Source organism: Streptomyces sp. NPDC029152 (assembly GCF_055564355.1).
The window spans coordinates 113,112-224,600 of sequence record NZ_JBVHWR010000005.1 but is presented as its reverse complement, the minus strand read 5'-3'; the positions used below and the strand labels follow the sequence as shown (position 1 = coordinate 224,600).

Sequence of the window (111,489 nt, the reverse complement as noted above, 5' to 3'; positions counted from 1 at the left end):
AGGTCCTTGCCGAACGCCTCGATGTTCACCGGCAGCAGCGCGGCCTTGCCGGCCGGGCCGAGCGGCAGGCCCACGTCGGTCGAGCCGACGACCTCGCCGGCGAGCACGCCGACGGCCTGCCCGATCTGGGTGCCGAACATGGCGCCGCCCATGGAGCGCATCATGCCGATCAGCGGGCCGGCCATGGCCTGCATCTCCTCCGGCAGCACGTCGCCCATGGCGGTGCCGACGCGTTCGGCGACCGGGTCGACGAGCTCACGCCAGGCGGGCAGGGTCGCCTCGACCCACTCCGCGCGGCTCCAGGCCACCGCGGAGCCCGCGCCGGAGGGCAGGGCGGTCGCGTCGTCCAGCCACAGGTCCGCCAGGCGGACGGCCTCCTGGACGGCGCTGCGCTCGGCGGGGCCGACGCTCGCGTCCTTCGTGCCGTCCGGGGTGCCCTGGGCGACCGTCTGGCGGGCGATCTGCTTGGCCATGTCCCAGTTCACCGGGCCGCCCTCGTAGGAGAGCATCTGGCCGAGCTGCTGGAACGCGGCGCCCAGGTCGGTGGGGTTCATGGAGCCGAACATGGCAGCGAACGGATTGTCCGCACCGGGGCCGCCAAAGCCTCCGGCTCCGGTCATCCCGAAACCGAACGGGTTGGCCGGTCCCTGACCACCGCCGCTCTGCTGGTCCTTCTTCTTGCCCTCGTCGCCGTCGTCCGGCTCCTCCGGCGGAAGGCCGAATCCGAATGGGGTGTCACTCACGGGGTTCCTCGGCTGGTAAGGCCGCCGGTTCTTTCCGGCGGCACGGCTGCCCGACATTCACCACCCAGCGTAGACACCCGGGGCGGTTCGGGCCTCGGTGCTTCGCCGGCTGACGGCCTGCGGCAGGATGGATGCCACCTGGTACGTACGCGTCGCTCGCGCCCGTACTGAAGACAACCGCTGGAGACGCCCGGTGAGTTCCCCAGATCCGCAGGTTCGCGCAGCGCGAAACCAGTCAACCAGTTCCCCCGCCTCCGGCGCGCGCGGACCCGTCGTCGCGGTCACCGGTGCCGCCTCCGGCATCGGGGCCCTGCTCACGGCGCGGCTGGCCGCGTCCGACGAGGTCAGACAGGTCGTGGCCATCGACGAGCGGCGCGGCGAGTGCGCCGAGGCGCGCTGGCAGGTCCTGGACGTGCGGGATCCGGCCATCGCCGAGAAACTGCGCGGCGCGGACGTCGTGGTGCACCTGGCGCTGGACCTCGACCTGGAGACCGACGCGGCCGCCCGGACGGCCTACAACGTCCGGGGGACGCAGACCGTTCTGACCGCCGCCGCGGCGGCCGGGGTGCACCGCGTCGTGCTGTGCACCTCCGCGATGGTCTACGGCGCGCTGCCGGACAACGAGCTGCCGCTGTCCGAGGACTCCGAGCTGCGGGCCACGGCCGAGGCCACCGGGGTCGGGGACCTGCTGGAGATCGAACGCCTCGCGCGCCGGGCCCCGCGCGCCCATCCGGGCCTGAACGTGACCGTCGTCCGCCCCGCGGTGCTGGTCGGGGGCATGGACACCGCGCTGACCAGGTACTTCGAGTCGCCCCGGCTGCTCGTGGTGGCCGGGTCGCGGCCGGCCTGGCAGTTCTGCCACGTCGACGACCTGTGCAGCGCCCTCGAGTACGCCGTCCTGGAGAAGGCCGACGGAGAGCTGGCCGTCGGGTGCGACGGTTGGCTGGAGCAGGAGGAGGTCGAGGAGCTCAGCGGGATCCGGCGGATGGAACTGCCGTCGGCCGTCGCCCTCGGCGCCGCGGCCCGCCTGCACCGGATCGGCCTGACGCCCTCACCGGCCGGCGACCTGGCCTACACGATGTACCCCTGGGTGGTGAGCGGCAGCCGGCTGCACGACGCCGGGTGGCGGCCCAAGTACACCAACGAGGAGGTCCTCGCCCAGCTGCTGGAGGAGGCCGCGGGGCGGCGCACGGTCGCCGGGCGGCGCCTGGGGCGCAAGGACGCGACGGCGGCCGGGGCGGCGGGCGCGACGGTCGCCCTGCTGGGCGCGGCGGCGGTGGTGCGGCGGGCACGGAAGGCCCGGCGGCGGATCTGAGGCGGACGCCGTCCTGTAGGAGGCTCCAAGGCGGTACGCGCGCGTGCCGGGCGATGACGCTATTCCGCGCCGTGCGCGCCGTGGGGCACGATGGGCGTATGGCATCCACGAACGACCACCCCGGTGAGCAGGTCGCGCCGGACCCCGTCAAGCTGATCGGCATCCGGGAGACGCCCCTCTCCCTGGACGAGGTCTTCCGGGCCGTCGGGGACGACGCGGCCGGGGGGACCGCGCTGTTCGTCGGGACCGTGCGGAACCACGACGGGGGCACCGACGTCGACCGGCTCGGCTACTCCTGCCACCCCAGCGCCGAGGCCGAGATGCGGCGGATCGCCGAGAAGGTCGCCGCCGAGTACCCCGTACGGGCGCTCGCCGCCGTGCACCGTGTGGGGGACCTGGAGGTCGGGGACCTCGCCGTGGTCGTCGCCGTCTCCTGCCCGCACCGGGGCGAGGCCTTCGACGCCTGCCGGAAGCTCATCGACGACCTCAAGCACGAAGTGCCCATCTGGAAGCACCAGACCTTCTCCGACGGAACCGAGGAATGGGTCGGCGCCTGCTGAGGCCGCCCCTCCTGATTCCGGTTGCGTAACCGGCCCCCCGGCGTGAGCGTTGTCACGGCGGATGGTTAATCTGCTGATCAGTCATTCGCGGAACTCGTAGGGGTCGGGAGGTCGGTATGGCGGCGCTCGCCTGGTTGCTGATTCCGCTGGTGGCTGCGGTAGCCGCGGGTCTGTGGGGAAGCTGGGCCAACCGCACCCGCAAGATCCGGAGCGACGGCCCGGAGCTCGACGGGTACGCCCGGTTCCGCGAGGCGATGGAGAGGTCCCGCACCGGGGCCTGACGGCACCGCCCTGACGGTGCTCCGACAGCCGCGTCCCGTAATGTCGTCCCATGCCACGCCGCACCGCGACGATGCTCGCCTCCACCCTGATGCTGATCGCGCTCCTGTGCGCGGGTGTGTTCATCCCCGTGCCCTACTCGGAGATGTCGCCGGGGCCGACGGTGAACACCCTCGGGGACCACGACGGCGAGCCGGTGCTGCAGATCTCCGGGCACAGGACGTACGAGACGAGCGGTCACCTGAACATGACCACCGTCCGGGTCACCAGCGCCGACTACCGGATGAACCTCGTGGAGGCCGTCTACGGGTGGTTCTCGCACGACAACCGCGTGGTGCCGCACGACACGCTCTACCCGGACGGCAAGACCGAGGAGCAGGCCACCCAGGAGAACGCCGAGGAGTTCAGCCAGTCCCAGGAGAGCGCCAAGGTCGCTGCCCTCAAGGCGCTGGACATCCCGGTGAAGTCCTGGGTGATCGTCTCCACGGTCGTCAAGGGCTCCCCGGCACAGGGCAGGCTCCACGCCGGTGACGTGATCCGAGCGGTGGACGGCACCACGGTCGAGGAGCCCGGCGACGTCGCCGACCTGGTGACCAAGCACAAGCCCGGTCAGGACGTCGTCTTCACCATCGTGCCCGCCAAGGAGCAGGCCGCCGCGGAGAAGGAGGGCCGGACGCCCACGAAGACCGAGGACGTGACGATCACCACCGCGACCTCCGACGACGCCGGCGAGAAGCGTGCCATCGTCGGGATCAGCGCCGGGACGGACCACACGTTCCCGTTCTCCATCGACATCAAGCTCGCCGACGTCGGCGGGCCCAGCGCCGGCCTGATGTTCGCGCTCGGCATCTACGACAAGCTCACGCCGGGCAGCCTCACCGGCGGCACGTTCGTCGCCGGCACCGGGACGATCGACGACGCCGGCAAGGTCGGTCCGATCGGCGGCATCGGGATGAAGACCATCGGCGCGCGGGAGAAGGGCGCCCGGTACTTCCTGACGCCCGCCGACAACTGCGCGGCCGCCGCCGACGACACCCCGGACGGACTCACCCTCGTGAAGGTGAACACCATCGACGACGCCCTCGGCGCCCTCGACGACATCCGCTCCGGCAAGATCGCCGACCTGCCGAGGTGCACGGCCGGATAGACGGCGCACGGCCGGACGGGCGGCGCGCGGTCGGCCGGGCGGCGCGCGGTCGGCCGGACGGCGCCCCGGGCAGTCCGACGGGCTGCCCGGGACCGTCCGGGACTACTCCTCGAAGGTCGCCGTCAGCGCCTCGGCCAGACCGGGCACCAGGTCGGAACCCGTGAGGACCTCGGTGGCGGAGTCCTTCTCCCGCAGCCGCAGGGCCGACTCGCGGGCGCCGTCGCGCAGCACCGCGACCGTCATGCGGACCTCCTGGCGGTCCGGGTGCTCCGCCACCCACTGCGTCAGCTTCGCCCCGTCCAGGTCCGCCGGCACCTGCGCCTCGGCGGACGGCGGCAGCATCAGGCGCTCCACGGCCAGCGCGCAGCCGACCACGGCGTCGGGCCAGGCGATGGTTCCGAGGAACTCGTCCAGCGGCTGGTCCGCCGGAATCTCGTCCTGCTCGATCGGGGTGAGGCCGGAGCTCTCCGTCTCCTCCTGCAGACCGAGCCGGTCCGCGAGCGTGGGCTGGTCGGCCCGCAGGCGTGCGGTGTCGACAAGGGCGAAGAGGCGCGCGGGCTGGTCCCAGCCGAGGCCGGAGACGTACTCGTCGATCTCGAGCACGGCCCGGGTGAGGGGGCTCGCTGCCATGGGGGTGTTGGACATGGTCACAATCCTGCCTCGTTCCTGGGCCGAATCGGGAACCGAGTAAACGATGAGTAAGTTGCATAGGTGTGGGCCCACCGTCACGGGGGCGCACGGGGGGCCCGCGAACCCGAGGGCCTGACGGAACAACAGCGACTTCGAGGTGCGCACCTTGGCTTTCCAGATGCCGGACCGAGGCGGAGGCCCGACGGGGCCACGGATCAGAGTGGGCCGCCCGTCCCGGCGCGTCCGCACCCTGCTGATGACGCTTGGCGTCCTCGCCGTGCTCGGCATGGCGTTCACCATGTTCGCGGGCTTCTGGACGGACTGGCTGTGGTACCGGTCGGTCCATTACTCGTCGGTCTTCACGACGACGCTGTGGACGAAGATCGGTCTGTTCTTCGTCTTCGGCCTGCTCATGGCCCTCGCCGTCGGATTCAACATCTGGCTGGCCCACCGGTTCCGGCCGCCGCTGAGCGCCATGTCGATGGAGCAGCAGAACCTCGACCGCTACCGGATGGGCATCGCCCCGTACAAGAAGTGGCTGCTGCTCGGCGTCACCGCCCTGGTCGGCCTGATCGCCGGCGCGTCGGCGTCCGGCCAGTGGCGGACGTGGCTGATGTGGGTCAACGGCGTGCCCTTCAACCAGAAGGACCCCCAGTTCAAGCTGGACGTCTCCTTCTACGCCTTCGACCTGCCCTGGTACCGGTTCCTGCTCGGCTTCGGCTTCGCGACCGTGATCATCTCGGTGATCGCCGCCGCACTCACCCACTACCTCTACGGCGGTCTGCGCGTCACCAGCCCGGGAGCGCGCGCCACGGCCGCGGCGACCGGTCACCTGTCGGTGCTCATCGGCGTCTTCGTCGCCCTCAAGGCGGTCGCGTACTGGCTCGACCGGTACGGACTGGCGGTGAAGTCCAGTGACTTCAAGGCGACCGACAACTGGACGGGCCTGAGGTACGTCGACGCCAACGCCTACCTGCCGGCCAAGACGATCCTGTTCTGCATCGCCGTCATCTGCGCGCTGCTGTTCTTCGCCACCCTGTGGCGTCGCACCTGGCAGCTGCCCGTCATCGGCTTCGGCCTGATGGTGCTGTCGGCGATCCTCATCGGCGGTCTGTACCCGGCGCTGGTCCAGAAGTTCGAGGTGCAGCCCAACGAGCAGGCCAAGGAGGCGCCGTACGTCGAGAAGAACCTCGAGGCGACCCGCAAGGCCTACGGCATCGAGGGCACGGAGGTCACCGAGTACGCCGGTGTGAGCAAGACCGAGGACAAGACCGAGCTCCGGGACGACGTCGACGCCACGGCATCGGTCCGGATCATGGACCCGAACATCATCTCGCCCACGTTCCAGCAGCTCCAGCAGATGCGGAACTACTACGCGTTCCCGAACAACCTGGACGTCGACCGCTACTCCAAGGACGGCAAGGACCAGGACACGGTCATCGGTCTGCGCGAGCTGAACCTGGCCGGCATCCCGAAGAAGAACTGGATCAACAACCACTTCCGCTACACCCACGGTTTCGGAGTGGTCGCCGCCAAGGGCACCCAGGTCGACTCCGAGGGGCGTCCCGTCTTCACCGAGTCCGACCTGCCGTCCAAGGGCGACCTCGGCACGTACGAACAGCGGGTCTACTACGGCGAGAAGACCACCACGTACTCCATCGTCGGCGGTCCCCAGAAGGAGATCGACTACTCCGACGACAGCGGTGAGAAGACCACCAGCTACAAGGGCGACGGCGGGGTGGACCTGTCCAGCCCGGTCAACCGCGCCGCGTACGCGGTGGCGTTCAGCGAGCCGCAGATCCTCTACTCCGGAGCCATCGGCGAGGGGTCGAAGATCCTCTACAACCGCACGCCGAAGGAGCGCGTCGAGGCGGTCGCCCCGTGGCTGACCATCGACGGCGACGCCTACCCGGCGGTGGTGGACGGCCGGATCCAGTGGATCGTGGACGCCTACACGACCACGAACGGCTACCCGTACGCCTCCCGCACGACGCTCGGCGACACGACCGCCGACTCGCTGACCGCGCGCAACGACTCGCGCGCGGTGGTGGCCCAGCAGAACCAGGTCAACTACATCCGCAACTCGGTCAAGGCGACCGTCGACGCCTACACGGGCGACGTCAAGCTGTACCAGTGGGACACCCAGGACCCGGTCCTGAAGACCTGGATGAAGGCGTTCCCGAACACGGTCAAGGCCAAGAGCGAGATCTCCGACGCGCTGATGGCCCACCTGCGGTACCCGCAGGACCTGTTCAAGGTCCAGCGCGAGCTGCTCACCCGCTACCACGTGAAGGACGCCACGACGTTCCTCAGCGGCAGCGAGGTGTGGCAGGTGCCGGACGACCCGACCAACAAGTCGGGCGACGCGGTGCCGCCGTACTACCTGAGCATGAAGATGCCCGACCAGAAGCAGCAGGCGTTCTCGCTGACGACGACGTTCACGCCCATCGGACGCGACAACCTCAGCGCGTTCATGGCGGTCGACGCGGAAGCGGGCACGGAGGGCTACGGCAAGATCAGGGTCCTGAAGCTGCAGACCAGCACGACCGTGAACGGACCCAAGCAGGTCCAGAGCCAGTTCAACTCCGAACAGGACATCGCCGAGTCCATCAGGCTGCTGAGAGGCGGCGACTCGGAGGTGGAGTACGGCAACCTGCTGACGGTGCCGCTCGACGGCGGGCTGCTCTACGTGGAGCCGGTCTATGTGCGCGGTGGCGGCCTCAAGTACCCGCTGCTGCGGAAGGTGTTGGTGTCCTACGGCGGCAACACCGCCTTCGAGAACACGCTCGACGAAGCCCTGAACAAGGTCTTCGGTGCGAAGGGTCCGGCCACCGAGCCGCCGGACCAGGGCGACGACACCACCACACCGCCGCCGTCCGCCAATCCCACGGTCCAGGAAGCGCTGAACGACGCCCAGAAGGCGTTCGAAGCCGGTCAGGAAGCCCTCAAGCAGAACGACTGGACGGCGTACGGCAAGGCGCAGAAGGACCTGGAGGACGCCCTCCAGCGGGCCGAGGACGCGCAGGCCCGGGCCGGCCAGAGCGGTGGCGACAAGAACGGCGACGAGGGCAGGGACGACAAGAGCCAGGACGGCAAGACGAGTCCCAGCCCGTCCCCGACCGGCACCGCCGGTGGATCGGGCAGCGGCTGAGCTGGTCAAACGCCACCCCGCGCCGTGATACGGTTGTGAACACAACGGCGCGGGGTGGAGCAGCTCGGTAGCTCGCTGGGCTCATAACCCAGAGGTCGCAGGTTCAAATCCTGTCCCCGCTACTCACGTCGCGAGCCATGTGCGAACGACGACGAAGGCCCGGATCCCGAAAGGGATCCGGGCCTTCGTGATGTGCGAACGCATGTGCCGACGAGGGCGACGGCCGCGCCGAGGGGGGAGTTGGGGCGATCCGTGTTTGACTTGTCTCCCTGTGGGCATGTCGACAAAACGCTGAAGTGACCTCGATGACTGCGGTATACCAGGTGTACCCGGGTTGCGGGTGGTGCGACGATGGACGTTATGGGGGACATGGCAAATCTGTTCGAGACGGGGCGATTTGTGCAGCATTCCGGCCGGGAAGAGGCCGGCGACGAGGCCCAGGAAGCCGCCGACGAGGCCGCCGAGGAGATCCGCCGACGGCTCGCCGCCGAAGCCGGTGACGTCGAGGCGATGAGCGTCCTCGGGGCCATGCTGCTGCGCCGTGGCGATCTCGACGGAGCCGAGTCCCACCTGCGTGCCGCCACCGCCGCCGGTGACCGCGCCGCCGCCAACAACCTGGGCGTCCTGCTGCACCAGCGCGGCTACGCCGACGAGGCCGCCGGATGGTGGCGGATCGCCGCCGTCGCCGGGTCCTGCGCGGCCGCCCACGCGCTGGGGCGGCACTTCCGCGAGCGCGGGGACGAGCCCGCCGCCGAGTACTGGCTCCGCCAGTCCGCCGAGCAGGGACACGTGCTGGGCGCCTACGCGCTCGCCGACCTGCTGGAGCACCGCGGCGACCGCGCCGGCGCCGAGCGGTGGATGCGGGCCGCGGCCGAGCGCGGACACCGGGAGGCCGCGTACCGGCTGGCCCGGACGCTGGACCGGCGCGCGGGGCGGGACCTCGACGGCGACGGCGGTGCCGGTGTCGTGCGCTCCGCGACCGAGCGGCCCGCCCGGACCGAGTGGGCCGGGCGGGCCGAGGGGAGCGAGGAGGCCGAGCAGTGGTACCGGCAGGCCGCCGCGCGCGGACACCGGCGGGCCGCGCTGCACCTCGGCGCGATCCTGGAGCGGCGGGGCGAGCTCAAGGAGGCCGGTCGCTGGTACCTGACGTCCGCCAAGGACGGCGAGCCGCGGGCGGCCTGCGCGCTGGGCTTCCTGCTGCGCGACGCCGGGGACACCGAGAGCGCCGCCGTGTGGTGGCTGCGGGCCGCGCAGGACGGTGACGGCAACGCGGCCAACGCCCTGGGCGCGCTGCACGCCGAGCGCGGCGAGCCGCAGACCGCCGAGCGGTGGTACCGGGCCGCGCTGGACGCCGGGGACGACAACGGCGCCTACAACCTGGGGCTCCTCTGCGCCGAGCAGGGGCGCACGGCGCAGGCCGAGCAGTGGTACCGGCGCGCCGCCTACGCCGGACACCGGGAGGCCGCGAACGCGCTGGCGATCCTGCTGCTGCGGGGCGGGGACGCGGCCGGCGCCGAACCGTGGTTCTCCAAGGCCGCCGAGGCGGGCAGCGTGGACGCCGCCTTCAACCTCGGGATCCTGTACGCCGGACGGGGCGAGGACTCCGCGGCGCTGCGCTGGTACGAGCGGGCCGCCGCCGCGGGGCACACGGAGGCGGCGCTGCAGGTCGGGATGGCGCGGCTGCGCGACGGCGACGAGCCGGAGGCGGAGCGGTTCCTGCGGTGTGCGGCGGGGGGCGGCAGCCCGGAGGCCGCGTACCGCCTGGCCACGCTGCTCGACGCGCGCCGGCCGCCGGCACCCGCGCACGAGCTGGGCGAGTCGGCCCAGGAGAAGACCGAGTGCGAGGAGTGGTACGAGCGGGCGGCCTCGCAGGGGCACCGCCGGGCCCAGGTGCGCGTCGGGATGCTGGCCGCGGCACGGGGAGACGTGGTGGAGGCGGCGCGGTGGTACCGGGAGGCGGCCGAGGCCGGTTCCCGCAACGGGGCGTTCAACCTGGGGCTGCTGCTGGCGCGGGAGGGCAGCGAGCCCGAGGCCGTCGTGTGGTGGCGCCGGGCGGCCGACGCCGGGCACGGACGGGCGGCGCTGCGGCTCGCGCTGGTGTGCGCACGGCGGGGGGAGCTGGACGAGGGGCAGCGGTGGGCCGACCGGGCGGTGTCGCTGGGACCGCGGGAGGTGGCGCAGCGGGCGGCCCGGCTGCGGGACGCGTTGCGGCAGGAACTGTCGGCGTAGCGCCTGCGCCGCACCGGCGCGTGTCCCGGGCGCCGGTACGGGTGCCGGGTGGCGGTGGGGGCGATTTGCCTCATGCCCCGGGGTTGACGTAGTGTTCCATTCATCGACGCGGGGTGGAGCAGCTCGGTAGCTCGCTGGGCTCATAACCCAGAGGTCGCAGGTTCAAATCCTGTCCCCGCTACTGAAGGCCGAGGGCCGGAATCCGAAAGGGTTCCGGCCCTCGGTGCGTTGGGCGCGCGGGGCGTCGGTGTGCCGGCGCAACGCGAGAGCCCCGGCACCCATGGGGGCCGGGGCTCTCGCGTTGCGGGCGGGGCTACGCCGCGGCGCAGTTCGGGCAGGTGCCGCGGTACGTCACCTCGACGTCGGAGACCGTGAAGCCGAAGCGCTCCGTGTCGGGGAGGTCGGCCAGCGGGTTGCCGGTCGGGTGGACGTCGCGGATCGCGCCGCACTGCGCGCAGACCAGGTGGTGGTGCGGCCGGTGCGCGTTCGGGTCGTACCGCTTGGCGCGCTTGTCCGTCGCGACCTCCAGCACCTCGCCGAGCGAGACCAGCTCACCCAGGGTGTTGTAGACGGTCGCCCGGGAGATCTCCGGCAGCTTGGTGACGGCTCTGGCGTGCACCTCGTCGGCGGTCAGATGGACGTGTTCACCGTCGAGGACCTCGGCCACGACGCGTCGCTGCGCGGTCATGCGCCATCCGCGTCCACGCAGCCGTTCCAGTAGGTCACTCATACAGGCCAGCCTAACAGCAAGGGGACCAGGTCCCGAACGGGTGTGACTTTGGAGTCTCACTTGACTTAGACATTGTCCATTGTAGGATCAGGATCGGCATTAGCCAAGGGACAGGTTTTGCAGGGATGGCGCAGGAGGCGTACGTGACTCAGGGACCGCTCACTACGGAGGCCGGTGCTCCGGTAGCCGACAACCAGAACAGCGAGACCGCGGGTGTCGGCGGCCCCGTGCTCGTTCAGGACCAGCTCCTCCTGGAGAAGCTGGCCCACTTCAACCGTGAGCGCATCCCGGAGCGCGTCGTGCACGCCCGCGGCGCCGGCGCCTACGGCACCTTCACGGTCACCGCCGATGTCACCAAGTACACCCGGGCGAAGTTCCTCTCCGAGGTCGGCAAGCAGACGGAGACCTTCCTCCGCTTCTCGACCGTGGCGGGCAACCTGGGCGCGGCGGACGCCGTCCGTGACCCGCGTGGTTTCGCGCTGAAGTTCTACACCGAAGAGGGCAACTACGACCTCGTCGGCAACAACACCCCGGTGTTCTTCATCAGGGACGCCATCAAGTTCCCCGACTTCATCCACACCCAGAAGCGCGACCCGTACACGGGCTCGACGGAGATGGACAACGTCTGGGACTTCTGGAGCCTGTCGCCCGAGTCCACGCACCAGGTGACCTGGCTGTTCGGAGACCGCGGCATCCCGGCGTCGTACCGCCACATGGACGGCTTCGGCTCGCACACCTACCAGTGGAACAACGAGGCGGGCGAGGCCTTCTGGGTCAAGTACCACTTCAAGACCGACCAGGGCATCAAGTGCCTCACGCAGGCCGAGGCCGACAAGCTCGCCGGTGAGGACCCCGACTCCCACCAGCGTGACCTGCGCGAGGCCATCGAGCGCGGCGACTTCCCATCCTGGACCGTCGGCGTGCAGATCATGCCCGTCGCCGAGGCCGCGACGTACCGCTTCAACCCGTTCGACCTGACCAAGGTGTGGCCGCACGCGGACTACCCGATCGTCTGGTTCGGCAAGCTGGAGCTCAACCGCAACCCGGAGAACATCTTCGCCGAGGTCGAGCAGTCGATCTTCTCCCCGGCGCACTTCGTGCCCGGCATCGGCCCGTCCCCGGACAAGATGCTCCAGGGCCGCCTCTTCGCCTACGGCGACGCCCACCGCTACCGCGTCGGCATCAACGCCGACCACCTGCCGGTGAACCGCCCGCACGCCACCGAGGCGCGCACCAACTCCCGTGACGGCTACCTGTACGACGGCCGCCACAAGGGTGCGAAGAACTACGAGCCGAACAGCTTCGGCGGCCCGTTCCAGACGGACAGGGCCCTGTGGCAGCCGATCGCGGTCTCCGGCGTCACCGGCGACCACGAGACCCCGAGGCACGCCGAGGACGACGACTTCGTCCAGGCGGGCAACCTCTACCGGCTGATGACGGACGAGGAGAAGAGCCGCCTGATCGACAACCTGGCCGGCGCCATCTCCAAGGTCTCGCGCGAGGACATCATCGAGCGCGCGGTCAACAACTTCCGTCAGGCCGACGGCGACTTCGGCAAGCGACTGGAGGCCGCGGTCCAGGCCCTGCGCGGCTGACGTCCAGCACTGGACCGCTTGTCGTAGCGGCGGGCCGGATCCCCGGGGACGGGGATCCGGCCCTTCGTCGTGCCGCCCGGTCGCCGCCCGCGGGGCGACGTCAGGCGATCGCCGCCGGTGCCCCGCGCTGCCGCAGCGCGGGCACCCAGCAGCGGATGATGTCGCGGACCGAGACGATGCCCACGGGCTCGTCGCGCTCCAGGACGATGAGGTGGCGGAAGCCGCCGTGCGTCATCGCCCCGGCCGCCTCCTCCAGGGTCCAGGACGGCGCGGCGAACACGACGTCGGTGGTGGTGTGGTCATGGGCGCGTTCGACGTCCGGGTCCTGGCCCCGGCCGAGGGAGTCGAGGACGTCGCGTTCGGTGAGGATGCCGATGCCGCCGGCGTCGGGGTCGTACACCACGGCCGCGCCGACGCGGCGGGCGGACATCAGCGCGGCGGCCTGGCGCAGGGTGTGGGCGGGACCGATGGTGAGGACGACCGTGGTCATGGCTTCGCGGACGAGCATGGGTGGAGCCACCTCCTGCCGGTGATCCATGAGCTGGTTCATGGATTCACAAGTTCACAAGTGGGGGGATCCTCAGAGTGGCAGGCGAAGCGGGGGACAACAAGGGGGCGCGGAGGGCGAGTCGGCGGGCGCGCGGGAGCGGGCTCAGTACCGCTGGTTGAGATATCCGAGCAACTCGTCGTGCAGCCGGCCGTTGGACGCCGCCGCGTTGCCGCTGTGCGGGCCGGGGCGGCCGTCCAGACCGGTGAAGGTGCCGCCGGCCTCCGTGACGATGATGGCGTTCGCGGCCATGTCCCAGAGCGAGAGCTCGGGTTCGGCGCACAGGTCGACCGAGCCCTCGGCGACCATCATGTACGGCCAGAAGTCCCCGTACGCGCGCGTGCGCCACACCTCGCGGGTCAGGTCCAGGAAGCCGTCCAGCCGGCCCTGCTCCTCCCAGCCGCTGAGCGAGGAGTACGCGAAGGAGGCGTCGGAGAGCGCGGAGACCTGGGAGACCCGGAGCCGGGAGGCCGAGGACAGGCTGCGGCCGGTGAAGGCGCCGTGGTCCTTCGCCGCCCACCAGCGGCGGCCGAGGGCCGGGGCGGAGACGAGGCCGACGACGGGCTGGTAGCCGCCCTCGCCCGCCTCCATCAGGGCGATGAGGGTGGCCCAGACCGGGACGCCGCGCACGTAGTTCTTGGTGCCGTCGATCGGGTCGACGACCCAGCGGCGGGGGCCGGTGCCCTCGGTGCCGTACTCCTCGCCGAGGACGGCGTCGCGGGGGCGGGCGCGGGAGAGGTGGCCGCGGATGAGCTCCTCGGCGGCCTTGTCCGCCTCGCTCACCGGGGTCATGTCCGGCTTGGTCTCGACCTTCAGGTCGAGGGCCTTGAAGCGGTCCATCGTGGCGGCGTCGGCGGCGTCCGCGAGGACGTGGGCGAGGCGGAGGTCGTCGAGGTAGTCCGGCATGCGGCCACGGTATCCGGCGGGGGCGGGGCGGGGCCACCAGGGTTTGCGCGGGGCGTCGTGGGGGGGTGGGCCGGTGAGCCGGTGTCCGCGGGGTGCGGGGCGTGTCGGTGCGGGGCGGGAGCGGGTGCGCTGCCCGGCGTGGCGGGGTGCCGCCGCGCCCACCCGCGCCGCCCCGGCGGCACGACTGCCCGCAGCGGGGGAGAGAAGGGGGAGGGGGCTGGTCGCGCGGACCCTTGACAGGTGTGGCACGCCCGTCAAACCTGGGCGCTGAGTCGCTTCGGCCGAGGGAGGCGATGGTGCCTGCAGCCCGGGAGTCCCTGCTCGACGCCGCCTATACGGCGTTGGCGCGTCGGCCGTGGACCGCTGTGCGGATGGTGGACGTGGCGGCGGCGGCCGGGGTGTCGCGGCAGACGCTGTACAACGAGTTCGGGAGCAAGGAGGGCCTCGGCCGGGCGCTCGTCCGCAGGGAGGCGGACGGGTATCTCGCCGGTGTGGAGCGCGCGCTCTCCGCGTTCGGCGACCCGCGTGAACGGCTTACCGCGGCGGCCGAGTGGACGACCTCCGCTGCCGGGGAGAACGCGCTGGTGCGAGCCATGCTCACCGGATGCTGGGGCACGTGGCTGCCCGCCCCGGCGCCGGGGGCCGTACCGTCCTCCTCCACCGTGCGGGCCCAGCGCCGGGCCGACGGCCCGCTGCCCTCGCCCGGCGACTTCGTGGCCCTCGTCCGCGACCGTGCCGTCGCCGCCCTGTCCGGGCCCGGCGTTCCCCGTGCGGAGGCCGCCGACCTCGCCCGCGCCTGCGAACTCACCGTCCGCCTCGCCCTGTCCTGCGTCGCGGCCCCGCCCGGCGAGGGCGGCGTGTCGGAACTCGTCCGCACCGCCCTGCCGCGGCGGTCCACGGCGTGACGGCCGACGGCGTCAGTGGGCCGAGCCGGACAGCTGAAGCCCGATCACGCCGATGATGACGAAGCTGATCGAGACGATCTTCAGCGTGGAGACCAGGTCGCCCAGGAACACCATGCCGTAGATGGCGGTGCCCGCCGCCCCGATCCCGGTCCACACGGCGTACGCCGGGCCGACGTCGAGCTTCTTCAGCGACATCGTCAGCAGGCCGAAGCTGCCCAGCGCGAAGGCGCAGAACGCGATCGTGGGCCAGAGCCGGGTGAAGCCGTGCGACAGCTTCAGACACACGGCGAAGCCGGTTTCGAGCACCCCGGCCACTATGACCAGCAGCCACGCCATGTGTCGTCCTCCCGTGGTCCCCTGCCGTGACCGCTCCGTCGATTCGCCGGCTTTTGCTCAGGCTTGGATCCGACTTGGTGCGATTATGCACTTACCGGTCTCACGGCACGGCAAACAACGCGAACGTCAGTCGCCCTCCGTCCGTTCCCGCGTCGCCAGCAGCCGGCGCAGCGAGTACAGCCGCGCCGGGTCGGCGTGGCCCTCGGCGACCCACGCGTCCAGCGCGCAGTCGGGCTCGTCGTGGCTGCACGCGCGCGGGCAGCCCTCCGTGCCCGGCTCCAGGTCGGGGAAGGCGTGGATCACGCGGGACGGGTCGATGTGGGCGAGCCCGAACGACCGTACGCCCGGGGTGTCGACGACCCAGCCGCCCGTCCGGGAGGACAGCGGCAGGGCGAGGGCCGAGGTCGTCGTGTGCCGGCCGCGCCCCGTCACCGCGTTGACGTGGCCCGTCACCCGGCGGCGCTCCTCGGGCACCAGTGTGTTGACCAGCGTCGTCTTGCCGACGCCGGAGTGGCCGACGAAGGCCGTGATCTTGCCGTCCAGGTGTTCCCGCACGAGGTCGGCCGCGGCGCCGTTCTCCAGCCCCTCGCGGCTGGTGACGACGTACGGGATGTCCAACGCGCCGTACAGGCCGAGCAGTTCGTCGGGCGGGGCGAGGTCCGACTTGGTCATCACCAGCAGGGGGGTGAGGCCGCCGTCGAACGCCGCGACCAGACAGCGGTCGATGAGGCGCGGGCGCGGTTCGGGGTCGGCGAGGGCGGTGACGATGGCGAGCTGGTCGGCGTTGGCGACGACCACACGCTCGTAGGGGTCGTCGTCGTCCGCCGTGCGGCGCAGGACCGAGGTGCGCTCCTCGATGCGGACGATGCGCGCGAGCGTGTCCTTCTTGCCGCTCAGGTCGCCGACCAGCGCCACCCGGTCGCCGACGACCGCCGCCTTGCGGCCCAGTTCGCGTGCCTTCATCGCCGTGACGATCCGGTCCTCGACGAGGCAGGTCAGCCGGCCCCGGTCCACGGTGAGGACCAGGCCCTCGGCGGCGTCCTCGTGTTTGGGCCGGATGTGCGTGCGCGGCCGGTTGCCCTTGCGGTTGGGGCGGGAGCGGATGTCGTCCTCGTCGGTGTGCTTGCCGTAGCGGCGCATGGCGAACGGTCCCTACGCCCCGAGCATCCCGGTCCACAGGTCGGGGAAGTCGGGCAGGGTCTTGGCGGTCGTCGCCACGTTCTCGATCTCCACGCCCTCGACCGCGAGGCCGATGATCGCGCCGGCGGTGGCCATGCGGTGGTCCTCGTAGGTGTGGAAGACCCCGCCGTGCAGGCGGCGCGGACGGATGTGCAGCCCGTCGGCGGTCTCGGTGACGTCACCGCCGAGTTCGTTGATCTCCTTGGTGAGCGCGGCCAGCCGGTCCGTCTCGTGCAGGCGCAGGTGCGCCACCCCGCGCAGGGTCGAGGGGGAGTCCGCCAGGGCCGCGACGGCCGCGATGCCGGGGGTGAGCTCGCCGACCTCGCCGAGGTCCACGTCCACGCCGTGCACGGCGCCCGAGCCGGTGAACACCAGACCGTAGTCGGTCAGTTCGCAGGAACCGCCCATCTCGGTGAAGATCTCGCGCAGCCGGTCACCGGGCTGGGTGGTGCGGGCCGGCCAGTCGGGGATCACCACCTTGCCGCCGGTCACCAGCGCCGCCGCCAGGAACGGCTGGGCGTTGGACAGGTCCGGCTCGATCGTCAGGTCGCGGCCGAGCAGCGCGCCCGGCGTGACCCGCCAGACGTCCGGCTCGCCGCCGGACTCCGGGGTGTCCACCTGGGCGCCGACCGAGCGCAGCATGTCGACGGTCATGCGGATGTGCGGCATGGACGGCAGCGCCGAGCCGGTGTGGCGGACCTCGACGCCCTGGTTGAAGCGCGGACCGGACAGCAGCAGGGCGCTGACGAACTGCGAGGACGAGGACGCGTCGATCTCGACCGGGCCGCCCTCCAGGGCCCCGCCGCCGTGCACCGTCATCGGCAGCGCGCCGCGCTCGTCGTCGTCGATCCGGGCGCCGAGGGCGCGCAGCGCGTCGATCACCCCGTGCAGCGGGCGCTCGTACGAACGGGGATCGCCGTCGAAGCGGACGGGACCGTCGGCGAGCGTGGCGACCGGTGGGAGGAAGCGCATGACCGTGCCGGCGTTGCCGACGTCGACCGTGGCGGGACCGTGCAGACCGGCCGGGATGACCCGCCAGAACTCGCCGGTGCCGTCGGGGCCGACGCCCTCCTCGATCTCGACGCCCATCGCGCGCAGCGCCCCGGCCATCAGCAGGGTGTCGCGGGAGCGCAGCGGACGGCGCAGCCACCCGGGCTCGGAGGCGAGGGCGGCCAGCACCAGGGCGCGGTTGGTGACCGATTTGGACCCGGGCACATGGACGGTCGCGTCGACGGCTCCGCTCGCGTGCGGGGCGGGCCAGAGGGCGGTGTGCGCGGGATTCACGGTCATGGACCCCACTTTAATGGCTGAAGGCGATCGTAGATCTTGATCAAAGGCGGCGAAATACGACCGGAACCCTGCTAAGGGAATTGCCGTGCATATATGTGACGGATCTCGGCCCCGGCGACCGCCGGCGGCCGCCGGGGCCCGTTCAGAGCCCCAGCAGCCAGCGGCCCCCGCCGATCAGCGAGCACAGCGAGACCGCGTGGAACAGGAAGAACCACACCGCCGCCGGCGCGTGGGACAGCCGGGCCAGCTGGTCCGCGTCCGAGTCGCCGGCCCCGCCCCGCGCCCGCTTCGCCTGCAGCTCGAACGCCGGCCGCACCCCGCCCAGCAGCAGGAACCACACCGCCGCGTAGGCGAACGCCGCCTGGACCTGAGGACCGGCCAGCCAGGACGCCAGGAGGAACATCCCGCCGGTCAGCACGACCGTCAGCACGCCGTACGCGTTGCGGACCATCACCAGCAGGGCGATCAGCAGCGCCGTCGCCGCCCACAGCAGCAGCGTGACGCGCCCGGAGGCCAGCAGCGCGGCCCCGCCGAGGCCCAGCAGCGGCGGGGCGGTGTAGCCGGCGACCGCGGTGAGGATCATGCCGAGTCCGTGCGGCCTGCCCCGGCTCAGGGTCAGGCCGCTGGTGTCCGAGTGCAGGGTGATCCCGACCAGCGTCCGGCCGGTGAGCAGGGCCACGAGACCGTGGCCGCCCTCGTGGGCGATGGTGATGGCGTTGCGCGCCGTCCGCCACAGCGGCCGCGGCACGACGACGGCGAGCGCGGCGACCAGGGTGGCGATCACCACCCCGAGCGCCGGCTCGGGCTGGGTGCCGGTGACCTCCTCCCACAGGGAGGCGAGCGAGGCGGATGCGAGGTGGTCCATAAGGGGTGAGGGCTCCTCGTGCGGGCGCGGAGTCTGGCAGTGTGGCACGTATGTGCGGACGGTATGCGGCGAGTCGTCGACCCGAGGATCTCGCAGGAATCTTCGAGATCGAGAAGTGGGACCCCGAGGAGGCCCTGGAGCCCGATTACAACGTGGCCCCCACCAAGGAGGTCTACGCCGTGCTGGACCGTCCCCTGAAGGACGTCGAGGACCCGAAGCCGGTTCGCCAGCTGCGGAAACTGAAGTGGGGGCTCGTCCCCTCCTGGTCCAAGTCGCCCGAGGGCGGTGCCCGGATGATCAACGCCCGCGCGGAGACCGTCCACGAGAAGCCGTCCTACCGCCGCGCCTTCGCCACCCGGCGCTGCATCCTGCCCGCCGACGGCTACTACGAGTGGGTCACCGGCAGGCAGGAGCGGGACCTGGAGGTCGAGGGGCGCAAGAAGCGGCCCCGCAAGCAGCCGTACTTCGTGACCCCGGCCGACGGCTCCGTGTTCGCCATGGCGGGGCTGTACGAGTTCTGGCGGGACAGGACGCTGCCGGACGACCACCCCCGGGCCTGGTGGGCGACGTGCTCGGTGATCACGACCGAGGCGGAGACCGCGCCGCTGGCCGTCGCCCCGGCCGACGGACCGCACGCCCTGGCCGACATCCACCCCCGGATGCCGCTGATGCTGACGCCGGACCGGTGGGACGCCTGGCTCGACCCGGCGCGCACCGACCCCGGCGACCTCACCCCCCTGCTGGCGCCCCCGCCCCCCGGGCTGATGCGGGCGTTCCCCGTCCCCACGGCCGTGAGCAACGTCCGCAACAACGGGCCGGAGCTGCTGACGGAGCTGGAGGGGCCGGAAGAGGGCACACTCTTCTGACGTGAAGACCGAGATCATCGACACGGCGGCCGGCGCCGCCCGCATCACCTGGCACCCGGCCGCGAGGCCCCGCCTGGTCCTCGCCGCGGGCCACGGCGCCGGCGGCGGCATCGAGGCGCGCGATCTCGCGGCACTGGCGGCGGCGCTGCCCGCGCGGGGCGTGACCGTGGCCCTGGTGGAGCAGCCCTGGCGGGTGGCCGGCAAGAAGCTGGCGCCCGCACCGAAGACCCTGGACACCGGCTGGCGGGGGGTGTGGCCCGCGCTGAACGGTCCCGGCCTGCCGGTGATCTCGGGCGGCCGCAGCGCCGGCGCCCGCGTCGCCTGCCGCACCGCGGCCGAGCTGGGCGCCCACGCCGTGCTCGCCCTGAGCTTCCCGCTGCACCCGCCGGGCAGGCCGGAGAAGTCCCGCGCCGAGGAGCTGCTCGGGGCCGGGGCGCCCACCCTCGTCGTACAGGGCGGCAACGATCCGTTCGGGAGACCGGAGGAGTTCCCCGAGGGGGCCTACGGCCTGACCCGGGTGCCGTACGGCGACCACGGCTTCGCCGTGCCCGGACGGGCGGGGATCACGCAGGAGGAGGCCCTGAGGCTGATCACCGACGGCGTCGCGGAGTGGGTCCGCTCACTCGGCTGAGGGCCCGGGAATGACCGGCGGGCGACCGCTGTTGTGGCCGACATACGGTGCTGAGCATCAGCGCCGACGCCGTACGAGAGGAAGTCCGCCGCATGGCTTCAGCCTTCTGCCCGAGTCGCAGCAGCCGCGCCGACCTGGACTGGACGGTGCTGCACGCGGCGAAGACCGCCCCCATTCGGGCGGCGGGCGGACCGGATCGTCGTCTATCCTCCGATTCGAGCGGGGCCGGTTTCGTCTCCGCGACGTCACTGGAGGAGGTGGGTCCGGTCACTGGGACCGACGCAGGGACCGAGCACGGCCAGGCGGAGCAGCCCGAGGGCCGGGGCACGGGTGCGGAGTCGACCGCGGAGCGCAGTGCGCGCTTCGAGCGGGACGCGCTCGAGTTCCTCGACCAGATGTACTCGGCCGCGCTGCGCATGACCCGCAACCCGGCCGACGCCGAGGATCTGGTGCAGGAGACCTACGCCAAGGCGTACGCGTCCTTCCATCAGTTCCGTGAGGGCACCAACCTCAAGGCGTGGCTGTACCGCATCCTCACCAACACCTTCATCAACTCCTACCGCAAGAAGCAGCGCGAACCCCAGCGCAGCGCGGCCGAGGAGATCGAGGACTGGCAGCTCGCGCGCGCCGAGTCGCACATGTCGACGGGTCTGCGTTCCGCCGAGTCGCAGGCGCTCGACCACCTGCCCGACTCGGACGTGAAGCAGGCGCTCCAGGCGATCCCCGAGGAGTTCCGCATCGCCGTGTACCTGGCCGATGTAGAGGGCTTTGCCTACAAGGAGATCGCGGACATCATGGGAACACCCATCGGTACGGTGATGTCCCGGCTGCACCGGGGCCGTCGTCAGCTGCGCGGCATGCTGGAGGACTACGCCCGCGACCGTGGTCTGGTCCCGGCCGGCGCCGGAGAGTCGAACGAAGCGAAAGGCTCGGGGTCATGAGCTGCGGAGAGCCGCACGAGACGGATTGCAGCGAAATCCTCGATCATCTCTACGAGTTCCTCGACCGGGAGATGCCGGACTCGGACTGCGTGAAGTTCGAGCACCACTTCGAGGAGTGCTCGCCCTGCCTGGAGAAGTACGGGCTGGAGCAGGCCGTGAAGAAGCTGGTCAAGCGGTGCTGCGGCCATGACGACGTGCCGGGCGACCTGCGCTCCAAGGTCATGGGCCGGATCGACCTGATCCGCTCGGGCCAGTCGGTGCCCGAGCACGACGTCACGGCGGCACCGCCCACTCCGCAGGAGTCCTGAGCCCGGCGCCCCCCGCGTGACGCGTCACTCGTACGTGCTAATCCGCGGGATATCCGCCCGCCTCCCCTGCCGCCGAACCTAGGCTCGCGAGCCTGACGGGAACGGCCGGGGGAGGCGCTCATATGGACGGGGTACCGGCACGGGCGCGTGCGTATGTCGCCGGTGTCGTCCTCGCCGCCCTGCTCTGTCTGCGCCCGCCGGCCCAGGCGTCCACGCCCTGGTGGGCCGTCCTGCTGCTCGCCGGGCTGTACGCGGGCTGCGAGCACGTCGCCCGGTCCCGGTCCGTCGGGACCTGCTACCCCGTCCTGCTCGCCGGGGCCTTCCTGCTCCCGCCGCACGCCGCCGCGCTCGTGGCGCTGCCGGGGACCCTGCTGTCCCCGGTGACGCAGCGGCCGGCCGCCCTGCGGCGGACCTGGCGGGCCGCGCAGCTGACACTCGCCGTGTGGGCCGCGGCCCGGGTGTACGGGGAGTGCGGCGGGCGGGGCGCGGTCGCGGGCCCGGACTTCCCCTACGCGCTCGTACCGGCGGGCGCCGCGGTGCCGGTCTTCTGCCTGGTGCTGACCCTGCTGGACGGCGGAATCCTGACGCTGGCCGACCGGGTGCCGGCCCGGCGGGCGTGGCGGGGGCTGTTCTTCCGTTCGCTCGCCCCGATCGCCGTGCACGGGCTCGCCGGTCTCATGATGGCCGTCCTGTGGCGCAGTCCCTACGGCCCGGTCGCCGCGCTGCTCGTGCTCCTGCCGATGTGCGTGGCCTGGTGGGCGTTCGCGCAGTACCACCGGGAGAGAGCCGCGCACCAGGCGACCATCCGCGCCCTGGTGCAGGCCGTCGACATCAAGGACGGCTACACGCGCGGACACAGCGAGCGGGTCGGCCACGCCTCGATGATGATCGCCCGCGAGCTGGGCCTGGACGACGAGCGCGTCGAGACGCTCCGCTTCGCCGGGATCCTGCACGACGTGGGCAAGCTCGGCGTGCCCACGCGCCTGCTGCGCAAGGACGGTCCGCTGACGCCGGAGGAACGGCGCGTGATCGAGCTGCACCCCGAGTACGGGCACGAGATGGTGCGCGGCATCCGCTTCCTCGGCGAGGCCCGGGCCGCCGTGCTGCACCACCACGAACGCCTGGACGGCAGCGGATACCCCTACGGGCTGGCGGGCGGCCAGATCCCCGAGTCGGCCCGGGTGGTCGCCGTCGCCGACGCCTTCGACGCGATGACGTCCACACGGTCCTACAGCAGGGCGAGACCCGTCGCGGCGGCCCTGGAGGAACTCCGGCGGTGCGCGGGCACCCACTTCGACCCCCGGATGGTCGGGGCGCTGGTGCGGGCCCTGGAACACCACGGCTGGCACCCGGCAGTGACCTCCGACGGCGCCCCCGCCCGCCCGTCCCGCCCGGCCGACGCCCGCAGCCGGGACGCGCACGACGGCGTGGCGAAGGGAACTCCGTGACGTCGCCGGGGGCGGCCGGGGCGACGGAGGGGATCCGCCCCGCACGCGCCGGCCGCGACCGCGCCGGCCCGTGGTCCCCGCGGGAGCGCGCCGCGACGGTGTCACGGACCCCGGCGGTGCTCCTGACGCACGCCGGAGCCGCCCTCCTCGCGCTCGTGTGCCTCGCCTCCGTGCTGTGGTCGGGCATCGTGGAACGCCCCGTCGCGCTCGCCTTCGGCCTCCTCGTCGCGCTCGGCGAGCTCACCCGCCGGAGCGGGGGCGAGGGCCGGGAGACGGCACCCCTCGGGACCGCCGGAGCACTGGCGTACGCCCTGCTCGGGGAGGACGCCGGGCACCCCGTGCACCATGGGGTCGCCCAGACCGTCACCGTGGTGCTCGTCGCCTCGCTGCTCGGCAGCGTCCCGCACATCGCGCGCGGTCACGGCCCCGTGCTCGACCCCCTGGCGCGGCGCCTGCTCACCGTCGCCTTCGCCGCCGTGTGCTTCCGGCCACTGGCCGGGCAGGGCACCTTCCGCGACTGGGGCGGCCCCGCCCACGCACTGCTGCTGATCGCGCTGCTCGCCCTGACCGCGCTGTGCGACGCCGTGCTCGCCGCGGCACCGGCGCACGCGCGCACCGGATGGCCCTTCGGCCCGCTGCTGCGCGAGGAGCTGCGGGCCGTGGTCGGCATCACCTCCGCGGTGTGCGCCACGGGGGCGGTGATGGCGCTCGCGGTGGCCGTCGCGGGACTGTGGGCGCTGCCCGTCTTCTGCGTGCCGCTGCTGCTCACCCAGCTGTCCTACCGGCGGTACGCCGCCGTCCGGGCCACCTACCGGCAGACCATCGCCTCCCTGGCCCGGGCCACCGAGATCGCCGGGTACACCCCCGCCGGGCACGCCCGCCGCGTCGCCGAGCTCAGCACGGCCGTCGGACGGGACCTGGGGCTGTCCGGGCCCGAGCTGACGGTGCTGGAGTACGCGGCCCTCATGCACGACATCGGACAGCTGAGCCTCGTCGACCCGGTCCCGGCGGGAGCCACGGCCGGCCTGCCCGCGACCGAACAGCGGCGGATCGCGCTGCTCGGCGGGGCCGTCGTCCGCCGGACCGGCGTCGACGCGGCGGTCGCCGTGGTGGTGGAGCGGCAGGCCGACCCCTGCCACGAGCAGCCGGTCGCCGCGCGGATCGTGCGCGCGGTCAACGCCTACGAGGAGAAGGCGCGGGACGCCGGACCCGGCGGGGACCTCACCGCGCTGGAGGAGCTGCGCCTGGCCACCGCGGGCGACTACGCTCCCGACGTCGTGGAGGCACTGGCCCGAGTGCTCTCCCGGGGCAGCCTTACCTCGCCCCCGGCTGGGTAACCCATGGGTAATGAGCGCCCTCCAGGCCGCACGTGGTTTGATGCGCGGGAGAGGGTGTCCGGGGGCGCGGGAAGGCACAGCCAGCCCACAGAACGGAACTGGCAGGCGGGAATCGTGAGGATCTTCGGCAAGGGACGGCACCGGCCCTCCGCCTCCTGGCGGCAGGCCACCGACCGTGCGTTCACGCTGATCGGCGACGGTCGCTACGAGGACGCGGGCGCGCTGCTGACGCGGGCCGCCGACCTGGAACCCTGGCTGTCGGAGTCGTGGTTCAACCTCGCCCTGCTGCACAAGTTCCGGCACGACTGGGAGCAGGCCAGAGCGGCGGGCCTGCGGGCCGTGGCGCTGCTCGACCGGGACAGCGGGGCGCCCGACTGGTGGAACGTCGGCATCGCCGCGACCGCCCTGCAGGACTGGCCCCTGGCCCGTCGCGCCTGGCAGGCCTACGGGCTGAGGACGCCCGGCGACGCCACGGACGCCGGTGAACCCCTCGGCATGGACCTCGGGAGCGCGGCCGTACGGCTGTCCCCGGAGGGCGAGGCCGAGGTGGTGTGGGGGCGGCGGCTCGACCCCGCCCGCGTCGAGGTGCTGTCCATTCCGCTGCCGTCCTCCGGGCGGCGCTGGGGCGAGGTCGTGCTGCACGACGGCGTCCCGCACGGGGAGCGGACCACGGCCGCCGGACACGCCTACCCGGTCTTCGACGAGATCGAGCTGTGGGCGCCGTCGCCCGTGCCCACCTGGGTGGTCCTCCTGGAGGCCGCGACCGAGGCCGACCGGGACGCCCTGGAGCAGCTCGCCGCCGACGCCGGGTTCGCCGCCGAGGACTGGTCGTCCTCCGTGCGGCTGCTGTGCCGCATGTGCTCGGAGTCCCGGATGCCGTCCGACGAGGGCGACGGCGAGCATCTCGATCCGCACGACCACAGCGAGCCGGGGCATCCGGGGCCGCTCGGGCACCGGACGGACGGGCAGCTGTGGGTGCCGGAGCGGGAGTGCGGGGTGGCCGCGCCGGCCTCCCTGGTGCGGGGGCTGCTGGACGGGTGGGTCGCGGACAGCCCGGATTCCCGGGACTGGCGTGATCTCGAAGAGGTCTGCTGAGGCCGTCGCCCCGTTCCCCGTACCCTGTAACAGGCATCAACCCGGGTTTCATGAGGAAGGCGTACGTCGGTCATGGCGCAGCAGGACACCGATCAGCAGCACGCGGGCGTGCTCCCCGTGGACGACGAGGGCTTCGTCGTCGACACCGAGGACTGCGAGGAGCGCGAGACGGCCTGGCGTGAGCGCGGTACCTCGCGTCCGATCACGGTGGTCGGCAATCCGGTGCTGCACAAGGAGTGCCAGGACGTCACCGACTTCGGCGAGGAGCTCCAGCAGCTGGTCGCGGACATGTTCGCCAGCCAGCGCACCGCCGAGGGCGTGGGCCTGGCCGCCAACCAGATCGGCGTCGACAAGAAGGTCTTCGTCTACGACTGCCCCGACGACGAGGGCGTCCGTCACGTCGGTGTGGTCTGCAACCCGCGGCTCGTCGAACTGCCCGCCGACCGGCGCCGCCTCGACGACAGCAACGAGGGCTGCCTGTCCGTGCCGACCGCCTACGCGCCGCTCGCCCGTCCCGACTACGCCGAGGTGACCGGGCAGGACGAGAAGGGCAACCCGGTCAAGGTGCGCGGCACCGGCTACTTCGCGCGCTGCCTCCAGCACGAGACCGACCACCTCTACGGGTACCTCTACATCGACCGGCTCTCCAAGCGCGAACGCAAGGACGCGCTGCGGCAGATGGCGGAGAACGAGCCGCGCTACCCCGTGGTCGCGAACGACTGAGACCTCGTCCGGCCTCACAAGTCCCAGACGAACGGCGTCCGTTCGGGTCCGTCCCGAGCGGACGCCGTTCGTCCGTCACCCGTTCGATCCCTGCCGCCCTCCCGGTGATCCCGAAGCCGACACACACCAGGAGAATTCAGGCGTCGCAGGGTAGTGAATGAAGCAAATCCGTCCCCGGAGCGGTCAGTTGTGGTGCTGAATGGAAGAACGGGGATACGCAACGGCGCACGCCCCGCTCTTGGAGAGGAGTGCGCCACCGGCGGCTGAGAGGGGTTTGTTCGTGCATGCTTTCTCACACGGCACCACAGCGACACCGACCGCGACCGCAGTTCCACCGCAGCTCTCACTCCCGGTGATCGAGGCGGCATTTCCCCGGCAACTGCACCCGTATTGGCCGAAGCTCCAGGAGAACACCCGCACCTGGCTGCTGGAAAAACGGCTCATGCCGGCGGACAAGGTGGAGGAATATGCCGACGGCCTGTGCTACACGGACCTCATGGCCGGGTACTACCTCGGCGCCCTCGACGAGGTCCTGCAGGCGATAGCCGACTACAGCGCGTGGTTCTTCGTCTGGGACGACCGGCACGACCGGGACATCGTCCACGGCCGTCCGGCCGCCTGGCGGCAGCTGCGGGACCGGCTGCACACGGCGCTGGACTCGCCCGGGGACCACCTGCACCACGAGGACGCGCTGGTCGCCGGATTCGCCGACGGCGTGCTGCGGCTGTACGCCTTCCTGACGCCGGCGTGGAACGCCCGGTTCGCCCGGCACTTCCACGCGGTGATCGAGGCGTACGACCGGGAATTCCACAACCGCACCCACGGAATCGTGCCCGGCGTCGAGGAGTACCTCGAACTGCGTCGGCTCACCTTCGCGCACCGGATCTGGACCGACCTGCTGGAGCCGAGCGCGGGATGCGAACTGCCGGACGCCGTGAGAAAACACCCCGCGTACCGGCGGGCGGCACTGCTGAGCCAGGAATTCGCGGCCTGGTACAACGACCTCTGCTCACTGCCCAAGGAAATAGCGGGCGATGAGGTCCACAATCTCGGTATCAGTCTCATCGTCCATCACCGGCTGACCCTGGAAGAAGCGATGGAAGAAGTCCGGCGACGCGTCGAGAAATGCATCACGGAATTCCTCGCCGTCGAACGGGAAGCCTTGCGGTTCGCCGACGGGCTCGCCGACGGAACCGTGCGCGGAAAGGAACTGGGCGGCGCCGTGCGGACCGTCGTCGGCAATATGCGGAACTGGTTCAGTTCCGTCTACTGGTTCCACCACGAGTCCGGCCGGTACATGGTCGACAGCTGGGACGACCGGTCCACGCCCCCGTACGTCGACAACGAAGCGGCAGGTGAGAAATGACCGTCGAGTCCGTCGACCCCGGGACCACGGCAGAACGCCGGCGAGAACTGCGCGAGCCGCCCGTCGCGGGCGGCGGCGTCCCGCTCCTCGGCCACGGCTGGAAGCTGGCCCGGGACCCGCTGGCCTTCATGGCCCAGCTGCGCGACCACGGCGACGTCGTGCGCATCCGGCTCGGTCCGAAGACCGTGTACGCGGTCACCACCCCGGCGCTCACCGGCGCCCTCGCCCTGAGCCCCGACTACCACATCGCCGGTCCGCTGTGGGAGTCGCTGGAGGGCCTGCTCGGCAAGGAGGGCGTGGCGACCGCCAACGGCCCGCTGCACCGGCGCCAGCGGCGCACCATCCAGCCCGCCTTCAAACTCGACGCGATCCCCGCCTACGGGCCGATCATGGAGGAGGAGGCGCACGCGCTCACCGAGCGCTGGCAGCCGGGGCGGACGATCGACGCCACCTCCGAGTCCTTCCGCGTCGCCGTGCGCGTCGCGGCCCGGTGCCTGCTGCGCGGCCAGTACATGGACGAGCGCGCCGAGCGCCTGTGCGTCGCGCTCGCCACCGTCTTCCGCGGCATGTACCGGCGGATGGTCGTCCCACTGGGGCCGCTGTACCGGCTGCCGCTGCCGGCCAATCGCGAATTCAACGACGCGCTGGCCGATCTGCACCTCCTGGTCGACGAGATCATCGCCGAGCGCCGCGCATCCGGTCAAAAGCCGGACGATTTGCTGACGGCTTTGCTGGAGGCCGAGGACGACAATGGCGATCCGATCGGGGAACAGGAGATCCACGACCAGGTCGTCGCGATACTCACCCCCGGAAGTGAGACCATCGCCTCCACGATCATGTGGTTGCTGCAGGCACTTGCCGAACACCCGGAACATGCCGACCGCATACGCGACGAAGTCGAAGCGGTCACCGGCGGGCGCCCTGTGGCATTCGAGGACGTCCGCGAGCTCACGCACACCGGCAATGTCATCGTGGAGGCCATGCGTTTGCGCCCCGCCGTATGGGTATTGACGCGCCGAGCCGTGGTGGAGACGGAACTCGGTGGCTATCGCATTCCGGCCGGGGCGGACATCATCTACAGTCCGTACGCGATCCAGCGCGATCCGAAGTCGTACGCCCGCAACCTGGAGTTCGACCCGGACCGATGGCTTCCGGAACGTGTGACGGAACTGCCGAAATACGCCATGCGGCCGTTCAGCGTGGGCAATCGCAAGTGCCCCAGCGACCACTTCTCCATGGCGCAGCTGACGCTGATCACGGCGGCGCTCGCCACCAAGTACCGCTTCGAGCAGGTGGCGGGTTCGAACGACGCCGTGCGCGTGGGCATCACGCTGCGTCCGCACGAGCTGCTGGTGCGGCCCGTGGCGAGGTGAGCGCCGCGGTGACGCGGTTCAGGCGGCGGCCTCGGGGCCCCGGAACGTGCGCCGGTAGGCGTACGGGGTGGTGCCGAGTGCCCTGACGAACTGGTGCCTCAGGGCCGCCGCCGTACCGAAACCGGTGCGCCAGGCGATCGCGTCCATCGTCTCGTCCGTCGCCTCCAGCAGCCGCTGGGCCAGCAGCACGCGCTGGCGCAGGATCCAGCGGTAGGGAGTCGTCCCCGTCTCCTGCTGGAAGCGGCGGGCGAAGGTGCGCGGTGACATGTGCGCCCGGGCCGCCAGCTGCTCGACGGTGACCTCCTCGTCGAGGTGCTGTTCCATCCAGGCCAGCACCTCGCCGACGGTGTCGCAGGAGGAGCGCGGCAGCGGCCGCTCGATGTACTGCGCCTGGCCGCCGTCCCGGTGCGGCGGCACGACCATGCGCCGGGCGATCCTGTTGGCGACCTCCGGCCCCTGCTCCTTGCGCACGATGTGCAGACAGGCGTCGATCCCGGCGGCCGTGCCGGCGGAGGTGATCACCGGGTCCTCGTCGACGTAGAGCACGTCGGGCGAGACCACCGCCCGCGGGTACTGCCGGGCCAGCTCGGCCGCGTGGTGCCAGTGCACCGCGCAGCGCCGCCCGTCCAGCAGCCCGGCGGCGCCCAGCACGAACACCCCGGAGCACACGCTCAGCACCCGCGTGCCCCGGTCCACGGCCCGCCGCAGGGCGTCCAGCAGCTCGGGCGGGTACCCCCGGCGGGCGAAGTCGTCGCCCGCCGGCACGGTGATCAGGTCCGCCTCCTCGAGACGGTCCAGCCCGTACGGCGTGGAGACGCTCAGTCCGCCGACGTGGGTGCCCAGCGCAGGGCCCTCCGCGGAGACCACCGCGAAGTCGTACCCCGGCAGTCCCTCGTCGCTCCGGTCGATGCCGAAGACCTCGCAGACCACGCCGAGTTCGAAGGGATGCACGCCGTCCAGCAGGACGGCGGCCACGTTCTTCAGCATGCTGCCAGTGTGCACCGGGAGTGGCAGGAAATCGAGGTCCTACGGCAGTCCTGCCACTCACGGGGAGGGGTCCGGAGCGCGACAGTGGTGTGCATGAACGCAGACCAGACAGAAGCCCTGCTCGGAATGCTCGTGACCTTCGGACTCCTGGTCCTCATGGTCCTCCCGTCGGTGGTCGGCATCGTGCGCGAACGGCGCATCGACCGACAGATCAGGGAGGCCCACGAGGAACGGGAGCGCCGCGAGGCCGTCGCGCGGGAGGAGACCCGCAGGACTCAGAAGTCCTCGGACAGGTCGACGGTGCCCTCCACCGCCACCTGGTACGCCGAGGGACGCCGCTCGAAGAAGTTGGTCAGCTCCTGAACACCCTGGAGCTCCATGAAGGAGAAGGGGTTCTCGGAGCCGTACACCGGGGCGAAGCCGAGGCGCGTCAGGCGCTGGTCGGCCACGCACTCCAGGTACTGCCGCATCGAGTCGGTGTTCATGCCCGGGAGGCCGTCACCGCACAGGTCGCGCGCGAACTGCAGCTCGGCCTCGACGGCCTCCCGCAGCATCTCGGTGACCTGCCGCCGCAGCTCGTCGTCGAAGAGGTCCGGCTCCTCCTTGCGGACGGTGTCGACCACGTCGAAGGCGAAGGACATGTGCATCGTCTCGTCGCGGAACACCCAGTTGGTGCCGGTCGCCAGGCCGTGCAGCAGGCCCCGGCTGCGGAACCAGTACACGTAGGCGAAGGCGCCGTAGAAGAACAGGCCCTCGATGCACGCGGCGAAGCAGATGAGGTTGAGCAGGAAGCGGCGGCGGTCGGCCCTGGTCTCCAGGCGGTCGATCGACTCCACCGAGTCCATCCACGTGAAGCAGAACTCGGCCTTCTCCCGGATCGAGGGGATGTTCTCCACGGCCGCGAAGGCGGCGGCGCGGTCGTCCGGATCGGGCAGGTAGGTGTCCAGCAGCGTCAGGTAGAACTGGACGTGCACCGCCTCCTCGAACAGCTGCCGGCTCAGGTACAGCCGCGCCTCGGGGGAGTTGATGTGCTTGTAGAGGGTCAGCACCAGGTTGTTCGCGACGATCGAGTCGCCCGTCGCGAAGAACGCCACCAGCCGCCCGATGAGGTGCTGCTCCTCGGGGGTGAGCTTGGCGAGGTCGGCGACGTCCGAGTGGAGGTCGACCTCCTCCACGTGCCAGGTGTTCTTGATGGCGTCCCGGTAGCGCTCGTAGAAGTCGGGGTAGCGCATGGGGCGCAGGGTCAGCTCGAAGCCCGGGTCGAGCAGGTTCTTCGTGTGGTCGTTCATCACTGGCACGCCTCGCAGGACTCGGGGTTCTCCAGGGAGCAGGCGACCGCCTCGGGATCGGGGGCGGCCTGCAGGGGGACGGCGGGGGTGCGCCCGGCGGCGCGGGCGATACGGGTCGCCGGGCGCGAGCGCAGGTAGTACGTGGTCTTCAGGCCCTGCTTCCAGGCGTACGCGTACATCGAGGACAGCTTCCCGATGGTCGGCGTCTCCAGGAACAGGTTCAGCGACTGGGCCTGGTCGAGGTACGGGGTGCGGGCGGCGGCCATGTCGATCAGGGCGCGCTGCGGGATCTCCCAGGCGGTGCGGTACAGCGCGCGCACGTCCTCGGGGATCCACGCGAAGTCCTGCACCGAGCCGTTGGCCTCGCGCAGCGCCTCGCGGGTGCGGGCGTCCCACACGCCCAGCCGCTTGAGGTCGTCGACCAGGTACGAGTTGACCTGGAGGAACTCGCCGGACAGCGTCTCGCGCTTGAACAGGTTGGACACCTGCGGCTCGATGCACTCGTAGACGCCCGCGATGGAGGCGATCGTGGCGGTCGGCGCGATGGCGAGGAGCAGCGAGTTGCGCAGCCCGGTCGCGGCGATGCGCGTGCGCAGGGCGGCCCAGCGCTCCGGCCAGGCCGTCTCCACGCCGTAGTGGTCGGGGTGCAGCACGCCCCGCGCGGTACGGGTCTTCTCCCAGGCCGGCAGCGGGCCGCTCCGCTCGGCGAGGCCGGCGGACGTCTCGTACGCGGCGAGCATGATCCGCTCGGCGATGCGGGTGGACAGGGCCTTCGCCTCGGGGGAGTCGAAGGGCAGGCGCAGCTGGAAGAAGACGTCCTGCAGGCCCATCGCGCCGAGGCCGACCGGGCGCCAGCGGGCGTTGGAGCGGCCCGCCTGCTCGGTCGGGTAGAAGTTGATGTCGACGACCCGGTCCAGGAAGGTGACGGCGGTGCGGACGGTGGCGTCCAGCCGCTCCCAGTCGATGTCACCGGCCGCCCGGTCGACGAACGCGCCGAGGTTGACCGAGCCCAGGTTGCAGACCGCCGTCTCCCCGTCGTCGGTGACCTCCAGGATCTCCGTGCAGAGGTTGGACGAGTGCACGACGTGGCCCGGCTCGGCGGTCTGGTTGGCGGTGCGGTTGGCGGTGTCCTTGAAGGTCATCCAGCCGTTGCCGGTCTGCGCGAGGGTGCGCATCATGCGGCCGTACAGCTCGCGGGCCGGGAGGGTCCTGCGGGCCAGGCCCTTGGCCTCGGCCGCCCGGTAGGCCGCGTCGAACTCCGCGCCCCACAGGTCGACCAGCTCCGGCACGTCCGAGGGCGAGAACAGCGACCACGGCCCGTCGGCGTCCACCCGGCGCATGAACTCGTCCGGGATCCAGTGCGCGAGGTTCAGGTTGTGCGTCCGGCGGGCGTCCTCGCCGGTGTTGTCCCGAAGCTCCAGGAACTCCTCGATGTCGGCGTGCCAGGTCTCCAGGTAGACCGCCGCCGCGCCCTTGCGCCGGCCGCCCTGGTTCACGGCGGCGACCGAGGCGTCCAGCGTCTTCAGGAACGGGACGATGCCGTTGGAGTGCCCGTTGGTGCCGCGGATCAGCGAACCCCGGGCACGGACGCGGGAGTAGGCGATGCCGATGCCGCCGGCGTGCTTGGACAGGCGGGCGACCTGGTGGAGGCGGTCGTAGAGGGAGTCCAGCTCGTCCTTGGGGGAGTCGAGGAGGTAGCAGGACGACATCTGGGCGTGCCGGGTGCCGGAGTTGAAGAGGGTGGGGGAGGAGGGCAGGTAGTCCAGACGGCTCATCAGACCGTAGAGCGCGGCGACTTCGTCGGCGGACCGGGTGGTGTCGTCCTCGGCGAGTCCGGCCGCGACGCGCAGCAGGAAGTGCTGGGGCGTCTCGACGGCCTTGCGGGTGATCGGGTGCCGGAGCAGGTAGCGGCTGTACAGCGTGCGCAGCCCGAAGTAGCCGAAGCGGTCGTCGGCGGCCGGGTCGATCAGCGCGTCCAGGCGGGCCGCGTGCCGGCGGACGAAAGCGGCCGTGCGGTCGGCGATCAGGCCCTCGCGGTGGCCGGTGGCGACGGACTCCGTGAAGCCGGTGACGCCCTGGGAGGCGGCCTCGGCGCGGATGCCGATGGTCAGCAGCCGGGCGGCGAGGCGGGAGTAGGCCGGGTCCTCCGAGATCAGGCCGGCCGCGGCCTCCGTGGCGAGCTCCCGCAGTTCCGCCTCGTCGGCGCGCGCGGACCGGCCGCGCAGCGCGGCGGCGGCGACCCGGCCGGGATCGGCGTCGGGGAGGTCGGCGGTGAGGCCGGTCAGGGTCCGCAGCAGGGCGGCACCGGGTCCGTCGGGTTCCTCGGTCACCGGGGTCGCTGGAGCCGGATCGGCTGGCGCGATGGTCACGTGGGGCTCTCCCTCGCTCGGCACGGGGCCTGGCGGAGGGCAGGGGGCAGCTCACGAGCGCACACGGCGTCGCGTCCACCGGCCCACTCCACGAGGCCCGGACGTCATGGCACCCGGGCCGGGACGGCCGGGCGCACTGTCGGCAGGTCCTCGGACTGAGCCCGTGCGTGCTCACGCGGGGACGCGAACACGCACAAGTACACCGTTGCGGGACAGTTCCGGATTCGCACCGGATTCCCCTGCGGCGACAGCGAGCACGAGCATACATCTTGTGCCGCGACCTGCGAGCACCCCCAGATGTTGTGCCGCGTCGGTGTCAGAGGGGCAGCCGGTAGGTGAGCAGCATGATGTCGTCGAGCTCCGGCAGCGGGTTCCAGTCGCGGTCGGGGGTGCGGGCGAAGCCCAGGCGTTCGTAGAGCCGGTGGGCGGTGCGCATCGCCCGCTGGGTCGACAGCACGAGGCCGGTGCAGCCCTCGACGGCCCGGGCGCGGTCCACGCAGGTCCGCACGAGTGCCTCGCCCACGCCGCGTCCCCGTGCCTCGCGGGCGACGGCGAGCATGCGTATCTCGGCCTCGCCGGGCCGGGCGATGTCGGCCATGGGGCCGCCGGACGGTACGAAGGTCACGCCGCCGAGGACGCGGCCGTCCGCGGCGGCCACCAGGACCTCCGCGGCCGCCGCCCGTCCGGCCACGTCCCGCAGCTCGCCGAGGTAGGCGTCGTCCTCACCGAAGTCGAGGAGGCCGTCCTGGAGATAGGCCCGCGCGGTGATCTCGCCGAGGGTGTCGTACTCGTCGGCGGCCGCGTGCCGGATCACGAAGTCCATGCCGCCGAGTGTGCCCGACGGGTACGGCGACGGGCCGCCGGTTTTCTCCGACGGCCCGTCGCCCGTGCGCGGGTCAGTGCGAGGTGCCCGCCGTGGCCGGCGGCAGCTCCACCCGGACGCCCGGGTCGCCCGCGTCCGCCGTGTAGTCGGCCGGCTGCGTCTCGTCGACGCCGTCGGGGGCCTTGACGGCCCTCAGGACGAAGGTCAGGACCACGGTGACCAGGACGTTCAGCGCGAAGGCGGTGAGACCGATGTAACCGATCTCGCCGATACCCGGGATCTCCTCCGAGGAGCCGCCGAAGTGCTTCTGGTCCGGGTTGGTCGGCGACGGCACCCCGTACGCGACGAGGGTGCCGTACACCATGCCGACCGCCCAGCCGGCGAGCAGGGCCCAGCGGTGGAACCAGCGGGTGAACAGGCCGCCCACCAGGGCCGGGAAGGTCTGCAGGATCCAGATGCCGCCGAGCAGCTGGAAGTTGATCGCGACCGTCTTGTCCATCGTCAGGACGAAGACCAGCGCGCCCACCTTCACCAGCAGCGACACCAGCTTGGAGACCTTGGTCTCCTGCTCCGGGGTGGCGTCCGGCTTGATGAAGTCCTTGTAGATGTTGCGGGTGAAGAGGTTCGCGGCCGCGATCGACATGATCGCCGCCGGGACCAGTGCGCCGATGCCGATCGCCGCGAAGGCGACGCCCGCGAACCAGTCCGGGAACATGTCCTCGAACAGCTGCGGGATCGCCAGCTGGCCGTTGCTCACCTTGATCCCGGCCGCGATCGCCATGAAGCCCAGCAGCGCGAGCAGGCCGAGCATCAGGGAGTACAGCGGCAGGATCGTGGTGTTGCGGCGGATCACCTCACGGCTGCGCGAGGACAGCGTCGCGGTGATCGAGTGCGGGTACATGAACAGCGCGAGCGCCGAGCCGAGCGCCAGCGTGGCGTACGTCCACTGGCCCGCCTCGGGCGGCACCACGGCGCCGCGCGGCTTGCCGGTCACCTCGTTGGTCTGGCCGAACGCCTCGCCCGCCTTGGCGAAGACGTCGTCGAAGCCGCCCAGCTTGATCGGGATGTAGATGATGGCCACGGCGATCACGATGTAGATCAGCGTGTCCTTCACGAACGCGATCAGCGCGGGCGCGCGCAGCCCCGACGAGTAGGTGTACGCCGCCAGCACGCCGAAGGCGATCAGCAGCGGCAGGTCCTTGACGAACCAGTTGGTGTCCTCGCCGCCGCCGACGCCCATCACGTCCAGCACGGCCTGGATGCCGACCAGCTGGAGCGCGATGTAGGGCATCGTGGCGAGGATGCCGGTGACGGCGACCGCCAGCGACAGGCCCTTCGAGCCGAACCGGCCGCGCACGAAGTCCGAGGTCGTCACGTAGCCGTGCTTGTGGGAGACCGACCACAGGCGGGGCAGGAAGGTGAAGATCAGCGGATAGACCAGGATCGTGTACGGCACGGCGAAGAAGCCGGACGCGCCCGCCGCGTAGATCGCCGCCGGCACGGCCACGAAGGTGTACGCCGTGTAGAGGTCGCCGCCCAGCAGGAACCAGGTGACCCAGGTGCCGAACGAGCGGCCGCCCAGGCCCCATTCGTCGAGGCTGTGCTCGTTCTCGGCCCTGCGCCAGCGGGCGGCCATGAAGCCCATCGCGGTGACGAGCACGAAGAAGAAGATGAAGACGGCGAGTGCGACGCCGTTCACGCCGTCGTTCACTCGGCCCCGCCTTCCCGGCGGGAGCGCTGGTCACGCTGCCAGAGCTTGTACGCGATCACCGTCAGCACGGTGGAGATCAGCACCCACGCCATCTGGTACCAGTAGAAGAACGGGATGCCGATGAGGGCCGGGTCGGTCTCGGCGTACGACCCGACCCACAACATGGCCACGAACGGTGCGACGAGGCAGAGGGCGATGACGACGCGCGCCGGCGTCACCGTCGGCCCTCTGTTCACTTCTGGGGCTTGCGACATGCGGTGGCTCCGTCCCCTCGCTGATCACCTGGTGCAGTGCGCACGAAAATGTAGGTGACGGCGTCGAGACAGCGGAAGACCTCGTCCGCATATCGGTCCTCGCCCGCGACGCCGTGCGGCGCGGGGGAGGGGACGCTCAGTCCTGGGGCCGCTTGAGCCGGGCCACGAACTTGTAGCGGTCGCCCCGGTACACCGACCGCACCCACTCCACCGGCCGGCCCGTACGGTCCAGCGAGTGCCGGGAGAGCATCAGCATCGGCAGGCCGACGTCGGTGCCGAGCAGGCCGGCCTCGCGCGGGGTCGCCAGCGAGGTCTCGATGGTCTCCTCGGCCTCGGCGAGACGGACGTCGTACACCTCGGCGAGGGCCGTGTAGAGGGACGTGTACTTCACCAGCGACCTGCGCAGGGCGGGGAAGCGCTTCGCCGACAGGTGGGTCGTCTCGATGGCCATCGGCTCGCCGTTGGCCATGCGCAGCCGCTCGATGCGCAGCACCCGGCCGCCCGCCGTGATGTCCAGCAGCCCGGCGAGGCGCTCGTCGGCGGTGATGTAGCCGATGTCCAGCAGCTGCGAGGTGGGTTCGAGACCCTGGGCCCGCATGTCCTCCGTGTAGGAGGTGAGCTGCAGTGCCTGCGACACCTTGGGCTTGGCGACGAAGGTGCCCTTGCCCTGGATGCGTTCGAGGCGGCCCTCGACGACCAGCTCCTGCAGGGCCTGGCGCACGGTCGTGCGCGAGGTGTCGAACTCCGCGGCCAGCGTGCGTTCGGGCGGGACCGGCGTGCCCGGCGCCTGTGTCCGGGTCATGTCGAGCAGGTGCTTCTTCAGTCGGTAGTACTTGGGCACGCGCGCGGTACGGACGGTCGCCCCACCCTCGTTCTCCGCACTGCTGACGTCGGTGCTCATGCTCTGCCTTCCCGGCTCCGGGTGCCGAAGCGACCGACATCCCCTATCGGCCACGGCTCACATCGTGGCACGGGTTCGTGCCGGGAGGATCCCGCACGCTCCGTGATCCCCTCTGTATACCTCCGAGGCCCCCGTTGGTCTAGTCCACCGCGCCGCCGTGGGGGCGTTGGTACATGCCGTCCGGCCGGTCCCGGCGCCCCGCCGGGAAGCGGTGGTACACCCGGCGCCGGCCCGTCCGATGTGTCGCTTGCGCAATGAAAGGTCCCTGCATATCTCGGTCGCATCACGGACGTCCGGGGGGCGCTTGAACACCCTTGACAGCCCTATTGGTCTGGGCCAAGCTCCCCCTACTGGTCTACACCATTGGTCCAGGTCCCGGCCCCATGGGCGGTCCGCGTCGACGAGCAACCGCGGGGAGGCAGGGGGGTTTTGTGGCATCCCTGAGGAGGGTGGCGTGAAGCGCAAGCTGATAGCCGCGATCGGTATCGCGGGCATGATGGTCTCGGTCGCGGCGTGCGGGGGCGACGGCGGCGACGACGACGGCAAGAAGGCCGGGGCGGACGGCTACGCCGGCCAGACGCTGACCGTGTGGGTGATGGACGGCTCCTCGCCCGACCAGTGGCAGGCGGACCTCGCCAAGGAGTTCGAGGCGAAGACCAAGGCCAAGGTCAAGTTCGAGATCCAGAAGTGGAACGGTATCCAGCAGAAGCTGACCACCGCCCTCTCCGAGGAGAACCCGCCCGACGTCTTCGAGATCGGCAACACCCAGACCCCGGCCTACGCCAAGACCGGCGGCCTGGCGGACCTGAGCGACCTCAAGAGCGGCATCGGCACCGACTGGTCCGAGTCCCTCAACAAGTCGGCCGTCTTCGACGGCAAGCAGTACGCCGCCCCGTGGTTCGTGGTCAACCGCGTGGTCGTCTACAACAAGAAGATCTGGGCGGACGCGGGCATCAAGGACACGCCCAAGACCCGTGACGAGTTCTACAACGACCTCAAGACGATCGGCGAGAAGACCGACGCCGAGCCGATCTACCTGCCCGGCCAGAACTGGTACCACTTCGTGGGCCTGGTCATCGGCGAGGGCGGCGAGCTGGTCAAGAAGGACGGCGACAAGTACGTCTCCAACCTGGCCGACCCGAAGGTCGCGGCCGCCACCGAGACCTACAAGAAGTTCCAGGCCCTGTCCAAGGCGCCCAAGGACAAGGACGAGGCCACCCCGCAGCAGGGCGAGATCTTCGCCAAGGGCAAGACCGGCGCCATCATCGGCATGGGCTGGGAGGGCGGCACCGCGATCACCGCCAACCCGGCGATCGAGAAGGACCTCGGTTACTTCACCATCCCGGGCGCCACGGCCGACAAGCCCGAGGGCGTCTTCCTCGGTGGTTCCAACCTGGCCGTCGCCGCGGGCAGCAAGAAGCAGGAGCTGGCCAAGGAGTTCCTGAAGCTCGCGCTCTCCGACAAGTACGAGGGTGCGCTGGCCAAGGCCAACGGCGTCATCCCGAACAAGGAGTCGCTGCAGAGCAACCTCCAGGGCAACGCCGCCGCCGAGGCCGCCGCGCCGGCCGCCGCGGGCGGTGACACCACGCCGCTGATCCCGGAGTGGGCCGCGGTCGAGAACGACCCCAACCCGATCAAGACCTACCTGACGGCCGTGCTGAAGGGGAAGTCCCCCGCCGAGGCCGCCAAGCAGGTCGAGGGCGAGTTCAACAAGCGCCTGGCGCAGCAGCAGTAACACCGGGTGAGCCGGGGCGGGGGCTGGCACACGACGGCCCCCGCCCCGGTTTGAGTTGGACAGGTCGAGAAGAAGAGAGACCGCGAGCATGACCGTGCAGACCGAACGGCCGCCCCGAGGCCCGTCGGACGTCCGCAAGGCGGACGGCGGGAACACCGGCCAGGCGAAACCGAGAGCCGCGTCCCGCGCCGGCGCGCTCGTCCCGTACCTGTTGCTGCTGCCGGCCTGCGCGGCCACCGTGCTGCTGCTGGGCTGGCCGCTGCTGAAGGACGGCCTGCTGTCCTTCCAGAACCTCAACATGGCGCAGCTGATCCAGCACGTCACCGAGTGGACCGGCTTCGACAACTACAAGGAGGTCCTCACCGGCGAGGACTTCTGGCGGGTCACGCTCCGCTCGATCCTCTTCACGGCGGTCAACGTCGTCCTCACCATGGTGCTGGGCGGCCTGATCGGCCTGCTGCTCGCCCGCCTCGGCAGGGTGATGCGGTTCGTGCTGATGATCGGGCTGGTGCTGGCGTGGGCGATGCCGGTGGTCGCCGCGACCACCGTCTACCAGTGGCTGTTCGCCCAGCGCTTCGGCGTCGTCAACTGGGTGCTGGACAAGCTCGGCTGGCACTCCATGGCCGACTTCAGCTGGACCGGCAGCCAGTTCTCGACCTTCTTCGTCGTCACCGTGCTGATCGTCTGGATGTCCGTCCCGTTCGTCGCGATCAACCTGTACGCGGCGACCACCACCATCCCCGACGAGCTGTACGAGGCGGCCTCCCTCGACGGGGCCGGCGCCTGGCGCAGCTTCACCACGGTCACCCTGCCGTTCCTGCGGCCGTTCCTCTACGCGACGACCTTCCTGGAGATCATCTGGATCTTCAAGGCGTTCGTCCAGGTCTACACGTTCAACGGCGGCGGTCCCGACCGTCTCACCGAGATCCTGCCCGTCTACGCCTACATCGAGGGTGTCGGCAACCAGCACTACGGCATGGGCGCCGCGATCGCGGTCCTGACCATCCTGATCCTGCTCGGCCTGACCGCCTACTACCTCAGGATCGTGCTCAAGCAAGAGGAGGACGAGCTGTGAAGCGCTCGCTCTTCGGCCGCCTGTGGCCCAACGTCACGGCCGTCGTCCTGTTCATCGGCCTCGTCTTCCCCGTCTACTGGATGTTCGCCACGGCCTTCAAGCCGACCGGCGACATCATCTCGGAGGACCCGGTCTGGTTCCCGACCGACATCACCTTCGAGCACTTCAGGACGGCGGTCGACGCCGACCACTTCTGGACCTACGTCACCAACTCGCTCGTCGTCACCGTCTGCGCGGTCGTCTTCTCACTGGTCATCGCGCTGGCCGGGGCCTTCGCCCTGGCGCGGATGCGGTTCAAGGGGCGGCGCGGCTTCATCGTCGGCTTCATGCTCGCCCAGATGGCGCCCTGGGAAGTCATGGTCATCGCCATCTACATGATCGTGCGCGACGCGTCGATGCTGAACAGCCTCGTGCCGCTCACACTCTTCTACATGATGATGATCCTGCCCTTCACCATCCTGACGCTGCGCGGCTTCGTCGCCGCCGTGCCGAAGGAGCTGGAGGAGTCCGCGATGGTCGACGGCTGCACCCGCGCCCAGGCCTTCCGCCGGGTCATCCTGCCGCTGCTCGCGCCGGGCCTGATGTCCACCTCGATGTTCGGCTTCATCACCGCCTGGAACGAGCTCCCCCTCGTCCTGGTCGTCAACAAGGAGGCGGAGTCCCAGACCCTGCCGCTGTGGCTGACCAGCTTCCAGACCGTCTTCGGCGACAACTGGGGCGCGACCATGGCCGCCTCGTCCCTCTTCGCCATCCCGATCCTGGTCCTCTTCGTCTTCCTGCAGCGCAAGGCCGTCAGCGGCCTGACCGCCGGCGCCGTGAAGGGATAAGCCATCCGATGACGACAATCGCCAGCGGTACCGACACGCTCACGCGCGACGCACTGACCGTCCTCCAGCCCGGCTTCACCGGCACCACCGCCCCCGACTGGGTGCTGCGCCGCCTCGGCGAGGGGCTGGCCTCCGTCGGCCTGTTCGGGCGCAACATCGCCTCGGCCGAGCAGCTGGCCGCCCTCACCGCCCAGCTGCGCGCCGAGCGCGAGGACGTGCTGGTCGCCATCGACGAGGAGGGCGGCGACGTCACCCGCCTCGAGGTGCGCACCGGCTCCTCCTTCCCCGGCAACCTCGCCCTCGGCGCGGTGGACGACGTGGAGCTCACCCGGCAGGTCGCCGCGGAGCTGGGCCGGCGCCTCGCGGCCTGCGGGGTCAACCTCAACTGGGCCCCGTCCGCCGACGTCAACTCCAACCCCGGCAACCCGGTCATCGGCGTGCGCTCCTTCGGCGCCGGCACCGACCTGGTCGCCCGGCACACCGCGGCCTACGTCACCGGCCTGCAGTCGGCGGGAGTGGCCGCCTGCACCAAGCACTTCCCGGGCCACGGCGACACCGCCGTCGACTCCCACCACGCCCTGCCGCGCATCGACGTGGACGCCTCGGTGCTGGCCGAGCGCGACCTGGTGCCGTTCCGCGCGGCCATCGCCGCCGGCAGCCGCGCGGTGATGAGCGCCCACATCCTGGTCCCGGCCCTGGACCCGGACCGTCCGGCAACGTTGTCCCGCCACATCCTGACCGGCGTGCTCCGCGGCGAGCTGGGCTACGACGGCCTCATCGTCACCGACGGCATGGAGATGCGGGCCATCGCGGGCACCTACGGCATCGAACGCGGCAGCGTCTTGGCCGTCGCGGCCGGGGCCGACGCGATCTGCGTGGGCGGGGGCCTGGCCGACGAGGAGACCGTACGGCGCCTGCGCGACGCGCTGGTGGAGGCGGTCCGCTCGGGCGAGCTGTCCGAGGAACGCCTGGCCGACGCGGCGGAGCGGGTACGTGCCCTGGCCCGCTGGACGGCGGACCGGGCGGACGCCTCGCGGTCCGTGCCCGCCGACGGCGACGTGGGCCTGCGCGCGGCCCGCCGCGCCCTGCGCGTCACCGGCGCCGAGGGCTTCACCCCCCTCACCGAGCCGCCGTACGTCGCCGCGCTCACCCCCGTCGCCAACATCGCGGTCGGCGACGAGACCCCCTGGGGCGTCGCCGCCGAGCTGGGCCGCCTGCTCCCCGGCACCGGGACCGGCAGCTTCGCCGGGGCGGACGCGGGCGAGGAGGTGCTGGCGGCGGCCGGCCCGCGCCGTGTCGTGGCGGTCGTCCGCGACGAGCACCGCCACCCCTGGATGGCTGCGGCCCTCGACACCGTGCTGGAGGCCCGGCCCGACACGATCGTGGTCGAGATGGGCGTCCCCGGGGCCGAGCCCCGCGGTGCCCTGCACGTGGCCACCCACGGCGCGGCCCGCGTCTGCGGCCGGGCGGCGGCGGAGGTCGTCGCGGGCGTCTGACCCGGGCGCCGGCCGGCCCGACACGACGAAGGCGCCGCACCCCCGGATCGGGGGTGCGGCGCCTTCCGCCTCCGGGTCCGCAGGGGGGTGAGCGCGGACCCGCGGGTCAGATGCCCTGCCAGTCGGGCTTGTGGGCGTAGGTGTGCCGGAAGTAGTCGGCGAGCTTCAGCTTGGACGCGGCGGCCTCGTCGACGACGACCGTGGCGTGCGGGTGCAGCTGCAGCGCGGAGGCCGGGCACACGGCCGCGACCGGGCCCTCCACGCTCGCGGCGACCGCGTCCGCCTTGCCCTCGCCGGTGGCCAGCAGCACCAGGTGCCGGGCCTCCAGGATGGTGCCGATGCCCTGCGTGATCACGTGGTGCGGGACCTGCTCGATGTCGCCGTCGAAGAACCGCGCGTTGTCGACGCGGGTCTGCTCGGTCAGCGTCTTGATCCGGGTCCGCGAGGCGAGCGAGGAGCACGGCTCGTTGAACCCGATGTGCCCGTCGGTCCCGATCCCCAGCAGCTGGAGATCCACCCCGCCGGCCTCGCCGAGCGCGCGGTCGTAGGCCTCGCACGCGGCCTGCACGTCCGCGGCCGTGCCGTCCGGGCCCATGAACGCGTCCATGCTGATCCCGAGCGGTTCGAGCACCTCGCGCCGCAGCACCGAGCGGTACGACTCCGGGTGTTCCGCCGGCAGCCCCACGTACTCGTCGAGCTGGGCGATCCGTGCCCGCGCGGTGTCCACGGAACCCGCGCGCACCCGGGCCGCCAGCGCCTCGTACACGGGCAGCGGCGTCGAGCCGGTGGCGACCCCGAGCAGGGCGTCGGGCTTGCGCCGGAGCAACTGCGCCATGGCCTCGGCAATGAGCTCGCCGCCCGCCCTGGCGTCGGGAACGATGACAACTTCCACGCTTGCCTGCCGTTTCGAGGTAAGGCACCCACCCGGTGCCGGAACTGGCCATGTGGTTTAGACCAATCTAACAGAGGAGGGCCCCGCGGGCGTGCCGAAACGGCGGCCGGCCGCAGGCGTGCGTCGAGGCGGGTGCGGAAATTGCCCCGGCCGTCCGGCCCCGCTCGTGGGCCAACAGGGTTAGGCTTCAGGCGACCGCCCGGACGCCGTGCGCCCGGCGGACACGACAATCGCAAAGACCGTCCACCGCATGGACACGGCTAGTGGTCTAGTCCACAATGGTCACCGAGACACTGGCCGCGACACTCGCGCGAGATGGACGTCAGGCTTCCGCCTTCCCCGCACAGGAGGGCGGACCGAGGAACCGGAGCTCTCTGCCCTGACTGCACCGGCTCCTCGACCTTCGGCCGACAGGGACCGCACACCCCACGGCCGATGTTGCTCCGGGCTGCGGTGCCGGGAGGGTTGAGGGTCCCTCCCAGGCGCCGCGGCCCGCGGGTGTCTCCGGGCCCCGGACGCGGCGGAATCTGGCCGATTTCGATCGCCGTCCGTACCGCCAGGTACGCTCGGCCACGTGCCCTCCATGAACGAACTCGTACGCCAGCACACCGCCCTCGACGACTCCGACCTCGAGTGGCTCCATCTGCTGGTCTCGGAGTGGCAGCTCCTCTCCGACCTCTCCTTCGCCGACCTGGTCCTGTGGGTCCCCACCCGCGACGGCACCCGGTACGTGTCGGTCGCCCAGATGCGGCCCAACACCGGCCCGACCTCGTACCAGGACGACATGGTCGGCCACCTCGTCCCGCGCGGCCGGCGCCCCATGCTGGACATCGCCCTGGACGAGGGCCGGATCGTGCGCGAGGGCGACCCGGAGTGGCGCGAGGAGGTCCCGGTCCGGGTCGAGTCCATCCCCGTGCGGCGCCAGGGGCGCGTCCTCGGCGTCATCGCCCGCAACACCAACCTCCTCACCGTGCGCACGCCGAGCCGTCTGGAGCTCACCTACCTCCAGAGCGCCTCGGACCTCGCGCAGATGATCGCCGCCGGCGCCTTCCCGTTCGAGAACCAGCAGGTCGACATGGACGCCTCGCCCCGCGTCGGCGACGGCCTCATCCGCGTCGACGGCGACGGCATCGTCCAGTACGCCTCCCCGAACGCCCTGTCGGCCTACCACCGGATGGGCCTCGCCGCCGACCTCGTCGGCCACCACCTGGGCCGGACCACGGCCGAACTCGCCCCTTCCCGCGGTCCGGTGGACGAGGCGCTCGCCAAGGTGGCCAGCGGCTGGGCGCCGCGCGAGTTCGAGATCGAGGCCCACGACGGGGTGATCCAGTTCCGCGCCATCCCGCTCAAGCCCAAGGGCACGCGCATCGGTTCGCTGGTGCTGCTGCGCGACGTCACGGAACTGCGCCGCCGTGAACGTGAGTTGATCACCAAGGACGCCACCATCCGGGAGATCCACCACCGGGTGAAGAACAACCTCCAGACGGTGGCGGCCCTGCTCCGGCTCCAGGCCCGGCGCATCGAGTCCGAGCGCGGCCGCGAAGCGCTCGAGGAGGCGGTCCGCCGGGTCGGCTCGATCGCGATCGTGCATGAGACGCTGTCTCAGAACCTGGACGAGCGCGTGGAGTTCGACGAGATCGCCGACCGCGTACTGGCCATGGTCGCCGAGATCTCGCCCGGCAAGGTGACCGGCCGGCGCACCGGCCGTTTCGGCATCCTGGACGCCGAGGTGGCGACGCCGCTGTCGATGGTGCTGACCGAGGTGCTGCAGAACGCGCTGGAGCACGGCTTCCGCGAGGGCGACACCGGCACGGTCGAGGTCTCCGCGGTCCGCGGGGGCACGACGAAGGAGGCGCGGCTGCTGGTCACCGTCCAGGACGACGGTGTCGGCCTGCCCGAGGACTTCGACCCGCACCGCTCCGGCAACCTGGGGCTGCAGATCGTCCGCACGCTGGTCGAGGGGGAGCTGGGCGGCGCCTTCGACATGGTCCCGGCTCCCGAGCGCGGCACCCGGGTGATCCTGGACATCCCGGTGCCGACGGAGAAGTAGGAGCGGCGGGGTGGCAGGAGCGGCGGGGTGGCAGGAGCGGCGGGGCAGTGGGAACAGACGGGTCGGGAACAGCAAAAAGCCCCGGACCGGTGAAGGTCCGAGGCCAGTGCTCATGCGATGCGGGGGAGCATCGGGGGTACTGCGCGCTGCGGCTCGGGGGGCGGGAACTGCGTACTCGCTGTACGCGCCGCCAAGCTCAGGCTGTCAGCAGGGGTGACTGATCAGGCGGAGGCCTGACGAGCCCGGTTGCGGGCGGCGCGGCGCTTCATCGCACGACGCTCGTCCTCGCTGAGACCACCCCAGACGCCGGAGTCCTGGCCGGACTCGAGCGCCCACTGCAGGCACTGCTCCATGACAGGGCAGCGACGGCAGACGGCCTTGGCTTCCTCGATCTGCAGCAGCGCGGGACCGGTGTTGCCGATGGGGAAGAAGAGCTCGGGGTCTTCCTCGCGGCAAACGGCGCGGTGACGCCAGTCCATGGCTGCTACCTCTCCTTGGTATGACTGTGCAGGGTGCTTGTGAATGTGAACGCTTTCACGAATCCCTCAACAAGGGAAGGGCCTACCGCCAGGTTCCCGGCGTGGTCCTTGGAGTTTGAAGAGGGGTTCCGGCGATCTGTGGAGGCCGGTGTTGCGGGCCGTCCTGATCGCCAAGAAGAGACTCGCAAACCTCGGCGATGGATACAACCCCTTCCGGAAAGTTTTTTTTGATTCTTCGGTGTCGACTAGGTCACAGCCGTACTTCTATGGGGTGGACCCTGGCCTAAACGTTCGAGTGAAAGGACTTTTGCCGGTTCTGCTCACACAATCACACGCAGTGCACGGCGTACGCCTGTGAACGTCACACTCGTCCGTAGCCCCAGGTGGTCACCGTCCATCTGGAGGGGCAGCGGCACCTTCGAATGCAAGGTGAAGTCGCTCAGATCGTGCAGCGAGACGGCGTGCTTGCCGCGGGGGCCGCGCTCGGGGGACGAAGTGAGCAACTGGGTGCCATACCGGGCAACCGCGGCCGTCGAGAGCCGACTGAGGCCGAAGACGTCGAGGCCCGTGTCGAACGAGGCCTCGGGCGACGCGTAGATGGGGCGATTGCCGAGAAACGTCCAGGGGCAGGTGTTCGAGACTATGGACAGCACCAGATCGGTGACCGGGTCCTCGCCCGCCCGCTCCAGGGTGATCGTCCCGCTGCGCCGGTGCGGCTCCCCGATGAGCTGGCGCACCACCTGGCGGACGTAGAGGGAGTGGGTGGACTTCTTGCCCTGTTCGCGGTGCTGCTCGACCCGCCCGACCACGCCGGCGTCGAAGCCCAGTCCGGCGTTGAAGGTGAACCAGCGGGAGGGCACGGCCTCGTCCGCCGAGCCCGGGGTGCCGGAGGCCAGTCCCAGGCCGACGGTCCGTTCGCTGCCCTCGCGCAGCGCGTCCAGCAGGGCGCCGGTGGCCTCGACCGCGTGGTTGGGCAGGCCGAGGGCGCGGGCGAAGACGTTGGTGGACCCGCCGGGGACGACCGCGAGTCCCGGCAGGTGCTCCGGGTCGGGTCCGGCGTGCAGCAGGCCGTTGACGACCTCGTTCACCGTGCCGTCGCCGCCGAGGGCCACCACGAGTTCGATGTCGTCGCTCTGCGCGGCCTGCCGGCCGAGGTCGCGCGCGTGGCCGCGGTACTCGGTGGTGACCGCCTCCAGCTTCATCTCGCTCGCGAGCGCGTGGATCAGCACGTCGCGCGTACGCGCGCTCGTGGTGGTTGCCGCCGGATTGACCACGAGAAGTGCACGCATGGTGTGCAGGGTACCTACTGGGCGGTACCCCGGCCCAGGCCGAGGCGGGGATCAGGCGGGAGGGCGGGGCGGGACCGGTCCGCGGGCGCCGGCGCCGGGAGGGCTACCCTTCAGGGGTGAGCAGTGAGCAGAACTCCACCCCCGAAGCCGAAGCCGCCGAAGAGACGGGCCCTCGTCCCGGCCGGCTGACCGCCGCGGCCGCGCTCGCCGCGCTGGAGGGGCTGGCGCTCGTCGTCGGCGGCGTCTGGATGCTCGTGGAGGGGCTCACGGGGCACCCCGACGACCGGACCTCGGCCGTCACCGGCGGCGTCACCCTGATCGTCCTCGCCCTGCTGCCGCTGCTCGCCGCACGAGGGCTGCTGGGCCGGCGCAGCTGGAGCCGGGGACCCGCGGTGATCACACAGATCATGGCGTTGCCGGTGGCCTACAACCTGCTTCAGGCCGACAGCGTCGCCATCCCGGCGGGCATCGTGCTCGCCGTCGTCTCCGTCACGGCGCTGGTCCTGCTCGTGAACCCCACGACGACGCGGGCCCTCGGCATCCGGGGACCTGGCCGTACCGGGGAGCAAGAGGAGTAAACCGAGGAGCGGGAGGAGCAGCCCGCGTCGGTGGCTACTCCTCGACCAGCAGCTTCTCCCGCAGCTGCGCCAGCGTGCGCGCCAGCAGCCGCGACACGTGCATCTGGGAGATCCCGACCTCCTGCGCGATCTGCGACTGGGTCATGTTGCCGAAGAAGCGCAGCAGCAGGATCCGCTTCTCGCGCGGCGGCAGATCCTCCAGCAGCGGCTTGAGCGACTCCCGGTACTCGACGCCCTCCAGCGCCTCGTCCTCGGCCCCGAGGGTGTCCGCGACCGCCGGCGACTCGTCGTCGGTGTCCGGGACGTCCAGGGACAGCGTGGAGTACGCGTTGGCGGACTCCAGGCCCTCCAGGACCTCCTCCTCCGAGATCGACAGCTTCTCGGCGAGCTCGTGGACCGTGGGGGAGCGGCCGTGCAGCTGCGAGAGCTCCGCCGTGGCCGTCGTCAGGGCCAGCCGCAGCTCCTGGAGCCGGCGCGGGACGCGCACCGCCCAGCCCTTGTCCCGGAAGTGCCGCTTGATCTCGCCGACGACCGTCGGGGTCGCGTACGTGGAGAACTCCACCCCGCGGTCCGGGTCGAAGCGGTCGACGGACTTGATGAGTCCGATGGTGGCGACCTGCGTGAGGTCGTCCAGGGGCTCGCCGCGGTTGCGGAAGCGCCGCGCGAGGTGCTCGACGAGCGGCAGGTGCATGCGTACCAGCCGATTGCGCAGCTCCGCGTACTCCGGGGTGTCCTTCGTCAGCGTGCGCAGCTCGGCGAACAGGGCGCGCGCCCCGCTGCGGTCCTGCGGGTCGTGCCGCGTGCCCTGTGTGCCGCGCGCGCCCGGCGCCCGGTCCTCGGAGTGTCGCTCGTGCTCGCTCATCGTCCCGCCCGTCGCCCTCTCCCGAGCCCCCGCCTCCGCTCGGCCGGGCGGGGCGGGCGTGCCCCCGGCCCGCCCGGCCGCGGGCGTGCTCCACACGGCTCCGCCCCCGCTCCCGGCCCCCGCGGGGGTTTCGTCCTCCGGGTGCGGGCGGGCCTGCTCGGGGATGCCGTCGATGCCGTCAGCCATGCGTGGGGCCTCGCTCTCCGCACGTGTGCCGTCGGCCGACAGCTCCCGTGTGCCGCGCTCTTCGTCCCGCACCGGCCCGTCCCCGTTCCTCACGCCGGCCCGGGTCCCGCGCCGCGCTGTTTGTAGAGGCTGATCGAAACGGTTTTGTCCTCGTCCACGGCGGAGGAGACCTTGCCCGCGAGAGCCGACAGGACGGTCCAGGCGAAGGTGTCCCGCGAGGGGGCGTGACCGTCCGTGGTCGGCGCCGAGACAGTGACTTCGAGCGAGTCGTCGACGAGGCGGAAGACGCAACTGAGCACCGAGCCGGGCACGGCCTGCTGCAGCAGGATCGCGCAGGCCTCGTCCACTGCGATGCGCAGGTCCTCGATCTCGTCGAGGGTGAAGTCCAAACGGGCTGCGAGGCCGGCGGTCGCCGTACGCAGCACCGACAGGTAGGCACCCGCGGCCGGCAGCCGGACTTCCACGAAGTCCTGGGTCGCGGGCTCGCCTGCGATCTGGGACACCCTCACCTCCAAGGTGGTACAAGCGTTACAGGGCCGGGGGACGCCCCCCGGGGTAACGCGACGCGTGGTTCAGCGGTGACGTTATCGCGCTCCGAAGTTTCCTGTCCCCGAGACCCCGTCCCCTTGCTGTCACTCATAGTAAACACCCGAACACGCACAGTGGCTAGGGGGTGGGCGGACTCAAATCGGAAGAGCGTGCGCCGGGTTGACGTACCCAGGCGCCGGACGGTCGAACCGTACCCCGGCGCAGTCGTGCGAGAGTCATACGAGCACGTGGTCGACGAAGCACCAGCGCCAGTTCTCCCCGGGCTCGAAGGTCCGCATCAAGGGGTGGCCGGTCTCCTTGTGGTGCGCCGTCGCGTGCTGCCGTGGCGAGGAGTCGCAGCAGCCGACGTGGCCGCAGGTGAGACACAGCCGCAGCTGCACCGGATCCGTGCCCTCGGCCAGGCATTCCGGACAGGTGTCGCTCAGCGGCTCCGGATCCGGGTGCGGCAGCGCGTCGGCGTGCGTGCACTGTTTCATGATGGCCAGGTTACGACGGGGGCGCGGCCGACCGCGCGGAGAAAAGGGTGGGCGAGAACCATGGACGTGATGCCGCTGCTGTTGCTGGTGGCGGGCAGCGCCGCGATCGCCGCCGCGGGACGGCGCACCCCGGTGCCGGCCCCGCTGCTGCTGGTGGCGGCGGGGCTGGCGGTCAGCTACGTCCCCGGGGTGCCCGACTACACCCTCGACCCGCACGTCGTCCTGCCCCTGCTCCTGCCCCCGCTGCTCTACACGGCGGCCACCGACAGCTCCTACCTCGACCTGCGGGCCCAGCTGCGGCCGGTGGCGCTGCTGTCGGTGGGGTACGTGCTCTTCGCCACCTTCGTCGTCGGCTGCGCCGCCTATCTGATCGTGCCGGGGCTGCCGCTGACCGCCGCGCTGGTGCTCGGCGCCGTGGTGGCGCCGCCGGACGCCGTCGCGGCCACGGCGGTCGCCCGCCGGGTGGGACTGCCGTCCCGGATCACCACGATCCTCCAGGGCGAGTCCCTGGTGAACGACGCGACCGCGATCACCGCCTACAAGGTGGCCCTCGCGGCGGCGGTCGGCGAGGGCGCCACCTGGGCCGGCGGCATCGGCGAGTTCCTGCTCGCCGCGGTCGGCGGCGTCGGTGTCGGGCTGGTGCTGATGGTGCCGATCCACTGGCTGCGCACGCACGTGAAGGAGGCCCTGTTCCAGAACACGCTCTCCCTGCTGATCCCCTTCGTCGCGTACGCGGCCGCCGAGCAGGTGCACGCCTCCGGGGTGCTGGCGGTGGTGGTCGTCGCCCTCTACCTCGGCCACCGCGCGTGGGAGGTCGATTTCGCCACCCGCCTCCAGGAGGAGGCGGTCTGGAAGATGGTCGCCTTCGTCCTGGAGTCGGCCGTGTTCGCCCTGATCGGACTGCAACTGCCCGTCGTCCTCAAGGGCCTCGGGGCGTACGAGGGCCTCGACGCGGCCTGGTACGCGCTCGCCGTCTTCCTGGTCGTCGCCGCAGCCCGGTTCGTGTGGGTGTATCCGGCGGCCTTCCTGCCGCGGCTGCTGTCGGCACGCATCCGCGCGCGCGAGGAGGACCCCGGCTGGAAGGGACCGTTCGTGATCGGCTGGGCCGGCATGCGGGGCGTGGTCTCGCTGGCCATCGCCTTCTCCATCCCGCTCACCGTGCACGGCGGCGCGCCCTTCCCCGAGCGCAACCTCGTCCTGTTCCTGACCTTCACCACGGTCATCGGCACGCTGGTCGTACAGGGGGTGACCCTGCCCCCGCTGATCCGGCTGCTGAAGTTCCCGTCCCGCGACGTGCAGGCCGAGACGCTCGCGGAGGCCAACGCCCAGGCGCAGGCCTCCCGGGTCGCCGAACAGCGCCTGGACGATCTGCTCGCCGACGAGCGCAACGCCCTGCCGGCGCCCCTGGCCGACCGCCTGCGCACGGTCATGGAGCGCCGCCGCAACGCCGTCTGGGAACGCCTCGGCCAGGCCAACCCCGTCACCGGCGAGAGCGTGGACGACACCTACCGGCGGTTGTCCCGGGAGATGATCAGCGCCGAGCGCGAGGTGTTCGTCCGGCTGCGGGACGGCCGGTACATCGACGACGAGATGCTGAGGACGCTGCTGCGCCGCCTGGACCTGGAGGAGGCGGCGGCGTTCCGGGAGACGGCGTAGGGGGCCGGGCCGCCCCCGACGAGACGGTGCGCCCGTCGCCCGCGCCGTGCGGGAGCGGCGGCGCCGGGCCCGGCCCGTCGGCCCGGATCGGGTCCTCGAGGGTGCCGGGCGAGGACGCCTGTCACGGGAAGGGGCGGCCGGTGACGACCGCGGCGAGGGTCGTTCCCCGGGGGAAGGCGCCCTCCTCGGCCAGTGCGAGCAGGCCGTACAGCATCTTGGCGACGTAGACGCGCTCCACGGGGAGGCCGTGGCGTCGTTCGAAGTCCTCGGCGAACGAGTCGAGCTCGGGCGTGACGCGGGCGTAGCCGCCGCAGTGGAAGCGCTCGTCGAGGCTCCAGGTGCCGCGAGGCCCGCCGAACGCCCGCTGCTGGAGCCTGCGTACCTCGTCGGCCAGGAAACCTCCTTTGAGCACCGGTATCCCGAGCGCTCGCCGGCCTCGGGGGAGTCCGGCGGCCAGCCCGGCGAGGGTGCCGCCGGTTCCGCAGGCGAGCGCGACGACGTCGGCGTGCCCGGCCAGTTCCCCGCCGAGGGCCCGGCAGCCGCGGACGGCCGCGGCGTTGCTGCCGCCCTCGGGGACGACGACCGCGTCCTCGGCACCGACCGCCCGCAGCAGGGCCGCCAGGGTCCCGGGCTCGGTCTTGCGGCGGTACGTCGAGCGGTCGGCGAAGTGCAGCCGCATGCCGTCGGCCACGCACCGGGCCAGGGAGGGGTTGAGCGGCCGGCCGGCCAGCTCGTGGCCGCGCACCACGCCGACCGTGGGCAGCCCGAGCAGCCGGCCCGCGGCGGCGGTGGCGCGCAGGTGATTGGAGTACGCGCCCCCGAAGGTGACGACGGTACGGCCGCGCGCCGTGGCGAGAGTCGGCGCGAGTTTGCGCCACTTGTTGCCGACCAGGTCCGGATGGATCAGATCGTCGCGCTTCAGCAGCAGCCGCACCCCGCGCCGCTCGAACCGCTCGTCCACGGCCTCCTGCAACGGCGAGGGCAGCCGGGGGCGCAGGGCGGCGAGGTCGGACGTGTCGGCGCTGGTCACCCTGCCATTGTCACGCCGCTCCGCGCGCGGCGTCCGCGGTCACTTCAGCCGGTCCCGGATCCGCGCCCGCATCGACGCCATCGTGAACCCCCGCGGGTCCACCTTCCCGGGCTGCCACTCCAGGTGGCCGATGACGGAACGTTCCGTCCAGCCGTGGTGGCGGCAGACCGCGGCGGCGGCCCGCTCGATCGCCTCCAGCTGCGCCGCCGACCAGGGGTCCTCGCCGTCGCCCAGGTTCTCGCACTCGAAGCCGTAGAAGTGCCGGTTGCCGTCGGTGTTCGCCTCGTTGTCCCGGGGCAGCGCCTTCTCCGCGATCACCGCGCGCAGGACGTCGTCGTCGCCGAGCCCGGCGTGGTTGGCCCGGCCGTAGCCGACCAGGTGGACCTTGCCGTCCTTGGTGACGACCCCGTGGCACAGCGGCCCCGGCAGACCCTCGTAACCCTTGCGGCAGATCTCGACGGTCCGCGCGCTGCCCTTGGTGACCGTGTGGTGGATCATCACGCCGTGGACGGGGCCCCACGGACCCTTGTGGTTGCGGTTGTGGTGCCGCCAGTCGCCGACCTCGACGACGGTGAGCCCCTCCGCCTTCAGGGCCTTGAGGAAACTGCCCGCGGACATGGGTGAGGCCATGGCCGACTCCTTCACGCTGCGCGACGACCGCCGAGCGCGACCGCCTCGTAGGGTGCTTGTACCGAAACGGAGCCGCCCCTACGACTCGTTCGGGCCGTGTGCGAGCCGATCCGGACAATCCCGGGCGACGGCGGGGCGCGGCCTCGCGCGGACGGGCGAGCCCTTCTTTCTGCCCCGGCCGATCAGGTTCCATTCCCGCTCTTTCGTGTAATAGCACCGGTACGGTGCGTGATGAATGCTGAGCCCTGCACATCGATGCCGGGGCGCAGGCGCCCGGCATGACCGGGAGGGCAATTCCTTATGTCGGTAGGCGAAGAGGTCCGCACCGAGCAGACCAGGCCGCAGCAGAGCCTCGGCACGGCGGCCGCGCGGAACCTGGCCACCACCACCAAGTCCGTACCCCAGATGCAGGAGATCAGCTCGCGCTGGCTGCTGCGCACGCTTCCCTGGGTGGACGTCCAAGGCGGCACGTACCGCGTGAACCGGCGCCTGACCTTCGCCGTCGGCGACGGCCGGGTGACGTTCGTGAAGACCGGAGACCGCGTCGAGGTCATCCCCGCGGAACTGGGCGAGCTGCCGGCCCTGCGGTCGTACGAGGACGAGGAGGTGCTGTCGGAACTCGCCCAGCGCTGTGAGCAGCGGGAGTTCGGCCCGGGTGAGGTGATCGCCTCCTTCGGCGGTCAGGCCGACGAGGTCTACCTGCTGGCGCACGGCAAGGTCGAGAAGATCGGCACCGGTCCGTACGGCGACGACGCGGTCCTCGGAGTCCTCGCCGACGGCGCCTACTTCGGCGACCGGGCGCTGCTCGACGGGGACGCCATCTGGGAGTACACCGCCCGCACGGTGACCGCCTGCACGGTGCTCGTGCTGCCCCGCCAGGAGGTGGAGCGGATCGCGGAGCGCGCGGACTCCCTGCGCGAGCACCTCCAGCGGCAGCGCTCGATCCCCGAGCAGCGCACCAACAAGCACGGCGAGAAGGCCATCGACCTCGCCGCCGGCCACCGCGGCGAGCCGGACATCCCGCACACCTTCGTCGACTACGAGGCGCGTCCCCGTGAGTACGAACTGAGCGTCGCCCAGACCGTGCTGCGCATCCACTCGCGCGTGGCCGACCTCTACAACCAGCCGATGAACCAGACGGAGCAGCAGATCCGGCTGACGGTGGAGGCGCTGAAGGAGCGCCAGGAGCACGAACTGATCAACAACCGCGAGTTCGGGCTGCTGCACAACTGCGAGTACGACCAGCGGCTCCAGCCCCACGACGGCGTGCCCGGTCCGGACGATCTGGACGAGCTGCTCAGCCGTCGGCGTGGCACCAAGCTGCTCCTCGCCCACCCCCGGGCGATCGCCGCCATCGGACGTGAGCTCAACAAGCGGGGCCTGGTCCCCGAGACGATCGACATCGCCGGCAACCGCATCCCCACCTGGCGCGGGGTGCCCATCTACCCCTGCAACAAGATCCCGGTCACCGAGGCCCGCACGACCTCGATCATCGCGATGCGTACCGGCGAGGCGGACCAGGGGGTCATCGGCCTGCGGGCCACCGGCATCCCGGACGAGATCGAGCCGAGCCTGTCGGTGCGGTTCATGGGCATCAACGAACAGGCCATCATCAAGTACCTGGTCACGGCCTACTACTCGGCCGCGGTCCTCGTGCCCGATGCGCTCGGCGTCCTGGAGAACGTCGAGATCGGCCGCTGGCGGTGACGCCTGTCTCCCGAACGCCGTGTTCCCGCCCGCCCGGGCGGGTACACCCCCCGGGGTACGGAGGCGGACGCATGGGGGAGGTGAGCCGATGACGGAGGCAGCGCACGGCGCCGCCGAGGCGCCCCGTCCCACCAGGACTCTGGAACGGCACGGGACCATCGGCGGGCAGCGCTCCCAGGAGCCGGGGGCGGCTCCCGCGGGGCCGGGGCCGGCGGTGTCCGGCGGCCCCGAGGACACGGTGTCCGACGGGCACGAGGCGGTGGAGCTCCTGCGCCGGTCGCGGGCCTCGGTCGACCCCGAACTGCGGTCCGCCCTCGCGTCGCTCCCCACCGCCATGCGCCGGGTCGCGCTCTACCACTTCGGCTGGCAGCACGCGGACGGCACACCCGCCTCCGGGAACGCGGGCAAGGCGATCCGCCCCGCCCTCGTTCTCACGTCGGCCGCCGCGCTCGGCGGGGAGGGGGCCCGGGCGGCGGCGGTGCGGGCGGCGGCGGCGGTGGAGCTGGTCCACAACTTCACACTGCTGCACGACGACGTGATGGACCGGGACGTCACCCGACGCCACCGGCCGACCGCCTGGACCGTGTTCGGCGACGCCGACGCGATCCTCGCGGGGGACGCCCTGCAGGCGCTGGCCCTGCGACTGCTCGCGGCGGACCCGCATCCGGCGGCCGCCGCGGCGGCCGCCCGGCTGGCGGACTGCGTCATCGAGCTGTGCGAGGGGCAGCAGGCGGACACCGCCATGGAACGGCGCCGCCCCGACGAGGTCACCCTCGCCGAGACGCTCGCGATGGCCGAGGCCAAGACCGGCGCGCTGCTGGGATGCGCCTGCGCGCTGGGCGCGCTGTACGCCGGCGCGCCCGACGAGGACGTCCAGGCGCTGGACGCCTTCGGCCGCGAGGCCGGCCTGGCCTTCCAGCTCATCGATGACGTCATCGGCATATGGGGCGACCCGGGCCGCACCGGGAAACCGGCCGGTGCGGACCTGGCCGCCCGCAAGAAGTCGCTGCCCGTGGTCGCCGCCCTCGCCGCCGGCACCCCGGAGGCCGCCGCCCTCGCCGAGCTGTACGCGGAACCGTACGCGGAGGACGAGGAGGACCTGGAACGCACGGCGCTGGCCGTGGAGCGGGCGGGCGGCCGGGACTGGGCGCAGGTCCAGGCGGCCGACCGGATGGCGCGGGCCGTGCAGGAGCTCGCCCGTGCGGTGCCCGAGCCGGAGGCGGCGGGCGGCCTGCTCGCGCTGGCCGAGTTCGTGACCCGGCGCAGCACCTGACGGCCACGGCCGAGCAGGACCCCGGAGCCCGTACAGGGCCGTTCGGCACCTGACCGCCGTACGGCCGCACCGCCGAGGGCTCCGGTCCGGCGGGCCCCGCACTTCCCCACGGTGTGCGGGGCCCGCCACCCCGCAGACGTACCGCGCGGAGCAGGTGTCTAGGCTCAACCCCCGTACGCGCGGGCGTTGTTGGGGTGAAGGGGGCGGGCGGAACATGGGTGTGGCGATCCGGACGGCGGGGGAGGGCGACCGGGAGCTGGTCGTGCGGCTGCTGGACGAGGCGTTCCGGGACGACCCGGTGAGCGGCTGGATCTTCCCCGGGGAGGAGTACCGCCGCAGGACCCACCACCGGCTCATGGCCGCCTTCACCGACGCCGTACTCGCGGACGGGTGGATCGACATCACCGAGGACGGCGCGGCCTGCGCGCTGTGGCTGTCCGTGCCCGGGGGCGGGCACGACGGCCGTGCCGGCGACGAGGAGGGCGACGGGGGCGCCGACGGCCCCGCCCAGGTACGCGAGGCGGTGGACCCGGACAACGAGCGCGTCGAGCGGATAGCCAGGCTGACGGAGGACATCCACCCCTCCGGCCGCGCCCACGCCTACCTGTGGATGATCGGCGTGGCTCCGGGGCGGCAGGGCGAGGGGCTGGGAACCGCGCTCATCGAGTCGGTCCTCGACCGCTGCGACCGTGAGGGGCTGCCGGCCTACCTGGAGGCGAGCAGCGCCCGCAGCCGGGGGCTGTACGAACGCCTCGGCTTCGAGTTCACCGGCCGCGCCCTGGACCTGCCGGACGGCCCCCGGATGTGGCCCATGTGGCGCGAGCCGCGGCAGGAGGCGCACCCGGTCCTGCCGTCCTAGGCTCCGGCACCACCGTCGCCGCGATCCGTTCCACCGGCCCGTCCGGGACGTCCACCGCGGGCGGTGCGCCGCTCAGGACGTCCACCGCGGTCCCGGCCGTCGCGGCACTCGCCGCCGTCAGGATGCTGCGCCCCGGCCGCACCGCCACCGGCCCGGCGGCCGGCGAGGCGGGCCAGAGCCGCCGGCCGCCGGCGCGGGGCCGGACGCGCCGACCGGTCCGCTCGGTGTCGGCGGCGGCTTCCTCGTGGTCCCGGCCCTGGTCACCGTGCCGGCGTTCGAGACGCGGGCCGCCGTCGGCGCCAGCCTGCCGGCCATCTCGGCGAACTCGCCGGCCCTCCCCGGCCACCCGCGGCGCCACCGCCGGTATCGACCGGACGGTGGCCGGCCCCTTCACCGGGCGGCGATCCCGGGCGCCCGGGACGGCGGACGCCCGGCCGCCGGGGTCACCGGCACCCTGCTGCGGCGCGCCTTCGCCGTCGTGCTGCCGGCCGCGGCCGCCTTCACGCTGATCGACGCCCTCGCCCGACGAGACCGGACGGATGACGGGGACGCGGCGCCCCGGCTCAGGCCAGGGACAGGAACAGCTTCTCCAGCCGGGCGCGCATCTGCTCCCGGTCGCCGGAGGCGGCCATGTCCGCATCGGTCAGGCAGTGCTGCAGGCCGGTGGCGATGATCGCGAAGCCCGCCCTGTCCAGGGCCCGGGAGGCCGCCGCCAGCTGCGTGACCACGTCCTCGCAGTCACGCCCCTCCTCGATCATCTTGATCACGCCGGCGATCTGGCCCTGCGCCCGGCGCAGCCGGTTGACCACCGTCTTCAATTCCTCGGCCGCCATCGCCAGTTCCACAACCCACGCTCCTTCGTGATACCCCCTCGGGTATCTTATCGGAGGAGGGAACGCGAACGAAGCAGAGGAAAGTCCCCGTGGCCCCCACCACCGCCCTCACCGCCGGCCAGGCCGACACCCGCCTGCACGAGCTGACCGTCATCGACGTGCGATCCCCCGGCGGATACGCCTCCGGCCACCTGCCCGGTGCCCACGACGTCCCCCTCGACCACCTCGATGCCGTCCCGCCCGCCCTGAGGGCCGCCGCCGGCCGCAGCGACCTCCTCGTCGTGTGCGCCTCCGGCGCCCGTTCCGCGGACGCCTGCCGGCGCCTGGCCGACCGGGACGTCACCGCGGCCACCCTCGCCGGCGGCACCACCGCCTGGACGCGGTCCGGCCGCGACACCCACCGACCCGCCGGCCCCCGTACGTCCTGGGCCATGGACCGCCAGGTCCGCCTCACCGCCGGGTCCCCCGTCCTGACCGGCCTGATCGCCGGACGACCCCGGAACGCGGCCCGCCGGCTCTCCGCGGGCGTCGCCGGCGGCCTGGTCTTCTCGGCCCTCACCCACACCTGCGGCATGGCCAGGCTCCCCCACGACCGGCCCGAGACGGCGGACCTGGAGGCCACCCTCGCCGGCCTGACCGGCTGACGCCACCACCGCGCGGTGCCCCGACGAACCCCGGCCGTGACAGGCGGGCGTCAAGGCCGCCTCGGCGCACGCGGTCGGAGCGGGGTGGAGGGTGCCGGCTCGATGAGGCCGCGGCGAGCACGGGCACCGGCCGGTACGTCGGCCCGCGCGCCCCTCGAAGGAGCGGCTGCTCACGGCGGAAGGGGGCGGGTCCTCGGCCACCGCCGCCCAAAGACGCGGCGGAACCGCCGCGCTCGCGCGGTCCCTCCGGGCGGAGGGGAACGGGGCGGCCGGGCGAAGAAGACCGCACCCGGCCCGCCAGGGACGCCGAGTTCGGCGGACCGCGCGGACCGGGTGCGGACCGGAAGACCATGCGACCAAAGGAACCGCAGGTCAAACGGCATGATCGAAGATCAAGCCTTCTTGGTCTCCCAGAAGATCTTGTCGATCTGGGCGATGTAGTCCAGCGCCTTCTGGCCGGTGGCCGGGTCGGTCGACGCCTTGGCGGCCGACAGGGCCTTCAGGGTGTCGTTGACCAGCTGGTGCAGCTCCGGGTACTTCTCGAAGTGCGGGGCCTTGAAGTAGTCGCTCCACAGCACGGAGACGTGGTGCTTGGCGAGCTCGGCGCGCTGCTCCTTGATGACCGTGGCACGCGCCTGGAAGTGCGGGTCGTCGTTGCCGGCCATCTTTTCCTGGACGGCCTTCACCGACTCCGCCTCGATGCGGGCCTGGGCCGGGTCGTACACGCCGCAGGGCAGGTCGCAGTGGGCGCTGACCGTGACCTTGGGGGCAAACAGGCGGGAAAGCATGGAGCGTTCCTTCCTCGTGATCGTCTTCTCAGGGGGGACATTACTCCCTGAGGAGCCCGTTTTCGCGAGTGCCCCCGTGGGCTTAGGACAAAAGTCCGGGGTGAGACTGGGACTGGTGGAGGAATGACCGGGGAGGTGCCGGGTGATGCCGGAGCTGTCGCAGGAGACCGAGCGGGCGAGAGGGCCGCTGCCGTTCGGGCCGGCCGAGGTGACCGGGCCGTCGATGGTGCCCACGCTGCACCACGGGGACGTGCTCCTCGTGCACTGGGGGGCCAGGGTCAGGCCTGGTGACGTGGTCGTGCTGCGGCACCCCTTCCAGCAGGACCTGCTGGTCGTCAAGAGGGCGGTGGAACGGCGCGGGGCCGGCTGGTGGGTGCTCGGGGACAACGCCTTCGCCGGCGGCGACAGCACCGACTACGGGGTGGTCCCCGAGGACCTCGTGCTGGGCAGGGTGAGGTTCCGCTACCGGCCGCGGCGGTCCGCTCAGCGCTCGCCGCTCGCCGTGGCCCGCTGGGCCGTCTCGGCGCTGAGGCCGGTGCTGTCCGACCGGTCCGCCTCCAGGCGTTTGCGGGCGCGGTAGGCCGCCACGTTGGCGCGGGTGGCGCAGCGGTCGGAGCAGTAGCGCCGGGAGCGGTTGGTGGAGGTGTCCAGGTAGGCGTTGCGGCAGGGGGACGCCTCGCACAGGCCCAGGCGGTCCACGCCGTACTCGGTGAGGTGGAACGCCAGGCCCATCGCGGCGATGGCGGCGAAACCCGCGGTCACGTTGGACGGGTGGTCCGCCAGGTGCATGTGCCACAGGGGGCGGCCGTCGTCGTCGCGGTGGTCGTGGCCGGAGATCTGCGGACTCACCGGGAACTCCAGGAGCAGGGAGTTGAGCAGGTCCACGGCGAGCGTCTCGTCGCCCTCGTCGGCCGCCTCGAAGACCGCGCGCAGCCGTCCCCGGACCGAGCGGAACCGGGTCACGTCCGAGTCCGTGGCCCGGCGGGCCGCCGACTGGTTGGCGCCGAAGAGTTCGCGGACGGCCTCGACCGAGGTCAGGGAGTCCTGCCCCCGCGCCGGTTCCTCGGTGTTGACGAGACGCACGGCGTAATCCGAGTAATAGGCCAGTTCCACTTGTAGTCCTTACGAAGGGGCTCTAGGGTCGTGCCTGCGGTCGGGTAACAGCTGATCGTGCCTACAGGGTATTACGTACACCGCCGTGACGGAGGGGCTCGATGACGGACGCGGAGATCACCACGACCGGTGCCGACTGGAACGCCTGGCAGACGAGCTGGGACCGGCAGCAGGAGTGGTACATGCCGGACCGCGAGGAACGGTTCCGGATCATGCTCGACATGGTCGAGGCGCTGACCGGCCCCGCGCCGCGGGTGCTCGACCTCGCCTGCGGCACCGGCACCATCACCGCCCGGCTGCTCGCCCGCTTCCCGGACGCCGTCAGCACCGGTGTGGACCTCGACCCCGCACTCCTCGCCGTCGCCGGGGGCACCTTCGCGGGCGACGACCGGGTCTCCCTGGTCGCCGCCGACCTCAAGGACCCCGACTGGCCGGCGAAGCTGCCGTACGACTCCTACGACGCCGTCCTGACCGCGACGGCCCTGCACTGGTTCCACGCCGAGCCCCTCGCCGCCCTCTACGGTCAGGTCGCGGAGCTGGTCCGCGACGGCGGTGTCTTCATGAACGCGGACCACATGATCGACGAGACCACGCCCCGGATCAACGCGGCCGAGCGCGCTCAGCGGCACGCCCGCATGGAGGAGGCCAAACGGGACGGCGCCCTCGACTGGGCCGAATGGTGGCAGCTCGCCGCGAAGGACCCCGTCCTCGCCGAACCCACGGCCCGGCGCTTCGAGATCTACGGCGAGCACGCCGACGGCGAGACGCCCTCGGCGGCCTGGCACGCGCGCGTGCTGCGCGAGAAGGGCTTCGGCGAGGTGCGGCCGGTGTGGTGCTCCCCGTCGGACACGTTGCTGCTGGCCCTCAAGTAGGACCGCATGCCGAGGGGCGGCACGGAGACCCGTACCGCCCCTCGGCATGCGCGTGCGCTCAGAGGACCTTGGACAGGAACGACTTGGTCCGTTCGTGCTGCGGGTCGGTCAGCACGTCGCGCGGGTTGCCCGACTCGACCACCACGCCGCCGTCCATGAAGACCAGGCTGTCGCCCACCTCGCGGGCGAAGCCCATCTCGTGGGTGACCACCACCATCGTCATGCCGGACTCCGCGAGGTCGCGCATGACGTCGAGGACGTCACCGACCAGCTCCGGGTCCAGTGCCGAGGTCGGCTCGTCGAACAGCATCAGCTTCGGGTCCATCGCGAGGGCCCGGGCGATGGCGACGCGCTGCTGCTGGCCGCCGGAGAGCTGCGAGGGGTAGTTGCCGGCCTTGTCGCCCAGGCCCACGCGCTCCAGGAGCTGCATCGCGCGCTCCCGCGCCTGGCCCCTGTTCACGCCCTTGACCTGGACGGGCGCCTCCATGACGTTCTCCATGGCCGTCATGTGCGGGAACAGGTTGAAGCGCTGGAAGACCATGCCGATGTCCCGGCGCTTGAGGGCGACCTCGCTGTCCTTGAGCTCGTAGAGCTTGTCGCCCTTCTGGCGGTAGCCGACCAGCTCGCCGTCGACGTACAGGCGCCCGGCATTGATCTTCTCGAGGTGGTTGATGCACCTGAGGAAGGTGGACTTGCCGGAGCCGGAGGGGCCGATGAGGCAGAACACCTCGCCCGACTCGACCTCCAGGTCGATTCCCTTGAGGACCTCGACGGGACCGAAGGACTTGTGGACGCCCTCGGCCTTCACCATGGCGGTCATGCGGCACCTCCAGCCTTGGACCGGTTCGACAGGGACAGCAGGTTCGCCCTGACCTTCTGCCAAGGGGTCGCCGGCAGGCTACGGCTGGAGCCGCGGGCGTAGTGGCGCTCCAGGTAGTACTGGCCGACGCTGAAGACGGAGGTCAGCAGCAGGTACCAGGCCGCGGCCAGGAAGAGCATCTCGGCCGGGGCCCCGGAGGTCTGGCCGATGTCCTGGGCGACCCGGAACAGCTCGGCGTACTGGACGACCGACACCAGTGAGGTCGTCTTCAGCATGTTGATGACCTCGTTGCCCGTCGGCGGCACGATCACGCGCATCGCCTGCGGGATGACGATCCGGCGCAGCGTCCTGGCCTGGCTCATGCCGAGCGCGTGTGCCGCCTCCGTCTGGCCCTCGTCGACCGCGAGCAGACCGGCGCGGCAGATCTCCGCCATGTACGCGGCCTCGTTGAGGCCGAGGCCGAGCAGCGCCGTCAGGAACGGCGTCATGAAGTCGGACCACTCGTCGCGGTAGACCGGGCCCAGGTTGATGTACTCGAAGACCAGGCCCAGGTTGAACCAGACGACCAGCTGCACCAGGACGGGGGTGCCGCGGAAGAACCAGATGTAGAACCACGCGATGGACGAGGTCACCGGGTTCTTCGACAGCCGCATCACGGCGAGCAGGATGCCGCCCACGACGCCGATCAGCATGGCCAGCACGGTGATCAGCAGCGTCTTGCCCATGCCGGTCAGGACGCGGTCGTCGAAGAAGTAGTCAGGGATCGCACCCCAGTTGATCTTGCCCTGGGAGAACGCGTACACGACCGCGGCCAGCAGCGCGATCACCACGACCGCGGAGACGTACCGCCCGTAGTGCCTGACCGGGATGGCCTTGATGGCCTCCGGGCCGGCCGGCGGGGTGCCGGCCGGGCCGCCCGCCGTCTTGTCGATGTCAACAGTCACGGAAGTTGCCTTTCAGAGCCCGCACGCTCACTTGCCGCCGTTGATGGTGGCTTCCGTGACGGCGCCTTCCGCCACGCCCCACTTGTCCATGATCTTTTTGTACTCGCCGTTGGCGATGACCGCGTCCAGCGCCGCCTTCAGGGCGTCGCGCAGCTGGGTGTTGTCCTTGGCGACCGCGATGCCGTACGGGGCGGCCTCGACCTGCTCGCCGACGAGCTGGAAGTCGTTGCCGCCGCCCGAGGTCTTCACCGCGTAGGCCGCGACCGGGAAGTCGGACGAACCGGCGTCGGCGCCGCCGGCGCGCAGGCGGGTCTGGGCCTGCTGGTCGTTGTCGAAGGGCTCCATGGCGATCTTCTTGCCGGCCGGGCACTTCTCGTTCTCGGCCTTGGCGAGGTCCTCCGAGACGGTTCCCCGCTGCACCACGAGCTTCTTGCCGCACAGGTCGGCCCAGGTCCTGACGCCCCGGTCGTCGCCCTTCTTGGTGTAGATCGAGACACCGGCGGTGAAGTAGTCCACGAAGTCGACGCCCTGGCCGACCTTCTTGCCGGTCTCGGAGTCGATGCCCTCCTGGCGGTCCTTGGTGTCCGTCATCGCGGACATGGCGATGTCGTAGCGCTTGGAGCGCAGGCCGGTGATCAGGGTGTCGAAGGTGCCGTTCTCGAACTCGAACGTCACGCCGAGCTGCTTGCCCATGGCGGCCGCGAGGTCGGGGTCGATCCCGACGGTCTCACCGGAGCCGTCCTTGAACTCGACCGGAGCGTAGGCGATGTCGGAACCGACCTTTATGACGCCCTTGTCGCGGATTGACTGGGGCAGCCTATCGGCCAGTGGGGCGCTCACGGCTGACTGGTTGCCGCTGCTGCCGGAGTCCTTCTTGTCGGTCTGGTCGCCGCATCCGGTGAGCAGCAGAGCGCCTGCGACCGCGATCGCACCGACCGCTGCTGGCCGGGACTGCGCGGCGGTCGTACGACGGGTGGAACGTGCGGTCATGGTGGTTCCTCCGGCGGATGAGGGAGTTGCCGATGGGACGGGACGCCGGCCGGGGGACCGGCAGGCGCCGTGGGTCGACGAGAACACGCCTTCGAGTGTCGCGACCTCGTGTGATTACGGCATCTTGCCATTCGGACTCGGCCATCCAGGGGAGTCGTCATGTCAAAATCGGATAACGGGTGACCCCCCGAACTGCACCAGGCCGGTACATCACGACCGAACCTTTGCGGGAATCGACCCTTCCAGCCGGAAGATCTTCGGTATTTCTCGTTATGCGGACATGGTTCGCGGGTGCGCGCCTCCGTCGAGGCGCCGTCCTCCGGGACTGTCAAGAGCCACCGGGAAGTTGGCCGGATACCCGGCTATGAGTCATGTCACCGGCATGCGACGTGCGGCGTCCGACATGTGAGCTCGCCCTTACCGGACTCGTCGCGGGAGGCGTCCGTCGGGTAAGAAGGTTCTTTACACCCCTCATCAGGGGCTCAGGGCGCGTGTGCGGCGCGCCCGTCGCGCAGGAGCCCATGCGCACCAACGTGCTCGTGTTCCTGTGCGGTGCCCGCCCATTCCTCACCAGGAGTGGACAAACCCTCAAACCATGAACACTTAAGGGGTAAGACAAAGTGGCAGCGGAGATCGTCAATCCTCGCAGCGACAGTGACGTCAGTACGGACCGGGAGGCCGGGGCGGAACCCCTCGACTCCTTCGACCCGGCGTTCGCGCTGCACCGCGGCGGCAAGATGGCCGTGCAGGCCACCGTGCCGGTCCGCGACAAGGACGACCTGTCCCTGGCGTACACGCCCGGCGTCGCGAAAGTGTGCAGCGCGATCGCCGAGCAGCCCGACCTCGTGCACGACTACACGTGGAAGTCGTCGGTCGTGGCGGTCGTGACGGACGGTACGGCGGTTCTGGGACTCGGGGACATCGGGCCCGAGGCCTCCCTTCCGGTGATGGAAGGGAAGGCGATCCTTTTCAAGCAGTTCGGCGGCGTGGACGCGGTCCCGATCGCGCTGGACTGCACGGACGCCGACGAGATCGTCGAGACGGTGGTGCGCCTCGCGCCCTCGTTCGGCGGAGTCAACCTGGAGGACATCTCGGCGCCGCGGTGCTTCGAGATCGAGCGCAAGCTCCAGGAGCGGCTGGACATCCCGATCTTCCACGACGACCAGCACGGCACGGCGGTCGTGACCCTGGCGGCGCTGCGGAACGCGGCGCGGCTGAGCGGGCGGACGCTGGGCGAGCTGCGGGCGGTGATCTCGGGCGCGGGCGCGGCCGGTGTCGCCATCGCCAAGATGCTGGTCGAGGCCGGCATCGGGGACGTCGCGGTCGCCGACCGCAAGGGTGTCGTCTCGGCGGACCGGGACGACCTGACGCCGGTGAAGCAGGAGCTGGCCTCCTTCACCAACAAGGCCGGACTGTCCGGCTCGCTGGAGGCGGCCCTCGCGGGCGCCGACGTCTTCATCGGCGTCTCCGGCGGTACGGTGCCGGAGACGGCCGTGGCCTCGATGGCGAAGGGCGCCTTCGTCTTCGCGATGGCCAACCCGAACCCCGAGGTGCACCCGGAGGTCGCGCACAAGTACGCGGCGGTCGTGGCGACGGGACGGTCGGACTTCCCGAACCAGATCAACAACGTGCTGGCGTTCCCGGGCATCTTCGCGGGCGCGCTGCAGGTGCGGGCGTCGCGGATCACCGAGGGCATGAAGCTCGCGGCGGCGGAGGCGCTGGCCTCCGTCGTGGGCGACGACCTCGCGGCGGACTACGTCATCCCGTCCCCGTTCGACGAGCGCGTCGCACCGGCCGTCACGGCGGCGGTGGCGGCGGCGGCCCGTGCGGAGGGTGTCGCGCGCCGGTGACGGTGTGACGCGTATGTGGTGAACGGCCTCGTCCCGGCGGACGGGGCCGTTCGCCGTGGACGGTGGCGAAGAGCGGCGTGGCATCGCGGAGGCGGGACGGGACCGGCGTGGGCGGGGGTGCCGCCCGGCGTCGCGGGGTGCATCCCCCGGAGGGGGTGTCCCGGCGCCCACCCGTGCCGGCCCTGGGGACCCCCCGGGCCGTTCAGGCGCTGGGGGAGGCACGACCCGCCCGCGCCCGCGCCCGCGTACGCCGGACGGCGGCCCGCGGCCGTGACGGCGGCGGCTCGCGGCTCGCGTGGTCTCGTGGTCTGGTGGCAAGAGGGTGTGTGTCACAGGGGCGGACGGTTTCGGACGGCGGGTGCGGAACCTATCGTCAAGGTCATGTTCGCTGCCTACGCCGCCCGAATCGACCGCGACCAGCCGCTGAACGGCCTGGAGCTGGGGGAGCGTCCGGCCCCCGAGGCCCGCCCCGGCTGGAGTGTCGTCGACGTCCGGGCCGCCTCCCTCAATCACCACGACCTGTGGTCCCTGCGCGGTGTCGGCCTCCCGGAGGACCGGCTGCCGATGATCCTCGGCTGCGACGCCGCCGGTGTCGACGCCGACGGCAACGAGGTCGTCCTGCACTCCGTGATCGGCCAGACCGGCCACGGGGTCGGACCCGGGGAGCCCCGCTCCATCCTCACCGAGCGTTACCCGGGGACGTTCGCCGAGCAGGTCGCCGTGCCGACCTGGAACATCCTGCCGAAGCCGAAGGAACTCTCCTTCGAGGAGGCCGCCTGCCTGCCCACCGCCTGGCTGACGGCCTACCGGATGCTGTTCACCAACGCCGGGGTGCGTCCCGGTGACTCGGTGCTGGTGCAGGGCGCCGGCGGCGGGGTCGCCACGGCCGCGATCGTGCTCGGCAAGGCGGCGGGACTGCGGGTCTTCGCCACCAGCCGGGACGAGGCCAAACGGAAGCGGGCCCTGGAGCTGGGCGCGGTCGAGGCCGTCGAGCCCGGTGCGCGACTGCCGCAGCGGGTCGACGCCGTCATCGAGACCGTGGGTGCCGCGACCTGGTCCCACTCGGTGAAGTCGCTGCGGCCCGGGGGCACGCTCGTCATCTCCGGCGCCACCAGCGGCGACCGGCCCTCCCACGCCGAACTGACCCGGATCTTCTTCCTGGAGCTCAAGGTCGTCGGTTCCACGATGGGCACCAAGGACGAACTGGAGGACCTCCTGTCCTTCTGCGCCGCCACCGGTGTCCGTCCGGTCATCGACGAGGTGCTCCCGCTGGACCGGGCCCGGGAGGGCTTCGCGCGGATGGCGTCCGGCGAGCTGTTCGGCAAGATCGTGCTCAGCGCGTCCTGATCCCTCCCCACGACCGTGCGCGGCGGGTCCGGTCCTCCGGGCCCGCCGTCCGTTTTCCCGGACGGAAGGCTGTGTCAACGAGGGTTGACAGGCCGGTGATGTCAACCTAAGTTGACCGCATGAGCGAAGCTACGGATCTCGCCGCACGTGCGGGTGATCGGGACCCACGGGTCGGGCTGCGGGCCGTCGCCGCGCTGCGCCGGCTGCTGGAGCAGCTGGAGGCGGTGCAGGTGCGCAGCGCGCGCAACCAGGGCTGGTCGTGGCAGGAGATCGCCACGGAACTCGGGGTCAGCAGGCAGGCCGTGCACAAGAAGTACGGGAGGCATTGATGTTCGAGCGGTTCACGAAGGATGCCCGTGCCGTGGTCCAGGGGGCCGTCGAGCACGCCGAACGGGCGCGGGCGCAGACCGTCGGCGCCGAGCACCTGCTGCTCGCCCTGCTGGACCGGGAGGGCGGTCGCGCCTCGTTCGCGCTGACGGCGCTCGGGGCCGGTGGGGGCAGGGAGTCGGTGCGCCGGGCCCTGGAGGAGGCGCGGCGGCGGGCAGGGCTGTCGCAGGCCGAGACCGAGGCGCTCGCCGGGCTCGGGATCGACGTCTCGCGGATCGTCGCCCGGGTGGAGGAAGCCCACGGCGTCGGCGCGATGTCCGGTGACCGGAAGGGCGAGCGGTGGCGGTCCGGGCGGCGCGGCTTCGGCCGGGACGCCAAGGAGGTGCTGGAGAAGGCCCTGCGCATCGCCGTCGCCCGGCGTGACCGGCACATCGGTGACGAACACCTCCTCCTCGCCCTGACCGTCCGCCCCGGCGTGCCCGCCGAGGTGCTCGCCGACCACGGGGTGACCCACGGGGCGCTGACCAGGGTGCTCGGCGGCGGGGGAGAGGCCTGCGCCTGATCCGGACGGGCCCCCGCCCCCGCGCCTGTGCTCAGACCTTCGGGTCCCGCAGCAGCGCCCCGATGCGGGCCGCCGCGGTCGACAGCTCGCGGCGGGCGTCGCGGAGCTGGTCGGCCGTGACGCCGTGGTCGCGGGCCGCGTCGCGGATGTCGTCCCGGAAGCGGTCCAGCAGCCGGTCCAGGTCGCGGGCCGGGTCTCCGGTGGAGTCCGCGGTGTCCTCGTGGGCCCACGCCGGCGCATGTCCCGCCGGGAAGTCCTCGGGGGTGCGGGAGTGGTCCGGCCGGGAGGCGGACGCGCCGGCGTCGGTGCGTCCGAAGCCCCAGTCCCTGCCGAGGTCCTTTCCGAACTCGCCGACCTCCTTGACCAGTTCGCCCAGGCCCTCGCGCAGTCCCGTCGGCCAGTCGCCCCGCGAGAAGTGGTCCTGCATCTGCTCCTGGACCCGCTGGGCGATGCGCTGCACCTCCTCCTGGGCCTGGGCGCGGGCCCGTTCCTGCGCCTCCTTGGCCTGGCGGCGGGCCCGCTGGGCCTCGTCACGGGCGCGGCGGCTCTCGTCCTTGGCGCGGCGGGCCTGCTCCTTCCATTCCTGCTTGACCCGGCGCATCTCCTCCCTGGCGGCGCGCCAAGCCTCCTTGTCCCCGAGGTCCGCGGTGTCGCCGGGCTCCTCGGCCCCTTCGGCCCGGGGACCCGTGCCGGTGCCGCGGCGGGCCTCGCCGGCCGCCGCCCGCATCTCGCGGCGCAGGTCACCAGCCGCACCGCGCACGTCGGCCCGGATCTCGGCCGCGAGCTCGGCGACCGAGTCACGGATCTCCAGCTCCAGGTCGGCCAGCTCGCCGCTGCGGTCGGCCAGCTCGGCGCGGCCCGCGTCGGTGATGGCGTACACCTTGCGGCCGCCCTCGGTGGTGTGGGTGACCAGGCCCTCGGCCTCCAGCTTGGCCAGGCGCGGGTACACCGTGCCCGCCGACGGTGCGTAGAGGCCCTGGAAGCGCTCCTCGAGGAGCCGGATGACCTCGTAGCCGTGGCGCGGGGCCTCGTCGAGCAGCTTCAGGAGGTACAGGCGGAGGCGGCCGTGGGCGAAGACGGGGGGCATGTCAGAGCACCTTCTTGTCGGTCGTGCCGTCGGCCGGGGCGCCGGTGGCGCTGTCGTCCAGGCCGGGAGCGGAATCGTCCCCCGGGTCGTCCTGCGGGCCGCCCGCCGGGCCGGTGTCCTCCGGCGCCGGTTCCCACGGTGCCCCCTCCGCCTGCGGCCTGCGCAGCAGGGCGATCGAGCCGGAGACCGTCGTGGCCTTGAGCCGGCCGTTGCCCGCGCCGAGCCGGCCGGTGATCCGCTTGGCGCCCCACTGGCCGGTCACCCGGAGGTCCTCGAAGGCGCTGGAGAGCGTACCGCCGGCGGTGTTCGCCTCCACCTCGGCGTCGGCCGGCTGGGGCAGCCGGATGGCGATCTCGCCCGAGACGCTGGTGAGGCTGATGTCGGTGGGTCCGCCGGCCGGGTCGAGGTCGACGATCATCGCACCGCTCACCGAGTCCGCCTTGACGGAGGCACCGGCCTCCACCACGGTCAGGTCCCCGGAGACGGAGTTGAAGCGGAGCTCCCCGGTGAGCGCCTGGGCCTCCAGGCTGCCCGAGACCGTGTCCGCGCGCACCGGTCCCGCGAGGCCCACCAGCGTGGTGTCGCCGGTGACGCCCCTCACCTCCGTGCGGCCGTCGACGCCGGAGACGACGGCCGCGGCACCCACGACGCCCACCTCCACGCGGGTGCGGGCGGGGACGGCCAGGGAGACCACCGCGCTGCGGCGCCAGCCCTTGCGGTCGAGCCAGGTGAGGAAGCCCTTCCAGGGCAGGTCCTCGTAGGCCACCGTGAGCGTGCCGTCCTGGTGGGTCACGATCAGGGGCGGGCCCTCGATCTCGGACACCTCCAGGCGGGCGGAACCCTCGTCCGTGCCCACGACGTTCACCGTTCCGTTGACGATGCGCACCCGGAGCTCGCGCACGGACTCGTCGAAGGTGAGCTTCCCGGGCTCCGCGACGGACCACTCGGGCATGGTGCAGACCTCCTGACCGAACGCGCCATATCGCGTTCCTCGCTATTCACGATATATCGCGGGTAGGGAAAGTCAAGACACCCGTTCCGGTGACCGGCGATCGCCGAGAGGCCGGCACGGGCCCGGTGTGCGGGCATGCCGAAGGGCACTCCGTGCCTTGTCCGCTGTCAGGTGTTCTGCCGCGTTGCCGCGTTGCCGCGTTGCCGCGCTGCCGCGCCGAGCCGGTCGAGCGGCGTGCCCGCCGGCTGGGTCACGCCCGTGCGCCGGGATCCTGCGTGGCCCGTGCCCGCACGCGTGACCTGCTCGCGCGCCCCTCACGCGCGGGAGTCGCTCTTTCCGTGGGCTTCGCGCCCGGGTGGGCCTCCCGCCCGCCGGGGAGAGACGCCCCGAAGGCGCCGAGGGCCTTTCCGGTGACGCCCCCGGTGCCGGCCCCGGCTGCTCGTCGACCGCTACTCGTCCTCGTCCTCGTCGTCCAGCCGCGCCAGCCACGTCGCCAGCCGCTCCACCGGCACCTCGAAGTCCGGGTTGAGGTCGACGAAGGTCCGCAGCTGCTCGGCGAGCCACTCGAAGGTGACCTCTTCCTCGCCGCGCCGCTTCTCCAGTTCCTCGATGCCGCGGTCGGTGAAGTACAACGTGCTCTCCGTCGGATGGGTCGACTGGGTCGAACGGGTCGGATGTCGGGTGTCGGTACCAGGATAGGCGCGGCCGGCGGCCGTCCGTCCCGCCGTGCGCGGGAGCACGCGGAAGGGCCCGTCCCGCGTTCGGCGAACGCGGGACGGGCCCTTCCACATCAAGCCGCCCGAGGGATCAGGCCTCGAACACCTCACGCACCAGCTGCTCCTGCTCGGCCTGGTGCCGCTTGGCGGAACCGACGGCCGGGGACGAGCTGTGCGGGCGCGAGATGCGGCGCAGGCGCTCGCCGTGCGGGACGTCGGCGCCGACCGCCAGGTCCAGGTGGTCGATCAGGTTGAGCGCGATGAACGGCCAGGCACCCTGGTTCGCCGGCTCCTCCTGGGCCCACAGGTACTTCTCGGCGTTCGGGTACTTGGCGATCTCCGCCTGGAGCTCGGCACCCGGCAGCGGGTACAGGCGCTCGATGCGGATGATGGCCGTGTCCGTCACGCCGCGCTTCTTCCGCTCGGCTTCGAGGTCGTAGTAGACCTTGCCGGCGCAGAAGACGACCTTCTTGACCGCGGTCGCCTCGACCGAGTCGTCGCCGATGACCGGCTGGAAGCGGCCCGTCGTGAACTCCTCCGCCTTCGAGGCCGCCGCCTTCAGGCGCAGCATCGACTTCGGGGTGAAGACGACCAGCGGCTTGTGGTGCGGGTTGTGCACCTGCCACCGCAGGAGGTGGAAGTAGTTCGCCGGCGACGTCGGCATCGCGACCGTCATGTTGTTCTGCGCGCACAGCTGGAGGAAGCGCTCCGGGCGGGCCGAGGAGTGGTCCGGGCCCTGGCCCTCGTAGCCGTGGGGGAGCAGGAGGACCACACCGGAGGTCTGGTTCCACTTCTGCTCCGCCGACGAGATGAACTCGTCCACGACCGTCTGCGCGCCGTTGACGAAGTCGCCGAACTGCGCCTCCCACATGACCAGGGCCTCGGGGCGGGCCAGCGAGTAGCCGTACTCGAAGCCCATCGCCGCGTACTCGGACAGCAGGGAGTTGTAGACGTTGTACCGGGCCTGGTCCTCGGCCAGGTACAGCAGCGGCGTGAACTCGTTGCCCGTCTCGCGGTCGATGATGACCGCGTGCCGCTGGCCGAAGGTGCCGCGCTGCGAGTCCTGGCCCGCCAGGCGCACCGGCACGCCCTCCAGCAGGAGGGAGCCGACGGCGAGGGTCTCGCCCATGCCCCAGTCGATCGTGCCGTCCTCGACCATCGCCGCCCGGCGCTGCAGCTGCGGCAGCAGGCGCGGGTGGACGGTGACGTGGTCGGGGATGTTGACCTGCGACTCGGCGATCCGCTTGACGACCTCGGCGGAGACCGCGGTGTTCACGGAGACCGGGAACTCGGCCTGGGGGTCGGAGGGCGCGGCGGCCGAGGGCTGCGAGGTGGCCTCGCGGACCTCGGTGAAGACCTTCTCCAGCTGGCCCTGGTAGTCCTGCAGCGCCTGCTCGGCCTCTTCCAGGGTGATGTCGCCGCGGCCGATCAGGGACTCGGTGTACAGCTTGCGCACCGAGCGCTTGCGGTCGATCAGGTCGTACATCAGCGGCTGGGTGAAGGCCGGGTTGTCGGACTCGTTGTGACCGCGGCGGCGGTAGCAGATGAGGTCGATCACCACGTCCTTGTTGAACGCCTGGCGGAACTCGAAGGCCAGGCGCGCGACGCGCACGACGGCCTCCGGGTCGTCGCCGTTCACGTGGAAGATCGGGGCCTCGATCATGCGGGCCACGTCCGTCGCGTACATGGAGGAACGCGAGGACTCGGGGGCCGCGGTGAAGCCGACCTGGTTGTTGATGACGATGTGGACCGTGCCGCCGGTGCGGTAGCCCCGCAGCTGCGACATGTTCAGGGTCTCGGCCACCACGCCCTGGCCCGCGAAGGCCGCGTCGCCGTGGATCGCCACCGGCAGGACGGTGAAGTCCGTGCCGCCCTTGTTGACGATGTCCTGCTTGGCGCGCGCGACGCCCTCCAGGACCGGGTCCACCGCCTCCAGGTGCGAGGGGTTGGCCACCAGCGAGACGCGGATCTGGTCGCCGTCCAGGCCGGTGAAGGTGCCCTCGGCGCCCAGGTGGTACTTCACGTCGCCGGAGCCGTGCATCGACTTCGGGTCGAGGTTGCCCTCGAACTCGCGGAAGATCTGCGCGTACGACTTGCCGACCACGTTGGCCAGCACGTTCAGCCGGCCGCGGTGGGCCATGCCGATGACGACCTCGTCCAGGCGGGACTCGGCGGCCGAGTCCAGTACGGCGTCCAGCAGCGGGATGACGGACTCGCCGCCCTCCAGGGAGAACCGCTTCTGGCCCACGTACTTGGTCTGCAGGAAGGTCTCGAAGGCCTCCGCCGCGTTCAGCCGGCGCAGGATGCGCAGCTGCTCCTCGCGCTCCGGCTTGGAGTGCGGGCGCTCCACGCGGTCCTGGATCCACTTGCGCTGCTTGGGGTCCTGGATGTGCATGAACTCGATGCCGGTGGTGCGGCAGTACGAGTCGCGCAGCACGCCGAGGATGTCGCGCAGCTTCATCATCGACTTGCCGGCGAAGCCGCCGACGGCGAACTCGCGCTCCAGGTCCCACAGGGTGAGCCCGTGCTCGGTGATGTCCAGGTCGGGGTGCTTGCGCTGCTGGTACTCCAGCGGGTCGGTGTCGGCCATGACGTGGCCGCGGACCCGGTAGGAGTGGATCAGCTCGAAGACGCGGGCGGCCTTGGTGACGTCGTCGTCGTGGCTGGCGTCGATGTCCTTGAGCCAGCGGACCGGCTCGTAGGGGATGCGCAGCGCCTCGAAGATCTCGTCGTAGAAGCCGTTCTCGCCGAGGAGCAGGTTGGCGACCTGGCGCAGGAACTCGCCGGAGGCGGCGCCCTGGATGACCCGGTGGTCGTAGGTCGACGTGAGCGTCATGACCTTCGAGATGCCGAGCTTGTTCAGGGTGTCCTGGCTGGTGCCCTGGAACTCCGCCGGGTAGTCCATGGAGCCGACGCCCATGATCACCGACTGGCCGGGCATCAGGCGCGGCACGGAGTGCACGGTGCCGAGGCCGCCGGGGTTGGTCAGGGAGACCGTGACGCCGGTGAAGTCGTCCATCGTCAGCTTGCCGTCGCGGGCGCGGCGGACGATGTCCTCGTAGGCCTGCCAGAACTCGAAGAAGTTCATGGTCTCGGCCTTCTTGATCGCCGCGACGACCAGCTGGCGGTCGCCGTTGGGCTTGACCAGGTCGATGGCGAGGCCGAGGTTGACGTGGGCCGGCTTGACGAGCGTCGGCTTGCCGTCCTTCTCGCCGAACGCGTAGTTCATCGCCGGCATGGCCTTGATGGCCTGCACCATCGCGTAGCCGATCAGGTGCGTGAAGGAGATCTTCCCGCCCCGGGCGCGCTTGAGGTGGTTGTTGATGACGATGCGGTTGTCGAACAGCAGCTTCACCGGGACCGCGCGCACGGACGTGGCCGTGGGCAGCTCCAGGGAGGCGTTCATGTTCTTGGCGACCGCGGCGGCCGGGCCGCGCAGGGTCACCAGTTCGGGGCCCTCCGGGGACGCGGCGGTCTCCTTGGCGGGCTCGGCCTTCGCCTGCGGCTTCGCGGCCTGCTGGGCGGCGGGCTTCGCGGCCGGAGCGGCGGGGGCCGCGGCGGCGGGCTGGGCGGCCGGCTTCGCGGGGGCGGCGGCCGGCCGGGGGGCCGCCGGCGCCTGGGCCGGGGCGGGCTGCGCGGGAGCGGCCGGGGCGGGAGCCTGCGCCCGGGGCGCCGGGGCGGCCTGCGGCGTGCTCGTGTCCGTGGTCGTCGCGGGGCCGGACGGGGCCTGGGCGGCGGGCGCCCCGGGCTTGTAGTCGGCGAAGAAGTCCCACCAGGCACGATCCACGGAGTTCGGGTCCTGGAGGTACTGCTGATAGATCTCGTCGACGAGCCACTCGTTGGCACCGAAGGCCGCGGCGGGGTTCTTGCCCGCTTGGTCGGTGTCGGTCGAGATGCTCGAGTTACTGGGGGACTGTGGCGACACGGCGAGAACCGCCCTCTTCCGCTTCACAAGGTGGTGGACAGCGGGAATCAAGGCTACGCCTCCCCGGACCGGAAGGTCAGACCGGGCCCGTTCAACGTCGCGCAAGTCACATTGCCGAGCGCGTTTCGGCGCTGGAAATGGCGGGAAACAAGCGAGGTTCTGTTGCGCTTGGGAAGGAGGGACCGGGGCCCGGCGCGAAGAGGTCGCGGGCCTGTGCCTGATCACACGTGTCCGCCCGTGCGAACGCCCGTGGATCTTGGTGTTCCGTTTCGAACCCTACGTCAACTCGACGCCGACGGCAGGCCCGGAAGAGTGATGAGAATCCGGCAGCCCCGCTCGGATTCGGCCACACCGATCCGGCCGCCGTGCAGATCCACCGCCCAGCGGGCGATCGCCAGACCGAGCCCGGTGCCGCCGTCGCTGCCCGGACCGTGCGGCCGGGACACCGCACCCCGGTTGAACCGCTCGAACACCCGTCGCCACTCCGACCGCGGGATGCCGGGCCCCTCGTCCAGGACCTCCAGCTCGAGGGATTCCGGCTGTGCCCCGGCCCGCGCCCTGACCGTCACCCGGCCGTGCGGCGGGCTGTGCTTGACCGCGTTGTCGATGAGGTTGGCGACCACCTGGTGGATGCGCTCGGGGTCGGCGTGGGCGGTCAGGCCGGCCGGGAACACGTCGAGGGCCAGGTGCACGTCGGTACGCGTGTGGCTGCCGGACCCGGAGGCGATGCCCGCGCGCGCCGACGCGACCATGTTGGCCTCCTTCAGCACGCCCGCCAGGTACGGCCACACCTCGAAGCGCCGCTTCCTCAGCGGGACGACGCCGTTGTCCAGGCGGGACAGGTCCAGCAGCGTCTCCACCAGCCGGCCGAGCCGCTCCGTCTGCTTGAGCGCGGTCCGCATGGTCTCCGGGTCGGCCTCGGTGACGCCGTCGACGATGTTCTCCAGCACCGCGCGCAGGCCCGCGATGGGGGTGCGCAGCTCGTGCGAGACGTTCGCCACCAGCTCCTTGCGCTGGAGGTCCTGAGCCTCCAGGTCGTCGGCCATGCGGTTGATCGTGACGGCCAGGTCGCCCAGCTCGTCGCGGCGGTTCTCGCGCACCCGGCGCGTGTAGTCGCCGTGCGAGATGGACCGGGCCACGGCGTTCATCTCGTCCAGCGGCGCGGTCAGCGAGTGCGCCACGAACTGCGTGATCAGCAGCGTGGCGATCATCGAGAAGACCGTGATGAAGCGCAGCTCCGTCTTGGTGTGCACCGCGATCACCGACAGGCCGGTGGTGATCAGCACCGACGTGACGACCAGCGCGCCCAGCTTGGTCTTGATCGAGAACGGGCGTACGCCGCCCCAGGGTTCCCCGGGGCTCCTCCGTGCGGCTTCCCGTCCCCCGCTCATGGCGTCGGCGTCTCCAGCGCGTAGCCCACGCCGTGCACGGTGCGGATGCGCTCGGCCCCGATCTTGCGGCGCAGCGCCTTGATGTGGCTGTCGACGGTCCGGGTGCCGGAGGCGTCCGCCCAGTCCCAGACCTCGGCCAGCAGCTGCTCGCGGGAGAGCACCGCGCGCGGGGTGTTCGCCAGGCACACCAGCAGGTCGAACTCGGTGGGCGTCAGGTGGACGTCCTCGCTGCGCACCCGCACCCGGCGCTGCGCGTGGTCGATCTCCAGCTCGCCGAGGCGCAGGATGCCGCTGCGCGGCGTCGAGGCGGCCACGACGGCCCGCTCCACCCGGCGCAGCAGCACGTGCACGCGCGCGGCCAGCTCGCGCATCGAGAACGGCTTGGTCATGTAGTCGTCGGCGCCCACGCCGAGGCCGACCAGCATGTCCGTCTCGTCGTCGCGCGCGGTGAGCATCAGCACCGGCACCGGCCGCTGGGCCTGCACGCGCCGGCAGACCTCCAGGCCGTCGAAGCCGGGCAGCATGATGTCGAGGATCAGCAGATCGGGCTGCCAGGCCTCGGCCGTGTCGACGGCGGCCGGGCCGTCGCCCGCCGTTTGCACCAGGAATCCCTCGGCGCGCAGGCGGGTCGCGATGGCGTCCACGATCGTCTGGTCGTCCTCGACCACCAGCACCCGGCGCTGTGCGCCCTGGGTCGCCGTCGCCGTGCCGTTGTGGGAGGTCTGTGTCTGCTCCATCGCCCGCCCCTGAGGTGTGCTTTCCGGAATCCGTGGGGTGATCCCATGACTGCGCTCGACGCTTGAATGATCGGCGTCAGGGCAGCAGCGTACGGGGATGCACCACGGCTTTGCTATCCAGGCCCGATGCCGAGGTGGACGACGTCCGGAACGCCCCGGGCAACGGGGATCTCTTCGGTACGCACCTGTTGGAACCCGGCATTACGCAAGGTTTCTTCGAATTCCGGAGAGGGCTGCGCGGACCATACGGCGAGCACCCCTTTGGGCCTCAACACCCTTGCGCAGCACGCGAGTCCGGCCGGTGAGTACAACCCGTCGTTGCCCTCGGTGACGGTCCAGTCGGGGCCGTTGTCGATGTCGAGGCACAGCGCGTCGTACGTGGCGGAAGTCTCATTGACGTACTCCACCAGATCCGCCTCGACGATCTCCGTGCGCGGGTCGGCCAGCGCCCCGGCGGACACCTCGGCCAGGGGTCCGGCGCGGTGCCAGTCGATGACGGCGCGTTCGCGTTCGACGACCGCGATCCGGCCCCAGCGGGGGTCGGCGGCCGCGTGGACGAGCGAGAAGCCGACGCCGAGCCCGCCGATGAGCACGTGCGGCGCCGCGCGCCCGTCGAGCGCCTCGGCCGCCGCGTCCACGAGCCGCCGCTCGGAGCGTCCGTCGGAGGTGTCCATCAGGAAGCAGCCGTTCGCGATGATCTGCAGCAGCGCCCCGTGCCGGCGCAGGACGACCTCGCCGTACGGGCCCTCGCGACGGTCCAGGACTTCCGGCGTGTCGGAGGAGTCGTAAGAGGTGATGGGCATCGGCCCATCCTGGCACCCCCGGTGGGAGGAATGGGCGGGGTTCCGGCCGTGCTGTGGTGCGTGGGGGCGGCTTCCGCCGGGCACCGCCCCCTTGATCGCTCACGGCGAACAGAGTCCCGGGAACAATCATCGGCTCCCGAGCATTGAGTCGGCATAACTCAACTTGACTGCCGAAGGGGAGATCATGGCTGCTGAGTCCACGGCGTTCACACCGCTCACCCTGCCCGTGCTGCCGCTCGACGACGAGATCGTGCTGCCCGGGATGGTGGTCCCGCTGGATCTGAGCGATTCCGAGGTGCGGGCCGCGGTGGAGGCCGCGCAGGCCGCCGCCAGGGACGAACCCGGCAAGCCCCGGGTCCTGCTGGTGCCGCGCATCGACGGCACCTACGCGAAGACCGGTGTCCTCGGCACGGTCGAACAGGTCGGCCGCCTCGCCGACGGCGACCCGGGCGCCCTCATCCGGGGCCGGAGCAGGGTGAGGATCGGCGCAGGCACCACCGGCCCCGGTGCCGCGCTGTGGGTCGAGGGCACGCGGATCGACGAGAGCGTGCCCGAGCCGCTGCCCGGGCAGGTCACCGAACTCGTCAAGGAGTACAAGGCCCTCGCCACCGCCTGGCTGCGCAAGCGCGGGGCCTGGCAGGTCGTGGACCGCGTCCAGGCCATCGACGACGTCTCGGCGCTCGCCGACAACTCCGGCTACTCGCCGTTCCTGACCACCGAGCAGAAGGTCGAGCTGCTGGAGACCGCCGACCCGGTGGCCCGCCTCAAGCTCGCCACGAAGCAGCTGCGCGACCACCTCGCCGAGCAGGAGGTCGCCGAGACCATCGCCAAGGACGTCCAGGAGGGCGTCGACAAGCAGCAGCGCGAGTTCCTGCTGCGGCGCCAGCTGGAGGCCGTCCGCAAGGAACTGCGGGAGCTCAACGGCGAGCAGGAGGGCGAGGAGTCCGACGACTACCGCGCCCGTGTCGAGGCCGCCGACCTGCCCGAGAAGGTCCGGGAGGCCGCGCTCAAGGAGGTCGACAAGCTCGAGCGGTCCTCCGACCAGTCCCCCGAGGGCTCGTGGATCCGCACCTGGCTCGACACGGTCCTGGAGATGCCGTGGAACGAGCGCACCGAGGACGCCTACGACATCCAGGGCGCCCAGGCCGTCCTGGACGCCGAGCACGCGGGCCTGCAGGACGTGAAGGAACGGATCACCGAGTACCTGGCCGTGCGCAAGCGGCGCAACGACCGCGGCCTCGGTGTCGTCGGCGGCCGGCGCGGCGGTGCCGTGCTGGCCCTGGTGGGGCCGCCCGGCGTCGGCAAGACGTCGCTCGGCGAGTCCGTCGCCCACGCCATGGGGCGCAAGTTCGTCCGCGTCGCCCTGGGCGGTGTCCGCGACGAGGCCGAGATCCGCGGCCACCGCCGTACGTACGTCGGCGCGCTGCCCGGCCGGATCGTGCGGGCGATCAAGGAGGCCGGGTCGATGAACCCGGTCGTGCTCCTGGACGAGATCGACAAGGTGGGCTCCGACTTCCGGGGCGACCCGGCCGCGGCCCTGCTGGAGGTCCTCGACCCGGCCCAGAACCACACCTTCCGGGACCACTACCTGGAGGTCGAGCTCGACCTGTCCGACGTCGTCTTCCTGGCCACCGCCAATGTGCTGGAGGCGATCCCGGAGGCGCTGGCCGACCGCATGGAGATCGTGCGGCTGGACGGCTACACCGAGGACGAGAAGATCGTCATCGCCCGTGACCACCTGCTCCCGCGCCAGCTGGAGCGGGCCGGTCTGGACGAGGACGAGGTCACGATCGACGAGGGCGCGCTGCGCAGGCTGGCCGGCGAGTACACCCGCGAGGCCGGCGTGCGCACCCTGGAGCGGTCGATCGCGCGGCTGCTGCGCAAGGTGGCGGCCCAGCACGAGCTGGGCGAGCGGGAACTGCCGTTCACCGTCACCGACGGCGACCTGCGCGACCTGATCGGCCGGCCGCACCACGTGCCGGAGTCCGCGCAGGACCCCGCCGAGCGGCGCACCTCGGTGCCGGGCGTGGCCACGGGCCTCGCGGTCACCGGCGCGGGCGGCGACGTGCTGTACGTCGAGGCGTCGCTGGCCGACCCGGAGACGGGCGCGGCGGGTCTGACGCTGACCGGACAGCTGGGCGACGTGATGAAGGAGTCCGCGCAGATCGCGCTGAGCTTCCTGCGCAGCCACGGCGCCGAGCTGGAGCTGCCGGTGGCCGACCTGAAGGACCGGGGCGTGCACATCCACTTCCCGGCGGGCGCGGTCCCCAAGGACGGCCCGAGCGCCGGCATCACGATGACGACGGCGCTGGCCTCGCTGTTGTCCGGGCGGCTGGTCCGCACCGACGTGGCGATGACCGGCGAGGTCTCGCTGACCGGCCGGGTCCTGCCGATCGGCGGGGTGAAGCAGAAGCTGCTCGCCGCGCACCGGGCCGGGATCACCACGGTGATCATCCCGAAGCGCAACGAGCCCGACCTGGACGACGTCCCGGCTCAGGTGCTGGACAAGCTCGACGTCCACGCCGTCACCGACGTCCGCCAGGTCCTGGAGCTGGCCCTGGCACCGGCGACGAGCGGTGCCGAGCCGGAGGTTCCGGTCGCGGCGTGACGGACGCGACCGGGAGAGGTGAGGGCCCGGGTCCCCGCGCGGGGACCCGGGCCCGGCCCCTGTGCGGGGCGGCCGTCGGCGAGCGCCTCGGCCCGGTGCTCAGCCGTCGGCGAGTGCCTGGACGCGGTCCGGGGCGCCGTTGCTGTGTTTGTCCGGGGGCAACCCCGGGCCCCCGGCCGGGGGTGTCGCTCAGCCGTTGGCGAGTGCCTGGACGCGGTCCAGGGCGCCGTTGAACTTGTCGTGGTCCCCGACCGTCGGACCGGACGAGGTGTACTGCCACATCGTGTAGTAGCCCCAGCCGGCCGGCAGCGTCCCCACCGTGGAGGCGTACCGGGCGATCCACAGCGGGTTGTTCGCGGCGAAGCCGCCGTAGTCGCCGGTGCACTGGGTCCACCAGCTGGTCGCCGTGTAGATGACGGCGTCCCGGCCGGTGCGGGCCTTGTACTGGTTCAGGAAGTCCCGGATCCAGGTCACCATCGCGCTCTGCGACTTGCCGTAGCAGGCGGCGCCGTACGGGTTCCACTCGATGTCCAGCGCGCCCGGCAGCGTCTTGCCGTCCCGGGACCAGCCGCCGCCGTGGTCGACGAAGTAGTTGGCCTGGGTGGCGCCGCTCGTCGTGTCCGGGGTGGCGAAGTGGTACGCGCCGCGGATCATGCCGACGTTGTAGGAGCCGTTGTATTGCTGGGCGAAGTAGGGGTTCGTGTAGTAGGTCCCCTCGGTGGCCTTGACGTAGGCCCACCTGACCCCGCTGTTCCACAGGGTCGACCAGGCGACGTTGCCCTGGTGGCCGGAGACGTCCACGCCCTCCGTCTGGGTGGCGTCGCCGGGGACGGGGGTGCCCTGCTGCCCGTCGTGGGCCAGGACGCCCATGCCCATGTGGGCGGAGCCGCGGGGCGGGACGTCGGCGGCCGACGAGGGCTGGGCGACGAGGAGGGAGAGGGCGGCGAGCAGAATCCCGGTGGCGGCGAGACGCCGGCCGCGGGCCGATCCGGATCTGTGCACGAGCATGAACGTGCCTCCGATGGCTCGGTGGTGCTCGGTGGGGGTTGCGTGAGCGGGGAGAACCCATGAATGGCGTGAGCATGCCATTCACGGACCCGGTGAAGACGCTACGCACGTAGAACGGGGAGTGGGAAGAGGGGCAGGGGGCCGCCGTTGGTCTAAGCCTGCGAAATACTTGCCGAGCTGCGGTGATGGCGGCCCGTGGCGGAAACTTTCAGGAACGGGAAAATCGAGGCAGGGGCTGACGTGCACGAAGACGGAAACGGCGGCGGTCGCCAGGGCGAATCCCGCCCGTCCGGCAGTGGTGTGAACCAACCGCAGTTCCTGGCCCTGGAACGCGAGTTGACCGTCCTGTTCCGGCGCGCCCGGGCCAACCAGGGCGAGATGGCCCGGGAGGTCCACCCCGACCTGGAGTCGTCCGCGTACGGCCTTCTCGTCCGGCTCGGCGAGTCCGGCGGGCAGCGCGCCACGGACCTCGCCGCCTACATCGGCGTCGGCAAGGCGACGATGTCCCGCCAGCTGCGCGCCCTGGAGGAACTCGGCCTTGTCGCCCGCGAACCCGACCCCGCCGACGGCCGCGCCTGGCTGGTCACCCTGACCCCGGAGGGGCAGGAGCGGGTCGGCAGGGTGCGGGAGGCGCGCCGGGCCCGCTACGCCCGCCGGCTCGGTGACTGGGACCCGCGGGAAGTGGCCGAACTGGCCCGCCTGCTGCACGAACTCAACCGGGGCATGGAGAAGTAGCGCCGGGAGCGACCGCCTCACGGCTCCGCGTACACCACCGTCGCGTCGTCGTGCGTCTTGCTGCGGCCGAGGAACTCCCGTGCCCCCGCCGCGTCCCCGCGCTCCAGCTCCCGCACCCGGTCCACCAGTGCCCGCGCGCCCTGCTTGCGCACCAGGGCGAGGCAGTCCGCCCAGTCGCCCTCCCGGAACGTCTCCACCCAGCGCGCGGCCCCGTCCGTCAGCGCCACCAGCGTCCGCACCCCTTCGCGCGGCAGTACCCCCGTCACCGCCCGCGCCGCCACCGCCGGGTCGGCCGCGGCCGTGAAGAAGCCGCCCTCCTTGTTGCGGAAGCCGGCGTCCACCAGCGCGTCCGTGGCGAGGGCCGAGCGCGGCAGACGGGCCAGCCGGTCGTCGAGGACCGCCGTGACCGTGCCGTCGGGAGCCTCCACGAGCAGGACCGAGTCGGACAGCACCAGGTACTCGACCAGGTCGGGGGACCAACGCGCCAGGACCACGGTCGCCTGAGGCGTGCGAGGGTGAGAAAGGTCACAGCTTTCCCCGTGTGCCGTCGAGGTACGCGCGATGGCGCGGGACAGGACGTCGGAGAGAGGAACATCCGCGAGTGAAACGGTCAGTTCGGTCAGCGCCCCGCCGAGCCGCGCGGTGAACCAGGGTACGGAATGCAGACAGCCCGTCCCGCTCCTCGGCGGTGTCACGCCGTCCAGCACGACGAGTGAACCACCCTGTCCCGAGGCCGGTAGCGCGACGCTCGCGAAGTCCTCGTTGGGGTGGTCGGCGAGGCCCGGTTCCGAAACGAGTTCCGTACGCATCCGGCCAGTCTGCACGACCCCTTCACGGTGTCCACAAAAGGCTGGCAACCCTCCCCGGAACGACGCGGTCGCGCAGGTCAGCAGCCGGATTTGGGGTGGAATGCTTCACTCCGACGACGCGTGGCGGCACATGGTGCCATCGCCCGCCGCAGACGTCCAACCGGCACACCGCCCGGGACCGCGGCACGAGCCACCGGAACTTGCCCACCAACTCCCGTCCGGGGTTCACTCCTTCGGGTGGCGGGTCAGGTGATGCGCGCCCACCGCCCACCGGCACTGGGAGGGTCGGGAACCGGCAGGGGGCCTGCCCTGCTCACGGGGTCGCCCCGTCCGGCGCGCGGTCGGTGGCGGAGAATCGGCCCAGAGCTTGGGGAAGGGTGCACGCGCCGGCCGGTCAGTTGACGGAGCGCCACCCGGGCCCACGGGTACACGAGTCAGGAATGCGAGCACCGGTGCAGAAGACGCGGCCTCGTCGCACAGGCAAGCAGGCGGCCCCCGTTGGGAGCGCGGAGCGAACACCCGGCACCCCCTCCACGCCGGTGGCCGAGGCGCCACCCGTAGGCAAGGGCCGCCCCACCCATGTGCGCAACCGGCTCATCGTCGCCGTGGCGGTCGTCGCCGCCGCCGTCGCCGGAGCCGGGGCCCCGTCGGTCGTGGCCGCCTCCGGGCGACTGCACGACACGCAGGACCTGGTGACGCTCGCCGAGCAGACCCAGGGCGCGCTGACCCTCGCCCACTCCCTCGCCGACGAGCGGGACGAGGTCACCCCCTACGTCGCCGCGGGCCGCCCCGAGTCCAAGGCCCCCTCCGAGCAGCGCAGCGCCCGTGTCGACCGGCAGGTGGAGGAACTCCTCGCCGACACCGACACGCCCGCCTCCCTGCGCGAGGACCTCGACGCCATCGCCGCGCTGCGCCGGTCGGCGCTCACCGGGAAGAGCACCGCCCTCCAGGCGCACGAGGCCTACTCGGAGGCGATCGCCGGGCTCCACGCCCTGGCCGAGGAACTGGCCGAGCGGATGCCGCCCCGTGCGGGAGCCGGCGCCCACTCCCTCGCCGAACTGGACACCGCCGTCCAGCAGGCCGCCGCCACCCGGGGACTGCTGCTCGCGGCCCTCGGCGTGCCGAGCAGCACCGAGACCGTCATCGACCCGATCACGGGGCTGCCGGCCGAGTCCGTCACCTCCTCGGACGCCGAAGCCGAGCAGCGCGACGCCCTCACCGCCGCCGCCCAGCAGGCCCGGGTGCGCTCCGACGCGGCTCTCGCCGACTTCCGCGAGGGGGCGCCCAAGGAGGCGCGGGACAGCTTCGACGCCACGGTCGCCGGGCCGGAGGTCAACTCCGCCGAGAAGTACCTCGCCGACCTCACCGACCAGCCCACCCTCTCCGACGACGACCTCGGCACCTCGGTCAAGAAGCTGGACGCCGCGCTCTCCGCCCGGATCGACGCCATGCGCGGCGCCGAGTCCGCCCTGTACGACAAGCGCACCCGGGCGCTCGAGCAGCTGCGCGACGACGACGTGACCGCGCTGGAGGTCCGGATCGCCGCCCTCGGCGCGCTGATCCTGCTCGCCCTCGGCATCGCCACCGCCATGGCCCGCACCCTCACCCGCCCCCTCTCGGTGCTGCGCCGCGGCTCGGCCCGGCTCGCCGCGGCGCCGGACCCCTCCACCGAGGAGCCGGTGGCCTTCACCGGCCGCAACGACGAGTTCGCCCAGGTGGTCCGCTCCGTCAACGCCCTGCACGCGCACGCCGCCACCCTCGCCGAGCGCGTCAACACGCTGGAGGCCGACCGCAAGCACCTGGTCGGCCAGCGGCAGAAGATGGCCGACGCCCGCGAGGAACTGCGCGCCGAACTCGCCGAGTCCGCCGCCCAGCTGGAGGTCGTCCGCAAGAGCATCGGCTCCACCTTCGTCAACCTCGCGCTGCGCACCCTCGGCCTGGTCGAGCGGCAGCTCGCCGTCATCGAGAGCCTGGAGGAGCGCGAGCAGGACCCGGAGCGCCTCGCCACCCTGTTCAAGCTCGACCACTTCGCCACGGTCATGCGCCGGCACAGCGAGAACCTCCTCGTGCTGGCCGGCACCGAACACATCCAGCACAGCGCCGGCCCGGTGCCGCTGGTCGACGTGGTCCGGGCCGCGGTCAGCGAGATCGAGCGGTACGAACGGGTGCGCATCGCCGCGCTGCCACCGCACGCGCACGTGGCCGGATTCGCCGCCGACGACCTCTCCCACCTGCTCGCCGAGCTGATGGAGAACGCCACCTCCTTCTCGCCGCCCGACCTGCCCGTAGAGGTCTCCGGCTGGCTGCTGGAGAACGGCGAGGTGATGCTCTCCGTCCAGGACGAGGGCATCGGCATGGCCACCGAGCGGCTCCAGCGGCTCAACGCCCGCCTCACCGACTTCGACCCGGAAGCGCCCTACGACCAGGAGGGCGAGGACGGGCTCGGGCTCGGCCTGTACGTGGTGGCCCGGCTCGCCCACCGGCACGGGGCGCGCGTGCGGCTGCGGGAGCAGAAGCAGGGCGGGGTCGCGGCCGTCGTGGTCCTGCCGGGCACGCTGCTCGCGGCGGCGCCCCCGGCGGCCCTCGCCCCGGTCGCGCCGGTGTCCGAGGGCACGGGCTCCTTCACCCTGCCGGGTGCCGGCGCGGAGGCCAACTCCAACGTCCTGCACGGCCGTGCGGAGAAGGGGGCGCGGCAGGAGGTCGACCCGCTGGTGGCCTCGGCGGAACAGGCCGTACGGCGTGCGGAGGCGGAGGCCGGAGCGGAACCGGTGGCGGAGACGGAACCGGTGGCGGAGGCGGCGGACACCGCCGGGCCGGCGGAGACGGGGGCGGCGGCCACCGCGGTGGCCGAGCCGGTGCCGGGCGCCGCCCCGCAGGGGCCCGCCGACGAGGCCACGGAGGCCGCTGAGGCGCGTGAGGCTTTCGAGACGCAGCAGGCTTCCAGGGCGGAGGAGACTCCCGGGACCGAGGAGGCTCCGGAGACCGGGAGGACGCGTGGTGTCAGGGACTTCCCCGACGACACCACGATGGAACTCCTGCTCCCGGCACAGGCCCAGCCTCAGCCCGGGCCCGGGTCCCAGGCGCCGACTCCGCCCCCGGCGCCCGTGCCCGCCCCGGAGGAGAACCCCGCCCCGGAGGAGAACCCCGCCCGGGAGGAGACCCCCGTCCCGCAGGAGCACCCCGCTCCCGCCGGCCCCTACGCCATCGGCCCCGACGTCCACGAACGCAGCGCGGACGAGGGCGCCGAGCCGGACGGTGACCCCGTCACCGCCAAGGGTCTGCCCAAGCGGACCCCGAAACTCACCACACCCGCCGCGGTCCCACGGCCGCGCACGGCGGGTTCCGTCGACGCCGAGGCGCTGCGCCGCCGCCTGGGAGGGTTCCGCCGGGGGGCGGAGGCCGGGCGGCGCGACGTCGAGGCGGAGATCGCCGAGCGGACGGACCAGAACCAGGCGCCGCCGGCCGCTGGGACGACCGAAGAAGCCACGGGGGGCACTGTCGAGGAGGCAAGCAGTTGACCGCTCCCAGTACGTTCGGACTGAGCAGTGAAGCCCGTAATCTGCACTGGCTGCTGACCAACCTCGTCGAGGAGGTCCCCGGCATCCTGTCCGTCGCCGTGGTCTCCTCCGACGGCCTGCTCCTGCTCTCCTCCGACCAGGACAGGAACGAGGAGGCCCGGGTGGCGCGGGGCGAGCGGCGCACCGGCCCGCGCGGCTCCGCAGCCGACCTCGCCACCGTCGTCTCCGGCGTGGGCAGCCTGACCGTCGGCGCCGCCCGGCTGATGGACTTCGGCAACGTGAAGCACACGATGGTCGCCATGGACGAGGGCAGCCTGTTCGTGATGTCCATCAGCGACGGCTCGCTGCTCGGTGTGCACGGCTCCGCGGACGCCGACATGAGCGTCCTCGCCTACCACATGGCGCTGTTCGTCGGCCGCGCCGGCCACGTCCTGACCCCCGAACTCCGCAGCGAACTGCGGAAGTCGCTGGAGTCCGAGTCGACGGAGGGCGCCCGATGAGCAGTGATCCCGGCAGGAAGCCGAAGCACCCGAAGAGCCTCCCCGTGCGCGGCGCGGACCGCAGGCCCGCCCGCGTCCGCCCCTACTCGCTCACCGGCGGCCGCACCCGCTTCGGCCACGTCCTGCTCGTCGAGACGTTCGTCGGCGCCACCGCGGGCACCGCCGCGCTCGAAGCGGCCGCGGAGCGGAAAGAACTGACCAACGGCGGTCTCACCTCCCGCGTGATGCCGGAGATGCGGGCCATCGTCGAACTGTGCCGCCGTATGCGTACGGTGGCCGAGATCGCCGCGCTGCTGAAGATGCCGCTCGGCGTGGTCCGCGTGCTCCTCAGCGACCTCGCGGACCAGGGAAAGATCCGTGTGTACGGCACCGGAACCGGCCATGGCACGGGCCGCCCGGACCGCGCTCTGCTCGAAAGGGTGCTCAGTGGACTCCGTCGTCTCTGACGCCGCCGCCTACGGCGTCTCCCCCCTCGTCGACCCGGACGAGACCCTGCAGCCCTGGCAGACGGACCGCACCCGTGCGCCGATCGCGACGAAGATCGTCGTGGCGGGCGGCTTCGGCGTCGGCAAGACCACGCTGGTCACCGCCGTCTCGGAGATCACGCCTCTGCAGACTGAGGCACTGATGACCGAGGCGAGCGAGGACACCGACGACCTCACCGCCACCCCGGACAAGGTCACCACCACCGTGGCCATGGACTTCGGCCGCATCACGCTCGACGACGACCTGGTGCTCTACCTGTTCGGCACGCCGGGCCAGCAGCGGTTCTGGTTCATGTGGGACGACCTGGTGCGCGGCGCGATCGGCGCCGTCGTCATGGCCGACACCCGCCGCCTGAAGGACTGCTTCCCGGCGCTGGACTACTTCGAGAGCTGCGGACTGCCGTACGTCGTCGCGGTGAACCACTTCGACGGCAGCGAGCGGTTCGAGGCGGAGGACGTGCGGGAGGCGTTGACGATCCCCGCGCACATACCTGTAATGATCATGGATGCGCGCCGCCGGATCTCGGCCATCGAGACCCTCTTGTCCCTCGTGGGCCACGCGCTCGACGAAACCCCCGAGTAGGAGACGTAACCCCGCATGCGGAAGATACTCGTCGTCGGAGCCGGCCAGTCCGGTCTCCAGCTCGCCCTCGGCCTCCAGTCGCACGGCTACGAGGTCACCCTGATGTCCAACCGGACCGCGGACGAGATCCGCACGGGCCGGGTCATGTCGACGCAGTGCATGTTCCACACGGCACTCCAGCACGAGCGCGATCTCCAGCTGAACTTCTGGGAGTCCCAGGCCCCGAAGATCCAGGGACTCGGCGTCTCGGTGGCGGCCCCCGGCTCCTTCGACCCGGGCCCCTCGCAGCGGGCGATCGACTGGCTGGGCCGGCTCGACGGCTTCGCGCAGTCGGTCGACCAGCGGGTGAAGATGGCCGGCTGGATGGAGACCTTCGCGCAGCGCGGCGGCCAGCTCGTCATCCACGGCGTGGCCGTCGGCGACCTGGACTACTTCTCCCGCGCCTACGACCTCGTCCTCGTCTCCGCCGGCAAGGGCGAGCTGGTGCAGATGTTCGGCCGGGACGCCTCCCGCTCCCCGTACAGCACGCCACAGCGCGCCCTCGCCGTCGCCTACGTCCACGGACTGGGCCCGCGTCCGGAGCACCCGGACACGGAGGCCGTCCGCTGCAACCTGGTGCCCGGCGTCGGCGAGATGTTCATCATGCCCACCGTCACCACCTCCGGCCGCGCCGACATCCTGTTCTGGGAGGGCATACCCGGCGGCCCGCTCGACGTCTTCAAGGACGTGAAGGACCCCTCGGAGCACCTCTCCCTGACCCTGGAACTCATGGAGAAGTTCCTCCCCTGGGAGTACGCGCGGGCCACCAAGGTCGAGCTGACCGACGCCGGCGGGACCCTCGCCGGCCGCTACGCCCCCACCGTCCGCAACCCCATCGGCCGTCTCCCCGGCGGCGGCGCGGTCCTCGGGGTCGCCGACGTGGTCGTCGCCAACGACCCGATCACCGGGCAGGGCTCCAACTCGGCCTCCAAGTGCGCCGCCTCCTACCTCGCCTCGATCCTCGAGCACGGCGACAAGGAGTTCGACGAGGCCTGGATGCAGCAGACCTTCGACCGCTACTGGGAGACGGCCCAGCACGTCACCAAGTGGACGAACACCATGCTCGCCCCGCCGCCCGAGCACGTCCTGAACCTGATCGGCGCGGCCGGCCAGCTCCAGCCGGTCGCCGACCGCTTCGCCAACGGGTTCAACAACCCGGCGGACTTCGAGAACTTCTTCTACGACCCGAAGAAGACCGAGGCCTACCTGATGGAGGTCTCCGGCGCGGCCGGCGCGTGAGCCGCGGCGTACCCCTCGTCGGATCCTCCCGCCGCCCCTGCCGGGAGCCTCGGCGGCGTGTACCGCGGCAGAGGCCTCCCCAGGGGATCGGGCCGTACGGCGCCCAGCACCGGGTTGGCCGCGATCGGTGACACCTTGACCTCGGCACCCGGCCGCGGGGCCTGGACGACCAGGCCGTCGCCGACGTACATCGCCACGTGGGTGGCCTCGGGGAAGTAGACGACCAGGTCGCCGGGGCGCAGCCGGTCCAGCGGGACGCGCTTCAGCCGCGCCCACTGTTCCTGGCTGGTCCGCGGGATCGGCGTCCCGGCCCGCTCCCAGGCCACGGAGGTCAGCCCCGAGCAGTCGTACGACGCCGGGCCCTCCGCGCCCCACTGGTACGGCTTGCCGAGCTGCTCCACCGCGAAGCGCACCGCCCGGTCGCCCTCCGCGGACGGCCTGCCGTCGTCGCCGGTCGCGCCGGACGCCAGGAACCGCTCCTGGGCCTCGGCCACGCCCTTCTCCTCGGCGGCGGCCAGTTCGGCCAGCTGTTCGGCGCTGAGCGAGGCGAGCAGTTCCTCCACGGCGCGCAGCCGCACGCGTACGCCGTCCCGGTCCTTCCTCTGCCGTTCGGCGAGGGCGACCTGCTCGTCGAGGGCCTCGCGGGCCCGGCGGGCCAGGTCGTCGGCCTTCTTCTCGTGGTCGGCCAGGCGGTCCACCGTTCCGACGCGCTCCCGGGCCAGCCGCCCGATCACGTGCCCCTGGTCGAGCGCGTGCTGGGGATCGCGGGCCAGCAGCAGCCGCAGGTAGGGGGAGAGGCCGCCGCTGTTCTGGTACTGCTGCCGGGCCAGCCGGCCCACCGCGCCACGGCCCTCGCTCAGGGACAGCCGGGTCCTGGCCAGCTCGGTCTCCAGCCGCTGCACCTTCGCACGCTGTTTCGTCAGCTTCTCCTCGGTGCCGTTGTAGGCCTCCGTGGCCTTCTCGGCCTCCCGGTACAGACCCTGAAGGTCCGTCAGCAGCTCGGCCACGGAACGCTCGCCCGGCGCGGGGGCGGGTTCCGCCCCGGCGGGCACGGGCGCGAGGGCGATCCCCGCCGTCACCGCCGCCGTACAGACCAGACGGAGAAGCCTTCCTGACACGTTGTCACCTCCGGTGCGGCGGCACCTTCGTCCGCTCCGCACCGCGAGCATCGGGCCGTCTTCCGGAATCCGCGCGTCGAATGTGCGCGGTTCGGCGCAACGACGTCACCCGTCGGCGTCGTCCGGCTTGCCGCCCGGCGTGGCGTCCGGACGGGACCACGGCCAGCGCAGGCGGGTCCTCGCTCCCCCCTCGGGGTCGTGCACGTACTTCCAGCGGGCGAACACCTTCCCCCCGGCCGAGCGCGGCACGCGCCGGTAGACGAGCACGGTGGGCGGCCCGCCGTCCGGGGCCGGTACGGGGATGCGGTACGTCTTCGGCGGGTGCCCGGTCGGTCCCACCAGGACCGGCAGCACGCGCCCGTCCATGGGGCCGCCCTCGAAGGGGGTGTCTTCGCTCTTCACGGCACCAGTGTCAGACATCCTCCGCCAGCGCCCCGACCAGCGCCGCGGTCTGCGGGTCGCGCCGCGCGGTGACCGACAGCACGGCCAGGAACTGCTCCACGAGCCAGTCCCGCAGCTCGTCGACGGGCGGCTGCTTGCCCTCGTCCAGCCAGATCAGCGAGGCCGCCTCCACCGCGGTGATCCACATCCGCACGGTCATCCGCAGCCGGGGGCCGGGGCCGGCGGCCTCCAGGTGGCTCATGATGTGCTCGGCGGCGGCCCGGCGCACGCCGTCCACGATGGCCGACGTCCGCGAGGTCTCGGCCACGCTGCCGCCCCGCAGCAGGGCGCTGAAGCCGGTGTCGTGCTGGTCGACGAAGGCCAGGTAGCGGTCCAGGGCGCGGGACAGCCGGGTCAGCAGCGGTCCCTCGCGGGGTTCGTCGAAGCACTGCCGCAGCTCGTCGGCGGCCGACCTGAGGGCGGCCTCGTAGAGCTGCTGCTTGCCGCCGGGGAAGTACCGGTACACCAGTGGGCGCGAGACCCCGGCCTGCTCCGCGACGTCGTCGAGGGAGACCTCCTGCGGCGGCCGGTGGGCGAAGAGGGCGAGCGCGGCGTCGAGCAGCTGGCCGCGGCGCTCCTCGACGCTGAGCCGGCGGTAGGCGGGGGTGGGGGCCTGCGGGGTCATGGACCGCAGCGTAATCGCTCCGCCGGGCGCGGCTCAGGGGGGCGGGGGAGCGGGCGGTGTCCGAAACGTGCCGTCGGGTGCGGCGGGGCGTGTCCCGCGGCCCGGCGCTGCCGGGGCGCCTCCCCCACGCCCGGCTGCGCCCGCGCGGGGGCCCCACCGCCCACCCGCGCCGCCCCTGGGGGCGCCTCCCAGGGGCGGCACGGGCAGAGGCGCGGCCGCCCGCAGCGCAGGGGGCCGGCTGCGGGGCTACGCCAGCAGGCCCGAGGACTTCCACAGACGGCGGCCCACTCCGCGCAGGACGCCGATGTCGTCCAGGAAGTCGGTCAGGCGCTTCGCGCCGGTCTGCATGATCTCCTTGCGGTGGCCGCTGGCCTTGACCTGGGCCATGGCCTCGCGCTTGTCCAGGCCGACGTTCGCGTAGACCTCGGGGTTGACGAAGGCGACGGAGAAGACGCGGGCGAACTCGCCGGAGGTGATCCGGGTGAACTCCTGCGACCACTTCGGGGCCGTCACCATCTGGCGGCGCAGCTCCTCGCGGGCGTAGCGCACGTGCCGGGCCTCCTCCACGACGTGGATGCGCGTGACGCCCCGGATCAGCGGCTGGATCCGCTCGTCCGGGAAGGTCAGCCGCTGCATCCAGTCCAGGACCTCCTCGCCGAGCAGCGTGGCGGTGAAGGAGCCGGGCGTGGTGGAGATCGTCTTGAACAGGCGGCCCAGGTGCTGGTGGACCGGGCTGACCGGGTACCACGGGGTCTCACCGCGGGATATCAGCCGGGCGAACATCTTGGAGTGCCGGCACTCGTCCTCGATCTCGGTGAGCGCGTACCGCACGTGCGCGCTCGTCGCCGCCTTGTCGTAGATGTGCCGCACCAGCAGCTGCATGAGGATCAGCTCGAACCAGATGCCGAGCGAGGCGAGCGCCGCGGACTCGTGCTGGGAGAGCAGGATGCGCTGCTCCTCGCTCATCCGCTTCCACATCGGGGTGTCGTACAGCGACACCAGCTCCGGCGGCCAGAACCACTTGCCCTCCTCGAAGGGCGCGTCCCAGTCCAGTTCCTTGTCCGGGTCGAAGGAGTGCTTGGCGGACGAGTCGAGGAGCCGTTCGGCCACCTGCTCCCGGTCCTTGAGCAGGCCGAGCGCGTCGCGCAGACCGTCGAGCGCGTCGGCTTCCGTCAGGGTCGTCATGGCTGTCCCACCTCTTCGTGTTACCCGCGGTCACTCACTCGTCTTATGAGACTGCCTGTCAGCAAGCTCGTCAATCCCCTGGGCGGAACTTGTTGACCGCGAGTAAAGAAGTGAGGGGTGCTCAGGTCCCTAGGCCGAGCAGCCCAGCCCTTCCGGCACCTCGGCCGCCACCGGCGTCGAGGCCTCCGCCGGGAACGAGGTCCGCAGGGTGAAGGCGTACGGCGTCGGTCCGTGCGTGCGCAGGTGGAGCAGGCGTGACTCCGCCTCCGCGACCGTCGGCCGGTGGCCCGCCGGGACCCACCACAGGGTCACCATCGCCTCGGCGACCCGCTCGAACCACTCCCTGCGCCGGGCCAGCATCTCCCGGTGCCGCCCCTGGTACATGAACGCCGTCAGGGCGTTCGCGTCCCGCCACACCGACATGTTGACGATCAGCCAGGAGTCCCCGAAGACGGAGACGTCGGTCGCGTCCCCCGCCTCGCCCTGCAGCCGCCACACGAAGCCGTCGGCGGCGTCCGCGTCGGCGTTCACGGGATCGAGCCCGTCCACGAAGTCCTTCAACCGCGGTGAGTCCAAGGGGGCTTTGAGGCGGGCGATGTTGACCTGCGCGAGTTCGTACGTGGTGTCAGACATGTACCGAACGGTAGGTCGGGCCGCCGGCGAGCCGGTACCCCCGTCTCATCCAGCGAGCACCGCCTCCATCACCGCCCGCGCGATCGGCGCCGCCAGCCCGCCCCCGCTGATGACCTCCCCTCCGCCCGGGGAGCCCTCCACCACCACGGCCACCGCGACCTTCGGCTCCGGGTCCCGGTCGTCCTGCGCCCAGGAGACGAACCAGGCGTACGGAGTACCCGAGTTGCCGACGCCGTGCTGGGCGGTGCCGGTCTTGCCGCCGACCGTGGCACCCGGAATCGCCGCGTTCGCGCCGGTGCCGTCCTCCACCACCCCGGTCATCAGCTCCTTCAGCCGCTCGGCCGTCGACGGTCTCATCGCCTGCCGGGCGGGCCGCGACCCGGCCGTCGCCACCACGCTGCCGCCCGCCCGCACCGTCCGCTCCACCAGGTACGGCGCCCGCACCTGCCCGCCGTCGGCCACCGCGGCCGCCACCACCGCCATCTGGAGCGGGGTGGCCCGCGTGTTGTACTGGCCGATCGACGACAGCCCGAGCTGCGCCCGGTCCACCGAGGTGTCGAAGGTGCTCCGCGCGACCGAGAAGGGGACGCGCAGCCCGTCGTCGTTGAAGCCGAACGCCTCCGCCGTCGCCGCCATGCCCGCCACGCCCACGTCCACGCCGAGCTTGGCGAACACCGTGTTGCAGGACCACTCGAAGGCCTCCCGCAGCGAGGCGTCCCGGCACCCCTCCCCCTCGTTCGTCAGCCGCGTCCGCGTTCCGGGCAGCGTGTACGGGTCGGGGGAGCGGGTCGGCGCGTCGAGGTCCCGGACCACGCCCGCGTCCAGCGCCGCCGCCGCGGTGACCACCTTGAACGTCGAGCCCGGCGGGTAGGTCCGGCGCACCGCCCGGTTGAGCATCGGCTTGTCCGGGTCGTCGTTCAGCCGCTCCCAGGTCCGGGTGGCGGCCGTGCTGTTGCCGGAGAGCAGCTGGGGGTCGTACGACGGGGCGGACACCAGCGCCAGGATCCGCCCGGTGGACGGCTCGATCGCGGCCACCGCCCCCTTGCGCCCGCCGAGCCCCTCGAACGCCGCCCGCTGCGCGGCCCCGTCGATCGTCGTCACCACGTCGCCGCCCGGGTTGCGGACACCCGTGACGTCGTTCCACAGCGGGAGCGGCGCGAGCATCGGGTCGGCGCCGGACAGCAGACCGTCCTCGGCGTGCTCCAGCAGGGTCGTCCCGTACACCTGGGAGGCGAAGCCGGTGATCGGCGCGTACATCGGGCCGTTCGCGTACGTCCGTTCGAAGCGCAGGTGCTCGCCGGTGTCCCGGGAGCCGGTGACCGGCTCGCCGCCGACCAGGATGTCGCCGCGCGGCTGCTGGTAACGGGCGATGTCCGGGCGGCGGTTGGCGGGGTTGTCGTCGTACTCCGGCGCCTGGACGATCTGCACGCGGGCGGCGTTCACCACCAGGGCGACCAGCAGCAGGGCGCAGAAGGCGGCGGCGTGCCGGATGTGCCGGGTCACCGCGGCCCCTCCCCGCTCACGGCGCCGACCGCCCGTCGCCCAGGCTGCGGGCCGCGTGGCTGACCCGGATCAGCAGCGCCACGATCGCCCAGTTGGTGACCACCGACGAGCCGCCCTGGGCCAGGAACGGCATCGCCATGCCGGTCAGCGGGATCAGCCCGGTCACGCCGCCCGCGATGACGAACACCTGGAGCGCCACGATCGAGGAGAGGCCGACCGCGAGCAGCCGGCCGAACGGGTCGCGGGCGGCGAGACCCGCCCGGAAGCCGCGCTCCACCAGCAGCGCGTACAGCAGGAAGATCGCGGTCAGGCCGAGGAAGCCCAGTTCCTCCCCGGCCGTCGCCAGGATGAAGTCCGACTTGACGGCGAAACCGATCAGCACGGAGTGCCCGAGACCGAGGCCCGTGCCGGTCACCCCGCCCGCGGCGAAGGCGAACAGCGACTGGGCGAGCTGGTTGGCGCCCCTTCCGGCCTCGATCGACGCGAACGGGTGCAGCCAGTCCTCCACCCGGCTGTGCACGTGCGGCTCCAGCCAGCCCACGGCGACCGCGCCGAGCGAGGCCAGCAGCAGGCCGACGGCGATCCAGCCGGTGCGGCCGGTGGCGACGTAGAGCAGGACGACGAACAGGCCGAAGAACAGCAGCGAGGTGCCGAGGTCGCGCTCCAGGACCAGGACGCCGACGCTGACCAGCCACACGGCGACGATCGGGCCGAGCACCCGGCCGGTGGGCAGTTGCAGCCGCCACACGTGGCGGCCCGCGTACGCCAGGGCGCTGCGGTTGGCGGCCAGGTACGCGGCGAAGAACACGGCGAGGAGCACCTTGGCGAACTCGCCGGGCTGGATGGAGAAGTCCCCGGCCCGGATCCAGATGCGGGCGCCGTTCACGGCCGGGAACAGGATCGGCGCGGTGAGCAGGACGAGGGCCGCAGCGACGCAGACGTAGGCGTAGCGCTGGAGGGCGCGGTGGTCGCGCAGGAGCAGGACGACGACGGTGAACAGCGCGACGCCCAGCGTGGACCACACCAGCTGGGCCGGGGCCGCCCGGTCGCCCGGCGTCTCCAGGTCGAGCCGGTAGATCAGCACCAGGCCGAGGCCGTTGAGCAGCACGCCGATGGGCAGCAGCAGCGGATCGGCGCAGGGGGCGCGCAGCCGTACCGCCAGGTGCGCGAGGACCGCGAGCACCCCGAGCCCGGCGCCGTAGCCCGCGGCGCCGGGCGGCAGGGCGCCCTGCTGGGCGAGGCCGACGTTGCAGTAGCCGAACACCGACAGCAGGACGGCCATGACGATGAGGGCGAGTTCGATGCCACGGCGCCGGGGGAGGCGGGCGGCGGGAGCGGGGGTGTCCGCCTGTGCCACGGTGATTCCGGTCTCGGTTCCGGCCTTGGTCATGTCCGGTATTTACCCACATGGTGCGGTGCGCGGGCCGGTGGCGTCAGCACCAGCGCGGCGCGGGACCGATGTTCTCGATGCAGCGGGCCGCGCCCCGGGCCCAGGTGCCGTCCGCGAGGAGGTGCCGGCGCGGGTCGCCCTGCACCGTGTCGCCGGAGGGCTTGCAGTGGATGTGGACGGTCTCGCCCCGGCGGTCGTACCGGAGGACCTCGAAGCCGCGGGTCGGCGAGGTGCGCAGGGCGAGCCGCTCGGCCGTGACGCGGCCCAGGCGGTCGCCCTGCTGCCGGCCGTCCTGCCCGTTCCCGTCGCCGTTCCCGGCGGGGCTGCCGGTGGCGCTGCCGGAGGCGGGGGCCCCGCCGTCCCGGCCGTCGTCCGCGACGGCGGGCGTGACGGCGACGGCGACGGCCGTCACGGCGATGCGCCGGGTCAGGGGGGAGCGGGGGATCAGCAGCGGCATGGGTACCTCCCGGGAGGCGAGGGCGCCGACGCGGTCGAAGGTGCCGACGTGGTCGAAGGTGACTAACCGCCACATTAGGAGCGGCGGGTGGGGGCCGCCCGTCGCACTGCGCCATCGGGGAAGGAACGGGAAAGGCGTGCCGGTCAGGGCCGCTGAGGCAGCGTCAGGGTCGCCAGCGCCCCGCCGTCGGGCGGATTGGCGAACTCCAGCCGCGCGCCGAGCACCTCCGTCTGCCCGAGCGCGATCGTCAGCCCGAGTCCGTGTCCCTTCGTGCCGCTCTCGGTGCGGAACCGCTGCGGTCCGTGCGCGAGGAGGTACTCCGGATAGCCGTCCCCGTGGTCCCGCACGGAGATCACCGGGCCGTCCACGGTGACCACCACCGGCGCCCGTCCGTGCCGGTCGGCGTTGGCGACGAGATTGCCGAGCACCCGCTCCAGCCGCCGCCGGTCCGTCTCCACCCGCGCGTCCCGTACGACGTCCACGCGCGCGTCGGTGCCGGAGCCCCGCACGACCCGCCGGACCAGCGCGCCCAGCTCCTCCGGATCCGCCTCCAGGCGCTCCCGCCCGGTGTCCAGCCGGGAGATCTCCAGCAGGTCCTCGGTGAGCGTGCGCAGGGCGGCCACCCGGTCGCGCACCAGCTCGGTCGGGCGGCCCGGCGGCAGCAGCTCGGCCGCCGCGTGCAGCCCGGTCAGCGGGGTGCGCAGCTCGTGCGCCACGTCCGCGGTGAACCGCTGCTCGGCGAGCAGCTTGCCCTGCAGCGACGCCGCCATCGAGTCCAGCGCGGCGGCGACCGAGGCCACCTCGTCCTGCGGACGCGTCGGATCCTTCGTCCGGGGGTCGCTGACCCGCGCGTCGAGGTCGCCGGCGCTGATCCGCCGCGCCACGCGCGCCGTCGTGTGCAGCCGGCGCGTCACCCGGGTCACCGCGAACGCCCCCACCACCAGCGTCGCCCCGATCGCCAGCCCCGACGACCACACGATCGCCCGGTCCAGGCCGTCGATGGTGCGCTCGCCCTGGGAGTGGTCGATCCGCACCGCGAGGACCCGGCCGCCGTCGGCCGGGCCCGCCGCCCACATCGTGGGGCGCCCGTCGTGATCGTCGACCATCGTGCCGCGCCGGCCGGAGACGGCCAGCTCCCGCAGCGAGGACGGCAGCCCCGGCGGATCGACGCCCGCGCCCCGGCGCAGCGGGTCCCCCGCCTCGTACGCCGTCGTCGCCTCCCGCAGCCGGGTCAGGGCGGCCTCGCGGGCCTGTCCCACGGTCTGGTCGGTCACCGAGACGTGCACCAGGACGCCGAGCAGCGCGGCGAGCGCGCAGCACATCACGGTGATGAAGACGCCGGCCTTCAGGGCGAGCGGGCCGGCCCACCGCGGGAGGGCGGCCCTCACCGGGTGCCCGCCGACGGGGAGGGGGAGGGGCGTTCCGCGCCCGCTCCGTCACCGGCGCGCAGCATCTCGTCGCGGGTGAGGAGCATCGCGTCCTGGTCGGGGTCCCAGGTCCACTGGAGCCGGTACTCGTAGCCCGCCACCTCCGACGGGGACCGGACGATCACCGACCGCCCGGCCAGCTCGACCGCGCTCACGGCGTCCTCGTAGGACATGACCCGCACGAGCCGGCCCTTCTCCACGCTGTAGACGCGCACGGCGGTCATCTTCTCGGGCAGCAGCCGGAAGCCCAGCGTCATCTCGGGGCGCCCGTCGCCGGTCAGGTCCCGGTAGTACGGCCGGAGCACGGGGCAGCGGGCGCTCCCGCCGGCCGCACCGCAGTCGGCCATGCGGCGGGCCGTCTCGCGGTACGGGGCCTTGCCGCCCGCGTAGTCGTCCGGGTGCGCGGCGATCTCCGCCCGCACGGCGGCCACCGGGTCCGCCCGGCGGATGTCGCCGCCCGGCACGGCGACGCCCTCGACGACCTCGTGGTCCACCTCGCCGATGTCGTAGGCCGGGGACGACGCCGGTGTCAGGTCCGGCCACAGCCGGAGGGGGCTGACCGCGGTCGGCGCGGCGCCCGCGCTCCGCAGTCCGCCCGTGTCACCACAGCCCGCGACCGTCGCCGAGGCCGCCAGCAGCAGTACGCAGGCGGCGGGGACACGGGCCGGGCGCCCACGGCGGCTGGGGAGCACGGCACTCCTGCGGTTCGGTGATCGTCGGTGGCCCCGCACCCTCGTTCGTACGGGAGTCCATTTTGCCTGCCCGGCCGCGTGCCGGGCTACTCGGCCAGTTCCTCGAGCAGCCGGGCGGTCACCAGACCGGCCCGCAGGTACTCCGCGAACAGCTCGTTGTGCAGTGCCCACGGCGAGCGGCGGGCCCGGATCAGGCGCATCGCCTCCTCGGCGTCGCGGCCCCGGCGCATCAGGACGTGGGCGACCACGAGCCCGGAGCGGTTGTACCCGTGACGGCAGCGGACGAGGACCCTGCGGCCCGCGTCCAGCGCCTCGTCCGCGGCCTGGGCCAGCCGGATCACCCCCGCGAGCTGCGTCCCGTCCAGCGGTCCGTCGGGAATCGGCCACACCTGGTGCCCGACGCCCGGGTCCGGGCCGTGACCGGTCAGCCTGAGCAGGGTCTGCACGAGGTCGAACTCGTCCCGCACCACGGCGGGCTCCAGCTGCCCGCCCCGCCGCCTGAACTCGTGCCCGCCCATCCACAGTCCGGGCACGATCTCGTCCCACGGCCTGCTCGGCGCCGGTACGTCGGATCCCATGCCACGGGTACGCAACGCGCCTCCCCATCCCGCCCGGGTGCCTGCCCCGCTCCTGTGCAACGGTAGCCCGCTCTTGCCCCCGGAGCACCCTCCTGGTCCCATGGTCCTGGGGTGATGGTGCATGAGCGGACTGCGCGTCGTACCGACCCGGTGGCACGGCCGGGAGCGGCTCCACGTCCGCCTCGCGGACGGCCGGGACATCGCCTGGTACGACCGTGAGGCGGCCCGGGTCAGCCTGCTGGACGACGCGTGCGAGGACGAGGTGCTCGACGCCCTGGCGCCCTTCGTCACCGGCCCCGTCACCGTCGGCCCGCCCCCGGTCCCCACCCCCGCCGAGCTGGCCCGGCTCTCCCTCCACCCGGACGACGACCTCGCCCCCAACCGGCCCGGCGAGGCGCTCCTGGTCGCCCTGGACCGCGCCCCCGGCCCGGCGCACCGGCTGCGCCGCGACCCGCGCCGCCGGGAGCTGGCGGCCGAGCAGCTGACCGGGCAGGTCCTCGACCGGTTCGACCGCGCCGGCTGGCACACCCTGCACTCCGTCCCGCTGCCCGGCGGCGACCGCATCCACCACCTGGTGATCGGGCCCGGCGGCCTCTTCGCCGTCCACGTGCTGCCCGCCCGAAGGCAGCGGGTCCGGCTCGCCGACCCGCTGGTCACGCTGGGCCGCCGCACGCCGTGGCCCCTGCTGGACCGGGTCCGCGCCGACGCCGGCCGCGCGTCCTACGCCCTGACCGCCGAGGTCCGTCCGGTCCTGGTCCTCGTCGACCCGGCCGGCGTCGAGGTCACCGTCCCGCCGCGCGGGGTCCGCGTCCTCACGGCCGAGGAGCTGCCGGGCCTGGCCCGCCCGGGCGGGGTCCTCAAGCCGGCGGACGTGGAGGCCCTGCACGCGGCGGCGCGCGACCGCACCGCGTGGACCCGGGTCTGACCGCCCGGGACCACCGGCTGCCCCGCCCGCCGGCACGCGGCCGCCTCCTCCCGCGTCACCGGCGTGGAGAGGGCCGGCGCCCCCGCCGTCGCCCGCGGACGCGGTCAGGGGGCCGCCGGGGACGGCGTCGGTGCCGGCGAGGCCGTGTTCACGTCCAGGTCGGGGCGCGGCCTGAGCACCAGGACCGGCTCTCCCGGCCGGGGCGGGGGCGGGGTGACCTTCTCCTTCGGGAGCTTCGCCAGGCCGGTCTGCTGGAAGGTGACCCGGTCGTACTCGACCAGTCCGGTCCTCTCCAGGACCGTGATGTGGTCCAGGACGGTGTCGTTGGCCAGGTCGGCCAGCTGCCGCACGAGCGTGTTCTTGGTGGTGGCCCGGATCCTGGCGATGACCGGGAAGATCTGGCCGTGCGTCACGCGCATGATGTTGACCGCCGCGGAGTCGAACTCCTCGCCGCTCTCGGCGTCGACGGCCGCCACGAAGCCCCGCTGCTGCGGGGAGGCCTCGTTGGGCAGGGTGATGCCCAGCTCGGGGGCGATCTCGCGGCACATCGCGTCGAGGCCGGCGTGCCCGACGACCAGGTGCTCGCCGGCCGTCCGCATCTCCTCGGTCGTCCCGCGCCGCATGGCCGTCTCGCCCAGCGGGTACTCCCACAGCCCGGCGGCCCGGACCTTGACGACGAAGTCGCGGTCGGCCTCGGTGAGCGGACCGTACCTCGTGCTCGCGACGACGCGGTCCTGACCGCCGTCGGGCCCGTCCAGACCGAGCAGGGCCGGGAAGGCCAGGGCGGTGAGGGTCAGGGTCATCGCGGCGAACAGGACGACGACTCCGATCCTGCCGCGGGACAGCCGCATGATGCCTCCAGGGCGACGCGTGGGACTCGTACGCCAGGAAGTACGCGAACGGCGGCCGGATCGATCACCGTTCCGGCGTGAGAATCGGACCGGCCCGCCGCCCCGTCCCGCTCAGCCGAGATCGGCCCCGTAGACCCGGTCGACGGTGATCGTGACCAGCACCCGGCGGTCGGACACCATGGCCGCGCGGTACTCGTCCCAGTCCGGGTGCTCCCCGGCGGCCGCCCGGTAGTACTCCACGAGCGCCTCGACCTCCGGGCCGTGCGGGTCGGTGCCGGGTCCGGTCAGGGCCGCCGTCCCCTCGGCGGTGGCCCAGGACCTGCCGTCCGGGGCGGTCACCTCCAGCGCGGCCCACGGGTCCCGGCGCAGGTTGGCGGTCTTGGCCCGGCCCTCGCGGGTCGAGACGCGGACGACGCCGGCCCCGGGGTCGTAGAACGGGGTGACGGGGGACAGCTGGGGGCGGCCGTCCGCCCTGATCGTCGCGAGCACGCCGAGCCGGCTCGCCGCCAGCAGGGCGCGCGGGTCGAAGGAGGGTGTGGTGGTCATGGGGCGATCATCGCCCCTCGACCCGCCGCCTGTCCCGCGGACCGCCCGCCGCCCGGGGCCGGCCGTGGTCAGGGAACCGGGGGCCCGCCCAGGTAGTCGCCGTCGCGGTCGTGGGGCCAGGCGTTGGCGACGCAGCCCTTGAGGCCCTTGATCTGCTGCATCATCGCGGGGGCGGGACGGCCGGGACCGGGACAGGTCTCGTGGCCGTGGCCGATGCGGTGGCCGACCTCGTGGTTGATGATCAGCGCCCGGTAGTCGCCGATCGGGCCGTCGAACTCCGGGGAACCGAGCACCCAGCGCTTGAGGTTGACCACGACGTCCTTGCCGACGCTGCAGTTCACCTCGCCCCGGGTGAGCAGACCGGCGGCGCCGCAGATCTCGTCGACGGTGCCGGGCGTGGCGATCTTCACCACGAAGTCGTAGGGGCCCGAGCCGACGAGCCGGAAGGATTCGGTGCCGTCGCGGGTCCAGCCGCGGGGGTCGGCGAGCACGTCGGATATCTCGGCCGCCGCCGCGTCCGGCCTGATGTCGATGCCCTCCTCGACGAGCACCTTGTACCGCCGGACGCGGCTGCCGCTGCCCACGGCCGTGCCGTCGGCCCGCGCCGTGATGAAGGTGCCGGGGCCGGTCGCGGGGACGGCGATGGCGGAGGGGGACGGGGAGGCCCCGGCGGACGGGGACGCGGAGGCGCCGCCGTCGAGGGCCGCGGACGGCGGGCCGCCGGCGGTCCGGGGGCCGGCCGTCCGCCCGGCGGCCGCCGGCGCGTCGGTCACGTCGGCCGCCCGGTCGTCCGTCACCGCGGACCGGCCGTCGCGCCAGTGGGCGACGGCGGCGCCGGCACCGGCCAGCACGGCGCCGAGGGCGATGCCGGTCAGGGCCACGCGGACCGGACGCCGCCGCGCGCGGGCGCGGGGCCTCGGCCCGTCACCACCCGGCGCGGATCCGCGGTGGGGCCGGCGGGCGGTGGATCGGCCCACGACGTGCGTCCTCTCTCCTGGTCGGCGGGCGGCGGACCGTGGTCCGGCCGCCGCGGGGACCCGGCACGGCGGGGGTGCCGGGCGGTGACACGGACGCAGCGCAACTCCCCCTGCGCTCCTGGGCGCTGGTGTGTCACGAAGATCAAACCGGAAGTGCGTGCGGAACCGCCGCAGGCCCTGACGTGGGGCTTCTCACGGCGGCCACCGGTTCCGGCGGGGCAACCCCCGGACGCCCTCGGAGGTCCGCGCGTACCTCCGGCACACGCGTCGGGGCCGCCCGCGGAAGGCGGGCGGCCCCGACGCTCGACGCTCGGCGGACCGGCGTCAGCCGGCGCTGGTCCGGTCCCAGGTGTAGAAGCAGCGCGCCATCGCGTCCTTGGGGCCGCGCCAGGTCGCCGGGTCGTACGCCGACACGTACGGCTCGAGCCGCTCGCTGACCCGGCGGAACTCCGGATGCCCGGTCAGCCGGCCGATGGTGGGGGCCGGGTCGTCGTCGCTCTCGATGAGGTGCAGGTACACACCGTCGCCGAACTCGAAGAGCCTGCGCCGGTTGACGCCCACCAGGTGGGGCAGCTCGCCGCGGTCGGACTCGGCGAACACCTTCGCGATGTCCGGTGCCGCGCCCGGTGCCATCCGGGCGACGATCAGGGTGTGGTGCATGGGGAGGTGCCCTTCGTCGGTGCCAGTCGGTTCGGCGGTGTCAGTCGGCGAGCACCGCGGTGGTCCGCCGTTCGCCCGCGGCCTGCTCGATCCGGTCCCGGATCAGCGCCATCTGCGTACGGGAGTTGCGGTTGATGTTGTCCGTCATCCCGGCGTCGTCGACGGGAGCCTCCGGCTTCATCGCGAAGTCCTGGACCCAGCGCATCCGGGTCCCCTCCGCGGTCTCGGTGTACTCCCAGACGATGTTCATGTACTGGAAGGGACCGGTCTCCACCCGGTGGGCGCGCACCGTGCGGGTCACCGGGTCGGCGACGCGCTCGGACACCCAGCTCCACACCCGCCCCTCCTCGTCCGGGTGCATGGTGAGCCGGAAGGTGACCCGGTCGCCGTCGCGTTCGAGGACGTCCACGGAGGCGTACTCGCTGAACAGCCGGGGCCAGTTCTCGATGTCGTTGGTCATGTCCCAGACCAGCGACATCGGCGCGGCGATGGTGATCTCGTTGTCGGTGTGCCCTGCCATGTCACACTCCCGTCTTCAGGGCGCCGTTGACCAGCGCGAGGAAATCAGCGGGCGTCTTGCAGCGCTCGGCCTGCTCCGGCAGGCCCAGCCCGTACCGCTTCTCCAGCTCGGCCACGATGCCCAGCAGGCCGAGGGAGTCCAGGCCGAAGGTGTCGAACCCGGCGTCGGCCTGCTGCTGGAGGGTGACCGGGTCGACGTGCACACCGGCGGTGCGCTTCATGAGCGCCGACAGTTCCTCGACGGTCACCTGGTAGTCCACTTGGTCGGTCATGCGAGGTACTCCTTCACTCGGATCGGCGCGCACCGGGGCGGCGCCCGCTCGGGATGGTGATGGCTCGGGTCGGGTGGGGTCCGGCCGGTCCTCAGGCGGTGGGCGCGCCCTGTCGCAGGACCAGCGCCGAGTTGCAGCCCATGAGCCCCCGGCCGAGGACCAGGACCGTGCGCGGCTCGGCGGGGCGGGCCCGGCCGGCCACCAGGTCCAGGTCGTGGCAGACGTCGTAGACGTTCGGGGTGGGCGGGATCAGCCCGTGCTCCATGGCGAGCACCGCGGTCGCCACGTCCAGCACCGGCGCCGCGCAGTACGCCCGCCCGGTCCCGGTCTTGGGCGCGGTGACCGGCACCCGCCGCGCGTGCGGCCCGAGGGCGTCGGCGAGCGCGAGTGCCTCGGCCCGGTCGGCCTCCGGCACCCCGAGGGCGTCCGCGAACACCACGTCCACCTCCTCGGGCCGGCAGCCGGCCTCCGCCAGCGCGCCCTCGATCGCCCGCGCCAGCCCGGCCCGCGACTCCTCCCAGCGGGAGGCGCCGGTGAAGGTCGCCGCGTGACCGGCCACCGTCGCCCGCGCCTCGGCCCCGCGCTCGCGCGCCGTGACCTCCTCCTCCACCAGGAGCACGGCTCCGCCCTCGGCCGGCGCGAACCCGCAGGCCCCCCGCGTGAACGGGCGGTAGGCACGGTCCGCCTCGGCCGCCCGGCTCAGCTCGGGGTAACCCAGCTGGCAGACGATCGAGTACGGGGCCAGCGGCGCCTCCGTCGCGCCGCACACCACCGTGTCGGTGCCGCCCCGCACGGTCAGTGCCGCGTGCGCCAGGGCGTCCAGACCGCCCGCCTCGTCGGCGGCGACGACACCGCAGGGACCCTTGAAGTCGTTGCTGATGGAGATCTGGCCGGTGCTGGCCGCGTAGAACCAGGCGATCGACTGGTACGGGCCGACGTACCGCGAGCCCTGGCCCCACAGGTTCTGCAGCTCCCGCTGACCGAACTCGCCGCCGCCCGAACCCGCCGCGGTGACCACGCCCACCGAGTACGGCGAGGCGACGTCACCGCGGCCGAACCGCGCGTCGGTGAGCGCGAGCTGCGCGGCGGTCATCGCGAAGTGCGTGAACCGGTCGGTCTGGACGAGGTACCGCTCGTCGATCAGTTCCGACGGGTCGAAGCCGCGCACCTCGCCCGCCACCTTCAGCGGCAGGTCCCCGCAGCCCTCCCGGGTGACGGGCCCGAGGCTGCTGGTGCCGTCCGCGACCGCCTTCCAGTGCGCCTCCGCCCCGATGCCGTGCGGGGACACCACACCGAGGCCGGTGACGACCGCCCGCCGGGGCCGTTGTCGTCCGCTCATCGCGGCCCTCCTTCCAAGCCGGGACCAGAACCGGAACCGCTGAGTACGACGGCGGACTGGAAGCCGCCGAAGCCGCTGCCCACCGACAGCACGTGCCGAAGCGGACGCTCCCGGGCCTCGCGCGGCACGTAGTCCAGGTCGCACTCGGGGTCGGGGGTCGTGTAGTTGGCCGTGGGCGGCACCACCTGGTGGTGCATCGCCAGCACGCACGCGGCCAGCTCGATCGAGCCGATCGCGCCGAGCGAGTGGCCCACCATGGACTTGATCGAGCTCATCGGCGTCCTGTACGCGTGCTCGCCCAGCGACCGTTTGACCGCGGCGGTCTCGTGCCGGTCGTTCTGCTGGGTGCCGGAGCCGTGCGCGTTGACGTAGTCGACGGCGGTGGGATCCAGCCGGGCCATGTCCAGCGCGGTGTCGATCGCCCGCGCCATCTCCAGGCCCTCCTTGGTGAGCCCGGTCATGTGGTACGCGTTGCCGAAGGTCGCGTAGCCGGAGATCTCGCAGTACACGTCCGCGCCGCGGGCCCGGGCGTGCTCCAGGTCCTCCAGGACGAGCACCGCCGCGCCCTCGCCCATGACGAAACCGTTGCGGTCGGCGTCGAAGGGCCGGGAGGCGTGCGCCGGGTCGTCGTTGTTCGGCGAGGTCGCCTTGATGGCGTCGAAGCAGGCCATGGTGATCGGCGATATCGGCGAGTCCGCCGCCCCCGCCAGGCACACGTCGACGCGTCCCTCGGCGACGGCGTGGTAGGCGTACCCCACCGCGTCCAGACCGGACGTGCACCCGGTGGACACGGTCTGCACCGGCCCGCGCACGCCGAACTCCTCGGCCACGGCCGACGCGAGCGTCGCCGGGGTGAAGGCCCGCTCCAGGTGCGGCTCGGCCCGCCGGTCGTCCACGTCCCACCGCGAGCCGCGCTCGCTGACCAGGACGTAGTCGTGCTCCAGCCGGGTCGTGCCGCCCACCGCGGTGCCCAGCGTGGCACCGGCCCGCCACGGGTCCAGCCGGCCCGGGTCGAGCTCCGCGTCGCGCACCGCCTCGGCGGCGGCGACGAGCGCGAACTGCACGTACCGGTCGCACCGCTGCACGGTGGCGAGGTCCAGCCCGAGCGCGGACGGTTCGAAGTCGCACTCGGCGGCGATCTGCGAACGCAGCCCGGCCGGATCGAAGAGGGAGATGCGCCGCGTCGCCGTACGGCCCTCGGACAGCAGGTCCCAGAACCGGGGCACGCCGATCCCGCCCGGGGCGACGACGCCTATGCCCGTGACGGCGACCCGTCGCCGCGTCATGACACCGCCTCGGCCGCGGCGGCGGGACGCCCGTGCCCGGCGCACCCCGCGTGGCCGTCGAGCGGCAGGGCGTTGCCCTCCGCGTCCTCGGTGTCGACGTGGCCGAGCTCCGGCCGCGGGGCCAGCGGCCCCAGGTGGAACACGATCCTCGCCTCGGCGTCGCCGACGTTGCGGAAGCGGTGGCGCACGTTCTGCGGGATCAGCACTCCCTGCCCGACGGAGAGCGCGTGCGGCGCCCCGTCCAGGTCCACCTCGAGCGTGCCGTCGGTGACGTACACGAACTCCTCGGAGTAGGGGTGGTAGTGCTCGGCGATGCGGTCGCCGGGCTGCACGATGGCCACGCCCATGAAACCGCTGGTCGACCCGGCGGTGGTGGGTGTGAGAAGGGCGCGGAGGTCTCCGCCGCGGCGCGTGTTGGGAGGGATGTCGCCGAGGGAGACGATGCGTACCTGCTGGTCTGTCATGTCGGTCACTCCGGAAGGACGGAAGGCGGTGGGGGAGGCCGGCGCGCGGCCCGGCCGGCGGGCCGCGCGCCGACGGGTCAGGAGGGGAGCGAACGCCGGTCGGTCAGCGGGGTCATGCGGGCCCGCGCGAGCAGCCGCGACAGCGTGCCGGCGTCCGTCAGGGGCCCGTCGATGCCGACCGAGGCGGTGTCCAGCAGCCGTTCGGCCACCGCGACACCGGCCGCGTCGGCGGATCCCCCGCGGTCGTGCAGCCCCAGGACGAACGCGGGTGCCTCGTCCGGGTCACCGGCCACGTCGACCAGCCGTACGACGAGGTCGTCGCGGTGGAAGACGGTGGCCGCGAGGACCGGACCGTCCGGGGTGTACACGGCGGACGCGTCCTGCCGCGCCAGCAGCCGGGCGAGCTCCGGGCCCGCGCCGGCCCGGACCGGATAGAGCAGCGCACACCGCTGCGGGCGCGCCTCGGCCCCCGTCGCGGACGCCACGTGGTGGACGGCCGGCATCGCGGCCAGGGTGAAGAACCGGCGTGCGGAGTGCGGGTCCTTCAGGTCGCGGTCCTGTTCCAGGTACGGGTTCAGGGCCTCCTCGACCGCCCGCACCCCGGGCTGCCGGGCGACGTGGCGCAGCGCGGTCTGCAGATCGCCCTGCACCTCCACCGCCCGCACGATCCGGTTGCCGTGCATGAACAGCGAGGTGCGCAGCAGCCGGGTGTTCTCGGCGACCCGGGCCTCGGGGGAGGCGTAGTTCGACAGCAGCTCGGCGACCTTGGCCTCGCTGCCGGGCCGCACGGTGAAGGTCAGGGCGTGCCGGACGACGTTGCCCCCCACCCGGGGAGGGGCGCACAGCGCCTCACCGGCCGCCACGGACACCCCCGCACCGTCGGAGGCGGTCTCCCGCAGCACGCTGTAGCGCAGGGAACGGGTGTCGCGGACGCAGTCCTGCAGGGGCTCGACGGTCGACAGGTGCTCGTCGCTGTTGACCCATGCCAGGAAGGGCGCCGCGCTCTCCCATTCGCTGGTCAGCAGCCACTGCGTCGGGTTCTCCAGGGACTGGCACAGCTGGTCGCTGACATGACCCGGCACGGCCGCGACCCGGTGACGGATGCGCTCGTAGGCGTCGAGGAACTCCTGCTGCATGCCGTCGTGGATGTCCAGCATCAGCACGACCCGCACGCGGGATCCGTCGAACGCGGATATCGAGACGCCGCCCGCGTCCGCGGACACGGCGGCCGTCGCCCCGGCACCCATGACTGCGGGATCCGTCGATCCGGAATCCGACGACACGACGGGAGAGACCGTCATCCGGCCCACCTCTTCTCGGGGGAACTTCCTCGTGTACGGGGGAGTACGACCGTCGCTGCGCATGCCGTGTGCGACGGGATGCGCCGGTCGCGTAAGCACGATCGTGGGCCGTTCCCGCGGGGACCGCGAACCAGACGGGTTAAGCGGGTGAAGCCTGAGCCGCCGCAGGCGTCACGGGGCATGCATGAAGCCCCGGCCCCTGCACGTCACGGGACCTGGCACTCGACGACGGCCCCACCGAGGCCCGACGCAATGGAGGAACGAGCGATGAAAGAAAGAGCCGATCGATCGGGACCCGTGGTCCACCGCGTCCCGGTGCTGATCGTCGGAGGTTCCCTGGTCGGCCTGTCGACCTCGGTCTTCCTGGGCCGGCTCGGCGTCCGGCACACCCTGGTGGAGCGGCACGCGGGCACCTCCATCCACCCCCGGGGGCGCGGCAACAACGTCCGCACGATGGAGCTGTTCCGGGTGTCGGGCACCGAGCCGCTCATCCGGCGGGCCGCCGCCACGCTGGCCGACAACCACGGCATCCTCCAGACCCCGACGCTGGTCGGCGACGCGGGGGAGTGGCTGTTCAGGAAGATCGACCCGGGCAACGGACTCGCCCGGTTCAGCCCCAGCGGGTGGTGCCTGTGCAGTCAGAACGACCTCGAGCCCGAACTGCTCGCCCACGCCCGCGAACTCGGCGGCGACCTGCGCTTCGGCACGGAACTGATGTCGTTCGACACGGACGCCGACGGGGTCACGGCGATCGTCAGGAACCGGGAGACCGGCGAGCACACCACGATCCGCGCGAACTACCTGGTGGCCGCCGACGGCCCCCGCAGTCCCATCCGTGAGCGGCTCGGGATCGGACAGAGCGGTCCCGGCGACCTCTTCCACAACATCAGCATCACCTTCCGCTCCCGCCGGCTCGCCGACGTCGTGGGCGACCGCCGCTTCATCGTCTGCTACCTCACGGCCCCGGACGCGGACGGCGCCCTGCTCCCGGTGGACAACCGCGTGGACTGGGTCTTCCACGCCCCCTGGCACCCGGAGGACGGCGAAACGGTGGAGGACTTCACCGACGAGCGCTGCGCCGACCACATCCGCCGCGCGGTCGGCGATCCGCACCTCGACGTCGAGATCACCGGCAAGGCCCCCTGGCACGCCGCCCAGCGCGTCGCCCGCAGCTACCGCTCGGGCCGCGTCCTGCTGGCCGGCGACTCGGCCCACGAGATGTCCCCCACCGGCGCGTTCGGCTCCAACACCGGCATCCAGGACGCCCACAACCTCGCCTGGAAGCTGGCCGCCGTCCTCGACGGCTGGGCCGGCGACGGCCTCCTCGACACCTACGACGCCGAACGCCGCCCGGTCGCGGAGGCCACCAGCGCCCGCGCCGCCGCCCGCTCCGCCGAGCACAGCCACCCCGGCTTCGCCCCGCCCCCGGCGGCCGGAGGCGGCGGCGGCCCGCAGCGCGGCATCCTCAACGTCGCCCTCGGCTACCGCTACCCCCGGGGCGCGGTCGTCGGCGCCGACCCGGCGACGCCGGTGGTCCCGGAGGAGCTCTCGCTGACGGGCGAACCCGGCAGCAGGGCCCCGCACCTGTGGCTGCTCCGCGGCGACGACCGCGTCTCCACGCTCGACCTCTACGAACGCTCCCTCGTCCTGCTCAGCGACGCGACGGAGTCCAGTGGCTGGCACGAGGCGGCGACGCGGCTGGCCGGCGAGATGCGGATCCCGCTGACGCCGTACCGGGTGGGCAAGTCCCTGGACGCCGACCTGCTGCCCGAGAACGACGACACCGACTGGGCGAAGGCCCACGGTGTGACGTGCGGCGGGGCGGTCCTGGTGCGCCCCGACGGCTTCGTGGCGTGGCGGGCCCCGGGACCGGCGCCGGACCCCACGGCGTTGCTGCGCCAGGTGGTGGCGTCGGTCCTGTCCCTGGCCTGACACCCCGGGCCCCGCTTGGCCAGACCCGAGCGACATGGTTCACGCCAACGGGTGAATCCCTGAATGGACGTCCGGTCCGCCCCCGCCGGGTGCGCTGTGCTGGGTCCGCTGAGACACAGCGCACCGTCACCGGGCAGGGGGAAGGGAACACACGGGCATGGTCGTCCTGGGCGCCTGGCTGCTGACCGCGGCCCTGGGCGCCCACCTCGCCACCGTCTGGATCCGCCACGGCGGCCTGCGCCAGCGCACGCCCGGCGTGACGCGGTTGCCGCTGTGGCTGGTGGTCGGCCACGTGGCGCTCGCCGTCACCGGGCTGGCCGCCTGGACCGCGTACCTCCTGGGCGGCCTTCGGGGCCCGGCGTGGGCGGCCTGCGCCGCGGTCCTCGTCGTGGCCGCCCTCGGCTTCATGATGCTGCTGCGCCGGCTGCCCGGCTCCGGCCGCCACTCGCAGGCCACCGGCACGGCGGAACGCCACTTTCCGCTGACCGGGGTGGTCGCCCACGGCATGAGCGCGGGCGCGACGGTGCTCCTGGTCGTCCTGGTGGTGCTCCGCCGGGTCTGAAGGGCGGCGCGGAGGCGGAGCCGGGCGAGCGCGCGGGGACGGCCCGATGCGCAGCCGACCGCGTTGTCAGTCCCCCCTGTCATCATCCCGCCATGCCGAACGACGCCCCGGTGCCCCGGCCCGCCAGACCGAGGCGGCCGAACGCGCCTTCGGGGCCGACGGCTTCTTCGTCCTGTCCGGCGACCGCCGGCTGAACACCTCGACGACACCGTGGACCTCACGACCGGCCCCGTACCGGTCTTCGTCAAACTGGTCGCCCTCGTCGGCGGCTGAGACGGCGCGGGCCCGCCTCCCGCCCGGGCGGGAGCCCCGTCACCGGTCCGTACGCCCCGGGCGGTCGTCCGCGGCCGCGCCACCACGCGATCAGCACGCCGGCGAGCAGGCAGCACGCCAGGCCGCTCCGCCGCCCGGGGGCGCCCGGGGAGCGGAGCGGGCGGTCCGGACCTGCCGGGACCGTCGGCGGTTCGCGGGGCGGCTTCGCCGCGGCGGCGGAGTCGTCGGCCAGTTCCCGGGCGAGGTGCCGCCACACCCGTTCCGGAGGGGCGGTGGGAAGGTCCGCCTCCTCGACCGAGCGGGCCGCGGCGACCAGACGGGTCATCAGGCGCAGGTCGTCCCGGCAGCGTTCGCAGCGGGCGATGTGCTCCAGGGCGCGCGCGTCCTCGGGCGACGCGCCGTTGCCCAGGACCAGCTCCACCAGGTGCGCCGGGTCGACGTGTGACACCGTCACTCTCCCGTCGGCGCCGCGGTGACGACCAGGTCGGCCCGGTAGCCGCCTTCCTCGGGGACGAAGGGAGGGGCACAGGTGATGAGGGTCGGCACCGGCGGCCCGCTCCTGCGGAGGACCGAGGGCGCGAGCGCGTCCTTCGGCACCGTCGCGCGCGCGACGGTGCGGTGGGCGGCCGGTCCGGCGCCGGCGCGCCGTACCTCGCCCCGGTCGCCCGGCTCCACGGCGTACAGCGCGGCGAACTCCCCGGTGTCGTCGTCGACGTGCCCGGCCGGCACCGAGGAACCGCGGGCGCCGCCGAGGGCCGGTCCGAAGCGGTACCAGCGCGCGACGGACGGATCGGACGGAACGGCGAGGTCGCCCGCCCCGGTGACCCCCA

The 111,489-nt window shown here is 72.3% G+C and carries 109 protein-coding genes, 2 tRNA genes and 1 riboswitch (2 of these 112 running past the window's edge); of the genes, 49 read left to right on the top strand and 62 right to left on the bottom strand.

Features of this window, described 5'->3' with window-relative positions:
- Positions 1-743, bottom strand: partial view of a zinc-dependent metalloprotease gene (locus ACZ4V6_RS13280; RefSeq protein WP_467826092.1) — the 5' portion only. It extends 700 nt beyond the left edge of the window; only the first 743 of its 1,443 coding nucleotides appear in the window; it begins with the start codon at positions 741-743; its stop codon lies off the left edge, out of view.
- A 193-nt stretch (positions 744-936) separates the two neighbouring features.
- On the opposite strand from ACZ4V6_RS13280, the gene ACZ4V6_RS13275 reads away from it, so the two are divergent.
- The 4 genes from ACZ4V6_RS13275 (at position 937) to ACZ4V6_RS13260 (ending at position 4,044) form a co-directional block, all read left to right on the top strand.
- Positions 937-2,058, top strand: coding sequence for an SDR family oxidoreductase (locus tag ACZ4V6_RS13275; protein ID WP_467826090.1), 1,122 nt, complete (start codon positions 937-939; stop codon positions 2,056-2,058).
- A 98-nt stretch (positions 2,059-2,156) separates the two neighbouring features.
- Positions 2,157-2,618: a molybdenum cofactor biosynthesis protein MoaE gene (locus ACZ4V6_RS13270; protein ID WP_467826089.1), complete on the top strand. Its 462-nt coding sequence runs from the start codon at positions 2,157-2,159 to the stop codon at positions 2,616-2,618.
- Positions 2,619-2,734: 116 nt separating this feature from the next.
- Positions 2,735-2,899, top strand: a complete 165-nt coding sequence (locus ACZ4V6_RS13265; protein WP_467826087.1) for a hypothetical protein — start codon at positions 2,735-2,737, stop codon at positions 2,897-2,899.
- Positions 2,900-2,949: 50 nt separating this feature from the next.
- A complete protein-coding gene (locus tag ACZ4V6_RS13260; protein ID WP_467826084.1) occupies positions 2,950-4,044 on the top strand; it encodes a YlbL family protein in 1,095 nt (364 codons plus the stop codon).
- Between the two features lie 102 nt (positions 4,045-4,146).
- On the opposite strand, the gene ACZ4V6_RS13255 is transcribed toward ACZ4V6_RS13260, so the two are convergent.
- Positions 4,147-4,689 (bottom strand): PPA1309 family protein, encoded by a 543-nt coding sequence (locus ACZ4V6_RS13255; protein WP_467826083.1) that lies wholly within the window; start codon positions 4,687-4,689, stop codon positions 4,147-4,149.
- 163 nt (positions 4,690-4,852) lie between these two features.
- Here ACZ4V6_RS13255 and ACZ4V6_RS13250 point away from each other — a divergent pair, with 163 nt between their 5' ends.
- The 4 genes from ACZ4V6_RS13250 to ACZ4V6_RS13235 all read left to right on the top strand — a co-directional run bounded on the left by ACZ4V6_RS13250 (position 4,853) and on the right by ACZ4V6_RS13235 (position 10,235).
- A complete protein-coding gene (locus tag ACZ4V6_RS13250) occupies positions 4,853-7,825 on the top strand; it encodes a UPF0182 family membrane protein (RefSeq protein ID WP_467826489.1) in 2,973 nt (990 codons plus the stop codon).
- Between the two features lie 48 nt (positions 7,826-7,873).
- Positions 7,874-7,947 (top strand) — tRNA-Met (locus ACZ4V6_RS13245).
- Between the two features lie 238 nt (positions 7,948-8,185).
- Complete coding sequence (locus ACZ4V6_RS13240) at positions 8,186-10,054, top strand: tetratricopeptide repeat protein (protein ID WP_467826081.1); 1,869 nt, start codon at positions 8,186-8,188, stop codon at positions 10,052-10,054.
- Between the two features lie 107 nt (positions 10,055-10,161).
- Positions 10,162-10,235: transfer RNA gene (locus ACZ4V6_RS13235), tRNA-Met, on the top strand.
- Between the two features lie 132 nt (positions 10,236-10,367).
- Here ACZ4V6_RS13235 and ACZ4V6_RS13230 read toward each other — a convergent pair.
- Positions 10,368-10,784 carry a Fur family transcriptional regulator gene (locus tag ACZ4V6_RS13230; RefSeq protein WP_351014050.1) on the bottom strand — a complete coding sequence of 139 codons (417 nt, stop codon included), beginning with the start codon at positions 10,782-10,784 and terminating at the stop codon, positions 10,368-10,370.
- 143 nt (positions 10,785-10,927) lie between these two features.
- On the opposite strand from ACZ4V6_RS13230, the gene ACZ4V6_RS13225 reads away from it, so the two are divergent.
- Positions 10,928-12,379 (top strand): catalase, encoded by a 1,452-nt coding sequence (locus ACZ4V6_RS13225; RefSeq protein WP_467826078.1) that lies wholly within the window; start codon positions 10,928-10,930, stop codon positions 12,377-12,379.
- Between the two features lie 100 nt (positions 12,380-12,479).
- Here the strand turns inward: ACZ4V6_RS13225 and ACZ4V6_RS13220 are convergent, their stop codons facing one another.
- Both ACZ4V6_RS13220 and hisN read right to left on the bottom strand, forming a co-directional pair.
- Positions 12,480-12,887, bottom strand: a complete 408-nt coding sequence (locus ACZ4V6_RS13220; RefSeq protein WP_467826076.1) for a CBS domain-containing protein — start codon at positions 12,885-12,887, stop codon at positions 12,480-12,482.
- Between the two features lie 144 nt (positions 12,888-13,031).
- Positions 13,032-13,832, bottom strand: coding sequence for a histidinol-phosphatase (gene hisN / locus ACZ4V6_RS13215; protein ID WP_467826074.1), 801 nt, complete (start codon positions 13,830-13,832; stop codon positions 13,032-13,034).
- Between the two features lie 293 nt (positions 13,833-14,125).
- Here hisN and ACZ4V6_RS13210 point away from each other — a divergent pair, with 293 nt between their 5' ends.
- Positions 14,126-14,737, top strand: coding sequence for a TetR/AcrR family transcriptional regulator (locus ACZ4V6_RS13210; RefSeq protein ID WP_467826072.1), 612 nt, complete (start codon positions 14,126-14,128; stop codon positions 14,735-14,737).
- Positions 14,738-14,749: 12 nt separating this feature from the next.
- Here ACZ4V6_RS13210 and ACZ4V6_RS13205 read toward each other — a convergent pair whose 3' ends face one another.
- From ACZ4V6_RS13205 to ACZ4V6_RS13190, 4 genes are all read right to left on the bottom strand, one after another.
- Entirely contained in the window at positions 14,750-15,073 is a 324-nt protein-coding gene (locus ACZ4V6_RS13205; RefSeq protein ID WP_030145926.1) for a DMT family transporter, read from the bottom strand.
- Between the two features lie 126 nt (positions 15,074-15,199).
- Positions 15,200-16,213, bottom strand: a complete 1,014-nt coding sequence (rsgA, locus tag ACZ4V6_RS13200; protein WP_467826069.1) for a ribosome small subunit-dependent GTPase A — start codon at positions 16,211-16,213, stop codon at positions 15,200-15,202.
- Positions 16,214-16,225: 12 nt separating this feature from the next.
- A complete protein-coding gene (gene aroA / locus ACZ4V6_RS13195) occupies positions 16,226-17,542 on the bottom strand; it encodes a 3-phosphoshikimate 1-carboxyvinyltransferase (protein WP_467826068.1) in 1,317 nt (438 codons plus the stop codon).
- A gap of 142 nt (positions 17,543-17,684) precedes the next feature.
- The gene (locus ACZ4V6_RS13190) at positions 17,685-18,407 is read right to left on the bottom strand and encodes a M50 family metallopeptidase (protein ID WP_467826066.1); all 723 of its coding nucleotides are present in this window, start codon (positions 18,405-18,407) and stop codon (positions 17,685-17,687) included.
- Between the two features lie 50 nt (positions 18,408-18,457).
- On the opposite strand from ACZ4V6_RS13190, the gene ACZ4V6_RS13185 reads away from it, so the two are divergent.
- From ACZ4V6_RS13185 to ACZ4V6_RS13140, 10 genes are all read left to right on the top strand, one after another.
- On the top strand, positions 18,458-19,273 hold the full coding sequence (locus ACZ4V6_RS13185) for an SOS response-associated peptidase (protein WP_467826063.1): 816 nt from the start codon (positions 18,458-18,460) through the stop codon (positions 19,271-19,273).
- A gap of 1 nt (position 19,274) precedes the next feature.
- Positions 19,275-19,904 carry an alpha/beta hydrolase family protein gene (locus ACZ4V6_RS13180; RefSeq protein WP_467826061.1) on the top strand — a complete coding sequence of 210 codons (630 nt, stop codon included), beginning with the start codon at positions 19,275-19,277 and terminating at the stop codon, positions 19,902-19,904.
- A gap of 257 nt (positions 19,905-20,161) precedes the next feature.
- Positions 20,162-20,845, top strand: coding sequence for an RNA polymerase sigma factor SigR (gene sigR / locus ACZ4V6_RS13175; protein ID WP_003973756.1), 684 nt, complete (start codon positions 20,162-20,164; stop codon positions 20,843-20,845).
- Positions 20,842-21,153, top strand: coding sequence for a mycothiol system anti-sigma-R factor (gene rsrA, locus ACZ4V6_RS13170; RefSeq protein ID WP_467826058.1), 312 nt, complete (start codon positions 20,842-20,844; stop codon positions 21,151-21,153). Before sigR ends, rsrA begins: the two co-directional genes overlap by 4 nt.
- Positions 21,154-21,275: 122 nt before the next feature.
- A complete protein-coding gene (locus ACZ4V6_RS13165; protein ID WP_467826056.1) occupies positions 21,276-22,601 on the top strand; it encodes an HD-GYP domain-containing protein in 1,326 nt (441 codons plus the stop codon).
- A gap of 116 nt (positions 22,602-22,717) precedes the next feature.
- A complete protein-coding gene (locus ACZ4V6_RS13160; RefSeq protein ID WP_467826053.1) occupies positions 22,718-23,938 on the top strand; it encodes an HD-GYP domain-containing protein in 1,221 nt (406 codons plus the stop codon).
- Positions 23,939-24,052: 114 nt separating this feature from the next.
- Positions 24,053-25,033 carry a tetratricopeptide repeat protein gene (locus ACZ4V6_RS13155; protein ID WP_077796525.1) on the top strand — a complete coding sequence of 327 codons (981 nt, stop codon included), beginning with the start codon at positions 24,053-24,055 and terminating at the stop codon, positions 25,031-25,033.
- A 72-nt stretch (positions 25,034-25,105) separates the two neighbouring features.
- Positions 25,106-25,756, top strand: a complete 651-nt coding sequence (gene def / locus ACZ4V6_RS13150; RefSeq protein WP_351134738.1) for a peptide deformylase — start codon at positions 25,106-25,108, stop codon at positions 25,754-25,756.
- Positions 25,757-26,036: 280 nt separating this feature from the next.
- Positions 26,037-27,122, top strand: coding sequence for an epi-isozizaene synthase (gene cyc1 / locus ACZ4V6_RS13145; RefSeq protein ID WP_467826049.1), 1,086 nt, complete (start codon positions 26,037-26,039; stop codon positions 27,120-27,122).
- Positions 27,119-28,495, top strand: a complete 1,377-nt coding sequence (locus ACZ4V6_RS13140) for a bifunctional albaflavenone monooxygenase/terpene synthase (protein WP_467826047.1) — start codon at positions 27,119-27,121, stop codon at positions 28,493-28,495. The genes cyc1 and ACZ4V6_RS13140 overlap by 4 nt, the downstream gene beginning before the upstream one ends.
- A gap of 18 nt (positions 28,496-28,513) precedes the next feature.
- Here ACZ4V6_RS13140 and ACZ4V6_RS13135 read toward each other — a convergent pair whose 3' ends face one another.
- Entirely contained in the window at positions 28,514-29,482 is a 969-nt protein-coding gene (locus tag ACZ4V6_RS13135; RefSeq protein ID WP_467826044.1) for a GlxA family transcriptional regulator, read from the bottom strand.
- 93 nt (positions 29,483-29,575) lie between these two features.
- Here ACZ4V6_RS13135 and ACZ4V6_RS13130 point away from each other — a divergent pair, with 93 nt between their 5' ends.
- On the top strand, positions 29,576-29,845 hold the full coding sequence (locus ACZ4V6_RS13130; protein ID WP_467826042.1) for a hypothetical protein: 270 nt from the start codon (positions 29,576-29,578) through the stop codon (positions 29,843-29,845).
- On the opposite strand, the gene ACZ4V6_RS13125 is transcribed toward ACZ4V6_RS13130, so the two are convergent.
- From ACZ4V6_RS13125 to ACZ4V6_RS13100, 6 genes are all read right to left on the bottom strand, one after another.
- A complete protein-coding gene (locus tag ACZ4V6_RS13125) occupies positions 29,758-30,771 on the bottom strand; it encodes a ribonucleotide-diphosphate reductase subunit beta (RefSeq protein ID WP_467826039.1) in 1,014 nt (337 codons plus the stop codon). The genes ACZ4V6_RS13130 and ACZ4V6_RS13125 overlap by 88 nt on opposite strands.
- Positions 30,771-33,140 (bottom strand): ribonucleoside-diphosphate reductase subunit alpha, encoded by a 2,370-nt coding sequence (locus tag ACZ4V6_RS13120; RefSeq protein WP_467826036.1) that lies wholly within the window; start codon positions 33,138-33,140, stop codon positions 30,771-30,773. The genes ACZ4V6_RS13125 and ACZ4V6_RS13120 overlap by 1 nt, the downstream gene beginning before the upstream one ends.
- Before the next feature lie 124 nt (positions 33,141-33,264).
- Positions 33,265-33,404: riboswitch (cobalamin riboswitch) on the bottom strand.
- 52 nt (positions 33,405-33,456) lie between these two features.
- Positions 33,457-33,963 (bottom strand): GNAT family N-acetyltransferase, encoded by a 507-nt coding sequence (locus tag ACZ4V6_RS13115; RefSeq protein ID WP_467826034.1) that lies wholly within the window; start codon positions 33,961-33,963, stop codon positions 33,457-33,459.
- A gap of 73 nt (positions 33,964-34,036) precedes the next feature.
- The gene (mctP, locus tag ACZ4V6_RS13110; RefSeq protein ID WP_467826032.1) at positions 34,037-35,674 is read right to left on the bottom strand and encodes a monocarboxylate uptake permease MctP; all 1,638 of its coding nucleotides are present in this window, start codon (positions 35,672-35,674) and stop codon (positions 34,037-34,039) included.
- Positions 35,671-35,928, bottom strand: coding sequence for a DUF3311 domain-containing protein (locus ACZ4V6_RS13105; protein WP_467826029.1), 258 nt, complete (start codon positions 35,926-35,928; stop codon positions 35,671-35,673). The genes mctP and ACZ4V6_RS13105 overlap by 4 nt, the downstream gene beginning before the upstream one ends.
- 136 nt (positions 35,929-36,064) lie before the next feature.
- A complete protein-coding gene (locus ACZ4V6_RS13100; RefSeq protein WP_077796534.1) occupies positions 36,065-36,829 on the bottom strand; it encodes a GntR family transcriptional regulator in 765 nt (254 codons plus the stop codon).
- Between the two features lie 454 nt (positions 36,830-37,283).
- Here ACZ4V6_RS13100 and dasA point away from each other — a divergent pair, with 454 nt between their 5' ends.
- From dasA to ACZ4V6_RS13080, 4 genes are all read left to right on the top strand, one after another.
- Positions 37,284-38,564, top strand: a complete 1,281-nt coding sequence (dasA, locus tag ACZ4V6_RS13095; protein WP_467826026.1) for a N,N'-diacetylchitobiose ABC transporter substrate-binding protein DasA — start codon at positions 37,284-37,286, stop codon at positions 38,562-38,564.
- An 88-nt stretch (positions 38,565-38,652) separates the two neighbouring features.
- Positions 38,653-39,639 (top strand): carbohydrate ABC transporter permease, encoded by a 987-nt coding sequence (locus ACZ4V6_RS13090; RefSeq protein ID WP_467826024.1) that lies wholly within the window; start codon positions 38,653-38,655, stop codon positions 39,637-39,639.
- Positions 39,636-40,466 (top strand): carbohydrate ABC transporter permease, encoded by an 831-nt coding sequence (locus ACZ4V6_RS13085; protein ID WP_467826022.1) that lies wholly within the window; start codon positions 39,636-39,638, stop codon positions 40,464-40,466. Before ACZ4V6_RS13090 ends, ACZ4V6_RS13085 begins: the two co-directional genes overlap by 4 nt.
- Positions 40,467-40,474: 8 nt before the next feature.
- A complete protein-coding gene (locus ACZ4V6_RS13080) occupies positions 40,475-41,962 on the top strand; it encodes a glycoside hydrolase family 3 protein (protein ID WP_467826019.1) in 1,488 nt (495 codons plus the stop codon).
- A gap of 106 nt (positions 41,963-42,068) precedes the next feature.
- On the opposite strand, the gene nagB is transcribed toward ACZ4V6_RS13080, so the two are convergent.
- A complete protein-coding gene (nagB, locus tag ACZ4V6_RS13075; RefSeq protein WP_077796539.1) occupies positions 42,069-42,854 on the bottom strand; it encodes a glucosamine-6-phosphate deaminase in 786 nt (261 codons plus the stop codon).
- Positions 42,855-43,428: 574 nt separating this feature from the next.
- Here nagB and ACZ4V6_RS13070 point away from each other — a divergent pair.
- Complete coding sequence (locus ACZ4V6_RS13070) at positions 43,429-44,904, top strand: sensor histidine kinase (RefSeq protein WP_467826017.1); 1,476 nt, start codon at positions 43,429-43,431, stop codon at positions 44,902-44,904.
- A gap of 221 nt (positions 44,905-45,125) precedes the next feature.
- Here ACZ4V6_RS13070 and ACZ4V6_RS13065 read toward each other — a convergent pair whose 3' ends face one another.
- Positions 45,126-45,383 carry a WhiB family transcriptional regulator gene (locus ACZ4V6_RS13065; protein ID WP_003973730.1) on the bottom strand — a complete coding sequence of 86 codons (258 nt, stop codon included), beginning with the start codon at positions 45,381-45,383 and terminating at the stop codon, positions 45,126-45,128.
- 320 nt (positions 45,384-45,703) lie between these two features.
- The gene (locus ACZ4V6_RS13060; protein WP_467826014.1) at positions 45,704-46,672 is read right to left on the bottom strand and encodes a diacylglycerol/lipid kinase family protein; all 969 of its coding nucleotides are present in this window, start codon (positions 46,670-46,672) and stop codon (positions 45,704-45,706) included.
- Positions 46,673-46,788: 116 nt separating this feature from the next.
- Between ACZ4V6_RS13060 and ACZ4V6_RS13055 the strand changes: the two genes are divergently transcribed.
- A complete protein-coding gene (locus tag ACZ4V6_RS13055; RefSeq protein ID WP_467826012.1) occupies positions 46,789-47,250 on the top strand; it encodes a hypothetical protein in 462 nt (153 codons plus the stop codon).
- Between the two features lie 34 nt (positions 47,251-47,284).
- Here the strand turns inward: ACZ4V6_RS13055 and ACZ4V6_RS13050 are convergent, their stop codons facing one another.
- The 3 genes from ACZ4V6_RS13050 to ACZ4V6_RS13040 form a co-directional block, all read right to left on the bottom strand.
- Entirely contained in the window at positions 47,285-48,370 is a 1,086-nt protein-coding gene (locus ACZ4V6_RS13050) for an RNA polymerase sigma factor SigF (RefSeq protein WP_467826011.1), read from the bottom strand.
- Positions 48,371-48,387: 17 nt separating this feature from the next.
- Complete coding sequence (locus ACZ4V6_RS13045; RefSeq protein WP_004925829.1) at positions 48,388-48,801, bottom strand: ATP-binding protein; 414 nt, start codon at positions 48,799-48,801, stop codon at positions 48,388-48,390.
- Between the two features lie 261 nt (positions 48,802-49,062).
- Positions 49,063-49,323, bottom strand: coding sequence for a UBP-type zinc finger domain-containing protein (locus ACZ4V6_RS13040; protein WP_467826008.1), 261 nt, complete (start codon positions 49,321-49,323; stop codon positions 49,063-49,065).
- A 60-nt stretch (positions 49,324-49,383) separates the two neighbouring features.
- Here ACZ4V6_RS13040 and ACZ4V6_RS13035 point away from each other — a divergent pair, with 60 nt between their 5' ends.
- The gene (locus tag ACZ4V6_RS13035; protein ID WP_467826005.1) at positions 49,384-50,979 is read left to right on the top strand and encodes a Na+/H+ antiporter; all 1,596 of its coding nucleotides are present in this window, start codon (positions 49,384-49,386) and stop codon (positions 50,977-50,979) included.
- Positions 50,980-51,100: 121 nt separating this feature from the next.
- Here the strand turns inward: ACZ4V6_RS13035 and ACZ4V6_RS13030 are convergent, their stop codons facing one another.
- Together ACZ4V6_RS13030 and ACZ4V6_RS13025 are read right to left on the bottom strand one after the other, a co-directional pair.
- Entirely contained in the window at positions 51,101-52,009 is a 909-nt protein-coding gene (locus tag ACZ4V6_RS13030; protein WP_467826004.1) for a 1-aminocyclopropane-1-carboxylate deaminase/D-cysteine desulfhydrase, read from the bottom strand.
- A 39-nt stretch (positions 52,010-52,048) separates the two neighbouring features.
- Entirely contained in the window at positions 52,049-52,639 is a 591-nt protein-coding gene (locus ACZ4V6_RS13025; RefSeq protein ID WP_467826001.1) for an N-acetylmuramoyl-L-alanine amidase, read from the bottom strand.
- A gap of 300 nt (positions 52,640-52,939) precedes the next feature.
- Between ACZ4V6_RS13025 and ACZ4V6_RS13020 the strand changes: the two genes are divergently transcribed.
- The 4 genes from ACZ4V6_RS13020 to ACZ4V6_RS13005 all read left to right on the top strand — a co-directional run bounded on the left by ACZ4V6_RS13020 (position 52,940) and on the right by ACZ4V6_RS13005 (position 57,151).
- Positions 52,940-54,346, top strand: a complete 1,407-nt coding sequence (locus ACZ4V6_RS13020) for a family 2B encapsulin nanocompartment shell protein (protein WP_467825998.1) — start codon at positions 52,940-52,942, stop codon at positions 54,344-54,346.
- 88 nt (positions 54,347-54,434) lie between these two features.
- Positions 54,435-55,619, top strand: a complete 1,185-nt coding sequence (locus ACZ4V6_RS13015) for a family 2 encapsulin nanocompartment cargo protein polyprenyl transferase (RefSeq protein ID WP_467825996.1) — start codon at positions 54,435-54,437, stop codon at positions 55,617-55,619.
- Between the two features lie 214 nt (positions 55,620-55,833).
- Entirely contained in the window at positions 55,834-56,478 is a 645-nt protein-coding gene (locus ACZ4V6_RS13010) for a GNAT family N-acetyltransferase (protein ID WP_467825993.1), read from the top strand.
- A 244-nt stretch (positions 56,479-56,722) separates the two neighbouring features.
- Positions 56,723-57,151, top strand: coding sequence for a hypothetical protein (locus ACZ4V6_RS13005; RefSeq protein ID WP_467825991.1), 429 nt, complete (start codon positions 56,723-56,725; stop codon positions 57,149-57,151).
- On the opposite strand, the gene ACZ4V6_RS13000 is transcribed toward ACZ4V6_RS13005, so the two are convergent.
- A complete protein-coding gene (locus tag ACZ4V6_RS13000) occupies positions 57,042-57,323 on the bottom strand; it encodes a metal-sensitive transcriptional regulator (protein WP_277323089.1) in 282 nt (93 codons plus the stop codon). The genes ACZ4V6_RS13005 and ACZ4V6_RS13000 overlap by 110 nt on opposite strands.
- 77 nt (positions 57,324-57,400) lie before the next feature.
- Between ACZ4V6_RS13000 and ACZ4V6_RS12995 the strand changes: the two genes are divergently transcribed.
- Positions 57,401-57,955: a rhodanese-like domain-containing protein gene (locus ACZ4V6_RS12995; protein ID WP_467825988.1), complete on the top strand. Its 555-nt coding sequence runs from the start codon at positions 57,401-57,403 to the stop codon at positions 57,953-57,955.
- A 392-nt stretch (positions 57,956-58,347) separates the two neighbouring features.
- On the opposite strand, the gene sodN is transcribed toward ACZ4V6_RS12995, so the two are convergent.
- Entirely contained in the window at positions 58,348-58,743 is a 396-nt protein-coding gene (gene sodN / locus ACZ4V6_RS12990) for a superoxide dismutase, Ni (protein ID WP_356550353.1), read from the bottom strand.
- 145 nt (positions 58,744-58,888) lie between these two features.
- Here sodN and sodX point away from each other — a divergent pair, with 145 nt between their 5' ends.
- Positions 58,889-59,323 (top strand): nickel-type superoxide dismutase maturation protease, encoded by a 435-nt coding sequence (gene sodX / locus ACZ4V6_RS12985; protein ID WP_467825985.1) that lies wholly within the window; start codon positions 58,889-58,891, stop codon positions 59,321-59,323.
- On the opposite strand, the gene ACZ4V6_RS12980 is transcribed toward sodX, so the two are convergent.
- On the bottom strand, positions 59,227-59,856 hold the full coding sequence (locus ACZ4V6_RS12980) for a CGNR zinc finger domain-containing protein (RefSeq protein ID WP_467825984.1): 630 nt from the start codon (positions 59,854-59,856) through the stop codon (positions 59,227-59,229). The genes sodX and ACZ4V6_RS12980 overlap by 97 nt on opposite strands.
- A gap of 101 nt (positions 59,857-59,957) precedes the next feature.
- Between ACZ4V6_RS12980 and ACZ4V6_RS12975 the strand changes: the two genes are divergently transcribed.
- Positions 59,958-60,728, top strand: a complete 771-nt coding sequence (locus tag ACZ4V6_RS12975) for a class I SAM-dependent methyltransferase (RefSeq protein ID WP_467825982.1) — start codon at positions 59,958-59,960, stop codon at positions 60,726-60,728.
- A gap of 58 nt (positions 60,729-60,786) precedes the next feature.
- Here ACZ4V6_RS12975 and ACZ4V6_RS12970 read toward each other — a convergent pair whose 3' ends face one another.
- The 3 genes from ACZ4V6_RS12970 to ACZ4V6_RS12960 are packed head-to-tail and all read right to left on the bottom strand — an operon-like array spanning position 60,787 to position 63,482.
- Positions 60,787-61,548 (bottom strand): amino acid ABC transporter ATP-binding protein, encoded by a 762-nt coding sequence (locus ACZ4V6_RS12970; protein WP_467825981.1) that lies wholly within the window; start codon positions 61,546-61,548, stop codon positions 60,787-60,789.
- Positions 61,545-62,492, bottom strand: a complete 948-nt coding sequence (locus tag ACZ4V6_RS12965; RefSeq protein ID WP_467825978.1) for an amino acid ABC transporter permease — start codon at positions 62,490-62,492, stop codon at positions 61,545-61,547. Before ACZ4V6_RS12965 ends, ACZ4V6_RS12970 begins: the two co-directional genes overlap by 4 nt.
- A 27-nt stretch (positions 62,493-62,519) precedes the next feature.
- Positions 62,520-63,482: an ABC transporter substrate-binding protein gene (locus ACZ4V6_RS12960; RefSeq protein WP_467825977.1), complete on the bottom strand. Its 963-nt coding sequence runs from the start codon at positions 63,480-63,482 to the stop codon at positions 62,520-62,522.
- Positions 63,483-64,102: 620 nt separating this feature from the next.
- Here ACZ4V6_RS12960 and ACZ4V6_RS12955 point away from each other — a divergent pair.
- The 4 genes from ACZ4V6_RS12955 to ACZ4V6_RS12940 all read left to right on the top strand — a co-directional run bounded on the left by ACZ4V6_RS12955 (position 64,103) and on the right by ACZ4V6_RS12940 (position 67,568).
- Positions 64,103-65,332, top strand: a complete 1,230-nt coding sequence (locus ACZ4V6_RS12955) for an NAD(P)-dependent malic enzyme (RefSeq protein ID WP_467825975.1) — start codon at positions 64,103-64,105, stop codon at positions 65,330-65,332.
- 381 nt (positions 65,333-65,713) lie between these two features.
- Positions 65,714-66,679: a zinc-binding dehydrogenase gene (locus ACZ4V6_RS12950; protein ID WP_467825973.1), complete on the top strand. Its 966-nt coding sequence runs from the start codon at positions 65,714-65,716 to the stop codon at positions 66,677-66,679.
- Between the two features lie 119 nt (positions 66,680-66,798).
- Positions 66,799-67,008, top strand: a complete 210-nt coding sequence (locus ACZ4V6_RS12945; protein WP_055417899.1) for a helix-turn-helix domain-containing protein — start codon at positions 66,799-66,801, stop codon at positions 67,006-67,008.
- Positions 67,008-67,568 (top strand): Clp protease N-terminal domain-containing protein, encoded by a 561-nt coding sequence (locus ACZ4V6_RS12940; RefSeq protein ID WP_467825970.1) that lies wholly within the window; start codon positions 67,008-67,010, stop codon positions 67,566-67,568. The genes ACZ4V6_RS12945 and ACZ4V6_RS12940 overlap by 1 nt, the downstream gene beginning before the upstream one ends.
- 31 nt (positions 67,569-67,599) lie before the next feature.
- Here the strand turns inward: ACZ4V6_RS12940 and ACZ4V6_RS12935 are convergent, their stop codons facing one another.
- The 7 genes from ACZ4V6_RS12935 to ACZ4V6_RS12905 all read right to left on the bottom strand — a co-directional run bounded on the left by ACZ4V6_RS12935 (position 67,600) and on the right by ACZ4V6_RS12905 (position 77,179).
- The gene (locus tag ACZ4V6_RS12935) at positions 67,600-68,655 is read right to left on the bottom strand and encodes a PadR family transcriptional regulator (RefSeq protein WP_467825968.1); all 1,056 of its coding nucleotides are present in this window, start codon (positions 68,653-68,655) and stop codon (positions 67,600-67,602) included.
- 1 nt (position 68,656) lies between these two features.
- Positions 68,657-69,607 (bottom strand): DUF4097 family beta strand repeat-containing protein, encoded by a 951-nt coding sequence (locus ACZ4V6_RS12930; protein WP_467825965.1) that lies wholly within the window; start codon positions 69,605-69,607, stop codon positions 68,657-68,659.
- Positions 69,608-70,056: 449 nt separating this feature from the next.
- The gene (locus ACZ4V6_RS12925) at positions 70,057-70,239 is read right to left on the bottom strand and encodes a DUF6104 family protein (protein ID WP_003961784.1); all 183 of its coding nucleotides are present in this window, start codon (positions 70,237-70,239) and stop codon (positions 70,057-70,059) included.
- Positions 70,240-70,414: 175 nt separating this feature from the next.
- The gene (locus ACZ4V6_RS12920; protein WP_467825963.1) at positions 70,415-74,248 is read right to left on the bottom strand and encodes a multifunctional oxoglutarate decarboxylase/oxoglutarate dehydrogenase thiamine pyrophosphate-binding subunit/dihydrolipoyllysine-residue succinyltransferase subunit; all 3,834 of its coding nucleotides are present in this window, start codon (positions 74,246-74,248) and stop codon (positions 70,415-70,417) included.
- 281 nt (positions 74,249-74,529) lie between these two features.
- Positions 74,530-75,639, bottom strand: a complete 1,110-nt coding sequence (locus ACZ4V6_RS12915; protein ID WP_467825961.1) for a sensor histidine kinase — start codon at positions 75,637-75,639, stop codon at positions 74,530-74,532.
- Positions 75,636-76,376 (bottom strand): response regulator transcription factor, encoded by a 741-nt coding sequence (locus ACZ4V6_RS12910; protein ID WP_043380000.1) that lies wholly within the window; start codon positions 76,374-76,376, stop codon positions 75,636-75,638. Before ACZ4V6_RS12910 ends, ACZ4V6_RS12915 begins: the two co-directional genes overlap by 4 nt.
- A gap of 113 nt (positions 76,377-76,489) precedes the next feature.
- On the bottom strand, positions 76,490-77,179 hold the full coding sequence (locus tag ACZ4V6_RS12905; protein WP_467825958.1) for a spermine/spermidine synthase domain-containing protein: 690 nt from the start codon (positions 77,177-77,179) through the stop codon (positions 76,490-76,492).
- A gap of 184 nt (positions 77,180-77,363) precedes the next feature.
- Between ACZ4V6_RS12905 and lon the strand changes: the two genes are divergently transcribed.
- Positions 77,364-79,787, top strand: a complete 2,424-nt coding sequence (gene lon / locus ACZ4V6_RS12900; protein ID WP_467825956.1) for an endopeptidase La — start codon at positions 77,364-77,366, stop codon at positions 79,785-79,787.
- 189 nt (positions 79,788-79,976) lie between these two features.
- Here lon and ACZ4V6_RS12895 read toward each other — a convergent pair whose 3' ends face one another.
- Positions 79,977-80,795 carry a lysozyme gene (locus tag ACZ4V6_RS12895; protein ID WP_467825953.1) on the bottom strand — a complete coding sequence of 273 codons (819 nt, stop codon included), beginning with the start codon at positions 80,793-80,795 and terminating at the stop codon, positions 79,977-79,979.
- A gap of 240 nt (positions 80,796-81,035) precedes the next feature.
- On the opposite strand from ACZ4V6_RS12895, the gene ACZ4V6_RS12890 reads away from it, so the two are divergent.
- Entirely contained in the window at positions 81,036-81,530 is a 495-nt protein-coding gene (locus tag ACZ4V6_RS12890; protein WP_467825950.1) for a MarR family winged helix-turn-helix transcriptional regulator, read from the top strand.
- A 17-nt stretch (positions 81,531-81,547) separates the two neighbouring features.
- Here the strand turns inward: ACZ4V6_RS12890 and ACZ4V6_RS12885 are convergent, their stop codons facing one another.
- Positions 81,548-82,339: a protein phosphatase 2C domain-containing protein gene (locus ACZ4V6_RS12885; protein WP_467825948.1), complete on the bottom strand. Its 792-nt coding sequence runs from the start codon at positions 82,337-82,339 to the stop codon at positions 81,548-81,550.
- A gap of 440 nt (positions 82,340-82,779) precedes the next feature.
- Here ACZ4V6_RS12885 and ACZ4V6_RS12880 point away from each other — a divergent pair, with 440 nt between their 5' ends.
- Genes ACZ4V6_RS12880 through ACZ4V6_RS12860 form a run of 5 tightly spaced genes read left to right on the top strand, consistent with a single transcriptional unit; the run spans position 82,780 to position 88,703 of the window.
- Positions 82,780-85,857 carry a sensor histidine kinase gene (locus ACZ4V6_RS12880; RefSeq protein ID WP_467825945.1) on the top strand — a complete coding sequence of 1,026 codons (3,078 nt, stop codon included), beginning with the start codon at positions 82,780-82,782 and terminating at the stop codon, positions 85,855-85,857.
- Positions 85,854-86,357 carry a roadblock/LC7 domain-containing protein gene (locus tag ACZ4V6_RS12875; protein WP_467825943.1) on the top strand — a complete coding sequence of 168 codons (504 nt, stop codon included), beginning with the start codon at positions 85,854-85,856 and terminating at the stop codon, positions 86,355-86,357. Before ACZ4V6_RS12880 ends, ACZ4V6_RS12875 begins: the two co-directional genes overlap by 4 nt.
- Positions 86,354-86,803 carry a DUF742 domain-containing protein gene (locus tag ACZ4V6_RS12870; protein ID WP_467825940.1) on the top strand — a complete coding sequence of 150 codons (450 nt, stop codon included), beginning with the start codon at positions 86,354-86,356 and terminating at the stop codon, positions 86,801-86,803. The genes ACZ4V6_RS12875 and ACZ4V6_RS12870 overlap by 4 nt, the downstream gene beginning before the upstream one ends.
- Positions 86,784-87,425 (top strand): GTP-binding protein, encoded by a 642-nt coding sequence (locus ACZ4V6_RS12865; protein WP_467825938.1) that lies wholly within the window; start codon positions 86,784-86,786, stop codon positions 87,423-87,425. Before ACZ4V6_RS12870 ends, ACZ4V6_RS12865 begins: the two co-directional genes overlap by 20 nt.
- Positions 87,426-87,440: 15 nt before the next feature.
- Entirely contained in the window at positions 87,441-88,703 is a 1,263-nt protein-coding gene (locus ACZ4V6_RS12860; protein ID WP_467825936.1) for a styrene monooxygenase/indole monooxygenase family protein, read from the top strand.
- Here the strand turns inward: ACZ4V6_RS12860 and ACZ4V6_RS12855 are convergent.
- The 11 genes from ACZ4V6_RS12855 to ACZ4V6_RS12805 all read right to left on the bottom strand — a co-directional run bounded on the left by ACZ4V6_RS12855 (position 88,667) and on the right by ACZ4V6_RS12805 (position 98,767).
- Positions 88,667-89,821, bottom strand: coding sequence for a C40 family peptidase (locus ACZ4V6_RS12855; RefSeq protein WP_467825934.1), 1,155 nt, complete (start codon positions 89,819-89,821; stop codon positions 88,667-88,669). The two genes, ACZ4V6_RS12860 and ACZ4V6_RS12855, sit on opposite strands and share 37 nt — an antisense overlap.
- Positions 89,822-89,926: 105 nt before the next feature.
- The gene (locus ACZ4V6_RS12850) at positions 89,927-90,223 is read right to left on the bottom strand and encodes a hypothetical protein (protein WP_467825932.1); all 297 of its coding nucleotides are present in this window, start codon (positions 90,221-90,223) and stop codon (positions 89,927-89,929) included.
- A gap of 10 nt (positions 90,224-90,233) precedes the next feature.
- Positions 90,234-90,887 carry a TetR/AcrR family transcriptional regulator gene (locus ACZ4V6_RS12845; RefSeq protein ID WP_467825929.1) on the bottom strand — a complete coding sequence of 218 codons (654 nt, stop codon included), beginning with the start codon at positions 90,885-90,887 and terminating at the stop codon, positions 90,234-90,236.
- Between the two features lie 246 nt (positions 90,888-91,133).
- A complete protein-coding gene (locus ACZ4V6_RS12840) occupies positions 91,134-92,072 on the bottom strand; it encodes an AurF N-oxygenase family protein (protein ID WP_467825926.1) in 939 nt (312 codons plus the stop codon).
- A 129-nt stretch (positions 92,073-92,201) separates the two neighbouring features.
- Positions 92,202-92,705: a DUF3291 domain-containing protein gene (locus ACZ4V6_RS12835; protein ID WP_467825924.1), complete on the bottom strand. Its 504-nt coding sequence runs from the start codon at positions 92,703-92,705 to the stop codon at positions 92,202-92,204.
- A 45-nt stretch (positions 92,706-92,750) separates the two neighbouring features.
- Positions 92,751-94,208, bottom strand: coding sequence for a penicillin-binding transpeptidase domain-containing protein (locus ACZ4V6_RS12830; protein ID WP_467825922.1), 1,458 nt, complete (start codon positions 94,206-94,208; stop codon positions 92,751-92,753).
- A 16-nt stretch (positions 94,209-94,224) separates the two neighbouring features.
- Positions 94,225-95,598, bottom strand: coding sequence for an FtsW/RodA/SpoVE family cell cycle protein (locus tag ACZ4V6_RS12825; protein WP_467825921.1), 1,374 nt, complete (start codon positions 95,596-95,598; stop codon positions 94,225-94,227).
- A 43-nt stretch (positions 95,599-95,641) separates the two neighbouring features.
- A complete protein-coding gene (locus ACZ4V6_RS12820; RefSeq protein ID WP_467825918.1) occupies positions 95,642-96,130 on the bottom strand; it encodes an SH3 domain-containing protein in 489 nt (162 codons plus the stop codon).
- A gap of 68 nt (positions 96,131-96,198) precedes the next feature.
- Positions 96,199-97,443 (bottom strand): ATP-binding protein, encoded by a 1,245-nt coding sequence (locus ACZ4V6_RS12815; protein ID WP_467825916.1) that lies wholly within the window; start codon positions 97,441-97,443, stop codon positions 96,199-96,201.
- Complete coding sequence (locus ACZ4V6_RS12810; protein ID WP_467825913.1) at positions 97,440-98,174, bottom strand: hypothetical protein; 735 nt, start codon at positions 98,172-98,174, stop codon at positions 97,440-97,442. Before ACZ4V6_RS12810 ends, ACZ4V6_RS12815 begins: the two co-directional genes overlap by 4 nt.
- 86 nt (positions 98,175-98,260) lie before the next feature.
- Positions 98,261-98,767 (bottom strand): protein-tyrosine phosphatase family protein, encoded by a 507-nt coding sequence (locus ACZ4V6_RS12805; RefSeq protein WP_467825911.1) that lies wholly within the window; start codon positions 98,765-98,767, stop codon positions 98,261-98,263.
- A 106-nt stretch (positions 98,768-98,873) separates the two neighbouring features.
- On the opposite strand from ACZ4V6_RS12805, the gene ACZ4V6_RS12800 reads away from it, so the two are divergent.
- Positions 98,874-99,677: a nuclease-related domain-containing protein gene (locus tag ACZ4V6_RS12800; protein WP_467825908.1), complete on the top strand. Its 804-nt coding sequence runs from the start codon at positions 98,874-98,876 to the stop codon at positions 99,675-99,677.
- Between the two features lie 104 nt (positions 99,678-99,781).
- On the opposite strand, the gene ACZ4V6_RS12795 is transcribed toward ACZ4V6_RS12800, so the two are convergent.
- From ACZ4V6_RS12795 to ACZ4V6_RS12750, 10 genes are all read right to left on the bottom strand, one after another.
- Positions 99,782-100,528, bottom strand: coding sequence for a DUF4142 domain-containing protein (locus ACZ4V6_RS12795; RefSeq protein WP_467825905.1), 747 nt, complete (start codon positions 100,526-100,528; stop codon positions 99,782-99,784).
- 111 nt (positions 100,529-100,639) lie between these two features.
- Positions 100,640-101,074 (bottom strand): PPOX class F420-dependent oxidoreductase, encoded by a 435-nt coding sequence (locus ACZ4V6_RS12790; RefSeq protein WP_467825902.1) that lies wholly within the window; start codon positions 101,072-101,074, stop codon positions 100,640-100,642.
- A gap of 68 nt (positions 101,075-101,142) precedes the next feature.
- On the bottom strand, positions 101,143-102,051 hold the full coding sequence (locus ACZ4V6_RS12785) for a DUF3152 domain-containing protein (protein WP_467825901.1): 909 nt from the start codon (positions 102,049-102,051) through the stop codon (positions 101,143-101,145).
- A 324-nt stretch (positions 102,052-102,375) separates the two neighbouring features.
- Complete coding sequence (locus tag ACZ4V6_RS12780; RefSeq protein WP_467825899.1) at positions 102,376-102,711, bottom strand: TcmI family type II polyketide cyclase; 336 nt, start codon at positions 102,709-102,711, stop codon at positions 102,376-102,378.
- A gap of 40 nt (positions 102,712-102,751) precedes the next feature.
- Positions 102,752-103,231, bottom strand: a complete 480-nt coding sequence (locus ACZ4V6_RS12775; RefSeq protein WP_467825897.1) for an SRPBCC family protein — start codon at positions 103,229-103,231, stop codon at positions 102,752-102,754.
- A gap of 1 nt (position 103,232) precedes the next feature.
- Positions 103,233-103,502, bottom strand: a complete 270-nt coding sequence (locus ACZ4V6_RS12770; protein ID WP_161167749.1) for an acyl carrier protein — start codon at positions 103,500-103,502, stop codon at positions 103,233-103,235.
- Between the two features lie 91 nt (positions 103,503-103,593).
- A complete protein-coding gene (locus ACZ4V6_RS12765; RefSeq protein ID WP_467825895.1) occupies positions 103,594-104,841 on the bottom strand; it encodes a ketosynthase chain-length factor in 1,248 nt (415 codons plus the stop codon).
- Positions 104,838-106,127 carry a beta-ketoacyl-[acyl-carrier-protein] synthase family protein gene (locus ACZ4V6_RS12760; protein ID WP_467825893.1) on the bottom strand — a complete coding sequence of 430 codons (1,290 nt, stop codon included), beginning with the start codon at positions 106,125-106,127 and terminating at the stop codon, positions 104,838-104,840. Before ACZ4V6_RS12760 ends, ACZ4V6_RS12765 begins: the two co-directional genes overlap by 4 nt.
- Positions 106,124-106,591 (bottom strand): cupin domain-containing protein, encoded by a 468-nt coding sequence (locus ACZ4V6_RS12755; RefSeq protein ID WP_467825890.1) that lies wholly within the window; start codon positions 106,589-106,591, stop codon positions 106,124-106,126. Before ACZ4V6_RS12755 ends, ACZ4V6_RS12760 begins: the two co-directional genes overlap by 4 nt.
- Positions 106,592-106,668: 77 nt before the next feature.
- Entirely contained in the window at positions 106,669-107,892 is a 1,224-nt protein-coding gene (locus ACZ4V6_RS12750) for a SchA/CurD-like domain-containing protein (RefSeq protein ID WP_467825887.1), read from the bottom strand.
- A gap of 267 nt (positions 107,893-108,159) precedes the next feature.
- Between ACZ4V6_RS12750 and ACZ4V6_RS12745 the strand changes: the two genes are divergently transcribed.
- Together ACZ4V6_RS12745 and ACZ4V6_RS12740 are read left to right on the top strand one after the other, a co-directional pair.
- Complete coding sequence (locus ACZ4V6_RS12745; protein ID WP_467825884.1) at positions 108,160-109,824, top strand: FAD-dependent oxidoreductase; 1,665 nt, start codon at positions 108,160-108,162, stop codon at positions 109,822-109,824.
- Positions 109,825-109,981: 157 nt separating this feature from the next.
- Entirely contained in the window at positions 109,982-110,386 is a 405-nt protein-coding gene (locus ACZ4V6_RS12740; protein WP_467825881.1) for a hypothetical protein, read from the top strand.
- 244 nt (positions 110,387-110,630) lie between these two features.
- On the opposite strand, the gene ACZ4V6_RS12735 is transcribed toward ACZ4V6_RS12740, so the two are convergent.
- Together ACZ4V6_RS12735 and ACZ4V6_RS12730 are read right to left on the bottom strand one after the other, a co-directional pair.
- Positions 110,631-111,107: a hypothetical protein gene (locus ACZ4V6_RS12735; RefSeq protein WP_467825879.1), complete on the bottom strand. Its 477-nt coding sequence runs from the start codon at positions 111,105-111,107 to the stop codon at positions 110,631-110,633.
- Positions 111,108-111,109: 2 nt separating this feature from the next.
- Positions 111,110-111,489, bottom strand: partial view of a class F sortase gene (locus ACZ4V6_RS12730; RefSeq protein WP_467825877.1) — the 3' portion only. The gene runs 28 nt beyond the window's last position; only the last 380 of its 408 coding nucleotides appear in the window; its start codon lies beyond the right edge, outside the window; it ends in the stop codon at positions 111,110-111,112.

Coding starts and splice junctions, on each gene's coding strand:
- ACZ4V6_RS12835 (WP_467825924.1), bottom strand. CDS start 92,705: ATGTCTGACACCACGTACGAACTCGCGCAGGTCAACATCGCCCGCCTC.
- ACZ4V6_RS13015 (WP_467825996.1), top strand. CDS start 54,435: ATGACGGAGGCAGCGCACGGCGCCGCCGAGGCGCCCCGTCCCACCAGG.
- ACZ4V6_RS13265 (WP_467826087.1), top strand. CDS start 2,735: ATGGCGGCGCTCGCCTGGTTGCTGATTCCGCTGGTGGCTGCGGTAGCC.
- ACZ4V6_RS13260 (WP_467826084.1), top strand. CDS start 2,950: ATGCCACGCCGCACCGCGACGATGCTCGCCTCCACCCTGATGCTGATC.
- ACZ4V6_RS13125 (WP_467826039.1), bottom strand. CDS start 30,771: ATGAACGACCACACGAAGAACCTGCTCGACCCGGGCTTCGAGCTGACC.
- ACZ4V6_RS13115 (WP_467826034.1), bottom strand. CDS start 33,963: ATGGACTTCGTGATCCGGCACGCGGCCGCCGACGAGTACGACACCCTC.
- ACZ4V6_RS13190 (WP_467826066.1), bottom strand. CDS start 18,407: ATGGACCACCTCGCATCCGCCTCGCTCGCCTCCCTGTGGGAGGAGGTC.
- ACZ4V6_RS12895 (WP_467825953.1), bottom strand. CDS start 80,795: ATGCTCGTGCACAGATCCGGATCGGCCCGCGGCCGGCGTCTCGCCGCC.
- ACZ4V6_RS12885 (WP_467825948.1), bottom strand. CDS start 82,339: ATGCGTACGGAACTCGTTTCGGAACCGGGCCTCGCCGACCACCCCAAC.
- ACZ4V6_RS13240 (WP_467826081.1), top strand. CDS start 8,186: ATGGGGGACATGGCAAATCTGTTCGAGACGGGGCGATTTGTGCAGCAT.
- ACZ4V6_RS12945 (WP_055417899.1), top strand. CDS start 66,799: ATGAGCGAAGCTACGGATCTCGCCGCACGTGCGGGTGATCGGGACCCA.
- ACZ4V6_RS12905 (WP_467825958.1), bottom strand. CDS start 77,179: ATGCCCATCACCTCTTACGACTCCTCCGACACGCCGGAAGTCCTGGAC.
- ACZ4V6_RS12795 (WP_467825905.1), bottom strand. CDS start 100,528: ATGCGGCTGTCCCGCGGCAGGATCGGAGTCGTCGTCCTGTTCGCCGCG.
- ACZ4V6_RS12790 (WP_467825902.1), bottom strand. CDS start 101,074: ATGACCACCACACCCTCCTTCGACCCGCGCGCCCTGCTGGCGGCGAGC.
- ACZ4V6_RS12840 (WP_467825926.1), bottom strand. CDS start 92,072: ATGACGACCCTGACGGAAGCCGACGCGCTCGACGGTCTGCGCGACGCG.
- ACZ4V6_RS13205 (WP_030145926.1), bottom strand. CDS start 15,073: ATGGCGTGGCTGCTGGTCATAGTGGCCGGGGTGCTCGAAACCGGCTTC.
- ACZ4V6_RS12825 (WP_467825921.1), bottom strand. CDS start 95,598: ATGACCAAGGCCGGAACCGAGACCGGAATCACCGTGGCACAGGCGGAC.
- ACZ4V6_RS13065 (WP_003973730.1), bottom strand. CDS start 45,383: ATGGACTGGCGTCACCGCGCCGTTTGCCGCGAGGAAGACCCCGAGCTC.
- ACZ4V6_RS13040 (WP_467826008.1), bottom strand. CDS start 49,323: ATGAAACAGTGCACGCACGCCGACGCGCTGCCGCACCCGGATCCGGAG.
- ACZ4V6_RS13090 (WP_467826024.1), top strand. CDS start 38,653: ATGACCGTGCAGACCGAACGGCCGCCCCGAGGCCCGTCGGACGTCCGC.
- ACZ4V6_RS12960 (WP_467825977.1), bottom strand. CDS start 63,482: ATGACCGCACGTTCCACCCGTCGTACGACCGCCGCGCAGTCCCGGCCA.
- ACZ4V6_RS12845 (WP_467825929.1), bottom strand. CDS start 90,887: ATGACCCCGCAGGCCCCCACCCCCGCCTACCGCCGGCTCAGCGTCGAG.
- ACZ4V6_RS12770 (WP_161167749.1), bottom strand. CDS start 103,502: ATGACCGACCAAGTGGACTACCAGGTGACCGTCGAGGAACTGTCGGCG.
- ACZ4V6_RS13025 (WP_467826001.1), bottom strand. CDS start 52,639: ATGGCCTCACCCATGTCCGCGGGCAGTTTCCTCAAGGCCCTGAAGGCG.
- aroA (WP_467826068.1), bottom strand. CDS start 17,542: ATGACCGTGAATCCCGCGCACACCGCCCTCTGGCCCGCCCCGCACGCG.
- ACZ4V6_RS13060 (WP_467826014.1), bottom strand. CDS start 46,672: ATGCGTGCACTTCTCGTGGTCAATCCGGCGGCAACCACCACGAGCGCG.
- ACZ4V6_RS12915 (WP_467825961.1), bottom strand. CDS start 75,639: ATGAGCGGGGGACGGGAAGCCGCACGGAGGAGCCCCGGGGAACCCTGG.
- ACZ4V6_RS12910 (WP_043380000.1), bottom strand. CDS start 76,376: ATGGAGCAGACACAGACCTCCCACAACGGCACGGCGACGGCGACCCAG.
- sodX (WP_467825985.1), top strand. CDS start 58,889: ATGCCGGAGCTGTCGCAGGAGACCGAGCGGGCGAGAGGGCCGCTGCCG.
- lon (WP_467825956.1), top strand. CDS start 77,364: ATGGCTGCTGAGTCCACGGCGTTCACACCGCTCACCCTGCCCGTGCTG.
- ACZ4V6_RS13270 (WP_467826089.1), top strand. CDS start 2,157: ATGGCATCCACGAACGACCACCCCGGTGAGCAGGTCGCGCCGGACCCC.
- ACZ4V6_RS12820 (WP_467825918.1), bottom strand. CDS start 96,130: ATGTGGCGGTTAGTCACCTTCGACCACGTCGGCACCTTCGACCGCGTC.
- ACZ4V6_RS13105 (WP_467826029.1), bottom strand. CDS start 35,928: ATGTCGCAAGCCCCAGAAGTGAACAGAGGGCCGACGGTGACGCCGGCG.
- sodN (WP_356550353.1), bottom strand. CDS start 58,743: ATGCTTTCCCGCCTGTTTGCCCCCAAGGTCACGGTCAGCGCCCACTGC.
- ACZ4V6_RS12800 (WP_467825908.1), top strand. CDS start 98,874: ATGAGCGGACTGCGCGTCGTACCGACCCGGTGGCACGGCCGGGAGCGG.
- ACZ4V6_RS13100 (WP_077796534.1), bottom strand. CDS start 36,829: ATGAGCACCGACGTCAGCAGTGCGGAGAACGAGGGTGGGGCGACCGTC.
- ACZ4V6_RS12935 (WP_467825968.1), bottom strand. CDS start 68,655: ATGCCCCCCGTCTTCGCCCACGGCCGCCTCCGCCTGTACCTCCTGAAG.
- ACZ4V6_RS12765 (WP_467825895.1), bottom strand. CDS start 104,841: ATGAGCGGACGACAACGGCCCCGGCGGGCGGTCGTCACCGGCCTCGGT.
- ACZ4V6_RS13210 (WP_467826072.1), top strand. CDS start 14,126: ATGGTGCCTGCAGCCCGGGAGTCCCTGCTCGACGCCGCCTATACGGCG.
- ACZ4V6_RS13220 (WP_467826076.1), bottom strand. CDS start 12,887: ATGCTCGTCCGCGAAGCCATGACCACGGTCGTCCTCACCATCGGTCCC.
- ACZ4V6_RS12970 (WP_467825981.1), bottom strand. CDS start 61,548: ATGACCGCCATGGTGAAGGCCGAGGGCGTCCACAAGTCCTTCGGTCCC.
- ACZ4V6_RS12930 (WP_467825965.1), bottom strand. CDS start 69,607: ATGCCCGAGTGGTCCGTCGCGGAGCCCGGGAAGCTCACCTTCGACGAG.
- ACZ4V6_RS12780 (WP_467825899.1), bottom strand. CDS start 102,711: ATGCACCACACCCTGATCGTCGCCCGGATGGCACCGGGCGCGGCACCG.
- ACZ4V6_RS13020 (WP_467825998.1), top strand. CDS start 52,940: ATGTCGGTAGGCGAAGAGGTCCGCACCGAGCAGACCAGGCCGCAGCAG.
- rsgA (WP_467826069.1), bottom strand. CDS start 16,213: ATGCGCCGCTACGGCAAGCACACCGACGAGGACGACATCCGCTCCCGC.
- ACZ4V6_RS12975 (WP_467825982.1), top strand. CDS start 59,958: ATGACGGACGCGGAGATCACCACGACCGGTGCCGACTGGAACGCCTGG.
- rsrA (WP_467826058.1), top strand. CDS start 20,842: ATGAGCTGCGGAGAGCCGCACGAGACGGATTGCAGCGAAATCCTCGAT.
- ACZ4V6_RS12880 (WP_467825945.1), top strand. CDS start 82,780: ATGCGAGCACCGGTGCAGAAGACGCGGCCTCGTCGCACAGGCAAGCAG.
- ACZ4V6_RS12860 (WP_467825936.1), top strand. CDS start 87,441: ATGCGGAAGATACTCGTCGTCGGAGCCGGCCAGTCCGGTCTCCAGCTC.
- ACZ4V6_RS13140 (WP_467826047.1), top strand. CDS start 27,119: ATGACCGTCGAGTCCGTCGACCCCGGGACCACGGCAGAACGCCGGCGA.
- ACZ4V6_RS12775 (WP_467825897.1), bottom strand. CDS start 103,231: ATGGCAGGGCACACCGACAACGAGATCACCATCGCCGCGCCGATGTCG.
- ACZ4V6_RS13250 (WP_467826489.1), top strand. CDS start 4,853: ATGCCGGACCGAGGCGGAGGCCCGACGGGGCCACGGATCAGAGTGGGC.
- ACZ4V6_RS12950 (WP_467825973.1), top strand. CDS start 65,714: ATGTTCGCTGCCTACGCCGCCCGAATCGACCGCGACCAGCCGCTGAAC.
- ACZ4V6_RS12740 (WP_467825881.1), top strand. CDS start 109,982: ATGGTCGTCCTGGGCGCCTGGCTGCTGACCGCGGCCCTGGGCGCCCAC.
- ACZ4V6_RS13035 (WP_467826005.1), top strand. CDS start 49,384: ATGGACGTGATGCCGCTGCTGTTGCTGGTGGCGGGCAGCGCCGCGATC.
- hisN (WP_467826074.1), bottom strand. CDS start 13,832: ATGCCGGACTACCTCGACGACCTCCGCCTCGCCCACGTCCTCGCGGAC.
- ACZ4V6_RS13135 (WP_467826044.1), bottom strand. CDS start 29,482: ATGCTGAAGAACGTGGCCGCCGTCCTGCTGGACGGCGTGCATCCCTTC.
- ACZ4V6_RS13255 (WP_467826083.1), bottom strand. CDS start 4,689: ATGTCCAACACCCCCATGGCAGCGAGCCCCCTCACCCGGGCCGTGCTC.
- ACZ4V6_RS12870 (WP_467825940.1), top strand. CDS start 86,354: ATGAGCAGTGATCCCGGCAGGAAGCCGAAGCACCCGAAGAGCCTCCCC.
- ACZ4V6_RS12750 (WP_467825887.1), bottom strand. CDS start 107,892: ATGACGGTCTCTCCCGTCGTGTCGTCGGATTCCGGATCGACGGATCCC.
- def (WP_351134738.1), top strand. CDS start 25,106: ATGGCGCAGCAGGACACCGATCAGCAGCACGCGGGCGTGCTCCCCGTG.
- ACZ4V6_RS12755 (WP_467825890.1), bottom strand. CDS start 106,591: ATGACAGACCAGCAGGTACGCATCGTCTCCCTCGGCGACATCCCTCCC.
- ACZ4V6_RS12940 (WP_467825970.1), top strand. CDS start 67,008: ATGTTCGAGCGGTTCACGAAGGATGCCCGTGCCGTGGTCCAGGGGGCC.
- ACZ4V6_RS13185 (WP_467826063.1), top strand. CDS start 18,458: ATGTGCGGACGGTATGCGGCGAGTCGTCGACCCGAGGATCTCGCAGGA.
- ACZ4V6_RS12760 (WP_467825893.1), bottom strand. CDS start 106,127: ATGACGCGGCGACGGGTCGCCGTCACGGGCATAGGCGTCGTCGCCCCG.
- ACZ4V6_RS13010 (WP_467825993.1), top strand. CDS start 55,834: ATGGGTGTGGCGATCCGGACGGCGGGGGAGGGCGACCGGGAGCTGGTC.
- ACZ4V6_RS13230 (WP_351014050.1), bottom strand. CDS start 10,784: ATGAGTGACCTACTGGAACGGCTGCGTGGACGCGGATGGCGCATGACC.
- ACZ4V6_RS13130 (WP_467826042.1), top strand. CDS start 29,576: ATGAACGCAGACCAGACAGAAGCCCTGCTCGGAATGCTCGTGACCTTC.
- ACZ4V6_RS12745 (WP_467825884.1), top strand. CDS start 108,160: ATGAAAGAAAGAGCCGATCGATCGGGACCCGTGGTCCACCGCGTCCCG.
- ACZ4V6_RS13165 (WP_467826056.1), top strand. CDS start 21,276: ATGGACGGGGTACCGGCACGGGCGCGTGCGTATGTCGCCGGTGTCGTC.
- ACZ4V6_RS13080 (WP_467826019.1), top strand. CDS start 40,475: ATGACGACAATCGCCAGCGGTACCGACACGCTCACGCGCGACGCACTG.